112 protein-coding genes, 1 other RNA gene and 1 pseudogene (1 of these 114 running past the window's edge) are annotated in these 115,343 nt (G+C 32.8%); 70 read left to right on the top strand and 44 right to left on the bottom strand.

From position 1 onward, the window contains the following. A protein-coding gene (locus BMY96_RS15265) for a DUF4738 domain-containing protein (RefSeq protein ID WP_217639604.1) crosses the window boundary here: on the bottom strand, positions 1–334 show its 5' portion. The gene continues 239 nt to the left of window position 1, outside the view; only the first 334 of its 573 coding nucleotides appear in the window; its start codon is at positions 332–334; its stop codon lies beyond the left edge, outside the window. 4 nt (positions 335–338) lie between these two features. Further along, on the bottom strand, positions 339–2,072 hold the full coding sequence (locus tag BMY96_RS15260) for a DNA polymerase III subunit gamma/tau (protein WP_092853784.1): 1,734 nt from the start codon (positions 2,070–2,072) through the stop codon (positions 339–341). Positions 2,073–2,453: 381 nt separating this feature from the next. Here BMY96_RS15260 and rnpB point away from each other — a divergent pair. Next, positions 2,454–2,773, top strand: an RNA gene (rnpB, locus tag BMY96_RS15255) — RNase P RNA component class A. A gap of 83 nt (positions 2,774–2,856) precedes the next feature. Here rnpB and BMY96_RS15250 read toward each other — a convergent pair. The 5 genes from BMY96_RS15250 to BMY96_RS15230 form a co-directional block, all read right to left on the bottom strand. Then, on the bottom strand, positions 2,857–3,606 hold the full coding sequence (locus BMY96_RS15250) for a hypothetical protein (RefSeq protein WP_139205275.1): 750 nt from the start codon (positions 3,604–3,606) through the stop codon (positions 2,857–2,859). 35 nt (positions 3,607–3,641) lie between these two features. Beyond that, a complete protein-coding gene (locus tag BMY96_RS15245) occupies positions 3,642–4,154 on the bottom strand; it encodes a nuclear transport factor 2 family protein (RefSeq protein ID WP_092853756.1) in 513 nt (170 codons plus the stop codon). A 164-nt stretch (positions 4,155–4,318) separates the two neighbouring features. Continuing rightward, a complete protein-coding gene (rsmD, locus tag BMY96_RS15240) occupies positions 4,319–4,858 on the bottom strand; it encodes a 16S rRNA (guanine(966)-N(2))-methyltransferase RsmD (RefSeq protein WP_092853754.1) in 540 nt (179 codons plus the stop codon). Beyond that, positions 4,858–5,715, bottom strand: coding sequence for a DUF3822 family protein (locus BMY96_RS15235; RefSeq protein WP_245750668.1), 858 nt, complete (start codon positions 5,713–5,715; stop codon positions 4,858–4,860). The genes rsmD and BMY96_RS15235 overlap by 1 nt, the downstream gene beginning before the upstream one ends. Continuing rightward, complete coding sequence (locus BMY96_RS15230) at positions 5,663–6,397, bottom strand: hypothetical protein (RefSeq protein ID WP_092853752.1); 735 nt, start codon at positions 6,395–6,397, stop codon at positions 5,663–5,665. Before BMY96_RS15230 ends, BMY96_RS15235 begins: the two co-directional genes overlap by 53 nt. A 125-nt stretch (positions 6,398–6,522) precedes the next feature. Here BMY96_RS15230 and BMY96_RS15225 point away from each other — a divergent pair, with 125 nt between their 5' ends. The 7 genes from BMY96_RS15225 to BMY96_RS15195 all read left to right on the top strand — a co-directional run bounded on the left by BMY96_RS15225 (position 6,523) and on the right by BMY96_RS15195 (position 12,637). After that, entirely contained in the window at positions 6,523–7,950 is a 1,428-nt protein-coding gene (locus tag BMY96_RS15225) for an ATP-dependent DNA helicase (protein WP_092853750.1), read from the top strand. Between the two features lie 315 nt (positions 7,951–8,265). Further along, positions 8,266–8,832, top strand: coding sequence for a DUF4126 domain-containing protein (locus BMY96_RS15220; RefSeq protein ID WP_092853748.1), 567 nt, complete (start codon positions 8,266–8,268; stop codon positions 8,830–8,832). Positions 8,833–8,915: 83 nt separating this feature from the next. Further along, positions 8,916–9,644 carry a 3-deoxy-manno-octulosonate cytidylyltransferase gene (gene kdsB, locus BMY96_RS15215; RefSeq protein WP_092853746.1) on the top strand — a complete coding sequence of 243 codons (729 nt, stop codon included), beginning with the start codon at positions 8,916–8,918 and terminating at the stop codon, positions 9,642–9,644. Then, positions 9,635–10,339: an HAD family hydrolase gene (locus tag BMY96_RS15210; RefSeq protein ID WP_092853744.1), complete on the top strand. Its 705-nt coding sequence runs from the start codon at positions 9,635–9,637 to the stop codon at positions 10,337–10,339. The genes kdsB and BMY96_RS15210 overlap by 10 nt, the downstream gene beginning before the upstream one ends. A 1-nt stretch (position 10,340) precedes the next feature. Then, positions 10,341–10,958 (top strand): CatA-like O-acetyltransferase, encoded by a 618-nt coding sequence (locus BMY96_RS15205; RefSeq protein WP_092853742.1) that lies wholly within the window; start codon positions 10,341–10,343, stop codon positions 10,956–10,958. Positions 10,959–11,004: 46 nt separating this feature from the next. After that, positions 11,005–12,087 carry an iron-containing alcohol dehydrogenase family protein gene (locus BMY96_RS15200; protein ID WP_092853740.1) on the top strand — a complete coding sequence of 361 codons (1,083 nt, stop codon included), beginning with the start codon at positions 11,005–11,007 and terminating at the stop codon, positions 12,085–12,087. 1 nt (position 12,088) lies between these two features. Further along, the gene (locus BMY96_RS15195; protein ID WP_092853738.1) at positions 12,089–12,637 is read left to right on the top strand and encodes a 1-acyl-sn-glycerol-3-phosphate acyltransferase; all 549 of its coding nucleotides are present in this window, start codon (positions 12,089–12,091) and stop codon (positions 12,635–12,637) included. Between the two features lie 170 nt (positions 12,638–12,807). Here BMY96_RS15195 and BMY96_RS15190 read toward each other — a convergent pair whose 3' ends face one another. After that, entirely contained in the window at positions 12,808–15,402 is a 2,595-nt protein-coding gene (locus BMY96_RS15190) for a zinc-dependent metalloprotease (protein WP_092853736.1), read from the bottom strand. Between the two features lie 157 nt (positions 15,403–15,559). Between BMY96_RS15190 and BMY96_RS15185 the strand changes: the two genes are divergently transcribed. After that, positions 15,560–16,297 carry an NYN domain-containing protein gene (locus tag BMY96_RS15185; protein WP_092853734.1) on the top strand — a complete coding sequence of 246 codons (738 nt, stop codon included), beginning with the start codon at positions 15,560–15,562 and terminating at the stop codon, positions 16,295–16,297. Here BMY96_RS15185 and BMY96_RS15180 read toward each other — a convergent pair. The 9 genes from BMY96_RS15180 to gcvT all read right to left on the bottom strand — a co-directional run bounded on the left by BMY96_RS15180 (position 16,284) and on the right by gcvT (position 24,958). Beyond that, positions 16,284–16,970, bottom strand: a complete 687-nt coding sequence (locus BMY96_RS15180; RefSeq protein ID WP_092853732.1) for an N-formylglutamate amidohydrolase — start codon at positions 16,968–16,970, stop codon at positions 16,284–16,286. The two genes, BMY96_RS15185 and BMY96_RS15180, sit on opposite strands and share 14 nt — an antisense overlap. Continuing rightward, positions 16,967–18,193, bottom strand: a complete 1,227-nt coding sequence (locus BMY96_RS15175; protein WP_092853730.1) for a glutamate-cysteine ligase family protein — start codon at positions 18,191–18,193, stop codon at positions 16,967–16,969. The genes BMY96_RS15180 and BMY96_RS15175 overlap by 4 nt, the downstream gene beginning before the upstream one ends. 90 nt (positions 18,194–18,283) lie before the next feature. Next, on the bottom strand, positions 18,284–19,729 hold the full coding sequence (locus tag BMY96_RS15170; RefSeq protein WP_092853728.1) for a RimK family ATP-grasp domain-containing protein: 1,446 nt from the start codon (positions 19,727–19,729) through the stop codon (positions 18,284–18,286). 130 nt (positions 19,730–19,859) lie between these two features. Beyond that, complete coding sequence (locus BMY96_RS15165) at positions 19,860–20,825, bottom strand: Gfo/Idh/MocA family protein (protein WP_092853726.1); 966 nt, start codon at positions 20,823–20,825, stop codon at positions 19,860–19,862. 69 nt (positions 20,826–20,894) lie between these two features. Next, complete coding sequence (locus BMY96_RS15160) at positions 20,895–21,614, bottom strand: YebC/PmpR family DNA-binding transcriptional regulator (RefSeq protein WP_092853724.1); 720 nt, start codon at positions 21,612–21,614, stop codon at positions 20,895–20,897. 156 nt (positions 21,615–21,770) lie between these two features. After that, positions 21,771–22,064 (bottom strand): 4a-hydroxytetrahydrobiopterin dehydratase, encoded by a 294-nt coding sequence (locus BMY96_RS15155; RefSeq protein WP_092853722.1) that lies wholly within the window; start codon positions 22,062–22,064, stop codon positions 21,771–21,773. A 34-nt stretch (positions 22,065–22,098) separates the two neighbouring features. Continuing rightward, positions 22,099–22,932 (bottom strand): sugar nucleotide-binding protein, encoded by an 834-nt coding sequence (locus BMY96_RS15150; protein ID WP_092853720.1) that lies wholly within the window; start codon positions 22,930–22,932, stop codon positions 22,099–22,101. 27 nt (positions 22,933–22,959) lie between these two features. After that, complete coding sequence (locus BMY96_RS15145; protein ID WP_092853718.1) at positions 22,960–23,874, bottom strand: glutaminase; 915 nt, start codon at positions 23,872–23,874, stop codon at positions 22,960–22,962. 4 nt (positions 23,875–23,878) lie between these two features. Further along, the gene (gcvT, locus tag BMY96_RS15140; protein ID WP_092853716.1) at positions 23,879–24,958 is read right to left on the bottom strand and encodes a glycine cleavage system aminomethyltransferase GcvT; all 1,080 of its coding nucleotides are present in this window, start codon (positions 24,956–24,958) and stop codon (positions 23,879–23,881) included. A gap of 375 nt (positions 24,959–25,333) precedes the next feature. Here gcvT and BMY96_RS15135 point away from each other — a divergent pair, with 375 nt between their 5' ends. Next, positions 25,334–27,406, top strand: a complete 2,073-nt coding sequence (locus BMY96_RS15135; protein ID WP_092853714.1) for a hypothetical protein — start codon at positions 25,334–25,336, stop codon at positions 27,404–27,406. A 239-nt stretch (positions 27,407–27,645) separates the two neighbouring features. Next, positions 27,646–27,960 (top strand): Dabb family protein, encoded by a 315-nt coding sequence (locus BMY96_RS15130; RefSeq protein ID WP_092853712.1) that lies wholly within the window; start codon positions 27,646–27,648, stop codon positions 27,958–27,960. Between the two features lie 12 nt (positions 27,961–27,972). Here BMY96_RS15130 and BMY96_RS15125 read toward each other — a convergent pair whose 3' ends face one another. The 5 genes from BMY96_RS15125 to thrA form a co-directional block, all read right to left on the bottom strand. After that, the gene (locus BMY96_RS15125; RefSeq protein ID WP_092853710.1) at positions 27,973–28,209 is read right to left on the bottom strand and encodes a CBU_0592 family membrane protein; all 237 of its coding nucleotides are present in this window, start codon (positions 28,207–28,209) and stop codon (positions 27,973–27,975) included. A 6-nt stretch (positions 28,210–28,215) separates the two neighbouring features. Continuing rightward, positions 28,216–29,508, bottom strand: coding sequence for a threonine synthase (gene thrC, locus BMY96_RS15120; protein ID WP_092853708.1), 1,293 nt, complete (start codon positions 29,506–29,508; stop codon positions 28,216–28,218). A gap of 75 nt (positions 29,509–29,583) precedes the next feature. Next, positions 29,584–29,940, bottom strand: coding sequence for a four helix bundle protein (locus tag BMY96_RS15115; protein WP_092853706.1), 357 nt, complete (start codon positions 29,938–29,940; stop codon positions 29,584–29,586). A 157-nt stretch (positions 29,941–30,097) separates the two neighbouring features. Continuing rightward, entirely contained in the window at positions 30,098–31,021 is a 924-nt protein-coding gene (locus BMY96_RS15110; protein ID WP_092853704.1) for a homoserine kinase, read from the bottom strand. Between the two features lie 63 nt (positions 31,022–31,084). Beyond that, positions 31,085–33,529 carry a bifunctional aspartate kinase/homoserine dehydrogenase I gene (gene thrA, locus BMY96_RS15105; RefSeq protein WP_092853701.1) on the bottom strand — a complete coding sequence of 815 codons (2,445 nt, stop codon included), beginning with the start codon at positions 33,527–33,529 and terminating at the stop codon, positions 31,085–31,087. A gap of 430 nt (positions 33,530–33,959) precedes the next feature. Here thrA and BMY96_RS15100 point away from each other — a divergent pair, with 430 nt between their 5' ends. Then, on the top strand, positions 33,960–35,519 hold the full coding sequence (locus tag BMY96_RS15100) for an NAD(P)H-hydrate dehydratase (RefSeq protein ID WP_092853699.1): 1,560 nt from the start codon (positions 33,960–33,962) through the stop codon (positions 35,517–35,519). A gap of 70 nt (positions 35,520–35,589) precedes the next feature. On the opposite strand, the gene BMY96_RS15095 is transcribed toward BMY96_RS15100, so the two are convergent. From BMY96_RS15095 to BMY96_RS15070, 6 genes are all read right to left on the bottom strand, one after another. After that, complete coding sequence (locus tag BMY96_RS15095; protein WP_092853697.1) at positions 35,590–36,972, bottom strand: TlpA family protein disulfide reductase; 1,383 nt, start codon at positions 36,970–36,972, stop codon at positions 35,590–35,592. Positions 36,973–37,063: 91 nt separating this feature from the next. Then, entirely contained in the window at positions 37,064–37,918 is an 855-nt protein-coding gene (locus BMY96_RS15090) for a substrate-binding domain-containing protein (protein WP_092853695.1), read from the bottom strand. A gap of 3 nt (positions 37,919–37,921) precedes the next feature. Further along, complete coding sequence (locus BMY96_RS15085) at positions 37,922–38,800, bottom strand: nucleoside phosphorylase (protein ID WP_092853693.1); 879 nt, start codon at positions 38,798–38,800, stop codon at positions 37,922–37,924. Continuing rightward, positions 38,790–39,734, bottom strand: a complete 945-nt coding sequence (locus BMY96_RS15080) for a DUF1835 domain-containing protein (RefSeq protein WP_092853691.1) — start codon at positions 39,732–39,734, stop codon at positions 38,790–38,792. The genes BMY96_RS15085 and BMY96_RS15080 overlap by 11 nt, the downstream gene beginning before the upstream one ends. Positions 39,735–39,738: 4 nt before the next feature. Then, entirely contained in the window at positions 39,739–40,068 is a 330-nt protein-coding gene (locus BMY96_RS15075) for a translation initiation factor (protein ID WP_092853689.1), read from the bottom strand. A gap of 77 nt (positions 40,069–40,145) precedes the next feature. Then, a complete protein-coding gene (locus BMY96_RS15070; RefSeq protein WP_092853687.1) occupies positions 40,146–41,093 on the bottom strand; it encodes an isopenicillin N synthase family dioxygenase in 948 nt (315 codons plus the stop codon). A gap of 133 nt (positions 41,094–41,226) precedes the next feature. Here BMY96_RS15070 and BMY96_RS15065 point away from each other — a divergent pair, with 133 nt between their 5' ends. Then, positions 41,227–43,230, top strand: a complete 2,004-nt coding sequence (locus tag BMY96_RS15065; RefSeq protein WP_092853685.1) for an alpha-ketoacid dehydrogenase subunit alpha/beta — start codon at positions 41,227–41,229, stop codon at positions 43,228–43,230. Positions 43,231–43,245: 15 nt separating this feature from the next. After that, positions 43,246–43,665 carry a 3D domain-containing protein gene (locus BMY96_RS15060; RefSeq protein ID WP_245750667.1) on the top strand — a complete coding sequence of 140 codons (420 nt, stop codon included), beginning with the start codon at positions 43,246–43,248 and terminating at the stop codon, positions 43,663–43,665. Positions 43,666–43,727: 62 nt separating this feature from the next. On the opposite strand, the gene BMY96_RS15055 is transcribed toward BMY96_RS15060, so the two are convergent. Beyond that, positions 43,728–44,282, bottom strand: a complete 555-nt coding sequence (locus tag BMY96_RS15055; RefSeq protein ID WP_092853683.1) for an ExbD/TolR family protein — start codon at positions 44,280–44,282, stop codon at positions 43,728–43,730. A 250-nt stretch (positions 44,283–44,532) separates the two neighbouring features. On the opposite strand from BMY96_RS15055, the gene BMY96_RS15050 reads away from it, so the two are divergent. After that, a complete protein-coding gene (locus tag BMY96_RS15050; RefSeq protein WP_139205274.1) occupies positions 44,533–45,207 on the top strand; it encodes a hypothetical protein in 675 nt (224 codons plus the stop codon). Positions 45,208–45,214: 7 nt separating this feature from the next. Here the strand turns inward: BMY96_RS15050 and mgrA are convergent, their stop codons facing one another. Continuing rightward, on the bottom strand, positions 45,215–46,228 hold the full coding sequence (gene mgrA / locus BMY96_RS15045; RefSeq protein ID WP_092853679.1) for an L-glyceraldehyde 3-phosphate reductase: 1,014 nt from the start codon (positions 46,226–46,228) through the stop codon (positions 45,215–45,217). Positions 46,229–46,488: 260 nt separating this feature from the next. Here mgrA and BMY96_RS15040 point away from each other — a divergent pair, with 260 nt between their 5' ends. From BMY96_RS15040 to BMY96_RS15015, 6 genes are all read left to right on the top strand, one after another. Further along, a complete protein-coding gene (locus BMY96_RS15040; RefSeq protein ID WP_092853677.1) occupies positions 46,489–48,048 on the top strand; it encodes a DEAD/DEAH box helicase in 1,560 nt (519 codons plus the stop codon). A gap of 251 nt (positions 48,049–48,299) precedes the next feature. Then, positions 48,300–48,752, top strand: a complete 453-nt coding sequence (locus tag BMY96_RS15035) for a cold-shock protein (protein ID WP_092853675.1) — start codon at positions 48,300–48,302, stop codon at positions 48,750–48,752. A 52-nt stretch (positions 48,753–48,804) separates the two neighbouring features. Further along, positions 48,805–49,719: an EamA family transporter gene (locus tag BMY96_RS15030; protein WP_092853673.1), complete on the top strand. Its 915-nt coding sequence runs from the start codon at positions 48,805–48,807 to the stop codon at positions 49,717–49,719. Positions 49,720–49,735: 16 nt separating this feature from the next. Further along, complete coding sequence (locus tag BMY96_RS15025) at positions 49,736–50,560, top strand: DMT family transporter (RefSeq protein ID WP_092853778.1); 825 nt, start codon at positions 49,736–49,738, stop codon at positions 50,558–50,560. 58 nt (positions 50,561–50,618) lie between these two features. Next, positions 50,619–51,665, top strand: a complete 1,047-nt coding sequence (locus BMY96_RS15020; RefSeq protein WP_092853670.1) for a glycosyltransferase family 9 protein — start codon at positions 50,619–50,621, stop codon at positions 51,663–51,665. 57 nt (positions 51,666–51,722) lie between these two features. Continuing rightward, on the top strand, positions 51,723–52,277 hold the full coding sequence (locus BMY96_RS15015; protein WP_092853668.1) for a DUF4251 domain-containing protein: 555 nt from the start codon (positions 51,723–51,725) through the stop codon (positions 52,275–52,277). A 99-nt stretch (positions 52,278–52,376) separates the two neighbouring features. On the opposite strand, the gene BMY96_RS15010 is transcribed toward BMY96_RS15015, so the two are convergent. Both BMY96_RS15010 and BMY96_RS15005 read right to left on the bottom strand, forming a co-directional pair. After that, a complete protein-coding gene (locus tag BMY96_RS15010; RefSeq protein ID WP_092853666.1) occupies positions 52,377–53,117 on the bottom strand; it encodes an acyl-CoA desaturase in 741 nt (246 codons plus the stop codon). Between the two features lie 67 nt (positions 53,118–53,184). Beyond that, positions 53,185–53,754 carry a Crp/Fnr family transcriptional regulator gene (locus tag BMY96_RS15005; RefSeq protein ID WP_092853664.1) on the bottom strand — a complete coding sequence of 190 codons (570 nt, stop codon included), beginning with the start codon at positions 53,752–53,754 and terminating at the stop codon, positions 53,185–53,187. A gap of 183 nt (positions 53,755–53,937) precedes the next feature. Here BMY96_RS15005 and BMY96_RS15000 point away from each other — a divergent pair, with 183 nt between their 5' ends. The 5 genes from BMY96_RS15000 to BMY96_RS14980 all read left to right on the top strand — a co-directional run bounded on the left by BMY96_RS15000 (position 53,938) and on the right by BMY96_RS14980 (position 58,439). Next, positions 53,938–54,183: a cold-shock protein gene (locus BMY96_RS15000; RefSeq protein ID WP_092853662.1), complete on the top strand. Its 246-nt coding sequence runs from the start codon at positions 53,938–53,940 to the stop codon at positions 54,181–54,183. A gap of 356 nt (positions 54,184–54,539) precedes the next feature. Further along, positions 54,540–55,016: an Hsp20/alpha crystallin family protein gene (locus BMY96_RS14995; RefSeq protein ID WP_092853660.1), complete on the top strand. Its 477-nt coding sequence runs from the start codon at positions 54,540–54,542 to the stop codon at positions 55,014–55,016. 103 nt (positions 55,017–55,119) lie between these two features. Further along, positions 55,120–55,380 (top strand): YodC family protein, encoded by a 261-nt coding sequence (locus tag BMY96_RS14990; RefSeq protein WP_092853658.1) that lies wholly within the window; start codon positions 55,120–55,122, stop codon positions 55,378–55,380. 211 nt (positions 55,381–55,591) lie between these two features. Further along, positions 55,592–56,932 (top strand): DEAD/DEAH box helicase, encoded by a 1,341-nt coding sequence (locus BMY96_RS14985; protein ID WP_092853656.1) that lies wholly within the window; start codon positions 55,592–55,594, stop codon positions 56,930–56,932. A 193-nt stretch (positions 56,933–57,125) separates the two neighbouring features. Then, positions 57,126–58,439 carry a DEAD/DEAH box helicase gene (locus BMY96_RS14980; RefSeq protein ID WP_092853654.1) on the top strand — a complete coding sequence of 438 codons (1,314 nt, stop codon included), beginning with the start codon at positions 57,126–57,128 and terminating at the stop codon, positions 58,437–58,439. Positions 58,440–58,467: 28 nt separating this feature from the next. Here BMY96_RS14980 and BMY96_RS14975 read toward each other — a convergent pair whose 3' ends face one another. Further along, complete coding sequence (locus tag BMY96_RS14975; protein ID WP_092853652.1) at positions 58,468–59,367, bottom strand: DMT family transporter; 900 nt, start codon at positions 59,365–59,367, stop codon at positions 58,468–58,470. A 176-nt stretch (positions 59,368–59,543) separates the two neighbouring features. Here BMY96_RS14975 and BMY96_RS14970 point away from each other — a divergent pair, with 176 nt between their 5' ends. Beyond that, positions 59,544–60,311 carry a hypothetical protein gene (locus tag BMY96_RS14970; RefSeq protein ID WP_139205273.1) on the top strand — a complete coding sequence of 256 codons (768 nt, stop codon included), beginning with the start codon at positions 59,544–59,546 and terminating at the stop codon, positions 60,309–60,311. Between the two features lie 496 nt (positions 60,312–60,807). Here the strand turns inward: BMY96_RS14970 and BMY96_RS14965 are convergent, their stop codons facing one another. Further along, entirely contained in the window at positions 60,808–61,500 is a 693-nt protein-coding gene (locus tag BMY96_RS14965; RefSeq protein WP_139205272.1) for a hypothetical protein, read from the bottom strand. A 431-nt stretch (positions 61,501–61,931) separates the two neighbouring features. Here BMY96_RS14965 and BMY96_RS14960 point away from each other — a divergent pair, with 431 nt between their 5' ends. The 6 genes from BMY96_RS14960 (at position 61,932) to BMY96_RS14935 (ending at position 70,720) form a co-directional block, all read left to right on the top strand. Continuing rightward, positions 61,932–62,552, top strand: a complete 621-nt coding sequence (locus BMY96_RS14960) for a MarC family protein (RefSeq protein WP_092853646.1) — start codon at positions 61,932–61,934, stop codon at positions 62,550–62,552. A 176-nt stretch (positions 62,553–62,728) separates the two neighbouring features. Next, the gene (locus BMY96_RS14955; protein WP_092853644.1) at positions 62,729–63,031 is read left to right on the top strand and encodes a phage tail sheath C-terminal domain-containing protein; all 303 of its coding nucleotides are present in this window, start codon (positions 62,729–62,731) and stop codon (positions 63,029–63,031) included. 213 nt (positions 63,032–63,244) lie between these two features. Further along, positions 63,245–65,260, top strand: coding sequence for a hypothetical protein (locus tag BMY96_RS14950; RefSeq protein WP_092853642.1), 2,016 nt, complete (start codon positions 63,245–63,247; stop codon positions 65,258–65,260). 4 nt (positions 65,261–65,264) lie between these two features. After that, positions 65,265–67,640: a hypothetical protein gene (locus BMY96_RS14945; protein WP_092853640.1), complete on the top strand. Its 2,376-nt coding sequence runs from the start codon at positions 65,265–65,267 to the stop codon at positions 67,638–67,640. A 248-nt stretch (positions 67,641–67,888) separates the two neighbouring features. Next, on the top strand, positions 67,889–69,184 hold the full coding sequence (locus BMY96_RS14940) for a hypothetical protein (RefSeq protein ID WP_092853638.1): 1,296 nt from the start codon (positions 67,889–67,891) through the stop codon (positions 69,182–69,184). 192 nt (positions 69,185–69,376) lie between these two features. Next, complete coding sequence (locus tag BMY96_RS14935; RefSeq protein ID WP_092853636.1) at positions 69,377–70,720, top strand: sensor histidine kinase; 1,344 nt, start codon at positions 69,377–69,379, stop codon at positions 70,718–70,720. 87 nt (positions 70,721–70,807) lie between these two features. Here BMY96_RS14935 and BMY96_RS14930 read toward each other — a convergent pair whose 3' ends face one another. The 8 genes from BMY96_RS14930 to BMY96_RS14895 form a co-directional block, all read right to left on the bottom strand. Further along, positions 70,808–71,614, bottom strand: a complete 807-nt coding sequence (locus BMY96_RS14930) for a type 1 glutamine amidotransferase domain-containing protein (protein WP_175473592.1) — start codon at positions 71,612–71,614, stop codon at positions 70,808–70,810. Between the two features lie 9 nt (positions 71,615–71,623). Beyond that, positions 71,624–72,784 (bottom strand): iron-containing alcohol dehydrogenase, encoded by a 1,161-nt coding sequence (locus tag BMY96_RS14925; RefSeq protein ID WP_092853634.1) that lies wholly within the window; start codon positions 72,782–72,784, stop codon positions 71,624–71,626. A gap of 29 nt (positions 72,785–72,813) precedes the next feature. After that, positions 72,814–73,812 carry an NADP-dependent oxidoreductase gene (locus tag BMY96_RS14920; protein ID WP_092853632.1) on the bottom strand — a complete coding sequence of 333 codons (999 nt, stop codon included), beginning with the start codon at positions 73,810–73,812 and terminating at the stop codon, positions 72,814–72,816. Between the two features lie 12 nt (positions 73,813–73,824). Further along, a complete protein-coding gene (locus BMY96_RS14915) occupies positions 73,825–74,457 on the bottom strand; it encodes an NAD(P)H-dependent oxidoreductase (RefSeq protein ID WP_092853774.1) in 633 nt (210 codons plus the stop codon). A 19-nt stretch (positions 74,458–74,476) separates the two neighbouring features. Further along, positions 74,477–75,139: an NAD(P)H-binding protein gene (locus BMY96_RS14910; RefSeq protein WP_092853630.1), complete on the bottom strand. Its 663-nt coding sequence runs from the start codon at positions 75,137–75,139 to the stop codon at positions 74,477–74,479. A gap of 1 nt (position 75,140) precedes the next feature. Next, positions 75,141–75,725 (bottom strand): TetR/AcrR family transcriptional regulator, encoded by a 585-nt coding sequence (locus tag BMY96_RS14905; RefSeq protein WP_092853628.1) that lies wholly within the window; start codon positions 75,723–75,725, stop codon positions 75,141–75,143. A gap of 173 nt (positions 75,726–75,898) precedes the next feature. After that, positions 75,899–76,684 carry a patatin-like phospholipase family protein gene (locus BMY96_RS14900; RefSeq protein WP_092853626.1) on the bottom strand — a complete coding sequence of 262 codons (786 nt, stop codon included), beginning with the start codon at positions 76,682–76,684 and terminating at the stop codon, positions 75,899–75,901. 138 nt (positions 76,685–76,822) lie between these two features. Further along, the gene (locus BMY96_RS14895) at positions 76,823–77,173 is read right to left on the bottom strand and encodes a winged helix-turn-helix transcriptional regulator (RefSeq protein ID WP_092853624.1); all 351 of its coding nucleotides are present in this window, start codon (positions 77,171–77,173) and stop codon (positions 76,823–76,825) included. A 246-nt stretch (positions 77,174–77,419) separates the two neighbouring features. On the opposite strand from BMY96_RS14895, the gene BMY96_RS14890 reads away from it, so the two are divergent. The 12 genes from BMY96_RS14890 (at position 77,420) to BMY96_RS14835 (ending at position 89,247) form a co-directional block, all read left to right on the top strand. Continuing rightward, positions 77,420–78,094 (top strand): NAD(P)H-dependent oxidoreductase, encoded by a 675-nt coding sequence (locus BMY96_RS14890; protein ID WP_092853622.1) that lies wholly within the window; start codon positions 77,420–77,422, stop codon positions 78,092–78,094. Positions 78,095–78,120: 26 nt separating this feature from the next. Next, entirely contained in the window at positions 78,121–79,128 is a 1,008-nt protein-coding gene (locus tag BMY96_RS14885) for a zinc-binding alcohol dehydrogenase family protein (RefSeq protein WP_092853620.1), read from the top strand. 142 nt (positions 79,129–79,270) lie between these two features. After that, positions 79,271–80,110, top strand: coding sequence for a DUF4437 domain-containing protein (locus tag BMY96_RS14880; RefSeq protein WP_092853618.1), 840 nt, complete (start codon positions 79,271–79,273; stop codon positions 80,108–80,110). Between the two features lie 103 nt (positions 80,111–80,213). Then, a complete protein-coding gene (locus tag BMY96_RS14875; RefSeq protein WP_092853616.1) occupies positions 80,214–81,077 on the top strand; it encodes a helix-turn-helix domain-containing protein in 864 nt (287 codons plus the stop codon). 126 nt (positions 81,078–81,203) lie between these two features. Continuing rightward, positions 81,204–82,049, top strand: coding sequence for an enoyl-CoA hydratase/isomerase family protein (locus BMY96_RS14870; RefSeq protein WP_092853614.1), 846 nt, complete (start codon positions 81,204–81,206; stop codon positions 82,047–82,049). A gap of 133 nt (positions 82,050–82,182) precedes the next feature. Further along, the gene (locus tag BMY96_RS14865; protein ID WP_092853612.1) at positions 82,183–83,175 is read left to right on the top strand and encodes a zinc-dependent alcohol dehydrogenase family protein; all 993 of its coding nucleotides are present in this window, start codon (positions 82,183–82,185) and stop codon (positions 83,173–83,175) included. Between the two features lie 196 nt (positions 83,176–83,371). Further along, positions 83,372–84,334: a 2OG-Fe(II) oxygenase gene (locus BMY96_RS14860; protein WP_092853610.1), complete on the top strand. Its 963-nt coding sequence runs from the start codon at positions 83,372–83,374 to the stop codon at positions 84,332–84,334. Between the two features lie 164 nt (positions 84,335–84,498). After that, on the top strand, positions 84,499–85,296 hold the full coding sequence (locus BMY96_RS14855) for an SDR family NAD(P)-dependent oxidoreductase (RefSeq protein WP_092853608.1): 798 nt from the start codon (positions 84,499–84,501) through the stop codon (positions 85,294–85,296). Positions 85,297–85,322: 26 nt separating this feature from the next. After that, complete coding sequence (locus BMY96_RS14850; RefSeq protein ID WP_092853606.1) at positions 85,323–85,916, top strand: NAD(P)H-dependent oxidoreductase; 594 nt, start codon at positions 85,323–85,325, stop codon at positions 85,914–85,916. A gap of 3 nt (positions 85,917–85,919) precedes the next feature. Continuing rightward, positions 85,920–87,812: a monovalent cation:proton antiporter-2 (CPA2) family protein gene (locus BMY96_RS14845; RefSeq protein WP_092853604.1), complete on the top strand. Its 1,893-nt coding sequence runs from the start codon at positions 85,920–85,922 to the stop codon at positions 87,810–87,812. Positions 87,813–87,875: 63 nt separating this feature from the next. Beyond that, positions 87,876–88,475 (top strand): DUF6642 family protein, encoded by a 600-nt coding sequence (locus tag BMY96_RS14840; protein ID WP_092853602.1) that lies wholly within the window; start codon positions 87,876–87,878, stop codon positions 88,473–88,475. Positions 88,476–88,617: 142 nt separating this feature from the next. Then, a complete protein-coding gene (locus BMY96_RS14835) occupies positions 88,618–89,247 on the top strand; it encodes an SDR family oxidoreductase (protein ID WP_092853600.1) in 630 nt (209 codons plus the stop codon). A 263-nt stretch (positions 89,248–89,510) separates the two neighbouring features. Here the strand turns inward: BMY96_RS14835 and BMY96_RS16235 are convergent, their stop codons facing one another. After that, positions 89,511–89,843, bottom strand: coding sequence for a transcriptional regulator (locus tag BMY96_RS16235; protein WP_139205271.1), 333 nt, complete (start codon positions 89,841–89,843; stop codon positions 89,511–89,513). Further along, entirely contained in the window at positions 89,819–90,052 is a 234-nt protein-coding gene (locus tag BMY96_RS16060; RefSeq protein WP_092853598.1) for a hypothetical protein, read from the bottom strand. Before BMY96_RS16060 ends, BMY96_RS16235 begins: the two co-directional genes overlap by 25 nt. On the opposite strand from BMY96_RS16060, the gene BMY96_RS14825 reads away from it, so the two are divergent. From BMY96_RS14825 to BMY96_RS14710, 25 genes and pseudogenes are all read left to right on the top strand, one after another. Then, positions 90,012–90,416, top strand: a complete 405-nt coding sequence (locus BMY96_RS14825; RefSeq protein ID WP_092853596.1) for a MerC domain-containing protein — start codon at positions 90,012–90,014, stop codon at positions 90,414–90,416. The genes BMY96_RS16060 and BMY96_RS14825 overlap by 41 nt on opposite strands. Next, positions 90,409–91,074, top strand: a complete 666-nt coding sequence (folE, locus tag BMY96_RS14820; RefSeq protein ID WP_092853594.1) for a GTP cyclohydrolase I FolE — start codon at positions 90,409–90,411, stop codon at positions 91,072–91,074. Before BMY96_RS14825 ends, folE begins: the two co-directional genes overlap by 8 nt. 21 nt (positions 91,075–91,095) lie before the next feature. Further along, on the top strand, positions 91,096–91,860 hold the full coding sequence (locus BMY96_RS14815) for a hypothetical protein (protein WP_092853592.1): 765 nt from the start codon (positions 91,096–91,098) through the stop codon (positions 91,858–91,860). 40 nt (positions 91,861–91,900) lie between these two features. Continuing rightward, positions 91,901–92,398 (top strand): hypothetical protein, encoded by a 498-nt coding sequence (locus BMY96_RS14810; protein ID WP_092853590.1) that lies wholly within the window; start codon positions 91,901–91,903, stop codon positions 92,396–92,398. Positions 92,399–92,407: 9 nt separating this feature from the next. Next, positions 92,408–94,096 (top strand): PhoX family protein, encoded by a 1,689-nt coding sequence (locus BMY96_RS14805; RefSeq protein WP_092853588.1) that lies wholly within the window; start codon positions 92,408–92,410, stop codon positions 94,094–94,096. A 100-nt stretch (positions 94,097–94,196) separates the two neighbouring features. Next, complete coding sequence (locus BMY96_RS14800) at positions 94,197–95,099, top strand: GTP-binding protein (RefSeq protein ID WP_092853587.1); 903 nt, start codon at positions 94,197–94,199, stop codon at positions 95,097–95,099. Between the two features lie 7 nt (positions 95,100–95,106). Next, complete coding sequence (locus BMY96_RS14795; RefSeq protein ID WP_092853585.1) at positions 95,107–96,306, top strand: GTP-binding protein; 1,200 nt, start codon at positions 95,107–95,109, stop codon at positions 96,304–96,306. A gap of 15 nt (positions 96,307–96,321) precedes the next feature. Next, positions 96,322–96,951 (top strand): ABC transporter ATP-binding protein, encoded by a 630-nt coding sequence (locus BMY96_RS14790; RefSeq protein ID WP_092853583.1) that lies wholly within the window; start codon positions 96,322–96,324, stop codon positions 96,949–96,951. After that, positions 96,948–98,192 carry an ABC transporter permease gene (locus BMY96_RS14785; protein ID WP_092853581.1) on the top strand — a complete coding sequence of 415 codons (1,245 nt, stop codon included), beginning with the start codon at positions 96,948–96,950 and terminating at the stop codon, positions 98,190–98,192. Before BMY96_RS14790 ends, BMY96_RS14785 begins: the two co-directional genes overlap by 4 nt. Next, entirely contained in the window at positions 98,182–98,619 is a 438-nt protein-coding gene (locus BMY96_RS14780; RefSeq protein WP_092853579.1) for a hypothetical protein, read from the top strand. Before BMY96_RS14785 ends, BMY96_RS14780 begins: the two co-directional genes overlap by 11 nt. Before the next feature lie 377 nt (positions 98,620–98,996). Next, positions 98,997–99,767 (top strand): DUF6503 family protein, encoded by a 771-nt coding sequence (locus BMY96_RS14775; RefSeq protein WP_092853576.1) that lies wholly within the window; start codon positions 98,997–98,999, stop codon positions 99,765–99,767. Between the two features lie 565 nt (positions 99,768–100,332). After that, positions 100,333–100,551 carry a helix-turn-helix domain-containing protein gene (locus tag BMY96_RS14770; protein WP_092853574.1) on the top strand — a complete coding sequence of 73 codons (219 nt, stop codon included), beginning with the start codon at positions 100,333–100,335 and terminating at the stop codon, positions 100,549–100,551. Positions 100,552–100,557: 6 nt separating this feature from the next. Continuing rightward, positions 100,558–101,667 carry a DNA cytosine methyltransferase gene (locus BMY96_RS14765; RefSeq protein WP_092853572.1) on the top strand — a complete coding sequence of 370 codons (1,110 nt, stop codon included), beginning with the start codon at positions 100,558–100,560 and terminating at the stop codon, positions 101,665–101,667. Beyond that, positions 101,667–103,790, top strand: coding sequence for a sensor histidine kinase (locus BMY96_RS14760; protein ID WP_092853570.1), 2,124 nt, complete (start codon positions 101,667–101,669; stop codon positions 103,788–103,790). Before BMY96_RS14765 ends, BMY96_RS14760 begins: the two co-directional genes overlap by 1 nt. A 6-nt stretch (positions 103,791–103,796) precedes the next feature. Beyond that, complete coding sequence (locus tag BMY96_RS14755; protein ID WP_092853568.1) at positions 103,797–104,393, top strand: response regulator; 597 nt, start codon at positions 103,797–103,799, stop codon at positions 104,391–104,393. Then, positions 104,393–104,998 carry a hypothetical protein gene (locus tag BMY96_RS14750; protein ID WP_092853566.1) on the top strand — a complete coding sequence of 202 codons (606 nt, stop codon included), beginning with the start codon at positions 104,393–104,395 and terminating at the stop codon, positions 104,996–104,998. The genes BMY96_RS14755 and BMY96_RS14750 overlap by 1 nt, the downstream gene beginning before the upstream one ends. Positions 104,999–106,072: 1,074 nt before the next feature. Continuing rightward, the gene (locus BMY96_RS14745; protein ID WP_092853564.1) at positions 106,073–107,269 is read left to right on the top strand and encodes a helix-turn-helix domain-containing protein; all 1,197 of its coding nucleotides are present in this window, start codon (positions 106,073–106,075) and stop codon (positions 107,267–107,269) included. Positions 107,270–107,280: 11 nt separating this feature from the next. Next, positions 107,281–107,784: a hypothetical protein gene (locus BMY96_RS14740; RefSeq protein ID WP_092853562.1), complete on the top strand. Its 504-nt coding sequence runs from the start codon at positions 107,281–107,283 to the stop codon at positions 107,782–107,784. 17 nt (positions 107,785–107,801) lie between these two features. Further along, entirely contained in the window at positions 107,802–107,939 is a 138-nt protein-coding gene (locus tag BMY96_RS16055) for a hypothetical protein (protein WP_175473591.1), read from the top strand. Next, complete coding sequence (locus tag BMY96_RS14735) at positions 107,932–108,345, top strand: hypothetical protein (RefSeq protein ID WP_092853560.1); 414 nt, start codon at positions 107,932–107,934, stop codon at positions 108,343–108,345. The genes BMY96_RS16055 and BMY96_RS14735 overlap by 8 nt, the downstream gene beginning before the upstream one ends. A 1,065-nt stretch (positions 108,346–109,410) precedes the next feature. Beyond that, on the top strand, positions 109,411–110,028 hold the full coding sequence (locus BMY96_RS14730; RefSeq protein ID WP_092853558.1) for a YqaA family protein: 618 nt from the start codon (positions 109,411–109,413) through the stop codon (positions 110,026–110,028). Positions 110,029–110,120: 92 nt separating this feature from the next. Then, on the top strand, positions 110,121–110,417 hold the full coding sequence (locus BMY96_RS14725; protein ID WP_092853556.1) for a DUF3817 domain-containing protein: 297 nt from the start codon (positions 110,121–110,123) through the stop codon (positions 110,415–110,417). Beyond that, positions 110,410–111,654, top strand: a complete 1,245-nt coding sequence (locus BMY96_RS14720; protein WP_092853554.1) for a mechanosensitive ion channel family protein — start codon at positions 110,410–110,412, stop codon at positions 111,652–111,654. Before BMY96_RS14725 ends, BMY96_RS14720 begins: the two co-directional genes overlap by 8 nt. Positions 111,655–112,049: 395 nt before the next feature. After that, positions 112,050–112,700 carry a phage tail protein gene (locus BMY96_RS14715; protein ID WP_245750666.1) on the top strand — a complete coding sequence of 217 codons (651 nt, stop codon included), beginning with the start codon at positions 112,050–112,052 and terminating at the stop codon, positions 112,698–112,700. A 22-nt stretch (positions 112,701–112,722) separates the two neighbouring features. Next, a pseudogene (locus BMY96_RS14710) lies at positions 112,723–115,343 on the top strand (hypothetical protein); the annotation flags it as partial.

Genomic DNA, 115,343 nt, shown 5'->3' with positions numbered 1-115,343 from the left:
ATGTTAAACCATTTTTTAAAACGTGAAGGTTGGCTTCAAAATTTTTATAACGTGTTGGGCTTTTAGTCTTGGTATTTACTATTGTTTTCGATAGCTCATTATTTTCAACTGAATGGTATTGTATTTTAATTTCAAAACCATTACTTAAAATAGTATCTGTTTCTATTTGTATTTTTTGTTCCGGGACAAATTTAGTTTGCTTAGTAAATGATTCAAGGAGATTATGTTTCTTTAAAACCTGAACATTTGGTTTATAAATTCTATCTCGACCATCGCAGCTAAAAAGCACAACAATTACAGGTAATATTAAAAGTAATAACTTTTTGTTATTCAATTTATTAAACATCTAGATCGAAAGTTTTTCTTAAAAGGTCAATATTCGGGTTTTTTTCCTTTAGTTTTTCAAATTTATCTTGAGGCGTATAGGCGTATTTCTTTTCCATAACTTCGTTTACTGTTATAGATAAAGTAATGTCGTAGTTACTTAATTCCTTTCTAATATACCCTAAAAGATTAAATTGCTGGCGTTCTAATTCTACCTTGTTTGTAGCGTTTGGAAACTCTAAATGTGCTACAGTTCCTTTAACTTTTGGCACATCTATAGATAAAATGGAAGCCAAATTATGTTGACCTTTAGAAACCAATTTTTCGGTATACGTATTCCAAGCTGTTATAAAATCTTGCTCTGTAAATGGCTCTTTAGGTAAATTCTCCTCATCCACCACAACATCCATTTGTTTAATTTGATGCTCTTTCTTAGCGCGAATACTAGATAAAGTCAGCCCAGATTGACGTTTGGAACTTTGTTTTAAAATAATTTTAGGAGGCCCTTGATCTTCCGTTTTATTTACTGTTACCGGTTTTTTATTGGTGGTTTCAGTTGGTACTGTTTGCGCTTTCGCGGAAGGGGTAGCGTTTTCAGTTTTCTTAGGAACCTTAATCGGAACAGGCGTAATGCCTTTTTTCTGGAAATATGAGGCAGGAATTATGTAATGTTTGCTATTTTTTTTTTCTCCATCATGAGTGATAGAGGCAAGTTGCATTAAAGTTAATTCGACAAGTAAGCGTTGATTTTTACTTGTTTTGTATTTAAGATCGCAGTCGTTAGCTAGTTGAATGCCTTGCAAGAGAAACTCTTGTGATGCTTTTTGCGATTGTTTTAAATACTTCTCTTTAGTTTGATCGCCAACTTCTAATAAGGCAATGGTTTCAGGTGTTTTACTAACTAGCAAATCTCTAAAATGAGACGCTAATCCTGCAATAAAATGATGTCCATCGAAACCTTTTGAAAGCGTATTATTAAACTGAAGTAATAGATCTGGAATTTTATTCTCTAAAATTAAATCGGTACTTGTAAAATAGGTTTCGTAATCTAGTACGTTTAAGTTTTCGGTTACGGCTTGTCTAGTTAAGTTTTTACCAGAAAAACTAACAACACGATCAAAAATAGAAAGGGCGTCACGCATGGCACCATCTGCTTTTTGCGCGATAATATGTAAGGCATCGTCCTCGGCAGTTATACCTTGTTCTTTGGCTATATATTTTAGATATTCCTTAGCATCTTTAACCGTAATACGTTTAAAATCGAAAATTTGACAACGCGATAAAATGGTAGGTATAATTTTATGCTTCTCGGTAGTTGCAAGAATAAATATGCAATGCTTAGGTGGCTCTTCTAACGTTTTTAAAAAGGCGTTAAAAGCCGATTGTGAGAGCATGTGTACCTCATCAATAATATAGACCTTGTATTTTCCAACTTGTGGCGGAATACGAACTTGATCGGTTAAACTCCTAATATCATCTACCGAGTTATTGGATGCAGCATCGAGCTCGAAAATGTTAAAAGCAAAATCTTCATCGCTAGTTTCGTTACCGTCGCTATTAATCATTTTAGCCAAAATACGTGCGCAGGTGGTTTTACCAACGCCACGAGGTCCTGTAAATAGTAAGGCTTGGGCTAAATGATTGTTATCTATGGCATTTAGTAAAGTGTTTGTAATAGCTTGCTGGCCAACAACGTCTTTAAACGCTTCTGGTCTGTATTTTCTAGCCGATACAACAAAATGTTCCATAGTTAAATCTTGAGATAACAAAGTTAAAAATTCAATTTGGAATTTAGAATTATGACGTTGAAAATTAATAGGAGTTATTAACAAAACTAAAGTTTAGATAAAGCGGTTTGTAAAGTTAAAATTATGTAATGCCTATAATTACCACGAATTGTTATTTAACCTGACAAGGATAGGTTTTTTATTGGTGCTTAAATGGATTATGATTAGTAGTAGCGCTAGTAGATACTTGCGTTAAGGATTGAACGGCATGTTTGAGCTCGCCGACTGTAGGAGGAAGCGAGTAGTGAAAGCCTGACCCAATCCCGATAGCTATCGGGATTGGGTAACGCCCAAATATTTAAATTTATTTAGATTATACTTTTAGTTTATTGTAATTTCGCGGCAGTAAATCGCCTTATCGCTGTTTTGGTTTATTCAAAATGGAGGAAAGTCCGAACACCGTAGTGCAACATAGTGGCTAATAACCACCAGCCGTGAGGTTAGGAAAAGTGCAACAGAAAGTATGTACAGGTCATGCTGTAGTGAAACCAGGTAAACTCTATGTGGTGCAATGTCATGTAAACCAACGTTTGAGGGCGGCACGCTCGATTGTTGGAGGGTAGGCAGCTAAAGTGTATTGGTAACAATGCATGTAGATAAATGATAAGGGCTTTTTTAGCAATAAAAAAGTACAGAATTCGGCTTATAGATTTACTTAAATATACAAACCCTTCTTGAAATTATTCAGGAAGGGTTTGAAGTTTAAAAAAGGGTTAATTGGTAATTAATTGGTTGGTTTACTTTGTTATTTTTCGGGTACATAGGATAATTCTGGACGAATTTTCCCTGTTTGTTCTTGAACACGACTGGTATTATTTATAACTTTACTAAAGGCATCCCATTTATCTGGTCCTAAAACTTTATCGTTTTCTTTGGATTTTATGGCGCTATCTATTTCATCTTTAGAGGAGATTACTACTAGATAAAACTGATCTGCGGTACCGAATCCGTTTCTATAAATTCTGTAATACTCTGTTGATCCTTTTTCTATATATAATGCTTTTACTGCTTTAATCCCTTCGCGAATTTTAGCTGCGTTAGCGGGTGTGAAATAGAGATAGTAAAAGTTGCGGTAATTTTCTCCCTCCCGTATTATGGGCGCACCTTCTTCCATATATGAGAGGTCTTCTACTAAAGTTATGTTGTAATCGGTATGTGTATCGTAACACAAATTAAACTCCTCGAACATTTTACCAAAATCGTCTCCCATGGCTTTTGCCATATCTGCAAAAGGACGCTCATCTAATGCTGCAAAATTTTCAATGGGTGTTAGGTATAAATATTTTAACTCGTTAGTGCTAATGGCGGTCCAAGAGGTGTTTACATTATGCTTTTTAGAGGCTTTAAGTAGTTTTTTAGCAACAGCTTCATATTGCGTAACCATGGCAGGTTTTACGTTGTCTTGATGTACCGTGTACATTTTTTGTGCTTTACAAATATGGGTAGTGAAACATAACAATAGACTAAGTAATAAGGTTGTTTTAATTGCTTTCATATTATTGGTATTTACTAGTTAGGGTAACTTAAATTTTACTCGGTTGTAGTACTGCTTTCTAGAGCTTCTTTTACTTCGGCAATTGTAGCTCTCATGCTTGAAGTATCATAGTAGGCATATTCGTTTACTATTTTACCATCTATAAATTGCGCTGTTATATGTATGGGCACAGTTATGGTTTTACCTGTTACTTTTGCTTTAGCCGCCCAACCGTTCCAGTAGTTTACCCAGGTGTTACCTTCTTTATCTATTATCATTTCAATTTCGGTAGCATCATCTAATAATTTATACTCAGAAAAATTGGAAAGTGTTTGTATCATACCATTCATGGTTTCTTCTGGCGAAGCTTGTTTATTGGCATTATGATAAATTTTTGCAGTATCTGCATAATTGGCTTTCCATGTTTCCCAATCTTGAGATTCGTAGGCTTTAATATTAGCCTTAAAGGTTTCAATTTCTGGAGAACTTTCGAAGTAACGTGTTTGCTGTTTGTCTTGGCAAGCAACAAATAGATAGAGTGCAAGCCCTAATAAAAAAAGTTTTTTCATTTTAATTTATGGTTTTAAAAGTTAGTATTAACAATTAACCATAAACAATATCAAGAAAAAGGTATGCCCTTTATTTGAGAGATGAAATTTGTGTAGAGCCGGGGAGGCTCTTAAGGAGACTTCTAATGTACTGAAAAAAAACGGGTTATAAAAATATATTTAGTTTATCCTTTTTCGAAAAAACTAAAAACATTGCCTCCATAGCTTTTTGAATAAGCGAAGTTTTCTAAATTAGAAAGATTAGTGTGCTTGGAATGTTCTACAATTAATACACCATCCTCTAATAATAAGTTGTTTTTAAAAACCAATTCTGGAATTTTAGAGAACTGCTCTAACTCGAAATTATAAGGCGGGTCTGCAAAAATAATGTTAGCTTGTATGGTTGCTTTTTCTAAAAACTTAAACACATCGCTTTTAATAGTTTGAATAGGCATATCGAAAGCTTCGGCAGTTTTGTTTATAAACTTAATACAACCAAAGTCTTGGTCTACACAAGTAATTTGTTCGGTGCCTCTAGAGGCAAACTCATAGCTTATATTTCCGGTGCCGGCAAACAAATCTAAAACCGAAATATCATCAAAATAATACAGGTTGTTAATAATGTTAAATAGCGATTCCTTGGCCATATCTGTAGTAGGGCGTACAGGAAGGTTTTTTGGTGCTACTATTTTTCTACTTTTGTATAAACCTGATATAATGCGCATTAAAAGCTATTTAGTAAAGTGAAATTAGAATATTTTGATGGTTGGCTGCCAAGGTATTTATAGGTTTCTTTCCTTGCACCAAACGTTATGTTTCGAATGTACTTATAGGCTATATGATACAAATCGTTTTCTTTGGTTATAGCGCCAAGTAAAACTAAATTTAAATGTTCTGGGTTTAAATTAAGTTGTTCGGCAGTAAATAGAAGGTAATATATAAAATCTTCCTTAGTATGGAACGAAAACCTATTGTATAGTTGTAAGTTACTGTTACTTACTACTACAATTTCAAAATGATTGTCCCCTACATTAACATACATGTTATTGGTATTCGATTCTTTTTCTAGTTGCAGAATAGAGTCTATTAAAATAGTTGAAACATGTTTAAATGTAAAGGCTCCAAACTTATCGTAAATGTAATTGTTTATGTTTATATATGGTACATACACATTTACACTGTTATTCAGTGCAATGGTATCATAAGCTATAAAATCAGATTTTAAAATTTTAGAATTAAACTTTAAATAATCTGCCAAATGACTTTCATTAAATAACTCTTGTGGTACTAGGGTAGAGAGGTCGTTATCATGTATAATTACAATATTTGCAAACTGGCCTTGTAAAACAGTCTCTTTTGCAAATAGTTGTTTTAATTGATCTAAAACCTCGATAGGGTTTAAGTTTTTTTCAAAATTATAAACCTTAAAGACCAGAATAGTATTGGAGTCTCTATTTAGTATAGAAAAAGAAAGTCCACTCAAGCTTATTTGAATGGACAATTCTAAGTTAGTATGTTTTTTAGTAATATTATTCGCTATCGCCATAAGTTTTTGGCCAGTTACCACCTGTTTTAACTTCATCCATAGAACCTACCTTTAAAGCATCTCCATTAACACCGTCAACCGATACAATTTGGTTTTCTTGTATTACTAAGTCTCTGTTTTGGTCGTATAATAAAACATCCTTTTTAACAGAGGCTTCAAAAACAGGGATATTTATCTTGTTTTGTTCAACAAACCCGGCATCCATTTTAAACTTTGCGCCTTCTTGACCTACCGGAACATTCATCATTGTTTTATATCTGTTTGAAGATTTAAATAAAGAATCTTTAACAGAAACAGTTCCTAAAGTATCAATAATAACAATATCCTTTGTAGTATCTACACCGTATCTTCTCGTTAACTCTTTATCTATAACGCTAGAATCTCTACGTTGTGTAATAGTATATTCTGCTGTATCTATAAATTTAATTAAGTTATCAAAAGTTTTAGCAAATTTACCTGTAACTTGTCTGTGCGCTAATTGCGCATCTCTAATATCAATTAAACTTTCAATTACAACCGCGTAGCGTTTATTTTTCTCCTTATTGAATTTTATTGGCTCATAAATAGACATATAAGTTTGGTACCCTAAAAAGGCAATTAATAACCAAAGTGCTATAGTCAAAACAGGTTTAAGTTTAGACGGGATAAATTTGTCAATTAACTTTACCAAGCCAATTGTACCAAGAATCACTGCTAATGCAATTAAGAAAAATGTCATAGTATCTATTTATTAAAAATTCGTTAATGGTTTTAGCAAATCTACAATTTTTTTTTAATCGTTAAAACCTAAGGACATAAAAATCATTTCTATATTTGAATAATTTTTAATTAGGACAATCATTAATGACAGCATCCCAATTCTATTCGCTTATAAAACAGGAGTTTCCGTTTCAACCTACGATAAAACAAAATATTGTCCTTCAGCAATTGGCAGAATTTATTTTTTCAAAAAGCACAAACGACCTATATTTACTAAAAGGCTATGCAGGTACAGGAAAAACCACCATTGTAGGGGCCATAGTATCCAATTTATGGAAAGCAAAAAAAAGCGCCGTTTTAATGGCACCAACGGGTAGAGCCGCCAAGGTTATTTCTAATTATTCTAAAAAAGAAGCCTTTACCATTCATAAAAAAATATACTTTCCAAAAAAAGAAAAATCTGGGGGTGTTAAGTTTGTTTTGCAACTTAACAAGCATAAAAACACCATTTTTATTGTAGATGAGGCCTCCATGATTCCAGATGCTCCAACAGATTCTAAACAAATGGATAGCGGATCGCTACTAGACGATTTAATACAATATGTATATAGTGGCCATAATTGTAAATTACTTTTAATAGGAGATACAGCACAATTACCACCAGTAAAATTAGATGTAAGTCCAGCTCTAGATGAGCGAACCTTAGCCTTAAACTACGATAAGGTAGTAACAAGAATGGAGTTGGATGAAGTAGTAAGGCAAGAACAAGACTCTGGTATTTTAGTAAATGCCACCATATTAAGAGACACTTTAGCGTCCTCTTTTTTCGAGTCTTTTAAATTCGATATTGCGGGTTTTGTAGATATTATTAGGCTAGTAGATGGCTACGAAATAATGGATGCCATAAACGATGCATACAGCGAGCTGGGTAAAGAAGAAACCGCCATAATTGTAAGAAGTAATAAACGGGCCAATTTATATAACCAACAAATAAGAAACCGTATTCTATTTAATGAGCACGAACTAACAGCGGGCGATTATTTAATGGTAGTTAAAAATAATTACTTCTGGATAAAACCCACCACCGAAGCGGGTTTTATAGCTAATGGCGATATTATTGAAGTGCTCGAAATTTTTAGCATACAAGAATTATATGGCTTTAGATTTGCCGAAGTAAAAATACGCATGGTCGATTACCCTAAAATGGCACCTTTCGAAACCGTTTTAATGCTCGACACCATCGATGCCGAAACACCTTCTTTACCCTACGAAGATTCCAATAGGCTGTATCAAGAAGTCATGAAAGATTTCGCAGAGGAAACCAGTAAGTATAAAAAGTTTTTAAAAGTAAAAAACAACAAACATTTCAATGCCTTACAGGTTAAGTTTTCGTATGCTATAACCTGTCATAAATCCCAAGGTGGCCAGTGGGACACCGTTTTTGTAGAGCAACCATATTTACCAAACGGTATCGATAAAGATTATTTACGTTGGCTATACACCGCCGTTACCAGAGCCAAGGATAAATTATATTTAATAGGTTTTAAAGACGAGTTTTTTTTAGAGGATTAAAGTTCTAGGGCGCCACCCAAAGGGTCGGGCTATCCAATACAAGTCCTCGCACCTCCTGCGTCGGGCTGTGGGCTTTCCTTTTCTATCCCTGGCGCGCATATTAGCCAACAATAAACATTAATAAATGGGTAGGGTGTATTAACGTTTGTAGGTGTTACTTATCGTTTTGTGTTTATTATGGCTTTATAAAAAACACAAAACACTTAAAAACCAATCAGGATGATAGGCAAAACTTCAATAATCAAGAATTTATGTAACTTTGAATAATTATTAATTAAAAACAAAATCCCTTATAGAGATTTAGGCACTTCTTCAATGACATTCGAAACCATAATTAGTATTTGCTTAGGTATAGGTTTAGCCGCATCGGTAGGTTTTAGAGTCTTTTTACCTTTATTTGCACTTAGTTTAGCGTCTTATTTTGATGTTTGGCAACTCAATGAATCTTGGCAATGGATAGGAAGTACCGCCGCATTAATAACCTTAGCGGTTGCCACACTAGTAGAAGTTTTTGCGTATTTTATTCCTTATATAGATAATGCATTAGATAGTATTGCCGTGCCTTTAGCAGCTCTTGCCGGAACCGCTATAATGCTATCTACCGTGGCCGATTTAAGTCCTGTTATTACTTGGGCATTAGCCATTATTGCTGGAGGTGGTACCGCAGCAGCCGTAGCAGGAACATCTAGTACCGCACGTTTTGCATCAACAGTCTCCACTGCAGGCGTAGCAAACCCATTAGTTTCAACTTTAGAAACAGGAACATCGGTTGTTATGTCGGTGGTATCCATTTTTCTGCCGGTTTTAGCAGTATTTTTAGTTATTATCATTTTATTTATAATTTTTAAGCTGTACAAAAAGTTTAAAACCTCAAAAGTGTAAACTCTATTTATTTATAGTATTTTTGAGCTGCTTATTACTCAATTTAATTGTTTTTATAAATTTTAAATCAGTAAATTTATTAGATGAAAATTATTTCCATGATTCCTGCTCGCTATGCAGCATCGCGCTTTCCGGGTAAACTAATGCAAGACTTAGGTGGTAAAACCGTTATTCAAAGAACCTACGAAGCTACGGTTGCTACTAAATTATTCGATGCCGTTTTTGTAGTTACAGATAGCGATATTATCTACAAAGAAATAGAGCGTATTGGTGGTAATGTGATTATGAGTAAAAAGGAACATGAATGCGGTAGCGACAGAATTGCCGAAGCTGTAGAGGATATGGATATTGATGTTGTTGTTAATGTTCAAGGCGATGAACCTTTTACCGATAAAGAATCTTTAATAAAACTCATAGATGTGTTTAAAGAAGATACTAAGCAAGAAGTAGATTTGGCTTCCTTAATGGTGCACATAACTAATAAGGATGAAATTAATAACCCAAATACAGTAAAAGTAGTTATCGATCAATCTGATTTTGCATTATATTTTTCACGCAGTCCAATTCCGTATCCAAGAGATAATAATGTAGATGTTAAATATTACAAACATAAAGGAGTTTATGCTTTTCGAAAGCAGGCTATTTTAGATTTTTATAAACTACCAATGCAAGTTTTAGAAGCTTCAGAAAAACTAGAGCAATTACGTTACTTGGAATATGGAAAACGTATAAAAATGGTTGAAACCGATGTTGAAGGTGTTGAAATTGATACTCCAGAAGATTTACAACGCGCCAATAAATTATGGAAATAAACTACCAAAACATTAAAGTTATTGGTTTTGATGCCGATGATACACTTTGGGTAAACGAAACCTACTTTCGCGATGCCGAAAAAGAATTTGCTCAACTTTTATCTAAATACGAAACGGTAAATAAAATAGACCAAGAACTATTTAGAATGGAAATTGACAATTTACCGTTATACGGTTACGGTGTTAAAGCATTTACACTATCCATGGTCGAGTCGGCTTTGGAGATTTCAAATTATAATGTGTCTACAAAAACCATTGAAGCCATATTAAATATTGGAAAAGATATGCTTAATAAACCTGTAGAACTTTTAGATGGGGTAGAAGAAGTGCTAAAAACCTTATCAAAAAAGTACCGGTTAATTTTAGCTACCAAGGGCGATTTACTAGATCAAGAACGGAAGTTGGAAAAATCTGGATTAACAGATTATTTTCATCATATCGAGGTTTTAAGTGATAAAAAAGAAGCTAATTATTCCAATTTATTAAATCATTTAGATATTAATCCATCAGAGTTTTTAATGATAGGTAATTCCTTAAAATCTGATGTATTACCTCTAATAAATATAAAATCTCATGCTATCCATGTACCGTTTCATACCACATGGGCACATGAAGAGGTTACAGATGCCGAAAAAAATGGTAAAGCATACAAAACTTTAAGTTCTATAGATAAAGTATTAAATATTCTAAAATAATATGAAGATTATCGATATAAATACTTGGAACAGAAAACAGCATTTCGAGCATTTTTCTAGTTTGGCCGATCCTTATTTTGGATTAGTAATTCCTTTTAATGTTACTAAAGCGTATCATTTTGCTAAGGAAAAAGGAATATCTTTTTTTGCGACTTATTTGCATGCTTGTATGCGTGCTATAAACGAAGTAGACAATTTAAAATATAGAATAGAAAACGGTAATGTAGTACAGTACGATGTTATACACGCTTCATCAACAATTATGAGGGCAGATAAAACCATTGCTTTTTCTTTTATTGACTATAGTGAAAATCTTGGTGTATTTCTTGATAACTTGGAAGCAGAAAAATACCGTATTAAAAATTCAAACGATTTATTTCCTCCCAAAAACGGGCTTGATTGTGTACATTGTTCCGCATTACCATGGCTAAATTTTATTGGGCATAAAGAACCTGTTTCGGGTCAATTGGAGTGTGTACCCAAAATTGCTTTTAGCAAAGTAACAGAGGTAGACAATGGATTAACAATTAATGTCGCCATAAATGTTAATCATGCATTAGTAGATGGTTACCATGTTGGACTTTTTTCTGAGAAATTTCAGCAGTATTTAAACCAATAGAAAATAAAATAATGGTATTTTTACCTTTTATAAAGAAATTATATAAATGACTTATAAGAACTTTCCAATGGTGCCAAAAGTATTGTTTGGCAGAGGTGGTTTTAATCAATTAAATGATATTTTGGCTCCAAAACGTCTTGGAATCCATGCGCCCTTTATCTTTTTAATAGATGATGTTTTTAAAAGCAATCCATGGATTACTTCTAGAATATCACTATCCTACGATGATAGAATTATTTTTGTTTCGGCAAAAGAAGAACCTAAAACATCGCAAGTTGATGAACTTGTCGAAGATATTATATTACAGTCTAAACAACGGCCTTCTGGTATTATAGGAATAGGTGGCGGTACTTTATTAGATTTGGCAAAGGCAGTTTCTATCATGATTACTAATGATGGTGGTGCAGCAGATTATCAGGGCTGGGATTTAGTTAAAAACCCTGCTATATACCATGTTGGTGTTCCAACAATTTCTGGAACAGGAGCCGAAGTTTCAAGAACAACGGTGCTTACAGGTCCAGATAAAAAATTAGGTATAAATTCAGATTATACGCCTTTTGATCAAGTTATTTTAGATTCAGAACTAACTAAAGATGTTCCAAAAGACCAGTGGTTTTACACAGGGATGGATTGTTATGTACATTGTATAGAGTCTTTAACCGGTACGTATTTAAACACATTTAGTGAAACTTACGGGCAAATGGCTTTAGAGTTATGCAATGAAATATTTTTAAGTGATAATCTTTCAGAAACGGAATCTCAAGAAAAACTAATGATGGCCTCATGGCATGGCGGAATGAGTATTGCTTACTCGCAAGTGGGTGTTGCTCACGCAATGAGCTATGGTTTAGCGTATTTACTAGGAACCAAGCATGGTATAGGTAATTGTATTGTTTTTGATCATTTAGAGGAGTTTTACCCAGAAGGTGTTAAGGTTTTTAAACAAATGAAAGCTAAACATAACATTACGTTACCAACAGGTATTTGTGCCGATTTAAGCGATAGTGAATTCGATATTATGATTGATGTTGCTTTAGGTTTAGTACCGCTATGGGAAAATGCTTTAGGTAAACATTGGAAAAAAACCATTACTAAACAAAAGTTGAAAGCTTTATATCAAAAAATGTAGTATGAAATGGCTTGCAAAACTAATATATTTTAGACTATTAGGATGGCAAGCTGTAGGTAATACGTCGTTCTCGAAAAACACTGTAAAAAAGGCTGTAATAATAGCTGTGCCGCACACAAGTTGGCACGATTTTTATATAGGTGTTTTGTTGCGTAAAGTTACAGGTGTAAAAACTAATTTTGTTGGCAAAAAGGAGTTGTTTGTCTTTCCTTTTGGTTGGTTTTTTAGAGCTTTAGGCGGAGCACCTTTAAACCGGCAAACCAGCGAAAATAAAGTGGATACTATTGCTAAATTATTTACTCAATACGATGAGTTTAGAATGACTTTAGCTCCCGAAGGCACTAGAAAAAAAGTAGATAAATGGCGTACTGGGTTTTACTACATTGCTAAACAAGCCAATGTTCCTATAATAATGTTTACTCTTGATTTTGAAAATAAGCAAAATGTGATTTCAGAGCCATTTTACCCAACGGATAATGTGGAGGCAGATTTTGAATTTATGCATAACTTCTATAAAGGCGTAGTTGGTAAAAAACCACAATATTCATAATTTTATGTTTGATTTTAAAATTTGGCACAACTATTGTTTTCTTATTAACTAAGTGTATGAAACATAAAGTAAACAATTTATTGTCCCTAAAAAGAAACATGCGCTTGCCCAAAACAACAAAAGCTACCTCATTAAAGAAGTAGCTTTTATTTTTTTTACTGCCTTTTGGCTTATTTTATCTCCTTAACAGCATTGTCAATTAAAGTTCTTAAGTGCTGTTTATGGGCTCTAGAAGCTATATTTCCAGAGGGCTCAGCCATAGTTCTTATGGATTTAAGGTTGTACAATGCCATCGATTTAGCAGTGTTTGTATACTTACTGCTTTGTTTACCTGTAAGCATACCAATTAGCATATTAGTATATTCTAATTGTAAATTCTGTCTGAATGAATTTACAGAGCCTGAGATGTCTGTTTTAAAAATAGCATCATTCAAATCGACCATAAAGGTCGATAAGGTGTATTCATTTCCATATAACTCAGAATCAGTAATTCGTTGTAATGTATTATAGTGTAAAAGTTGATTTAATACATTTTTTTGATAACCTAATACTTGATTATGAATTTTAGGATCCTCAGGTTCGCTCATAAAATTAAACCCTCTGCGTTGTTTTGCTAAATAATTATATAAATCATTTGGAGCTTTAAAGGCATCTGGTGCAAACACATAAGTTTTTAAAGCATTCATAGCTCGTTTTTGGTCTTTTAAGCTCACAGGAGTATAAGGTTGTTTGGCTTGGTCTTGCCCCGCCATAGAACGATCTACGTAAACACCACCAATAAATCTAGAAATGGTATTTGTAGCCGATGCTTTTTGTCCGCTTAACAAATAATACACAGATCTTAATTCTTGATACGATTCTCCGGTAGTTATAAACTTAAATTTTAAATCTTTCATTAAGTCATTCGCCAATTCAATTCTATCAACAGCCCATTTAATTTGATTGTTAGATTGGTCGGATACATTCACTCTTGGATCGATAGCTTTACCTGGCGAGCGCATATCATCTGCATCGTTTCCAAAAATATGTTCTGGTTTCGTCGATTCGTTTAACAAGGCTTGTCGGTCGGCCTCAGTTTTAAAAGGTGTGTAACCTAGTTGGATGGCCCAAATATCGTACGGTCCTACAGCAACGTCATCGTATTGACCTTGTTTACTGCGGTCTCTTGTAATATTTAATGCTGCATAATCCATTACCGAAGCCGTTAAACATTTTCCTTTTATAAAATTGGCATCTTCAAGTTGTTCTGGCGAAAATAATTGGCTCGCTTTCATGTTATGATTTAAACCTAGCGTATGTCCAATTTCGTGCATAATTAAAGCCGTCATAGACTCTTTTTTAATACGTTCCATTTCTAAATCTGTCGCTCCAGCTACCGAGGCCACGGTACTTGCAAATATTACCTCATTATGTAATTCATGGCCCAAAGAACAATACAATTCATCTTGATGAGTATTGGCGTTATATAGAGTTTCATTAGCCGCAGTTTCAAAAACTTTATCATAAAAAACACGATTGGTAAAGTGTTTATATTCTAGCATGATATCTGCTCCAAAAATTTCACCAGTTTTAGGGTTTTTCATACTTGGACCGTAACCTCCAAATGGAGGTGTTGGAGAAGCTGTCCATCGTAATACGTTATAACGAATATCTCCAGCATCCCAATCGGCATCATCTGGTTGTTGTTTTACTACAATGGCGTTTTTAAAACCAGCCTTTTCAAAAGCTACATTCCATTGCAGTACAGCATTTTTTATAGTTTCACGCCATTGGATAGGTGTAGAGTTTTCCATCCACCAAGTAATTGGTGTTACCGGTTCAGATAATTCGGCTTCTGGATTTTTTTTAACTAAATTCCATCGGTTTATTAAATCGCGATACGGGGTTACACTTGTTGAAGTTTGATCGGTAATTTCAGTTGTAAAATAACCAACTCTAGGGTCGTCGAATCTCGGTTCAAAATTGTTTTCTGGCATAGCAATTAAACTATGAAACACTTTTATACTAACATTTCTGCCGTCGGACACCGCACTAGAGCCACCATTTAAAACCGACGGTGTAGAATACACATATTCCACCTCTAAATTTACATTTTCAGGATAGTTTTTTATGTCCTTTATTTTAGTCTTGGCTTTATCCAAACTTCCTAACTTAAATGATGTAGGAGGTGTTCCTGGTCTAGAAGCCGGTTTTACTTGCGAAAATGTTTCTTTTAAAAATAAATCGTTAGCTTTTATTAAATACAAACCTTCATCCTCGTTGGTGGCTTCAATTTTTAAACTCGCCATAACGCCTTGGCTAATATTAGCGTCTTTAGATTTTGAAATGGCATTGTTAGGGTCGAAATAAAAGGCTGTGTTTTGAGTAATAAATTCAATTTTATTAAAGTATTTTGATACGGTAAACACTTTAGAGCCTCGGTAAGACCCTCTATTTATTCTTCCAGCATCTAGGACACCATCAGCAATTTGACTAAAGTATATAAACTCTTTATCCAATTGGTTTTGTGTTATAACCATTTGCAATTCGCCTGTAATAGTGTCTTGGTATACTGTAAATAAGCCTTCAATTTTTTTGCTAGCTTTTGTTAAATCTGCTATAGATTTTTCCTTAGGCTTTTTAGCAGGTTTGGTTTCTGTAGCTTCAATAGCATTTTTTTTATTCCTCTTTTTTTTATTTTGAGCTTCTGTACTAAAAGGTATGCATAGAAGAAAAATCAATAAAGAAAGTGGGATAAATTTAAAAGTAATTTGATTTAATTTCATAGAAATATTTTGTGTTTTATTAGGTTTTCACCTAAATGTTTGAATTAGTCGCAGTAAAAATAGATATATCTTAATATTTCTTTACCTAAATAAAAGTTAAAATAATTATTATAGCAACTTTTTAATTTCGTTTTATTATTGTTTATCTTTAACAAATATGATTAAAGACACTAAAATTGCTGTATTAATTGACGGAGATAATATACCTTCAAAATACATTACAGAAATGATGGAGGAAATTACCAAATACGGTACACCTACCATTAAGCGTATTTACGGAGATTGGACCAAGCCGCATTTATCTAAATGGAAAAATGTTTTGCTTGAAAATGCCATTACACCCATACAACAATATGGTTATACTACTGGAAAAAACGCGACCGATTCTGCAATGATTATTGATGCAATGGATATTTTATATTCCGAAAAGGTTAATGGGTTTTGTTTAGTATCCTCCGATAGCGATTTTACAAAGCTTGCAACGCGTTTAAGAGAAGCTGCTATGGTAGTTTATGGAATGGGCGAGAAGAAAACGCCTAATCCTTTTATTGTAGCTTGCGACAAGTTTATTTATTTGGAAATTTTAGCTCTAGATGAAGACGAAGATCCTAAGGATAAGCAATCTAACAAGCCTAAAAAGGCAAATCTTTACAACATTACGCCAAAGGTAATTAAACTATTAAAAAACTCGGTTGATGATGCTGCCGACGATGATGGTTGGGCATTTTTAGGCGATGTAGGTTCTTTAATCCTTAAAAAGCAACCTAACTTTGATTCTAGAAACTTTGGGTTTCAAAAATTAACACCACTTTTTAAGTCGTTGCCACAATTTGAGTTGGAACAACGGGACCAAACTAACGGACGATTCAAATTGATTTTTGTTAAGAATAAATAGTACTTTCAATAGCGTTGTATAGTGCTTGCTTAATATTAAAAGATACCTTGTTATTATTTGCGAATTTTTGATTTAATTCCAACTCAATACCCACATAATTTTCAGGAAATTGTTTGCGTAAATAGGTTGTAAAACCATCTGCTTTTCCTAAATATGGATAGTTGTATCGCACATTAAATGTGGGATAAAACCTGTTTATTTCTTTTTTTAATAAAGTGCAATAGGCTTTTTCTTTTTTAATTCTAGAGTCAAATAGCAAACCAATATCGCAACGCCTTTCGGTAGAATTTAAAACAGGAGTGAAGCTATGTACCGAAATATGCAGAACTTGCTCATTAGCATCTATTAACTTTTTTATTTGCGATTCAACATCATGTCTGTACAGAGAATAGTAGTGCTCTATTACATTGTCTTTTTCAAGCTTTGTGAGGTTTTTACTGAATTCTGAAAATAACTTGGCATGGTGTAACGAACGGTTAAGCTCTATTAGAAGCCTACTTACCTTACTAGATTTGGAAAAATAGGCAAGAGGTTGTAAGGCTGTAAAGAGGTATAGTGCACCTAAATCGTAACCTCGATGGGTATTTAACTCATCTTGAGCGTTTTCAAAATACTTCTGAAAGTTTTCTGGAATAAAGCATCCTCCATGTTCGCAAGTTAAAATGAGTTTCATGCTCTAAACAAGCTGTTGGTTTGTAAACAATTTGCTAAATCAAAATAAATGGTTTTAATGTTGTCTTCTGAAAAGTTATTGGCAATGGCTTTTAATATTCTGGTTGATAAAGTCCCTTCATTTAATATAATATCTAAGGCTTCATAATGCGATGCATCAATATTAGGTTTTACGTCTTCGTATATTTTTTTCCAAATATTTTGAACGCTTAAAGGTTCATGGATTCCAAATAAGTCTAAATAGTTAACATCTGAAACTATATAAGCTTCACCCGATTTTATAATGGGGTTTAAAAGATTAAAAAGGGATACATTCGACCATTCTTTTTGATTTGAAAGCGAAGTAAAACCATCATTAACAAGATGTTTTAGAACTTCAATTATTAGGACACAAATAGCCATATCTGCCTTTGGGCATTCTTGTATATCTACTAATCTAATTTCTATAGCATTTCTATCAAACCTAGCAATAGCACCTCTTGAGTTTAAAAAATGATGATCCAATATATTTTGGGTATCAAAAGGTTTAATTGCTTTTTTAATAGGTTCAAAAATGGTTTTATGATAATCCGATTTACTAAAAACTTGTTCCGGAATTACAAAACCTGTCATTTCTGGTATTTCCTTTTGGTTGGTTTTATAATATTCTAAACGGGTATCTTTAAAGCCCGTAGATTGCCCTTCAAGAATTGGTGAACTTGCACATAAACCAGGAATAAGCGGTAGCAGAATTCGTATGGCAGCATGTAGTTTTTCAAATTCATTATCGTCGTAAAACGGTAAATTAATATGCGTGCTTTGTACGTTGCTCCAACCATGACCTTTACAATTAAAAATTCTGTTGTAAAGCTCATACACTTCACTATAACTGTGTTTCCAGAGTTGTGTGTCGGTTAACGGATTCATTAACGGATGTGAGGCCGTTGGTAATAATTGCGTATTTAATGGTTGTAATAACGCATTGATTTCTGCTATGTTTTTATGAAACTCATTGGATAAGCTATTTAAATTAGCTGTTGGTCCATTGGTTTTTATTTCTACCACATGAGCTACTAATTCGTTGCTCCAAGCCATAGTGCCATTTTCAATATCGGAAGTTAGCTCACCATTCTTTTTTGTTAAAAGTGCATCAACTATAGGCGCTACCTTTAGGTTAGATTGATTAACTAACATGTATTCCAATTCGATACCATAAACTTCAAATAAATGATATTTTTTACCCATTACCTTACTATTAAAATTTTATAATTTCGAGATTTATCTCGCGTGTGTTTTGTGGAGCTAGTGTTTGTTTTTGCCCGCTTATAACGTGTTTTATTCTAATCGCTTTTTTAGGGCATTTAAAACTTCAATATATACGTTGTCGCCATAATATTCGTCTTCTACACCAAAATCTATATTAGGGTTATCATTAATTTCTATAACCATAGGTTTTTTATTAACGACTTTTATATCTATACCGTAAAGCCCTTTACCCATAAGTTTAGCCGATTTTATAGCCATGTTCAAGATGTTTTTAGGCACTTTTTCTATGGGTAAACAATCGGCATCGCCATCTTGCTCGTTTTTTTTCTTAGCATTCCAATTATAAATTTGCCAATGCCCTTTGGCCATATAGTATTTACAAGCAAAAAAGGGTTTGTCGTCTATAATACCAATACGCCAATCGTAGGTAGAAGGGCAAAATTCTTGTGCTATAATCAAATCGGATTCCTTAAGCATGTTGTTTACCAACGTATTATATTCGGCTTCGTTTTTTGCTTTTTTTACACCAAACGAGAATGTAGAATCGGGTGCTTTTAAAACACAAGGTAAGCCCGTGTGTTCTAAAATAGCATCTCTATTATCTTTGTGTACTATTATAGTTTTAGGCGTAGCAATATTTGCATTTTGTAAAGCTTCGGCCATATACACCTTATTGCAGCATTTTAAAATAGCATCGGGGTAATCTACAATAGCAATGCCTAACTGTTGTGCTTTTCGGGCAAAGGCATAGGCTTCATTATTTACATCGGTGCTTTGCCTTATAAATAAGGCATCAAAAGAAGTTAGGCGCGATAAATCTTTAGGCTCAATAACTTCGGCATAAATATTCATTTTTTCAGCAATATCTATAAACTTTTTAATAGCCTTAGGATTGCTTGGTGGCGCAGGATCATTAGGGTCTACTAAAATGGCTAAATCGAAATCTGAATTGATTACTTTTGGTGTATCGTAGCGTTTTTTAGAAAAGAATTGATTAGCAAATTCATGAACACTTTCCATATGCTCTTCGGGTATTTGCGATTCTGAAATGGCTTTAATACTTTGAATGTTCCATTTGGTAGTATAATTAAACTTCACTCTTAAAAAGGGCACTTGAAAATGCTTGTAAAATAAGCCGCTTAATTCCTTATACTTTTTAGCTACGTTTTGCCCAAAGTAAATACTTAAGGTAAACTCTTGAGACTTTATGCCTTTTAAACTTTTTTGAATTGTTTCTTCAAACTCATCAGACACCATTCTAACCAATTTAATGGTTTTTAAATCTACAATGTTTTTAACTGTAGGTATGGCTGAATGTCCGCGAGCTTCCGCTAAAAGCGATACGTAATAGCCCTTAGATTGGTAGGAGTAATCTTTACAGAGATTAAAGATTCTTGCTTTTTTAATTTTTGAAAAATCAGGATTAGTAAGGTAATCTTGTGATGAAATTACTTTAATATTTTCAATGGAAAAGCTCCATTTATCTGTCTGATTTACAACAATATATTTGTTCATTTTTAGTAAAACAAACCCATGTGGATTTTAAGTAAAATTATTCTTTTTTAGAATATGTTTTACAATTAATAAAAATATTTTTATAAAATATTTTTATCTAAAAATGACATTAAAATTGGTTGGTTAAATATTAAATAGCACCTAAAATTTTATCCATAATCCAACTGGTATGTAAGGCTGTTTGCCCTGTTGAAGGATGGGCTTTATCATGGTCTTTAAAATAGTTTTGCATATTCTCGACATGATATTTTTGGATGTGTTTTGGGTTATCTATAAAAAGTTCTTCCTTTAGTGTATCTGTTTCTAAGTAAATAGGGTTTTCATGAAATACTGAAAACTTGATTGTGCCTTTGCTACCATAAATAGTTACTAGGTCTAAATGTTGATGGCATCCAAAATTCCATGTTCCCGAACCTGTAATACCATTGTCGTGCAGCCACGACGCTGTAACGGCATCTTTTGCAGAGTATAAGCCTTGTTGGTTTAAACTAAAGCCTGTGGCATTATTAATTTGGCCTAAAAAGAAGGTAAATAAATCTAAACCATGGCTTGCTAAATCATCAAAATAGCCTGCAGGTGCAATGTTGCTATCTGTTCGCCAGTTATAATCTTTTGAGGTGTCTAGTTCGCTTGCAGGTTTGCTTAAATGTGAGTTTATATGTCTTACCTCGCCAATACGTTGGTTATCTAGCCATTCCTTAACTTTTAAAAATCGGGGTAGTGAACGTCTGTAATAAGCAACAAACAAGGGTATGTTTTTTTCTTGAAATGCCTTTTGTATCTCTAAACTATCTGCATAACTAGGTGCTAACGGTTTCTCTATACAGCAAGGTTTGCCGGCAGCGGCTATTTTTAGGGCATAGAGTTTATGAGTATCTGGTGGTGTGGCAATATACACGGCATCTACATTGGGGTCGTTAATTAAAGTATCGGCATCGGTATACGTGGTTGGTATGTTATGTCGTTTAGCATAGTCCAATAATTTTTCTTCGTTGCGGCGCATAACAGCAACTACATTAAAATCTTTTGTTTGTTGATATGCTGGTCCGCTTTTAACCTCGGTTACGCTACCGCATCCTATAAATCCCCAATTCATAATTTAATAGTTTAGAAATTAAAAAAAGAGAACCGTTTAGTTCTCTTTTTAATTAATATATAATTTGTTTTACTCTGTTGTTTCTTCCATGGTGTGATATACATTTTGTACATCGTCATCTTCTTCAAGTTTTTCTAGCAGTTTCTCAACATCTGCTGCTTGTTCTGCATTTAATGGTTTTGTGACTTGCGGTATGCGCTCAAACCCAGAAGATAATATTTCAATCTCTCTAGATTCTAATTCTGCTTGAATAGCTCCAAAACTTTCAAAAGGTGCATATATTAATATGCCATCGTCGTCTGCAAAAACCTCTTCGGCACCAAAATCTATAAATTCTAGTTCTAATTCTTCAGGGTCTAATCCTTCGGCATTAATTCGGAAATTACAAGTATGGTCGAACATAAATACCACTGAGCCCGAAGTTCCTAAACTACCATCGCATTTATTAAAATAACTACGCACATTGGCAACGGTTCTTGTATTATTATCGGTGGCTGTTTCAACTAAAATTGCAATACCATGTGGTGCATAGCCTTCAAAAATAACCTCTTTATAATCACCTTGACCTTTTTCACTTGCTTTTTTTATGGCGCGCTCAACGTTGTCTTTTGGCATGTTTACAGATTTTGCATTCTGTATAACAGCTCTTAAACGCGAGTTACTATCCGGATCTGGGCCACCCTCCTTTACAGCCATTACAATGTCTTTACCAATACGTGTAAAGGCTTTGCTCATAGCAGACCAACGTTTCATTTTCCTTGCTTTTCTAAACTCGAAAGCTCTTCCCATAATTATATAAGTTATTTTTTATTTCCGACGAATCAGAACTATTTAAATTCATTTAAAATTTTCAATGTAGCAAATTTAAAAAAATCTACTAATTGAACTCGTTTAAATTTTTATAAAGTTTAATTTACTAGCTAGCCTTTAAAAGGGCTAGTTACTTTATTCCTCATCTGGTTCTACAATGTTCTCTATGGCTTCGGCTAATAAAAAGTCTTTATTAGTAACACCATCGGCATCGTGAGTTGATAATGATATGGTAAGTACATTATATGTGTTGCTCCAGTTGGGATGATGGTTTAAAGCTTCGCACTCAAAAGCAATGCGGCTCATAGCGCTAAAGCAATCTTTAAAGTTTTCGAATTCGAATTCGCCGTGTAAGGCATTTTCGTAGTATTCCCAATCTGGAAATCGAAGTAATTTTTTCTCTATATCATCGTCTGATAGTTTATTCATACTTATGGTTTTAGTAATTCGTATTAAAAATAAACTATATTTTTAAATCTGTTAGAATATCGTCACTCTTAATTTGTAAATGTTTTGGTAGCGTGTTGAATTTGGGTAAAACAGCTAAATACCTATCATCATTTGTGGTATAAACCCTTTTGTAAATAGGTTGGCTAAGGAGTTCTAAAGATTTTACTATTTCTTTTATAAAATCTTCATGATGTACCAAATCGTTACTTCCTGGATGGTAAATACCAAATTTATTTCGGTTAATGATATAATGAATTTGTTGTGTGATTTTCGATGCCGTAGTAACATTTATTATTAAATTAGGAAAAACCTCAATAGGTTCCTTTTCGTTGGTAAGCTTAATAATGTCTTGCACTCTAGGAGAATGTGCCCCAAATACCATAGGTAACCTTAAAATAACGACTTGTTTTTTAGGTAAGCGCAATAGCATGTTTTCAATTTTTATTTTGAAATGCCCATAAACGCTATTACTGTATGTTTTATCGTATTCGAAACTTGGGTATTTTATATAAGCATCGAAAACGTTGGCAGATGAAATAAAAATAATTTTTACACCATGAATTATTACATATTCTGCAAGATGTTGATGCATTAATACTTGCTTTGAAAAATCGCCACGTAAAGCCGAAATAATAATAGTAGGTTTTACAATGTCGAGTATTTCGTAAATGTCGTCTTCTTCAATATTGTATTGAAAAAATTGATGGTTTTTTTCAAATGGATTATTTGCAGTATTATAGGTGCCAAAAGTTCTAAAATAGGGGTAGAGCTCTTTGTAAATAGAGTTTCCTAAAAAGCCGCTTCCGCCTATTATTAGTATTCTATGTTTACCTTCTCGCTTTATCATGTATCAAATTTCACCAATGAAGATGTACTAAAAAATGGACTGCTTAGTTTTAGTCGTAAATTGCTCTAGAGCTTGCATGCCTAATTTAGAGTTTCCTTTTTTATTAAGACCAGGCGACCATGTTGTAATTACAAAGTGGTCTGGTAAAAGTGCAACAATACCACCACCAACACCACTTTTTCCGGGTAAACCAACCTCGAAAGCAAACTCTCCAGCTTCGTCGTAAAATCCACATGTAAGCATTAAAGCATTTACACGTTTTACTTGCCTATCGGTAATATGGAGCTTATTCTGCAAGCATTTACCATTATTGGCAAAGAGGTAAAAAGTGTCTGATAATTGGCTACATGTCATTTCTATAGCGCATTGATAGAAATAGAAATCTAATACAACATGGACCGGGTTATTTAAATTTTTGAATGATTTTAAAAGATTGGCGGCTGCAAAATTTTTAAACCCTGTAGATTGCTCCGATTTGGCTACATCAATATTATAATTAATGTTAGTATCGCCAGCAAGTTCGCGTACATAATTTAAAAAATCTTCTTTTGGGTTTTTTAAATGAGACACCAAGATATCTGCAATTACAATAGCACCAGAATTTATAAACGGATTTCTAGGAATACCATTTTCAATTTCTAATAATGCCAATTGGTTAAACGGGTGTCCAGATGGTTCTACATCAACACGTTTCCAGATATCTTCACCAATAAGTGACATGGCTTTGGATAAAGCTAAAACTTTCGATATACTTTGTATGGAGAAAGGTGTATTATAATCTCCAACTCCAAAAGTTTTACCCGTAGCTGTACGTAGTTGGATTGCAAAATTATCTTTATTTACGTGCGCTAATTCTGGAATGTACGAGGCTACAACACCTTTATCGGTAGCATGAATGGCATCCTGATAAATGCTGTTTAAAACGGCTTGAAAATCTGTCATATATTTATTTGTAGAACGGCAATTTAACAACCGTAGCAGGAACAGCGTTTTTACGTATTTGTATATTTATTTTGCTATTAACATCGGCAAAAATAGTAGGTACATAACCTAAGCCAATGCCTTTTCCTAAGGACGGACTCATGGTTCCTGAAGTTACAACACCAATAGTTTTGCCTTGGCCATCAACAATATCGTACCCTTGGCGTGGTATGCCACGTTCTTCTAATTGAAATGCGATAAGTTTACGTTTTGGGCCTTTTTCTTTTTCTGCTTTTAAAGCTTCAGAGTTTGTAAATTTTTTGGTGAATTTAGTAATCCACCCTAAACCTGCTTCAATAGGCGAGGTGGTATCATCAATATCATTTCCGTAAAGACAATACCCCATTTCTAAGCGCAGCGTATCGCGTGCCGCAAGTCCAATAGGTTTTATACCAAAATCGGCACCTGCTTCTAAAACCTTATCCCAAACCTCTTTTACCTCATTATTTTTACAATAAATTTCAAAACCACCACTACCAGTATAACCTGTTGCCGAAATGATAACATGCTCAATACCCGCAAAGTCACCAACTATAAAATTATAAAACTTAATAGCAGATAAATCATGACTCGTAAGGCTTTGCATGGCTTCAACGGCTTTAGGACCTTGAATTGCAAGTAAAGAGTAATCTTCACTTAAATCGCGCATGGTTGCACCCATTTCGTTTTTAGATCGAATCCAATTCCAATCCTTTTCTATATTACTTGCATTTACAACCAGTAAATAGGCATCGTCTTTAATTTTGTAAATAATTAAATCGTCAACAATACCACCATCTTCATTAGGCATGCAGCTGTATTGTGCTTTACCAATAGTTAATTTAGAAGCATCATTGCTAGAAATTTTTTGTATTAAATCTAGAGCGTGCTCGCCTTCAATTAAAAACTCACCCATGTGCGATACATCAAACACGCCAACACTATTACGTACGGTTTCGTGTTCGGCATTTACACCTTCATATTGTACAGGCATATTGTACCCTGCAAAAGGGACTATTTTGGCTCCTAGAGCTTTGTGAGTTTCTGTTAAGGCTGTGTTTTTCATTGAAAACAAGTATTTATACTTCCCTCGAAGGAGGGAATCTCATTAATATATATCAAAAACAAATGTATTGAAAATTTATATTAACGCTTTCGCGGAAGGATAAAAAGGTTTGTTAAAGTTAACAAGCTTTGTTTTATTTCTTGTAAATAGAGTTACCATATTTGTTAACTTAAATTATAAATAAACTTTAGGAAATATTTTAGAAACTTTTATTTTAAGTAGCTTATTTTCGTGCGTTTTAAAAAATTTAAATTCTTTCTACTTTTTAAAGGTTTAATTATTAAATTGTAACAAATAGATTTATAATTATCCCTAAGCTACAGATTGGTTTTTAGAGCAATCTAAACACTTAGAAAGTTTTAAATAAAAGGGCTTATGACGAATAATATACTAATTGAGAATCAATACAAAAGAACATCTTTGTTTGAAAAAGAAAATGTTAATTACCTAGTGCATGTATTAAAAAGGTTTAATACGGTACCTAAAATAAATAACATTCAAATTATAACCTCTACTAGTGTCCCAAATGTTTTTAAAATTGTACCTAATAAATCTATTATAATAGGGGAGTTATATTTAAGAAATCCTGTTTTAGCCTTGGTATATTTAAGGTATGGTATAGAATGGCAACTTTGGTATAAGGCCCTAGAAAATAAAAAAGACGATATGGCCTTATGCGACGTGGCAGCCTTTGAAGTTACTCGCATTTTTTACCAACTATTGCCTAAAGAAGATAAAGAAAAACTAAAAAACCTTGATTATTTTCTAATCAATTTAATTAAAAACGATAGTACTATTGATGTTGATTTTTTACTGAAGAGTAAAGATTTACAAGCATTTCATGGGTTAACAAGTGGTAATAAAGAATTTAAAGAATCTTGGAAACCTATTGTTGATAATTTAGCAAAACCAACCGAGTATTTATTAATGGCAGGTGGCGATTTTAGATTAAATATAGACGAAGTTGAATTGTTAAACAAATATGGCTGTCGTCCGTTTCCAAGACCAGATGCCTTTACATTTGCATCGTCTACAGCAACGAGTGTTTCTAATTTTGCATTCGATAAAACCGATAAAACAAGAAGTATTTTAATTAAAAACAGTCTTAAAAATGGATTTGAAACTAGTACTACAGATTTTTCGGAGTTACTAAAAACCAATCTTAGAAAAATATTTAAACTAAACGAAGCTTGCGAAATTATTTTTTCGCCTTCGGGAACAGATTCATCTTTACAAATAGCGGCCATTACCCAAATTATTACCGATAAGGAAATTACCCATGTTTTGGTAGCATCAGACGAGACGGGTAGTGGTGTGCCAGCAGCATTAAAAGGATGTCATTTTGAAAATAATACGGCCTTAAATTTTCCTATTACCAAAGGCGAACAAATGCAAGGCTTTAGGGATGTCGATTTAATTAAAATTCCATTTAGAGATGACAAAGGACAATTAAAATCTACTGAAGCTTTAGATAAAGAAGTTTTTACAGCTATATCAGATACTAATAAATTAGGTCGTCATGTGGTGTTACATGTCATGGATCATTCAAAACTAGGTTATCAATCGCCAAGTAAAGAAATGATGCAAGAGTTATATAGCATAAAGGATTTATCCATGCAAGTTATTATTGATGCCGCACAATTACGATTAGATCCATCTGATATTCAAAATTATTTAAAAAACGGATATATTGTTAGTATTACAGGAAGTAAGTTCTTTACAGGCCCTCCTTATTCAGGAGCCTTAATTTTTCCGGAACGTGTTAGTAAACTAATCGATTGTGTAAAAAGTAAATTGCCAAAAGGCTTAGTGCAATATTTTAATGCTTCCGATTGGCCAACATCTTGGTTTTGTTCTAAAGATTTATCCGATGGTTTTAATTATGGCTCTTACATGCGATGGAATGCAGCCATAGTAGAAATGGAACGTTATTTTAAAACACCAGTACTGTATAGAAATATGGGTATTGAAATGTTTTGCAATTTTGTTGAAGACTCGATAAACGACGCTCCGTTTTTACAGCCAGTTTACAGTACTGTAACGCGTGCCAACACCTATAATAACAAAGAGTTTGGAATTCGAAATATGCGTACCATATTCCCGTTTTTTATTCTTAAAAATGAAGACCCTTTGACTGTCAATCAGGTAAAAAAGCTATACAAGTTGCTAAACTCCGATATTTCACAACATTTTGAAGGCACTCCTATTGAAACTTTTAGGTTGGCTGCACAGAAATGTCATATTGGGCAGGCTGTAAACGTTAAATATACTAATGGCGTGCAAAGTGCTGTATTACGAATAAGTTTAGGCGCTCGAGTTATATCGGAAAGTTGGGTAAACAGAGATATTAGCCTCTTTTTTAGAAATATTGAATCGCAATTAGACCAGATTACGGTTATTATTAAAAAGATAGAATTGATACTTAATAACCCAGAATTATTGGACTAAATAATTCTTTAAAGAATACACTAATAATACTTATTTCGGGTCGTTTTTAGGTAGTAAATATTATAGAAATAGCAATAGTTTTAAAACAAGATGCTAATCAATTATTACTCTTGTTTTGTAATAATATAAAGTGCTAGCGCTTTCGCGGAATTGTTAAAAGCGCACGATAAGCATAGTATCATAAAATAAGCTTTCTAACTATATATTTTATTAAATTTACTGGATAATTAATAAAATATATGGGACCACTAGTACATCATGTTTTTTTCTGGCTGGAAAATCCAGAATCTTTAGAAGACAAGCAACAACTTATTGAAGGTATAAAACAATTGAAAACCATCGAGCAAGTGGCCGATATTCATATTGGTGTTCCAGCTTCAACCGAGAAAAGAGATGTTGTTGAAAATAGTTACTCCGTTACCGAAATGCTCATTTTTGCAAATGAAAAAGATGAAGCCATATATCAAAAACATAAAATACACCAAGAGTTTGTTGATAAGCACCAACATTTATGGAGCAAAGTCTTAGTTTTTGATAGTAAAAGTGTGTTGTAAAGAATAAGTTTATTATGCCTTTTTTAGTGTTATTAAACTATAGAGTGACACTAAAGCCCAAATACCTTCTAAAATAATAAATGGCCAATATTGTATTAAAATTGAGGCTATACACGCCATAGAAGCACCAACAAGATTTAATAATATAAAAGCTAAATGTTTATTATTTATTTTGCCTAAAACATTTAGCAAGTATGCTAAAAGAATTTGGAATACGCCTAAAAAACCAATCCAATCATCAAAGGTCATTCCCAATTAGTTTAAAAGAAATGATTTTAAATCCTCGTAGGTAGAAATTAAAGTCGCTTCTTTTTTTCTGCCCATTACAGCTTGTATTTGCTCTGGTAAAGGTTGCTCTTCTTTAATTACTTCTTCAACTACATCTAAAAATTTAGTAGGATGTGCGGTTTCTAAAAATACACAATGCGCATTCGGATTTTGCTCTAAATGCGATTTACAACCTAAATAGCCCACAGCGCCATGAGGATCGGCAACATAATTGTACTTATTGTAAATTTCTAACATGGCTTCGCGAGTTTCATCATCAGAAAAACTATAAGACGACACGTTTTCTTTTAAGGTTTCAAATTGGTTTTTATAAATTTCTTGAATACGAATAAAGTTACTTGGAGCACCAACATCCATAGCATTACTAATTGTTTGTACAGATGGTTTTGGTTCGTATAACTCCGAAATTAAATAACGTGTAACAACATTGTTTGCATTATTAGAGGCTACAAAATGCTTAATTGGTAAACCTAGTTGTTGTGCCATCATACCAGCGCATACATTACCAAAATTTCCACTAGGCACCGAAAAAACAATCTCTTTATTACTAGCTTTAAGTTGTTTATAAGCAAACATAAAGTAAAATAATTGCGGCAGCCAACGTGCTACATTAATGGAATTGGCAGAGGTTAATTGCATTTGGCTTGTTAACGCTTCATCTAAAAAGGCAGTTTTTACCATGGCTTGACAATCGTCGAACGTGCCATTAACTTCTAAAGCTTTAATATTTTGACCTAAAGTAGTTAACTGCATTTCTTGAATATCGCTCACTTTTCCGCTAGGGTAGAGTATAACCACATTAACACCTTTAACACCTAAAAACCCATTGGCAACAGCTCCTCCAGTATCACCAGAAGTGGCAACTAAAACGGTAACTTCGTTTGTGTTATCTTTATTAAAATAGCCTAAACAACGCGCCATAAAACGCGCACCAACATCTTTAAAGGCCATGGTTGGACCATGAAATAACTCTAAAGTTGAAATGCTCTCGTTTAGTTTTACAACAGGAAAATCAAAAGACAATGTTTCGCTAACAATAGTTTTTAAAACGTCTTCTGGAATTTCTGGAGATACAAACTGTTTTATAGCTTCAAACGCAATTTCAGAATACGATAAATTATCAAAATTATCCCAAAACGATTGAGGCAATGGCGTTATGCTTTCAGGAAAGTATAAGCCTTTATCTGGCGCTAGTCCTTTAATAACCGCATCTTTAAACGTTGTGTTTGGAGCTTGATGATTTAGTGAGTAGTAATTCATTGTTTTAATAAGTTGACCGAAGACCTTTGACGGAAGACGGGTGTTTGTTAATATTTTCGATTATGAAAACGTATTTTATTTAATATTTTTTCTAAAAGCACTCATCATCTTCATAAGATGGTATGCTTCATTATATAATTTTGTAAATTCTTCTTCTGAAATATAATTTCTTCTTTTAGATTTAAATAAGCAGGTTACGACTTCCGCTAAAGAGCGTATTGAATAACCTATAAATTTCTTTTGTTCTGGATTTGATTGCCCTATGAAGCCTTCCGATATATTTAATGCTATTGAATCTGAAGCGCGACATATTTGAGAAGATAAGTTGAATTTTTCTTTCTCAGGAAAAGTATTAGTCAGTTGATCTATAACTTCCCCAAAATCCATTGCTTTTTGCCAAATAATTAGTTTCTCAAATTTAAATTTATCCATGTATTAAAAGATTAACCTAAGTCCAAATTATTAGGGATTGAAAATCGTTTAGGTTCTCAATAAAGAATCTCTATTTTTAATATGTGTTTTCCACAATTATATATTCACAAAAATAAGCACTTCTGTCATTAGTCTTCTGTCTTCCGTCACCTTTCATTCAGCTAATTATCTTAACGCCTTCATTATTAATTTTAGTAACATGTACTTCAAAAGCAATATCGGTTTTGGAATACACAGCGGCCATAGCTTCTTTAACTTTAGTTGCTGTTTCTAAACCTTTGCTTAACGAAAATATGGATGGACCAGAACCTGAAATTCCAGCTCCTAGAGCACCAACATGTAATGCCGCCTGTTTAACGTCATTAAAGAGCGGAATTAGTTGGCTTCTGTAAGGTTCTACAATTACATCATTTAACGAGTTGCTAATTAAATTATAATCGCTAGTATGCAAAGCGTGTACTAAACTTCCTAGGTTTGCCCATTGCTCTATAGCATCACTTAAAGGTACTTCTTTTGGCAATACCGCTCTAGACTCCGATGTTTTAATTTCTATTTGCGGATGTATTATTGTAGCAAACAAATCATTTGGAGTAGGGATCTCTAAAATTTGTAAAGGCGATATGCTTTTAACCAAGGTAAAACCTCCAAAAAGAGCAGGAGCGAGGTTGTCTGCATGTTCGCATTTACTCGCTAAAGCTTCGCCTTTAATGGCAAATTCTGTTAATTGCGTTTTGTTAAATGGTCTTCCAATAAGTTCATTCATTCCAAATACGCTACCAACAGCACTTGCAGCGCTACTTCCAATACCGCTTCCTGGTTTTATGTTTTTATAGATTTCAATTTCGAAACCAAAATCAACATCAATGGCATTGTACATGGCTAATGCCGATACACCAGCAACGTTTAATTCGGTCTCAAATGGTAAATCGAAATTCTCAATTTTAGTAATATGAATGCCTTTTTTATCGGTTTTTCTTATCACCATGTCATCGCCAACACTATCTAAGCAAAACCCTAAAACATCGAAACCACATGCTACATTAGCAACGGTTGCCGGAGAAAATATTTTTATTTCGTTCATTTCAAAAGTTCTTTTGTCATTTCCGCAAAAGCAGAAGTCTAATCAAGCAAACCGCTTACTTATTTAATCGTTTCCTAGTCTAATAATGTCTGCAAATAAACCAGAAGCCGTAACTTCTGCACCTGCCCCGGCACCTTTAATAATCATAGGTTGCTTAGCATAACGTTCTGTGTAGAACATAACAATATTATCACTTCCTTCTAAATTATAAAATGGGTGTCCTTCTGGAATTTCCTGTAAACTAACGCTTGCTTTTCCGTTATCGAACTTGGCTACATATTTTAATTGGCAGTTGTTTGCTTTAGCCGAAGCGTATAAGCTTTGGTAATGCGCTTCGTCTGCAATTAAAGTATCGTAAAAATCATCGACTGAATCACTTTTTAATCCAGCTTCCGATAAGAATGATGTGTTTTCAATGTCTTCTAAATTCATTTTAACACCACTTTCTCTAGCCAAAATTAAAATTTTACGGGCAACATCTACACCGCTTAAATCAATTCTTGGATCTGGTTCTGTATAGCCTTCTGCTCCCGCTTGTTTTACCACATCGTAAAACTTAGTTTTATCTGTAAAGTTGTTAAATACAAAGTTTAAACTTCCAGATAATACCGCTTGTATTGAGTTTACTTTATCGCCAGAAGCAATTAAATTATTTAAGGTGTCTATTACAGGTAAACCTGCACCAACATTAGTTTCAAAAAGAAAAGGTGCGTTATATTTTAAAGATAATTGCTTAAGGTTTTTATAATTTTTAAATTCACTTGAACAGGCTATTTTATTACAGGCCACTATACCAATACTCTCTTTTAAATATTGCGCATATAAATCGGCAACATTTGCATTCGCAGTAACATCAACAAAAATACTGTTACGTAAATTTAAGGCTTTAGTATTTTCAAAAAAGCCTTGTAAAGACGCTTTTTCGCCTTGTGCTAATTGCTCTTTCCAATTTTTTAAATCGATTCCATCTTCATTAAAAATCATGTGTCTAGAATTCGATAATCCAGCAACACGTAGTTTAATTTTAAGATTGTCCTTTAAGTATTTTTTCTGTTGTTTAATTTGTTCTACCAAACGTTCGCCAACATTTCCAACACCAGTTATAAAGACATTAATTTGTTTTGTTTTAGACTCGAAAAACTGCTCGTGTAAAGTGTTTAAAGCTTTTTTAACATCTTTTTCGTTAATAACCGCTGTTATATTTTTTTCTGAAGCACCTTGAGCAATGGCTCTAATATTAATATTGTTTTTTCCTAAAGTACTAAACATTTTACCGCTAATACCTTGGTGGTTTTTCATGCTATCACCAACTAAGGCAATTATAGATAATCCTGTTTCAACAATAATAGGTTCTATCTTGCCTAAAGCAATTTCATTCTCAAAAGCGGTATCAATTGCTGTTTTTGCAGTTGCGGCTTCTTTATCTTCAATTCCTAAGCAAATAGAGTGTTCTGAAGAGGCTTGAGTAATCATAATCACATTTATTTTTTCTTGTGATAATGTTTCAAACAAACGTTTTGAAAACCCCGGAATGCCAACCATTCCTGTACCTTCTAAAGTTAATAATGCAATATTGCTAATATTACTTATACCTTTTACTGGTGAACTTGATGTTGTTCCTTCATTAGAAATTATGGTTCCTACAGCATTCGGCTCTAAAGTGTTTTTTATATGAATAGGAATTTGTAAACTTAACACAGGTTGAACCGTTGGTGGATATAACACTTTGGCACCAAAATGCGATAATTCCATAGCTTCTTGATATGAAATTTTATCGATTGGATAAGCCTGTTTTACTAATTTAGGATTGGTTGTAAACATACCGCTTACATCGGTCCAAATTTCTAATTGTTCAACATGTAGTGCTGCTGCAATTATAGCTGCCGTAAAATCTGAACCACCGCGACCAAGCGTTGTTATTTCTCCAAGCTTAGATTTAGAAATAAACCCAGGAAGGATTGTTATTTTTTGATTAGCAGATTTAAAATACTCACGAATATTAGTATTTGTAACAGTATAATCAACCTCGGCTTTAGTAAAATTTGAGTTTGTTACTATAAGCTCTTGTGAATTTTTAACATCGGCAGATAAACTTCTATTTTTCATAGTTTCTGCAATGATAAAAGACGATAATAATTCACCAAAGCTAACAAGCTTATCTGATGTTTTAGGAGATAATTCATTAATTAAATAAATACCTTCTAATAAACTTTTTAGGCTTTTAAGTTTATCCTCAACAAACTCCAAAATGGCAGTGTGGTTGTCTGGATTAAGCTCTTTAATAATGTTAAAATGTCTTTCTTTTATACCTTCAAACGTTTCTAAAAAGGCTTCCTCTTTATTTTGCGCTTGTTTACCTGCTAAAAGTAATTTATCTGTAATGCCACCAACTGCAGAAACTACGCAAGCTATAGTATCAGTTTTACTATAATCTACTAGTATGTTAATAACGTTATTTATATTTTTTGAAGAGCCTACCGAAGTACCTCCGAATTTTAAAACTTTCATGTTTTAATGTCTTATATAATTAAAAATAATAGTTGAGATGTTGTAATTTTTTAAAATTACAAAAAAAGTGTGCGGAATATATATAACTAGTAACCCCAAAGGGTTGTAGTATTTGTAATTGTACCAAAAATAGATGTTGTTCCTTTTACTAGAAAAGAAACAGTTTGAAGTGTATTTTGGTTGAAATGATTCATTATAGTTATATAATACCCATCAAAAGTATTACTTTTAGGCTTATAAAAAAACTAAAATAACTTTTTTACAATATTCTTATCTTCAATCGCTATTCGTTTAAAAAAAACGACAAATTGCAATAAGAATTGAAAAATCTATAATAACACATGAAACTTCCATAACGAAAAGTTAAATCTTAACATACAAACTATGTGGAAGCTATATGTGAGCGTTAAAATATAATTAAAAAGAACAAATGAAACTATTTTCTAAAGAGCAGATTTACGAAGGAGATAAACTAACTGCCGAAAGACAAAATATTACCTCAACCGAATTAATGGAGCGTGCAGGTACGCAAATTTTTAATTGGATACATGCACGAATGCAAGGGGCACAAGTACCTATTCATGTGTTTTGCGGAATTGGCAATAATGGAGGCGATGGCCTTGTTTTAGCGCGACATTTAATAACCCATGGTTATAATGTAAATACCTTTATAATTAATTGTAGCGATAAGCGATCCAAAGATTTTTTGGTTAATTATGATAGGATTAAAAATGTGACTAAAAAATGGCCTGTTCTTTTAAATTGTGCCGAAGATTTTCCTGCTATAAACCCAGAAGATATTATTGTTGATGCTGTTTTTGGTATAGGATTAAATAGACCGGTAGACGAATGGGTAAAACAATTATTTTTACATTTTAGGGCTAGTAAAGCCTTTACTTTAGCTATTGATATCCCTTCGGGATTATTTCCAGATAAGGCAATTGAAGATGAAGATGCTGTAGTTTGGGCGGGGTATACTTTAAGTTTTGCATCGCCAAAATTGGTGTTCTTTTTACCAGAAACTGCTAAATACACAGTGCAATGGGAAGTCTTGGATATAGGCTTAGATAAAGAGTTTTTGTATACCACTCAAACCGAAGTAGAACTTATTGGTAAACACGAAGTATTATCTAATTACATTCCGCGTGAAAAATATTCGCATAAAGGGCAATTTGGACATACGTTAATAGTTGGCGGTAGTTATGGTAAAATTGGAGCTGTTACACTGGCTAGTAGAGCTGCGTTGTCTTCGGGTGCGGGATTAGTTTCTGCATTTGTACCAAAATGTGGGTATTATCCATTACAAGCAGCTTTTCCTGAAGCGATGGTAATTACGGATAGCGATGAAGAAAAGATTACTAATATTAAATTTGATTTAGAACCAACTGTTATAGCTTTTGGAATAGGAGCAGGGACAGATAATGATACGGCTAGTGCATTTGAAGCCTTTTTAAAAACCAACAAAGCACCTTTGGTTATTGATGCCGATGGTATTAATTTACTAGCTAAAAAGAAATCTTTATTAAAGCTTTTACCTGAATCTACAATTTTAACGCCGCATCCAAAAGAATTAGAGCGTTTAATGGGAACCTGGAAAGATGACTTTGATAAGCTTAAAAAAGTTAAAGCGTTTTCTAAAAAGCATAAGGTAATAGTTATTATAAAAGGCGCTAATAGCATTACGGTATTTGATGATAAATTATATGTAAATACTACAGGAAATTCTGGATTATCTACAGCGGGTAGTGGCGATGTTTTAACGGGTATTATTACAGGTTTAGTGTCGCAAGGTTATAATCCTTTGGTTGCTGCTATTTTTGGGGTGTACTTGCATGGTAAATCGGCAGATATAGCTGTTGAAGATTTTGGATATCAAAGTTTAATAGCTAGCCATGTTATAGATTATTTAGGTGAAGCGTATTTAGATTTATTTAAACAACCCGAACAACCACCACAACAAGAAGAGGAAGCAAAACAGCAAGCCCAATAGCTATAAAAAGATAAAAGCCCTCACAAAGTAAAAACTTTAATGAGGGCTTTTTTTATAATGAAATTGGTGTTTAAATATTCAGTTCGTTAAACAATTCGATTAATTTAGGACTTGAAGGTCTAGGAGCATTAGCATCTACAATATTGCCTTGTGGGTCTACTAAAATAAATTTAGGAATACCTTGAATTTGGTAATCTTGAACAAATGCCGAATTCCAATCGCTATCCGCAAATAATTGTATACCGCCTAAATCTTTTTCAACTACCATAGTTTTCCATTTTTCGTAATCTCTATTCTTATCAATAGAAATACTTACAAACTCAATGTTTTTACCAAAATATTGTTTTTCAATTTTTTGTAAGTGTGGTATTTGTTGGATGCAAGGTCCGCACCAAGTAGCCCAAACATCTATATAAACGTACTTTCCTTTTAAATCTTCTAAAGAGGTTCTACCCCCAGAGTGATTTTCGTAATTAGTAAATTTAGGCGATGGTTTTCCCTTTTTTAGTGCAGTAAGCTTGTTGTATTTTTTGGTTACCGTAGTATTGTTTTTCTCGTTGGTAGAATTCTTTAAATAGGTATTGTATAAAGCATCAACATCATTTGAATACGTCATATTAAAGTTTACAAACTCAAATAATAAAGTGTTTTTTATAGGTTCGCTTTCAACAGCACTTACGGTTTTAAGGTATGCTAAATCGTAAGCAATAGAATCTTTAGTTTGTAATTCGCGAGCCTTACTAGCATAATGATCGTTAACAATACCTTTATAATGGCTAGAAAACTCAAAATCTTCAGCATTTGAAAAATCCATACCGTCTAAATCTTTTAAGAAGTCTTCAGATACTTTAAAGTCATTATTTTTTGTAAAGTATTGATGTGCTCTTTCAAAATTACTAAGGCTACTTAAATACCCGTAATTAATGCTTCTTTTTTCTTTTGAAATAAAATCGGAAGGTAAATCTTTAGCATTATTTAAAATATCCTCTTGGGTGTTTTTAAACTCTAACATTTTGGCTTTATAGCTTGCTTCGTCTAAAACAAAGATTTCAGCACTTTTTTTAGCAAGTTCCATTTCTGCTTTTCTTTTAGCAACAAAATAGTTGTTTATTTTAGAGCCATTACCAGAAATTGCTATCGTATTATCAAAATTAGCAGCATCGTATGTTATGTTTAAATTAAAGCCTGGAGCTATATTTAAAAATACTGGATTTTTACCATCGTATAACACATAAGATTTTATATCGGTACTTAAAGTATCGATAAAAGTTCCGTCTGCTTCTACTTTTACTGGCGCCGAAAACGTTCGGTCTTCGCTATTAATAGTAAGGGTTCCTGGTTGTATATTTGTAATTTTACCAGATATAATAGCATGGTTATCAGTTTTAGTTTGTGTTTCTTTTTTACAACTAAAAACACTTACTGCAAGTGCTATAAAAAGTAATTTTTTCATTTTGTGTGTTTTTTCAGAATTCAAAAATAGAAAATACCTGAGTTTTGTAACTTAAATTGATTTATAATTAACATTTAATATAAATGTGTTGTTATAGTTTATGCGTTAGCTTCTCGTAGTCTACAATTTCTGGAATAATATTTAAGGCAAACAGCTCTTTTTGAACATTCATAACGGTTTCTTTATCAATTAAAGTTTGCGACCATTCGGTAAGCCCTAACCATTCTTGTACATCTTCTAACTTCTGTTCGTAACGATTGGCAATGGTTTTATCGATATTAGGAATATCTTTAAAACCGGAAGTGGTTTGGTTTATAATGTTTAAAATGGTTTTTAGCTCCTCACTATTATTCTCAATAAATTCATTTCTAACAGCAATAACAAAACAAGGCCAAGGGGAAGGGCAATTATCTATGCGTCTAAACACACCGTTATCTACTATGGGTTTGGTGGTGAATTTTTCCCATAAAAAATAATCGGCTTGTCCTTCGGTTAATCCTTCAACTGCGCCATCAAGGTTTTTTATAACTTCAAAATCTAAATCTTGGTCTAAATCCCAATTATGATTTTCGGCATTTATGTAAGCCATTAAATGAGATCCAGAACCATATCTGCTAATAGCAGCCTTAGTACCTTTTAAATCTTCTACGTTTTTGTAGTCTGAATTGTGAGCCACATGCACACCCCAAATTAGAGGAGTCTCAACGTAAGTCTGAACAATTTTACTAGGGTTGCCATCTATAATATCTTTTATAATACCTTCGGTTAAAATAACGGCAATATCAATATCGCCATCTCTAAGGGCTTTACACATGGCACCCGTTCCGCCGTAATAATCGTGCCAACGTAGGTTTATGTTTTTGTCTTTGTATTCGCCATTTTTAAGCGTTAAGTACCAAGCTAAATTAAAATGCTCTGGCACACCGCCAATATTAACTTTCTTCATTAATCAATCGGTTTTATCTGTAATTTTGTTTAGTGCGTAAGTAATTAAGTTTGTAATTACGGTGTTAGAATCTTTGCTAAATGTACCTATTGCTCTGTTTGCTATAATGGCATTTAGAGAAATGGCTTTATGACCTAAGAGACTTGAAAGTCCATAAATTGCAGAGGTTTCCATTTCTAGATTGGTAATTCTAATGCCATTATGATTAAAAGCGTCCATTTTGTCGTTTAGTTTATCATCCTGAATAGCCAAACGTAAAACGCGACCTTGTGGTCCGTAAAACCCACCAGCGGTTGCTGTTAACCCTTTATGTATATGGTTGGCTTGAAACAGCTTTTCTAAATCTGCGCTCCCTTTAATTATTATAGGGCTTGCTTTGTCTTGGTGCCAATTGGTTTGGTTGGTAAAGGCGGCCTCAAGATCTGGAGTTCTAATTGTATCTGTTTTATAAGCTTGTAACAAGCCATTTAAATCTAGGGCATGTGTGCTAATTAAAAACGAATCGACATCAATGTCTTTTTGTAAAGATCCAGAAGTACCTATTCTTATAATATTTAAGCTTGTAAGGGTGTCTTTTATTTGTCTTGTTTTAAAATCGATGTTTACAAGTGCATCTAGCTCGTTTAGTACAATATCTATATTATCTGGACCTATTCCAGTAGACATTACGGTAATACGTTTGCCTTTATAGTAACCAGTTTGAGTTTTAAATTCGCGTTTTTGAGTTTCAAATTCTATAGAATCAAAATGCGACGTTACTTTAGTAACTCGATCTTGGTCTCCTACAAAAATTATGGTTTCTGCAATGTGTTCTGGTTTTAAATTTAAATGATAAATGCTACCATCTGGATTTAAAATAAGTTCTGATTCTTTAATCGACATTGGTTACTGTTTTAACTAGTTTGTTTAGCTTTTTGTTAAATTGGTATTCGTATTTATTTACGCCGCCAAAACACATATTGCTATCAATTTTATGTGAAGAATTATATTGCCCAATAAGCGTTTCGTGGCCCGTTCTATTTAAAACTATGGCATCGTTTTCTTCGGTATAAAAAACACTTAATTTATCTATTAAACGTTTAAGTTGCATATCGCCAAAGCCGTAGTAACCTTGGTAGTTTAAAGCATAGCCTAAAAGATGGTGTTTAGATTTTATAGTGTTGTCTCTAATAATTTCTAATATGTTTTTTTCTAAGGTGTTTAGTCCGTTAACTGAATCTGGAAAACGTTTTAAATGTGCTTTTAAGCAATTTGTTAAGTATTTAAACGACGAATTTTTAACAATAAAAGGCTTTAATAAATTATGATCTTTACCGCAGTAAATACCCCAAACAGTTGTAGCTATATCTATATCACTTTTGTTTAAAGCTATTTTGTTTTTATAGTGATCTAGAAGTTGTTCGGTATTAAGTTCGGTTAACGCTTTTAATGTTTTACTTCCTGGAACACGCCCGCTACAAACCAAATAAAGCGGAAGGTCTATTTTTTTTTGTTGCAACAAACTAATTACGGCAACCATGTTTATATGGCAGAATAAGTCGTATTCAAACCATAGAACAATTTCAGAGTAACGCTCTGTATGAGCAAGCTGCTCGTTTAAAACAAAATCAACTTGGTCTAGGTCTAATTCAACATTATAAAAATCGTTAAAAAAATGATGTCTAAGCTCTATATGCTCTTTGCTGTAAATGGTTTCCTTAGCAGGTCCTTCACACAGCATTTCTTTCCATATTAACTTTTCGCCAACAATGGAAAGTTCGTTTAAGTATTTATTAAGATAATCTCCATTTGTAATATGCAGTGGTTGTTTATTCATACTTTTATCCGCCTACACGTTTTACATTAAAACCTTTGTCCTTTAGCATTTGCATTATTTTATCGCGATAATCCCCTTGAATAATGATTTTATCATCTTTAAAACTGCCACCTACGCTAAGTTTTGTTTTAATTTCTTTTGCCAATATTTTAAAATCTTCGGTTGCTCCAGTATACCCTTCAAGTATGGTTATTGGTTTGCCTTTACGCTTTTCATACTTGCAAAGTATGGGGTCGTCTTGCATCCAAATGTTTTCAGAATCATTGATTTCAGAAGGTGTTTCTTCTTCAACATGCTCTGGAAATAAATTTTTGAGTTGATCTTGTAAATCCATGCGTTAAGTCTTCAGTTAACAGTCCTCAGTAAGCAGTATTATACAAGCGTATGCAACTACCAACTTTGTAATGGTTACTATTTTTTAAGTCCTAATTCTATTAAGCGTTCGTTTAAAAATTCGCCAGCGGTAATATCATCAAATTGTTTAGGATTGTTTTCATCAATACAACCCTCTAAAACATCTAATTTCATTTCGCTAATCGGGTGCATAAAAAACGGAATAGAATAGCGTGAAGTACCCCAAAGTTCCTTTGGTGGGTTAATAACACGATGTATAGTCGATTTTAACTTATTATTGGTGTGTCTAGATAGCATGTCGCCAACATTAATCATTAACTCGTCTGGTTCGGCAATAGCATCTACCCATTCGCCTTTGTGGTTTTGTACTTGTAAGCCACGACCTTGAGCACCCATTAAAAGGGTTATTAAATTAATATCGCCATGCGCGGCAGCTCTAACAGCTTCTTTAGGTTCTTCTGTTATAGGTGGGTAGTGTATGGGTCTTAAAATAGAGTTGCCATTATGGATAAAATTATCAAAATAAGTTTCTTCTAAATCCAAATGCAATGCTAAAGCACGTAATACATACTTTGCTGTTTTTTCTAGCATTTGGTAAGCTTCTTTGCCAATTTTATTAAATTCAGGAAGCTCGTTTACAGTTACATTTTCTGGGTATTCGGCTTTTAATGCATCATTGTCATCAACATATTGCCCAAAATGCCAAAATTCTTTTAAATCGCCTTCTTTTTTACCTTTGGCACTCTCTTTTCCAAAGGAAACATATCCGCGTTGACCGCCAATTCCTGGTATTTCGTATTTCTGTTTTGTTTCGGTTGGTAAACTAAAAAAGTTTTTAACTTCCTTATATAAATTATCAACTAAAGCATCATCTAAAAAATGGCCTTTAAGTGCTACAAAACCAATATCTTCATAAGCTTTTCCTATGGCTTCAACAAATTTTTGCTTTCTAGCAGGGTCATTAGATAGAAAGTCCTTTAAATTAACACTTGGTATGATATTCATTGCTGTTCTTTTATGGTGTGAATAAAACAAATGTACAAAAACATTCAAAGTTATTTGTACTGTGTAATAAGCATTTTTTGTTAATAATGCGTTCTATTTATATTATATTTGGTAGTGTAATAGGGATTTTATTATGAAAGCTACAAATTCTTCAATAAACTTTAATTATTCTATAGGTAATTTAGACAAATCTGTATTATTATCCTTGTACAGGAATATGCTGAAACCAAGGCTAATAGAGGAGAAGATGCTTGTTTTATTGCGTCAAGGAAAAATTAGTAAGTGGTTTTCGGGTATTGGTCAAGAAGCTATTTCGGTTGGCGTTACTATGGCTATGCACAGCGATGAATATATTTTACCCATGCATAGAAATTTAGGTGTTTTTACCACCAGAAAAATCCCGTTATACAGATTATTTGCACAATGGCAAGGGAAAGCTTCGGGCTTTACTAAGGGCAGAGATAGATCATTTCATTTTGGTACGCAGCAATATAAAATTGTTGGAATGATTTCACATTTAGGTCCGCAGTTAGGAGTTGCCGATGGTATTGCTTTAGCTTCAAAACTAAAAAACAAAAATCAGGTTACAGCTGTTTTTACTGGTGAAGGTGGTACAAGTGAAGGCGATTTTCATGAAGCTTTAAACGTAGCATCTGTTTGGCAATTACCGGTTTTATTCTGTATAGAAAACAATGGTTATGGTTTATCTACACCAACTCATGAGCAATATAATTGTAGGGATTTGGCAGATAGAGGCTTAGGATATGGTATGGAATCGCATATTATAGATGGTAATAATATTCTTGAAGTTTATACAAAGGTAAATGCTCTTGCCGAAGATATAAGAAGAAAGCCTAGACCTATTTTGGTAGAATTTAAAACCTTTAGAATACGCGGACATGAGGAAGCTAGTGGCACTAAATATGTACCGGAGGAACTTATTACGTCGTGGACAACTAAAGATCCGCTTTTAAATTTTGAAGCGTTTTTAAAAGCAGAAACTATTTTAACAGAAGAGCTTGAAGCAGATTTTAAAGCTGAAATTAACAAAGAAATTAATGAGCATTTAAAGGTCGCTAATGAAGAAGAGGATATAAAACCCAATGAAAGTGAAGAGTTAAGTGATGTTTTTCAATTAATTAAAAATGAATATGTTAATAGTAATTCAGGACCTAAAGAGATTCGATTTATTGATGCTATTTCAAGTAGTTTGAAGGAAAGCATGATGCAGCATGAAGACCTAGTGATTATGGGGCAGGATATTGCAGAATACGGAGGGGCTTTTAAAATCACCGAAGGATTTATGGATCAATTTGGAAAGGAGCGCGTGCGCAATACACCTATTTGCGAATCGGCTATAATTGAAACAGCTATGGGTTTATCTATTGCCGGTATTAAGAGTGTAGTAGAAATGCAGTTTGCCGATTTTGTAAGCTCTGGCTTTAATCCTGTTGTTAATTATTTGGCGAAGTCATATTACAGATGGAAACAAAATGCCGATGTAGTAATTAGAATGCCTTGCGGTGGAGGTGTGGCTGCAGGACCGTTTCACTCGCAAACCAACGAGGCTTGGTTTACCAAAACACCAGGTTTAAAAGTGGTTTATCCGGCATTTCCTTATGATGCTAAAGGCTTATTAAATCAAGCTATTAACGACCCAAATCCTGTATTGTTTTTTGAGCATAAAGCGTTATATCGTAGTATTCGTCAAGAGGTACCTACGGATTATTATACCTTGCCTTTTGGTAAGGCTTCGGTTATAAAAGCTGGAAACGATGTTACTATAGTGTCCTACGGAGCTGCTGTGCATTGGGCATTAGAAACTTTAGATAACAACCTTGATATTTCGGCAGATGTTATAGATTTAAGAACCCTTCAGCCTTTAGATTTAGAGTGTATTTATACCTCGGTTAAAAAAACAGGGAAAGCCATTATTTTGCAAGAAGACTCCCTTTTTGGTGGTATTGCAAGTGATATTTCGGCAAATATTATGGAGCAATGTTTTAAATATTTGGATGCACCTGTAATGCGGGTTGCTAGTATAGAAACTCCAATTCCGTTTGCCGCTCAGTTAGAGCAGCAATATTTGCCTAAAAATAGGTTTGAAACGGCTTTAAAAACGTTATTAGCGTATTAAGTATTACCTTTTAATATGAATAAACCTATAATTTTAAAAACCTTTATTTGTATTTGTGTTTTTATAGTTTTAAGCTGTGGCAAGTCTAAACCAACCATTGAAGACATTTATGTTTGGAGGCCTTTACAGGTTACGGCTACCGCTTATAATTCTTTGGCATACCAAACCAATTCGAATCCGCATATAACGGCGTTTGGAGATAGTTTAAAACCTGGGCTAAAGTATATTGCGGTTTCTCGCGATTTACTAAAACTAGGGTTAAATCAGGATACCCCAGTAAAAATAGAAGGACTTAAAGGTGTGTATTGGGTTAAGGATAAAATGCACTCTAAATGGCGAAACAGGATAGATATTTATATGGGCGAAGATGTTAAAGCCGCTAAAACCTGGGGAAGAAAAAAAGTGAAAATTGAATATGGTATTCTTAAGCTTTAAAGCTTATAAAAATTGAGTTATTAAGTTTGCCGCCAAAATAACTCAATCTTAAAAATTGTTATTTATTTCGTTTCAGCTTCCGAAATAATAAAAGGATAAGCCTTTTTCACTTGGTTTTCCTCAGTTGTTGTTAAATTTACAGCAGGTTTTCCTAACACATTTAAGCTGTATCCTTGTCTTAGTTCATAATAGGCTTTTGTTAATTCATTTTGCACAGCAACAAAGGTTTTGTAAGTTGTTTGCTTGCTGTTTTGTAAGGATATAACGGCTTTGTTAGGGTTATCTGAAGCAGTCGATGCTTTATTACCATGGCAATAATTACAACTCGCATCACCATTATTATCCGCAAAGTTTTTAACAATCTCTTTAATTTCAGATAAGGTTACGAGTTCATCTTCAATTAGAATATCATCAGTACTATTAATGGCAATTCTTAAAATATTTCGTTCGGCAATTATACCACCACAATCATTGGTAGGACAGTCTTTTGGAAGGACTCGGTTTATACCTTCGTCGGAAGATATCGTAGCGGTTACTAGAAAAAAGATGAGTAATAAAAATGCGATATCTGCCATGGATCCCGCATTTACTTCTGGTACTAATTTTGAGTGTCTCATAAAATAGATTTTAAAATGTTAATATTTTTTAGAAGTCACAAAAACAGTACCGAAATAATCCCATCTTTATTTTAAAATGAAGTAAAACATTGAAAATAGATATAGATTTTTGTTAATTATTGATGGATTTAGGTATGGTATTTGTTAAACCATTACTAAATATTGGAATTAAACAGGGTGATTTTCTAAGAAAGAAATATCTTTGATAAATTAATAGCCCTCAATCCATAAACTATAAATTGATAATAGATTGATGAAACCTTATGCTTTTTTACTTATTTTAATATGCTTTTCGCTGTCTATTGAAGCGCAAATAGATAGTAAAAATAAATCTTTTTCTATACCTGCCGTAGAAAGTAAAAAAGATACAGCAGATATAGCACCATTAACACCTTCTAAACCTATTGAGAGTAGTAGCACTATTGGTTTAAACAGACCAAAAGTGACTCCAAATCTAGAAATGCCTAAAAAAGAATTCTCCATGTTTCCTGAAGAAGAGTTTGGAAATCCGGGAGAATTATATAGTAAAAGGCTAGGGCAGGTAGAAAAAGAGTTATTGCCTGAAGGTCATGGTGAAAATGCTGGATTAAAAGAAGATGCCTATTGGGGCGATTATAGAACAAAATCTAAATTTATATATATTAAATACAGAGATTATAGCGCTATTGATGGCGATGTACTTAGAGTTTTAGTGGACGACGATGTAATAAAATCGGGTGCATATTTAACCGAAGGGTTTGGAGGCTTTAAGCTAAAATTAAAAGACGGATTAAATAAAATAGATTTTTATGCCGTAAACGAAGGTGCGTCTGGACCTAATACAGCAGAATATAGAATTGTAGATGAATGGAATAAAGTAATCTCTGGAAAAGTATGGGCCTTATCCAAAGGGGTAAAAGTGACTATTATTATTATAAAAGAGTAGTTGTTTTTTATGCTATTATGCTTTCAATCAACTTCAATTCTTCATCTGAAAAACTCAATAGATCTAAAGCTTTTACATTTTCTTTTAATTGATTTGAAGAACTAGCGCCTACTAATACCGATGCTACCTGCGGTTGTCTTAATATCCAAGCAATAGCCATTTGAGATAATTTTTGTCCGCGTTCGTTAGCTATAGCATCCAACTTTTTTATTTTATCTAAATTATCTGTAACCGATTCTTTATTTAAATACGTTAAATCTTTAGCAGCGCGAGATCCTTCCGGGACACCGTTTAAATATTTATCGGTAAGCATACCCTGCGCTAAAGGAGAAAAAGCAATGCAGCCCACACCGTTGTTTTCTAAAGTATCAAGCAGGCCATCTTCAACCCAGCGATCGAACATAGAATATCTAGCTTGATGCAAAATAAAAGGCACTTTTAGTTCTTTTAAAAGTTCTGCGGCCTTTTGGGTATCTTTTGGACTATAATTAGAAATACCAACATATAAAGCTTTGCCTTGGCGTACAATATCTGCCAATGCACCCATGGTTTCCTCTAAAGGCGTTTCTGGGTCTGGCCTATGATGATAGAAAATATCAACATAATCTAATCCCATCCGTTTTAAACTCTGGTCTAAACTTGATATTAAATATTTTCGAGACCCTAAATTACCGTAAGGCCCCGGCCACATATCAAAACCAGCTTTGGTAGCTATAAATAATTCGTCTCTATACGCTTTAAAATCCTTTTTAAAGATGGTTCCAAAATTTTCTTCGGCCGATCCATAAGGTGGTCCATAATTATTGGCTAAATCGAAATGAGTAATTCCTAAATCGAACGCCGTTCTTAAAATGTCTCTACCATTTTGAATAGGATCGACAAACCCAAAGTTATGCCACAAACCAATAGAAAGTGCGGGTAGTAAAACGCCGCTTTTTCCAGAGCGATTATAGGTCATATTATCATACCTGCTTTCGTTGGCTAAATATTCTTTTACTTCAGATTTATCGTTTATATTCATAATGCATTTTTAAGAAATCCAAAGGTATTAAAACCTTTTAAGAATTATAGCTAAATTACAGGCTTAACATTTTACGGAATGTATCAAATTAAAATTTGTGCTCATAAAAAAACATTGTTTTTCAGAGGGTTAGAGATTAATTTGGAGGTGTAAATATCGCTCCGTTTTTTAGCTGTTAATATAAGTTTAATAATTTCACAGCAAAAATGCTTGATAACCCCTTTAAAGATGTTATTTTTGCACGTTTCAAAATTTAAAATATGTCGGTTACAAAAGCAGAATTAGAACAAGAAGAGAGAGCAGAAGGTAAAAGTTTATATAGTTACCAAAAAGGTGCAATAGATAAGATATTTACTGCTTTTGAGGAATCTCCAGAAGATTACCACTTACTTTATCAGTTACCAACAGGTGGTGGTAAAACGGTTATTTTTTCTGAAATAGTAAGACAATATTTAAAGCACCATAAAAAGAAGGTGTTAGTAATGACGCACCGAATAGAGCTATGTAAGCAAACCTCGAATATGCTTACTGAGTTTGGTGTACGCAATAAGGTAGTAGACAGTAAGGCAGATTTAAGTGATCAAGCAGAATTTAGCTGTTTTGTTGCAATGGTGGAAACCTTAAATAATAGATTAAATGACGATAAACTAGATATTTCCGATATAGGTCTAGTTATTATTGATGAGGCGCATTACAACTCATTTACTAAACTATTTAAGTTTTTTAGTAAATCGTTTATATTAGGTGTTACAGCAACACCATTAAGTTCTAGCATAGAATTACCTATGACCGATAATTATGATGAACTAATTGTTGGAGAAAGCATTGAATCCCTTATTGAAAATGGCTTTTTAGCACGAGCAGAAATGTTTACTTATAACGTAGGGTTAACCTCGTTAGTGGTAGGTGCAAATGGGGATTATACGGTTAAATCTTCAGAAGATTTGTATACGGATAACGACATGTTATCTAAATTATTACAGGCTTACGAAGAGCGTGCAAAAGGAAAGAAAACCCTTATTTTTAATAATGGTATTACAACCTCGTTACATGTGTATGATACCTTTAGACGAGCGGGTTACCCTATAGCGCACCTAGATAATACCAATACCAAAAAGGAGCGTTCCATGATATTAAAGTGGTTTAAAAATACTCCGGGAGCTGTTTTAACTTCGGTTAGTATTTTAACTACTGGTTTCGATGAGCCAACTGTAGAAAGTATTATTTTAAATAGAGCAACAAAATCGTTAACGCTTTACTACCAAATGATTGGTCGTGGATCTCGTATTTTAAAGGATAAGAAAACCTTTTCTGTTATCGACTTAGGTAACAACTTCCACCGTTTTGGACCTTGGGGCGATGGTTTAGATTGGCAACGTATTTTTAAATCGCCAACCTATTATTTAGATTCTATTTTATCGGACGATGAGTTAGAAAGTAATTTTAGGTATGAAATGCCAGATGCTTTACGCGCAGAGTTTGCTAAATCTGAAGACGTCCATTTCGATATCCAAAAAACCTATGTAGATTCTATTAGAAACGGAGAATCATCAAAAGTAGTTTTAGAGCGATCTATAGAGCAACATGCTAAAATTTGTATTGAAAACAGCGAAGATGTTTACGATGCTTTGGCACTAGCTAAACAATTAGGTGACGATATTGATTTTAGAATTCAGCGCTATACAAAGTGTATTAGTAAAAGCACCTATAATTTTGTAGATTGGTTAAAAGGCGATTACCGCAAGAAATTAAATTCCTATTTACGTACTAATTTTGACGAAGTTTTCGAGCAGATTCATGGATTTCCTCCTGAGGATTAGACCACATATCTATAAGGTAATAAAATATTAAAAGTGGTTACAATTCATTTATTTAGTAATGGTTGCTCTTTTGCCAATATAAAATAGATGTCGATTTTAGGATTGCTATAACGCCTAACGACATATTTTAACGCCATAAAGTTATTTACGATTCTGAAAGCTTAATAATATGCTGTTTATTATAACATCATGGAAATAAGGCGTATCTTTGTTTTATATTAATATTAAAACCCAGCAGGAGTATTTAAACTATGGCAAAATCGCAAGTAACATTTAACAAAATTGAAAAAGAAAAAAAGCGCTTAAAAAAGAGAGAAGAAAAGCAAAAAAAGAAAGATGCTCGAAGAGCTGAAGCTAAAGAAAACCCACAAGGAATTCAGTTTGCTTATGTAGATTTTAATGGAAATTTAACCGATACACCGCCAGACCCAGCAATGCGCGAAAAGGTTGAGGCAGAAAGTATTGAGTTAGGTATCCCTAAGAAAGAGGATAGAGAAGAAGAAGAGCCAGCAAACAAAGAAGGGAAAGTTTCTTTCTTTGATCATTCTAAAGGTTTTGGTTTTATTTTAGATAGTATAAACCAAGAAAAATATTTTGTGCATGTTAGTGGTTTACTTGAGGATATCGAGGAAAACGACAAAGTAACTTACGAGTTAGAGCGTGGGCAAAAAGGAATGAATGCCGTAAGAGTTAAAAAGATTTAAAAATTTTTCTAGTATCACACTAGGACTATACATTATATAAAAGGCTAAAATTATGAGTGCATCGCGTAAAACGGTTCTTATAATTTTAGCCTTTTTTGCTATTTATGTTATTTGGGGATCTACCTATATGCTTAATAAAATAGCAGTATCACAATTACCTCCGTTTTTTCTTGCCGCCGTTAGATTTCTTGTGGCAAGTATAATCATTTTTATTATTGCAAAAAGCTTGAGTATTAGTCTTAGTATTACCAAAAAGCAATTTATAAACACCTGTATAGCAGGAGCCCTGTTTTTAACCTTAGGCAATGGTTTAGCGGTTGTGGCTTTAAAATATATAGATAGTGGTTTTGCAGCTTTAGAGATTTCGTCGCAACCCTTAGTGGTTTTAATTATGATGCGTATTTTCCTCGGAAAAAAGATTAAAACCATGTCTTACATTGGTGTAGTATTAGGGTTTATAGGTATTTTTTTATTAGTTAGCCAAAATCAAATAATAAACAAGGAAGGGCAAATATTAGGTATGATTTTAATATTCTTATGCATGCTCTGTTGGGCGTATGCCAGTATTTTTGTTGGCAATGCCGATTTACCAAAAAACCACTTTGTTAACACAGGCTATCAAATGCTTACCGGCGGTATTATGCTGTGCATAGTAAGTTTATGTTTAAACGAACCTTGGTCGTTGCCAAATGTTTGGCAGACTGATGTACAATGGGCCATGGGTGGCCTTATTATATTTGGAAGTATTGTGGCTTTTACAGCTTTCAATTATCTTTTAAAAGAAGTATCTCCCGAAAAAGTAGCAACGTCAACTTATGTAAATCCTATTATAGCTTTAATTTTAGGCTGGTGGATTTTAGACGAGCAAATAACTTTACAATCCATTATTGCAGCCGGAGTTTTATTAACTGGTGTTTATTTTATAAATACGAAACGCCTTTTTAAATTAAGAAGTATTGGACGTTAAGCAAGCTATTAAATTCATGATTATAAGCACCATAGCCTTTGCTTGTATGAATGCAACAGTAAAATATTTAACACACATTAGTGCTTACCAAATTGTGTTTTTCAGGTCCATTGGCTCTTTGTTTTTTACATTTGGCTTTCTGTTAAAAAATAAAATTCCTTTACTAGGAAACAATAGAAAACTTTTAGTGCTTAGAGGCTTAGTAGGTGTTGTATCTATGACCTTATTTTTTATGTCTACTAAATACCTACCCATAGGAACTGCAGTGTCGTTACGTTATATGGGACCCATTTTTGCTGCTATTTTTGCTGTTTTTTTACTAAAAGAAAAAGTGAAAGCCTTACAATGGCTATTTTTTGCCATGGCATTTTCTGGTGTTATTATATTAAAAGGATTCAATACCGAGTTAAATTGGTTTGGTTTAATCCTAATTTTTATATCGGCCATTTTTATTGGTCTGGTTTATATTATTATTAGTAAAATAGGTAAAGGCGATCATCCTGTTGTTGTAGTTAATTACTTTTTAGTTATTTCTACCCTAGTTGGTGGTTTGTTATCCATTAACAATTGGGTACAGCCAGTAGGTAAGGAGTGGGCTTTATTACTAGCTTTAGGAGTTTTTGGCTATTTTGGGCAGGTAAACATGACCAAAGCATTGCAAGCGGCATCTACCACGCAAGTAGCACCCCTTAAATATTTAGAAGTAATTTTCACCTTGCTTTTTGGTGTATTCTTTTTTAGCGAAATTTATACGTTTTGGAGTTTGTTAGGTATCGCCTTAATTATAGCAGGCCTAGTTTTAAATATTATTTACAAGGGCAAAAAAATAATTAAACAATAAATTATATAGGACATTATAATTTGTAATTTTGCCGCAATTTATTTGAATATTTTATTTCATGAGTTTTAAAACCCGAGTTAATAATTACAGAAGAAAAATTATGCGCAGCATTACCAAAAATATTGGTAGTGCATATAGCGAACCCAAAAAGGGCGACATTCATGCTTCTGAAATTAAAACCGTTTTAATAATAAGGCCTAACCATCGCTTAGGAAATCAATTATTATTAACGCCATTGGTGCAAGAGGTTATTAATACGTTTGATGGCTGCCAAATAGATTTGTTTGTAAAAGGCGGTGTAGCGCACCCTGTTTTTGAAAACTACAGCCAAATAAATAACATTATAAAGTTACCTAAAAAACCATTTAATAACTTATATCAATACGCTAAAAGTTGGATTTCTATTAAGAAGAAAACATACGATTTGGTTATTAATGCCGATAAAAACTCATCATCAGGAAGACTACTAACCCAAATGGCTAAGGCAAGAGTTAAGGTTTTTGGTGATATTGATGATAGCATAAAAAGTACGTATACGGACCACCAACATATTTCAAAATATCCCATTTATAATTTAAGACATTATTTAGCTAAAATTGGTTTGGATAAAGCAAATACCGAAATGCCTGTTTTAGACATTAAACTTGATGCTAATGAAATAGAAAAGGGTAAAACCATTTTAAAAGATATTACCAAAAACGATAAAAAAACCATTTGTATTTATACTAATGCCACAGGCGCTAAGTGCTATTCTGAAGCGTGGTGGGAAACTTTTTATAGCCGATTAAAACAAGAGTACCCAGATTATAATATTATAGAAATGCTGCCCATAGAGAATATCTCTAAAATTAATTTTAAGGCACCTCATTTTTATAGTAAAGACTTAAGAGAAATGGGGGCTATAATTCGCAATACAAGTATTTTTATTGCAGCCGATAATGGTGTTATGCATTTGGCTAGTGCATCTTTAACGCCTTGCGTTGGTTTCTTTTCGTTTACTAATCCAAATATTTATGCGCCTTACGGTAATGGAAGCGTTGCTTTAGATACTAATGTAACCACTATCGAAAATTGGATAGCTGCCATAAATACCATTCTTAATTAAAAATTGGTTTCATTTTATTTGTTGTAATTTTAGTGTATAGCTTTAAATACACTGCAAATGAAAACAAATCTTGCTTATTTTATATTCGTATTCACTATAGTTTTGTCTTGCAAAACAGCTGAATTTAAGGAAGCTGATATTCAAAATTTCGAGAATTTAATTGCCAGCAAAAACTTCACCATAGAATCGGACAGGGCATATCCATTAATTACCAATGCCATGCAACAGGTTTTAAATTCTGGTATTACGCGACCCGATAATGCAGGTGGCGTAATTAGTTTAATTGGCAATTATAATTTTTTAACTATTAAAGGCGATAGTATTTCGTCGCATCTACCTTATTTTGGCGAGCGCCGTATGAGTGGCGATTATGGTGGTGCCGATAGTACTATAGAGTTAGAAGGTTTAATGAAAGATTATACGGTTACCGAAGGGAAAAATAAAACGTATACCATAACGTTTGATGCTAAAAGTAAAGGTGAAAATTTTAAAACGCAAATTATTGTTTTTCCTAGTTTAAAAGCCGAAATACAATTATCGGGCACGACTAGAACCTTTATTTCTTATTCGGGCACACTAGCAGCTACTGCAAACACTAAAGAGGGCAAATAAGTGCGTTAAGGATTGCAAGGGAAAGCCCACAGCCCGACGTAGGAGGAGCGAGGACTTGTACTGGAAAGCCTGACCCTTTTTAGGGTAACGCCCAAATGTTTATTTTTTTACAGGAATGGGTTTAAGGTGTATTAAACCTAGGGCGTCCAATACTCTAATAATAAGATACGTTATATCTATTTCGTACCATTTTACTCCAAAATTTGCTCTGTTAGCGTGTTTATGGTGGTTGTTATGGTAACCTTCGCCCATCATTAAAAAATCGAAACGGAATAGATTTTTACTAGTGTTTTTCATTTGAAAATTTACATAACCGTAAATATGACCAAACCAGTTAATAATAACACCATGTATAGGCGCCATTAAAAACGTAATAGGTAGTAAAAGCCATTGCCACCAAGCAGTTACAAAGAGGGCAAAAAAGAGTATGTAAAGCCCAATCCACAATAGTCTAGAAAAACGAGAACTTGCAAAAGCATCAAAAGATTTCCATTGCGGTACGTTTTTGGTAAATCGTTGGTCTATAGCTATTCGCTCCTTATTGATATCTTGATAAATGGTTTTTGTGCGCCACATCATAGCAAATAAATTAGGATCGTGCGATGGCGAATGTGGATCCTTATTGGTATCTGTATAAGCATGGTGCATACGGTGCATAATACCGTATCCGTAGGCGCTTAAATAGCTAGAACCTTGAAAAATCCAGGTTAATACAAAGGTGATACGTTCCATGGTTTTACTCATGGTAAATACTTGATGAGCCGCATATCTATGCAGAAAGAACGACTGAAAAAATAGACCTCCGTACCAAAGTACAATAACGAAAAGGACAACTAACATAACTTTTTTTTACAAAGATACTAGCGCGTGGTGTTTAAAACAATGAACCTAAATCAATAAATTGGTGCTATAAACGTTTTCTAATTCGGCTTAAGGCTTGTGCAGTAACACCAATATAAGAACTTATATATTTTAATGGAATTACCTTTAAAAGTTCTGGGCGTTCCTTAAACAATTTCATATAACGCTCCTCGGCAGTTAAGTTTAACAGGTTTTGTTCGCGTTTAGATTTTAGTAAGAATAGGCGTTCGGCAGTTAAGCGGCCTATTAAATTGCCAATTTGTGTGGTTTTATAAACGTCTTGCAAATCGTTGTACGTTATGCTTACAATAGTTGTTTCGGTAAGGGCTTGTAACTGGTAAGCCGATGGGGTTTGGGTTAAAAAAGAATCGTAAGCACTTACAAATTGGTCTTTAAAACTAAAGCCAAACGTAATTTCTTTTTCAGGGTTATCTTTTGGTATAAATAAACGTACCACACCAGATTCTATAAAGGATATATGATTTTCAACCTCGTTAAGCTTTAAAAAAACGCTTTTTTTAGGGATAACACGACGCTGTAATTTGGACATAAAAAAATCCCAATCCGATTGAGATATGGTAGCAATTTGATCTAAATATTTTTTTATTTGTTCCAAGCTTTAAATCTGCTTTTTTAGGTATGCAAATATAAGAATATAGTCCTCGATTGCACTTATTTTAAAAAACTAAGCGCTATTATTCACTGTATTTTTTTTAAACGCTATTTTTTATGCTATTTTTGTGCCTTAGTGAAGTATAATTAAGTAGACTTTTAATAGGTCGAATAAAAATTAGAAAAGTTGATTAAAGATTTTATAAGTAGATTATTTGGCAGTAAAAAAGAAACAAGCTTAAAAGAAGGCACAGTTAAATTTTTTAATTACAAAAAAGGATATGGCTTTATAACTGTAAAAGATTCTGGCGACGAAATCTTTGTGCATACCAAAAATCTTATAGACAAAATAAGAGAGAAAAATAAAGTAACCTTTACGGTAGAAAAAAGTCCTAAAGGACCCATTGCTACCAATGTAAGGGTTGTAAAATAGCATATAACTTACCAAAATTATTAAACCATCTTTTACAGGTGGTTTTTTTATACCTAAAATTTAAACGAGTTGTGGGTTAGGTCTTGTGCGTTCCTTTGCAAGCGCTAGTACACCATACTGCCAAGGCATTTTGTCCTAATTGTTTGTGTAGTACCAAACTTAAAATGTCAATATGACTTTTAGGTAAAAATAAGACACTCTGCTTCTGAAAAATTGACAGAAAAACACCCGGATTTTAAGTCTAATTTAGGTTGTACCATGCTTTTTTTTAGTTTGGTATTTTTTTTGTTCTATTTAAACCGAAATCAATTAAGATTTCAAATTTGAAATAATGTTTAATTTAAAATTTTGTAATTATGAGCAATTTAGTTAGTGTTCCTAAAAACGGAAATTTAGCGAACAGCAATTCAAATCAAAACTTCCCGACGTTGTCCAATTGGTTAGACGACATTTTTAACCGTGATTTGCCATCGGTCTTTTCATCAAACTTTAACACGGGTATTACTTTACCAAAGGTAAATATTAAAGAAACTGCCGACGATTATACTGTGGAAATGGCTGTGCCAGGTTTAAAAAAGTCCGATTTTCAAATCGATATAGACAATATGGTTTTATCAATCTCTACGGAAACACAGAAGGAAACGGAACAAAAAGAAGACAACTACACACGTAGAGAGTTTGGATACTCTTCTTTTAAAAGAACTTTTACACTACCAGAAAGTGTAAACGATGAAAAAATTAATGCAACCTATAAGGACGGTATTTTAAGTATTAATCTCCCTAAAAAGGAAGAAGCTAAACAAAAACCGGCCCGAAGCATTAAAATTTCGTAATCTAGTCACTAAAATTTTAGATTCAAGTAAGCAGTATATGGAAGGAGACCTTGCGGGGTCTCCTCTCTATTACTAATTGTTTAATTTTTAAAATTTTAATGGTATGCAAAGAAAATTTAAATCTGGCGATTGGGTAAAACTTAGAGGGAAACTTACCGCGCCAAAAATGCAAGTTTTAAAATATGTACCCAAAAAAGACCCTGTTTTGGGCGTGGTAGATTATAATAGCTATTTGGAATGTGTTTGGTATAAACATGGAGAACGATACACAGACGTGTTCCATCAAAACAAACTAATACGAACCATTGAAACAGGAGGTTTATTCAAAAACATTTTATCACAGCCTAAATTAAGTTTTAGTTAGGCTAACCTAAATGTCTTTATGCGATTTAACTAAATAATATATAATTAATCGAGTAAAAAAAGTGAACCTTAGTTAATAATAGTAGTCCGCGTAATATATACGTCGGACTTTTTTTTGTAGCCTTTAGTTAGCAGACGGATTTTTAAAATCATAGATCATTATTACATACTTCAACTAAAGGTTAATACTTACCTTTGTCAAAATTATTTTTATGTCAAAGAACTTTTCGGATTTAGGTATTAATGCTCAGTTACAAAGCGGGCTTGCAGATTTGCAGATTTCTGTACCAACAGATATTCAAGTAAAAACGATTCCTACGGTTCTAAATCAAAAAGAAGATGTTGTAGTTTTAGCTAAAACAGGGACGGGTAAAACCGCAGCTTTTGGTTTACCATTATTACAACTTATAGATACAGCAAACAATAGCGTACAAGGGTTAATATTAGCACCTACAAGAGAGTTAGGGCAGCAAATATATAATAACCTCGTAGCGTTTTCGGCGCAAAGTCCAGAATTACAAATAGCATCGGTTTGCGGTGGTATACCTATTAAACCGCAAATAGAACGCTTAAAAACGCCAACTCATATTGTCGTGGCAACGCCAGGGCGTTTGGTGGATTTAATGGAGCGTGGCGCCATAAATATTAAAAGTATAAAGTACTTAGTGTTAGATGAGGCCGATGAGATGGTAAGTGCATTAAAAAAGGAAGTAGATGTTATTATAAAAGGTCTTCCTAAAACACGACGTACCTTTTTATTTACAGCAACTATGCCAGGAACCATTAAGCAATTGGTGCAAAATTACATGGCTAAACATGTGGTGCAAATAGAAGCAGATATGGCAACGCTTGGGCATCAAGGTATCGATCATCAATTTGTGGTTGTTGAGCCCATAGAAAAACTAGAGGTTTTACTTCATTTTTTAAACTCAAAAGAAGGGCAACGCGGTATTATATTTTGTAAAACCAAAGCTGCTGTAAATAAACTGGCTAAAAAACTGGCTATAAATAAATTTTCTTCTGGTGCTATACACGGTAGTCTAACCCAAGGTATTCGCGATCGTATAATGGGCCAATTTAGAGAAGGCCATATACGTATTTTAGTGGCTACAGATTTGGCTGCTCGAGGTATTGATGTTAAAGATGTAGAATACGTAGTAAATTACCATTTACCTGATACTTTTGAAGCTTATGTGCATAGAAGCGGCCGAACGGCTAGGGCAGGTGCCAAAGGGCTTTCGTTAAGTATTATTCAACAAGATGAAATTGAAGATATTCCAGAATTTGAAAACGAATTAGGTATCACGTTTAATGAGTTTATTAAAGCTGATGCACAAAGTATTGAAGAAAACAACGGCTTAATTTGGGCCAAAAAAATATTTAAAACCAAACCAAATCGTGAGGTTTCAGAAGATTTTAAATCTAAAATAAAAACCATTTTTCATCATTTAACAAAAGAGGAATTGGTTGATAAGATATTAGCAAATTATTTAGCAGAAACAGGCTCGGTAATTCCTAAGTCCGATGGTTCCAAAAAAGGTAAAAAGAAATAGAATTATGGGTTTGATTTATAATATAGTTTTGTCCGTCAGTTCAAGTGATTCCGACTTCTATCGAAATTATTTGAAGACAGATTAAAATTGAAAACTAATTTTAGTACAAATTTCTCTCATAAAAATGAGTAAAATTAACAAGAATTAGTAAGTATTATAAAAATTTAAAACGCATCAACACACATAAATTATTATGGCAAATAGTATAAAAAATCAAGAAGATATCTTGCAAAAATTAAATATTGAAGCGTTAAATCCTATGCAGGAAGAGGCGGTTCCAATAATTTTAGAAGCCACCAATACTATTTTATTGTCGCCAACCGGAACAGGAAAAACGTTAGCCTTTTCTTTACCATTACTACAGGGTTTAAATCCAGAATCTGAAGCCATTCAAGCTTTAATAATTGTACCTTCTAGAGAGTTAGCTATACAAATAGAACAAGTTATTCGTTCTATGGGATCTGGGTATAAAGTAAATGCGGTTTATGGAGGTAGACCCATGTCTAAAGACAAAATAGAAATAAAGCATAACCCTGCAATTTTAATAGGAACACCGGGCCGTTTGTTAGATCATTTTGATGCCAATCGTTTTGATAAATCAAGTATAAAAACACTTGTTTTAGATGAGTTTGATAAGTCGTTAGAGGATGGTTTTGAAGATGAAATGAAGGCCTTAATTGGTCAAATACCTAGTTTAAATAAGCGTATTTTAACCTCTGCCACTCAAGGTGTTAAGGTCCCGGGTTTTGTAAGAATGGGTAAGCCCATAACAATAAACTATTTAAAAGAAAAAGTAGCTTCGAAACTAACAATTAAAACAGTGATTTCGCCAGACCAAAATAAGCTTAAAACGCTATTAGGTTTATTACAGCATATTGGTAACGAACAAGGTATTATTTTCTGTAATTTAAGAGATAGTATTGATGTGGTTGCAAACTTTTTAAAGCGTAATAAAATTAGATACAGTAGCTTTTCTGGAGGCATGGAGCAAAAGGAAAGAGAACGTTCTTTAATCACATTTAGAAACGGCACATCGCAAGTCCTGCTAGCTACTGATTTGGCAGCACGAGGGATTGATATTCCGGAATTAAGCTACATTATTCATTATGAGTTACCAAGGCATGAAGAGGAGTTTATTCATAGAAACGGAAGAACTGCTAGAATGACTGCTAAGGGAACAGCTTACATTTTAAAATGGCAAGACCAACGTCTTCCTGAATTTATTCAGGATGTAAAAGGAATTAATATTACTAAGAAAGCTCCGGTAAAACCTCAATATTGGGAAACGTTGTTTATTTCCGGTGGCCGAAAAGATAAAATATCTAAAGGGGATATTGCTGGTTTGTTTTTTAAACAAGGTGGCATTAATAAAGACGAACTAGGGACTATTGAACTCAAGCAAGATTGTGCTTTTGTAGGGGTGCCACTAGCCAAAGCAGACGATTTAGTAAATCGATTAAACAATTCGCGTTTAAAAAAGAAAAAGGTGCGCATTACTATTTTGTAGCGCTTACTACTTTACTAGTTTGACTCTATTAGGTGTAAAGTATTAAAAATACACCAGCCATAATACCAGCTAACGGGATTAATTTTTTGCGTTTGTTTTGTTCTTTAAAAATAAGTCCGCCAACTACTACGGCTATAATAATCTGACTTCGTTTTATCGCAGACAGCAACATAATTAAGGCTTCTGGGTCCTGCAATGCTTTAAAATAGAAGTAATCTGCTATTTGTAACAATACACCAACCATAGGTATAGTCCATCGCCACTTAAAAGCCTTTCTTTTGTCGGCATGCGGAAACCACGTTATAGATAGTATAATAAGTAATATAAGAATGGTGTAAAAGCAAAACCAAAACTGTAATGTTTGCGGGTTTAAAGCTAAAGTCTGAATTAGAAATTTATCGTATAAACCACTAGAAGCGCCTAAAAAGGTAGCGCCTATAATGGCGAAAATCCATTTGTTTTTCTTAAAAATAATACCCTCTTTTTTACCTATTCTTGAGTAAAGGAATACAGAAAAAATAATCAAGAAAAAACCAATCCACTGCCAAAAGTTAGGCTTTTCTTGATATATAGTAACGGCACCTATAAAAGTAAAAAACGGACCAGCAGATCGAATAGGAGTTACAATGGTTATGGGCAAATGTTTTAGTGCTTGGTATGCAAGAACCCAAGATGCGGCCATTATAGCCGATTTAATAATAATAAAACCATGTGTTTTTAATGGAATGTCTGTGATATAGAGTTCCATTTTTAGCATTTGTTCTGGGTATAATTTAGAGCCTATGTAGAAAGGCAGAATCAATAAAAACCCAGCGGAAATGGTGCCTAATAGTACCGGAAACACTTCGTTATCTTGTACAGCATGTTTCTTACACAGATTGTGTAAACCTAAAAAAAGAGCTGCTAATAATCCTAAATACATCCACATGGCGCGAAAATAGGTGTTCTCTCTTTTTTTTACTAAAAAATGATACAAAAGATTAATCTAATTGCGCCCTAAATTTTTTATCTTAAAAATTAAAGCCTATTAATAGTGGGAAAATCATTGTTACCATTCATCTAAAAAAGATTAAATTTAAAACATATAAATAAATGGTTGGGCTAATGGACAATGTTATAAGTTTTTTTGAAACCTTTACTTTAAAAGAGATTATTATTACTGTTATTGGAATTCTAGTCTCTTGGATGGTTTCTAGGTATTTCTTTTACAAAAAGAAACCATCGAAAATAGAAGACACTAAGCGCTTTAAAGAAACCGATTTTGGGAATAATAGAAATATTACCAAAGAGCATGATCCTATTGACCTAAAATCTAAATATTTTGGTACTTGGACGATATACGGAAACGGAACAGTTAAAGATAACACCAATTATATAACTTGGATAAGGGCTCCATGGGGAACAATTTGGAATGGTTCAGAATTTATTGGAGACCCAAATCAACTAACATGGACGGAAGCCAGTGATTTATTCGGAAAAGGTATTTATGTTAAAAACCCGTTTCCAACCTTAACGCTAGAACAGCGACCAACTATTTTTAAAAAGAATTATACTTTAGGAAATTGTAAAGTCTCTTTTGCAAATGCTGAAACATGGCGCTTACCAACAGCTGCGGAAGCAGATACACTTAAGTTTTTTGTTCCAGATCATTTGGATATCGATGAATACAAAAGGCATCAAGAAGAAGCCAAAACATTAAAAGCACAATTGTTTCCGTTTTTAACAACCCTCTCTAAGCAAAGCAATAAATATTATAGGCTATGGACTGCAGATTTAGCCGATTTACAATACGCTTGGTCCTTTCAAGAAACTACTTTAGATGATACAAAAATGGACACACCTTGTCTTGTGCTCCTCGTAAAGAACAATTAAAAAATAACTACAAGAAATCTTAAGTGTGTAATAGCACTTTTAAAGCTTTGCTAAGGCTAATTCTGGTCTCATTATATTATGCATAATTTCTGTGCATGTAATTTTATTTCTCAATTAAGGCTATTTGTGTAAAAATCCCATCGATAAAATAACAGATTCGGTATAGGCAATATCGCCAAACGTAGATTAGATTTTATATAGAGCCTATTAAGTTTCATTTTTGAAGTGTTAAATTCAAACACTCAATAATATTAAAATATTCACAATCATATTAAGTTTCTTTTTCGTGAAAGTTCTTTTTGCTCAAGAAACTCAACCTAAAGTATGGTCGCTTCAAGACTATTAAGATTATGCTTTAGAGCATAATATTTCGGTTAAAGAAGCCATATTAACTAAAAGTAGTACCCAAGTAAATTACAGTAAAGCAAAATCTTCAAGATTACTTAGTCATAGGATTACCCTCCTTTTTTTATGTTTTAATCAGGCGCAACTATTTCTAACTGTAATTACCTTGCGAATTTACAGGCTTAGTTTTAGTTATAAAAACCATAAAAAGGTAAATAGAAATAAAGTGGCAAATTATTATAATTACAGTAAACGTTTTATTGTAATAAAAATACTCATTTATAGGCGATAAGCCAATATGAAAAATAGATGAAATTCCAGAGCCTAACAAAACAGTACCATGTTGGTAATTGTTTTTTACATAAATTTTGGCAACAACTGCAGCGTAAATTAATAAACAGCAAGCGCACAATATCATATAAATCAAATTGCTTTTTGGTATATAATCCACAAGTAAAACAACAATTGAATAGATGGAGTAAACCACTAACAAAACACCAATGGAAACAGATACCGAAATTGAATATTTAGCTTTACTAATATACTTTTTAAGTATTAAGCAATAACATATTAAATAAGCACACGTTAATAACGTGAGTATTTTAAAATAACTATTAAAACCATAAAATGAAAAGAAATTGACACCAAAAAGGGCTATTAAAGCTAAAATAAAAAGAGGATCGGCTTTTTTTTTGGTAACACTAATGTATTTTAAAAGGATGGTAACTACAACTAATGGAGAGATATATAGTAAAGCCGCACGTTCCATGGTAATGCTAAATATAATACATACTACAAAGGCGATGTAAAACAATAAATCATAAAAGCCAGGTTTTATTTTCAATCTTAATAAGTTTTAAATTCCTACTTATTCAAATATAATTAATTACTTGTTAAAGTGTATAGTTAAGTTGCTTTAATATGGCACTTTTATGGTAAACAACGCTTTTAAAACCGATAAACGATAATTATTAATAATACAAGTACATTTTAAATTTTATTAAAACTTTAATACTGTCAATACATAAAATACATCTATTTTTGCGCTCTTATTTTTTAGAGTAATTCTAATTTTATAATGACGAAGACATTGCTTGCCAATGTTGCTAAACTAGGTAGTTATGCAACAGCAGGTTTAGTTTGAGCATTTATTAGAGTAGCCAAAAAAAAGACATTGATTTCATAAAATCTCGTCAAAATAACATAAAAATAACAGAATTATTTTGGCTAAACAAAAGAAAAACAGTTTCTTGAAAGTATAATTTTTTGTAGTACATGGATAATTTAGTTACATTCTCAATAACCGTATTTACCGCTTTTTTTGCGATAACAAACCCGATTTCTAATATGACGGTTTTTTTATCGTTAACTCAAGGCGCCGATAAAAAAACAAAACGAGATATAAATAAGCGCTCTAACTTAATTGCATTTGTTATTGTAGCCGTTTTTGTGCTTTTAGGTAAATATATTTTCGAATTATTTAATATTAGTATTCCCGCCTTTAAAATTACTGGAGGTATTTTAATCTTTTTTATTGGGTTTGATATGTTACAGTCTAAAACATCTAACGTTAAAACCATTGATAATGTAAATATAGACGAGAATATAGCTGTATCGCCATTAGCAATTCCAATTTTAGCAGGCCCAGGGACCATTGTAACAGCCATGAACTTTGTGGCTAATGTGGAAACCATTCATATCTTTTTAGTAATTGCCATTTTTGGTTCTATGAGTTTGCTAACTTACTTCACCTTTAGATTAAGCGATTGGATTGTTAAAATAGTGGGGAATAATGTCATTTCTGTTATAGGAAAAATTATGGGACTTATTATTGCCATTATAGGAACAGGAATGATAATTCAAGGTATTAAAATTTCATTTAACTTAATAACATAAAACCTAAGTTTCCTTTTCTTAAAAAATTAAACACTACAAGTTGCAATGCTGTTTTAGCATGTAATGCTTTTTTGGATTAGAAATAGTTTTTTTATAGTGATCAGGTTACATATTTTTACTTTTATTAACCTTATTCGCCATTAAAAATACCAGGACTTAAAAAGTTCTGACGCACCATTCTGCATGTAAAACAATCTATTAAAGTAGGTTTAAAACCGTTTGTTTTTGAACCGAATGATACCAATACCTGGGGTGCTGTTAAAAACATGGTTTCTAATTATTTAAATGCACTTTGGCGAAATGGTGCTTTTGCGGGCTTTAAAGCAGATAATGCGTATTTTGTTAAAGTAGGTTTAAGGCAAACCATGACTGCTCAAGATATTGCAGAAGGTAAACTGATAATTTCGGTAGGCGTTTCCATGATTAGGCCAGCAGAATTTATAATATTTAAAATAGAACAACTTATGGAAGCGTCTTAATATAAAATCTGTATATCTTGACAAGCAATAGCCTAGAAACGAGTTTTAAAACACGTTATTAAATTATTTTACCTATATTTATTACAACCATTTTAGTGGTTAGTTTTCCTAATAGCAATTACAATAGCACAGTTTATGTTTTTCCCAGTATGGGGTATTTTGATTTAAATGAAAATCAAGATATAAACTATTGTATAACCAAACCAAGTTATTATGAAAACCAAGCTATGTACTTTCCTTTTTTTTACTTTATTTAACATCGTTTTTAGTCAAGGCGGTAAAAACACAGCATCCTTAAAGGGTGAAAAATCAGAGTCACAAAAGGAGCAGGTCACAAATACAGAAAAGCCTAAGGCTCCAGCCAAATTAACGTTAATAAAGACACTTAAAATTGAAGATTCCGTGTTTGAATTTAGAATAGACTCTAAAGACGCTACATTCGACATGCAAATTTGTAAAACGGAAGATTGTAAAAAGTCTGTTGAATATCTAAAAGATATGGATCCCAAAACTTTTGTTTTTGCAGTAAAATTGAATTTAAATAACGAATTTGGAATAGATTTAATATCAGAATCTTCATCCATAGGAACACAATACAATGATTCTATTCAAAAAATTCTTGAAAAAGTAAAGACTCATGATGAAAAAGAAATTCGTAAAGAACTTTCAGAAGCTAAAAATATTTTAAGACGTATTGATACAGCTGAGGATAATTACTCGGGCCAATTAATTCTCAATATCGATAAGAATATACCTTATCAAATAACGCATTATAAACTAAAGTTAAAGAAGTTAAAAGAACGGCTAAATGAGGAATCTGTAATAAATAATAACATTCAAAATTTAAGCACAAAAGATGAAGCCGCTTTTATGGCCTTAGATAGGGAACCGGTCATGTACCAATATTTAACCATTAAAGCGGAAGAAGGAAAAAAAGCGTTTATTGAAGATGAAACTATAAAGGGAAAATTTGAAAATACCACTTTGGCATATTATCAAGTATTATCGCAACGTACCGAAAGCAGCAAGTATTGCTGTAAGGATTTTAAAAGTGAAACATCCAATGGAACGGGGAATTTAAAAGTTACGTCTGCAACTGTCCAATTTTTTAATAACAAGGCCGCAACCATAAAAATTAGAGCAAAACTAAATGAAAGCATAGATTTAATATTTATTAATTCAGATTTTTCTGTACCTATTAGATATTTTAATATTTACGGAAGTAGAGTTTCTACATTTATGCCAGAAAAAGATGATTTTGGTCAAAGAACAAAAATAGAGATAGACTACAATGATGTTTTCGATTTTTTAAATTATAAAGATTCATATAGTTACTCAGTTGCCAACGATAAAATGGAATTATACAAAGATAAAGAAGGTAAATCCACGCACATGGCAAAGGTAAAGGAAAGGCGCTTTTTCGACTTTTTCTCAGCTATAATTTATTCCGATCTTATGGGGTTTAATACCGAATCTCCAAATTCTTTAGTAAATGCTCAGGCACGAATATTATTACCAATAAACCTGCTAAATTGGAAGAAATTGTCTTTTTTTAGACAACTAACAGCGGTTACAAATTTTTCAATGCAAAATAGCTTCGATGACGAAAACCGTTTTATAAATATTAAAGATGAAGAGCAGTTTAATAATTTCGATTTATTGCGAAAAAACAATTTATATGGCAAACTATCTGTAGAAGTACTAACGCATGAAGCCAAAGGGTTCTTTACAAACATAGGACTTGGTTATAGCGCTGGCTTTTATAGAACTGGTTTTAAATTAACTAATATTGTAGATAATGAAGAAGATAAAATCTTTACCAAACAACTATTTTCTATTGCTCATGGCCCTTATTTAAATTTTGAAATAAGACCACAGTCTAATTTTGGTGCAGATATTACTTTTAGTCTTGAAGATTTAAATTATGCTGGCGATGAGAAGTTTAATGATGCTTCATTCTCAGAATCCTTAATAACTAATAAAGGAAAAGATCATTTTGGAATGCCTTACAACTTATTAAATCTAGAAGCTAATTTCTATTGGCTTACTAATCCAAAAACTTCTGTAGGTGGCGTATATGCCAAATTAGGCTCCTATTTCCATACCAATACAAATAGTATATACCCACAATTCATGGTCGGTTATGCTACAAACTTAACGTCATTTGTAGATAAATTTCAATCAAAAAAGCCCATACCTGCAGAGGAGGAAGAAACTAAAAAAGAATAGAGATATGGAAACTAACCAGAAAAACAAAACAAGTTTTTCCCAATGGCTTAAATACTTAATACAAGCCATTATAAAACATGCATTTCCTTTAGTATTTGTATTTGTTCTATTTGTTATTTTTAGAATGCCTCATTTAAGTGATCTCACCATAGTAATTATTCAACTACAAGACCATAACGATTTTATAGTTATGCCTATTTTTTATACGTCCATATTAGTAATGGGCTTACTTATTAGTTACGGTAATTTAATTAAAATTGAATCGGTTAAAAAGAGTTTTAAAGCTGAAGCTGATGGCAGCATAGTAGCTAAAGACATTAAGCTACGCCGTAAAGTTGTTAAAGCCATTAACCCTAAAGATTCAAAAGAAATAAGCATTGAAAAAAGCAATGTTTCAATAAAACCTAGTGGTCAAATTGACACTAAAATCATTGATGAATCCGTTGAAGATCCTAAAATTTATGTGGAAAGGATGTATACTAAAATACTAGGTATTTTTATGATTTTAAGCATTACCTTTTCAGTAGAAAACACCTACTACCAATTGTTTGGCGAGTATATAACATTTAAGTATTTCTTTTTATTATTAACCCTTTTTTTAGTTGCCATAACAAACCCAAGACTCGGCATGTTCCTAAAAGGGGTATTAAAATGGAAATCGAACAGAAAGTGGTTACCTATAATTATAGTGGCCATTTCCTTTGCAATAATTTTAATACTGGGTTTTGCTAACATTGGAGGCACCGAACAAGATATTAAAAATTTGTTTTGGTCTATGGCCTGTTTAAGTGTGTTGTTTTTTGTTTTTAGTATTTCGTATAACGAAAAAATTCTCTGGTTTAAGGAAAACTATGGTATTCCATTGGCCTATCTTTTTACATTTAGTATGGTGCTTATGTATATTGTAATGCTTATTGATCCGGAATTACATTATTTAAAATACTTAACACCAATGGTTATAATTATGGTGTGCATTATTGGACAGTACACCATTTTTTTAGGACTAAATTTATATGGTAAAAGAAAAAAATGGCCCATTTTAACAATCGTATTTTTTGGTTCTATTTTAATGACGGTTTTTGTGGCAAAAAGTAATTGTTTTACACATTATGAAGTTAGTACTGTAGATTCAGAAAACATTCATCCAGACAGTCGTTTAAACCTTGAAACTTACGTAGATCAATACATTTTAGAGCGAAGACAAGATATTTTAAATGCTACCTGCAAAGCGCCATTTCCTATTGTTTTAGTATCGGCAGAAGGCGGAGGTTCCAGAGCAGGTCTTTGGGCTTTTTTGGTACACAGTTATTTGTATGGCAAAAATGAAAACTATTTTAAGAAACACCTGTTTTCTATAACCGGAGCTTCTGGAGGTAGTGTGGGTAGTAATATGTTTTATATTCAGGCGTATGCCAATAAAGACAGCTACCAGAACAATCTATTTTTAGCTCAAGAAAGCGATAGTATTTTAAACGAAAATGATTTTAATTATAAGGCCAGCGTATTTTATCAAAAAGACTATATTTCTTCGTCTGTTGCAGGACTTTTGGGTAGAGATATTGTGGCAAGTATTCTTCATTTAAACTTTTATCGAGACCGCGGGAAAATTACAGAAACGGAATGGGAAGCCACCTTCGATGATTTGTTTAATGTGGGTTTACTAAAACGCCCGTATTTAGACATTATGCCTAAAAAAGGAGATACATTTACTCCTCCTATAATGGTCACTACAACCACTCATGTGCAAACAGGTCAATTATACCTTATGAGTCCGGTTAAGTTTAATACCACTAAACCTCGCGAATCGGGATTTAACGATCTGCTTTCAGAATATGCAAAAAAGAATGAAAGCTCAAAAATGATTAAACGATCGGCTGCCATGTTGTTAACCGCAAGATTTCCTTATTTAAGCCCTAATGGTAGGGTTTCTGGAATTGGGCAATTTGGCGATGGCGGTTATTACGACAATATTGGTGGAACCGTTACCAATTACCTGGAAGCGGCACTAATAAAAGGTTTAACTAAGGATTCGCTTTTACAAGGAAAATACAAAATTAAACATCTTATAATTACTAATAATAGCGAAGCAGAAAGCAAAAACGAAGCGATAGATTATTACAGCCAACTTACTACACCAGCTCAAATGGCTGTTAATGCTATTTTTGCTCACGCCGACGAGTTTATTAATTCTCATCCAGACTGTTATCGCTTAGAATCCAAACGAACAGCACTACAAAATCCTGAAAATGATAGGTTATTTAAACCGTTAATTCCGCTAGGTAGATATTTAAGCATCGATGCAGTAAGATCGCTTGAAGAACGCCTAAAAGATTCTTCAGAGGTTGTAAAAAAACTAGATAAACTTTTAAAATTTGAGTAATAACACATTTCTTGTTTCCCAAAAAAGGCTATTATCTACACTTTTATATTATCAGGAAAAACCCTGAAAAATCAAAAGGAATTTCCCTTATTAAAAGGATGTATTTCCTCTTGAATGTACGTTTATTAGCCACTACATTTGTTTCCGCACATGATTATTAGCTAAAAACATATCGCGCTAAAAAGCTGCCGCGAACTATGAATCATTAACCAACCAGTTAATGCAGCCTAATTTTTAAATCATTTATTATGAAAGTTGAAAACAAGAATGGGTGTTGTCCAGAATTACCAGACGGCAAAACATGTGATTATTTAGATTTTGTGTACCGCTTAACCCATTACACCGATGTAAAACAAGACAACCAATCGCAAAGAGTACCTGTTGAAGTGGCACTTCATGTAAGGGTTGAAAGATGTTCGGGCCCTTTACAGTTAGGCAATTTGGTGTATAGCACCACATTATTACCAGGAGAAAAAGTGCGCTTATACACACAAGATCGTCGCTCTAGATTTTCTTTTGATAGCGAAACTCAGTTATCCTACAGACATGAGCAATCTGCGGAAGAACAGTATTATTTAGACTCGTACGAGAAATTTATGTCCGATTTGGATAGTCGAGAAGATATTAATTCTAGCGAGTCTAGTAGTGGTACGAATAGTACGAATGCTTCTACTAGCGGACTTCTAGGAACTATTGTTAATGGTCCTTCAGCAAGAATTTCGGGAAGTTTTGATGCCTCTTCAACTAAAGATTTTATGCGCGAATTAAGCATTCATGCCGAAGCAAGCCATAATAAATCCATACAAATGACTCGAGAATCTAGCGCTATTCAAGTAGGTGAAGTATCAACTAAAACCCATGCCGAAGGAGAAAGTGAAAGTCATGTAGAAAGTAGCAGTAGAACTTTTCATAACGAAAACAGATGCCATTCGGTAACGTATTTATTCTATCAAGTGGATAAACAACAAACCACCAAGGTTAGTATTAAAGCAATAAAAACCCGTGTTATTGATCAGGCCACGCCAAGTGGTGTAGTTAATAACCCTATGTTAACAAATGCAAAACTCTCTGTAGTGCCAACAGCAGTTTTGGCCACCTCAAGTAAACTACCTGAAAAAATTAAAGAATTAAAAGCCATTAATAGCGATAATAACCCTCGTTATACTGCAGCATATGTGGCTTCTAACGCAAGATATAACGTTGCTCAACCGTTATCGGAAACCGTTCGTTTAAAAGCTTTAGAAAACGTTAAAAACAATTTGATAGCTGCAAATATATTGAGTAAAGAGGGCGGCGCCACAGAACAAACCATTGCCGAATTTTCTTTTGAATACAAGACCTCTATACCTACGGCTGGGGTTGTAGTAAAAGGCTGTTTGGATAATTGTAATGTTTGTGAAGAGAGCTTAATGGAAGATATAAAGCTAGATTTGGAGCACAAAAGTCTTCAGAATAAATTATTGCAAAAACAGATTGAGCTATTGGAAAAATCACAGGAATACAGATGTTGCCCGACTGAAGATGTAGTTGATGATGAAGATTAAATATAATTTATAATGAAGCAATAAAATTAAGAAGCCACATAGTAGTGGCTTCTTTAGGTTTTATAAGAAAAATAATAATTTAAATTTATATCACAACAATGAATTAAAATCATTTCATTTTTCTAATAAAAATGTAAATATTATATTCGTTAGCAGCAAATAAGCTCCTTTTATTAAAATGTAAATACTCGAATGCAAAAAGATAATCTAAACACAGACAGTAAAAGTTTAAAACCTATTAAAAACGCTAATAATTTAGATTCGAAGCAATTAGAGAAGGATAAAATCATAGAAAGGCAGTTACGTTTTCAAGACTTATTAATTAGTATTTCTACAAAGTATATTAATTCAGATTTATCGGACATCGATAAATTAATTCGCGAATCTTTACAACAAATAGGGGAGTTTGTGCAGTCTGATAGGAGTTATATTTTTTCTTATGATTTTGTAAATAATACATGCTCAAACACTTACGAGTGGTGTGCTAAAGATATAGAGCCAGAAATAGATAACCTGCAAAATATACCAATTGATTATATTACGCATTGGCTAGATGCTCATAAAAAAGGAGAAGCCTTTTATGTGGAAGATGTAAGCCTTTTAGAAGAAGACGGCGAGTTTGGTTTACGGGCTATTTTAGAGCCTCAAGGTATAAAAAGCTTAATTACCATTCCTAAAATTAAAAACAACGAGTTAATTGGCTTTATAGGTTTCGATTCGGTTAAAAAGTTAAATAGTTATTCTGAAAACGAACAAGACATTCTTTTTGTTTACGCTAATATGCTTGTAAATGTTATTCAGAAAAAAGAATATGAAGAGCGTATAAAGGCACAAGAGCAGAAAAAAGAAGAGTTATTAAAAAGTTTATCCATTCAAAACGAAGAACTTAATGAATATGCACATGTTGTTTCGCACGATTTAAAAGCACCATTAATAAATATTCATACTTTAGTGAGTTGGTTTATGAGTGATAATAAAAATGCGTTAAACGAAAGTGCCTTTAAACCTTTGGAGCAAGTCTTGTTTAATGTAGAAAAAATGGACTTTTTAATTAAAGGCATATTAGATTACTCTACTATTGATAAACTAGAGCAAGAAGATAAGCAGGTAGATTTTAATGTTATGATTACTGAGGTATTGCAAACCATGTTAATACCAGAACATATTAAAATTAATATACAAGCCCATTTACCTAGTATTTATGGTAACACATGGAGGTTTAAGCAAGTGTTTCAAAACTTAATTCAAAATGCAGTTAAATACTGCGATAAAGACAATGGCGTAGTAGAAGTTGGTTACACTGAAAATGAAAAGCACTATGAGTTTTTTGTAAAGGACAACGGTATGGGGATTAATCCTGACTATTTTGATAAAATATTTAAGGTGTTTACTAAATTAGAAAGTACAGGCTCGTCTTCCGGTATTGGTCTTTCCATTGTTAAGAAGATAATTAGTTACTACAACGGAACGATTTGGGTTGAAAGTGAAGAGGGCAAAGGTTCCACGTTTTACTTTACAATTTTAAAAAACGATTAAATACGCGTTTTTAAAAAGTATAATACTTTAAAACTAAAAAAGGTTATCCAATTTGGATAACCTTTTTTAGTACTTAATATACTTAGCTTATTTAAGAGCTTCTAATAATTTATCTGCTACTAACTCTGAAGACGCTGGGTTTTGTCCAGTAATTAAATTACCATCTTGAATAGTATAGGCCGCCCAATCTTCCTTTTTAGAGTAAATTCCTCCATTTTCTTGAAGCATATCTTCAACTAAAAATGGTACTACATCTGTTAAACCTACGGCAGCCTCTTCGCTGTTTGTAAATCCTGTTACTTTTTTGCCTTTTACTAAAGGGGTTCCATCGCTATTTTTTACGCCTTTTAATGCTGCAGGAGCATGACATACAAATGCTACAGGCTTTTCTTGAGCGTTAAATTTTTCAATTAAGGCAATTGAAGTAGCATCGTTAGCTAAATCCCATAGTGGTCCATGTCCACCTGGGTAAAATACAGCATCAAAATCATCTACATTCATATCAGATAATTTGTTTGTGTTTGCAATTTTAGCTTTAGCAGCCTCGTCTTTATCAAAACGTTCTGTAGCTTCGGTTGCAGCATCTGGTGAGTCGCTACTTGGATCTATTGGGGCTGCACCACCATTTGGAGTAGCAATTGTAATATCTACGCCTTTATCTAATAATGTGTAATACGGGTTTGCAAATTCTTCTACCCAAAACCCAGTTTTTTTTCCGGTATCTCCTAATTTATCGTGAGATGTTAATACAAATAATACTTTCATATCTTTTTCTTTTTTTAATTCTGTTTTCTCTTCTAAAACGGTTTCAGAAGGTGTTGTGCTTTTTGAATCCTTACAACTAGACCCTGTAACGATAGTAAGCGTTATGGCTATTGTTTTTAAAATATTCATAAATAAAATTTAGTAAGCCATTTTTACTATTTTTTCAACTTTGTCTGGAGATAATGTTTGGTGTTCTCCTAAACCTGTCCAACCACGATTTGTAAATCGCTTAGAAATTTCTTCGGCAGTGCCATCATAATCTTTCGTATAATCCGATAGTTTTGTGTCGATTCCTAATTCATGGAAAAAATCTACTGTTTTTTCAATAGCAGCATAGGCTTTATCGTCTGTGCTACCTTCGGTAATATTCCAAACACGTTCACCATATTGTGCTAATTTTTCTTTTTTAGCTTCAAAATTAAACTTGTAATGGCTAGGAGCAATTACAGCTAACGTACGTGCATGATCGATACCAAATAAAGCGGTTAATTCGTGTCCTATAGCATGTACCGCCCAATCTGTTGGCACTCCTTTTTGTATTAAGCCGTTTAAAGCCATAGTACAACTCCACATAAAGTTGGAAGCTGCTTTGTAGTCCGTTGGATCTTTTAAAACGCTAGGTGCAACTTCTATTAAGGTTTGTAAAATACTTTCAGCAAAACGATCTTGTAACAAAGCACCTATTGGATACGTCATGTACTGCTCTAAAACATGTGTAAAAGCGTCTGTAATACCATTTGCCAATTGGCGTTCTGGTATAGATGTGATTACTTGAGGATCTAAAATAGAAAATTCAGGAAATAAACCAGGGCCGCCCATAGCCAACTTTTCTTTTGATTCTGCTCTTGTAATTACGGCGCCAGAATTCATCTCAGATCCTGTTGCAGGTAAGGTTAATACAGTACCAAAAGGCATACCTTTTTCTGTTCTAATATTTTTAGTTAAAATGTCCCATGGTGTGTCGCCATCATACAAGGCTGCGGCAGATAAAAATTTAGTTCCATCAATTACAGAACCACCACCAACAGCTAATAAATACGTAATATTTTTATCTTTAATAACCTGTAACGCTTCCATTAAAGTCGCGTATTCTGGGTTTGCAGGAATGCCGCCAAACTCGATTACGTCGACATTCGCTAAAGCTGTCTTAACTTGGTCGTAAATACCGTTTTTCTTAATACTTCCTCCACCATAAAGTAGTAACACTTTAGCATCTTGAGGAATTTCTTCATTTACTTTTTCTATAGTGTCCTTACCAAAAATAATTTTGGTAGGATTCTTAAAATCAAAATTGTTCATCTTCTTTTTCTTTTTTAAATTATTAAAATTTATATTTTAACTATCATTTTTCCTTTGTTTTTACCTTCAAATAAATCGATAAAAGCACTTGGAATATTATCGAAACCTTCAACAATAGTTTCGGTGTATGTTAGTTTTCCTTCCGATAGCCAACCTGCTAATTTTTGGATAGCTTCCGGAAATTTTTCAGCATAATTAGAAACTATAAAGCCCTGCATTAATGCACTGTTTTTAACTAAAAACGGCTGTACACTTAAGCTGGTAGGCAATTCGGTTTCATTATAAACCGAAATAGCACCGCAAATTATAATACGCGCAAAACGGTTAATGTTGAATAATACAGCATCAGAAATAGGGCCACCAACATTATCGAAATAAATATCAACGCCATTTGGTGCTAATTTTTTTAGGTCGGCATTAATGTCTTTACTAGTGTTGTAATTTATACCTGCATCAAAACCAAATTTGTCTTTAAGCATGTCAATCTTCTCATCTGTTCCAGCAATTCCAATAACCTTAAGTCCTAATATTTTGGCTATTTGCCCAACAACACTACCAACAGCTCCGGCAGCTCCAGAAACTACAATAGTTTCTCCTGCTTGTGGTTTTCCTATTTCGTTTAAACCTAAGTAAGCAGTTAATCCTGTCATTCCTAAAACACCTAAGTATGTGCTTAAAGGCGCTTTAGAGCCATCTACTTTATTTAAACCTTCACCATTCGAGATTTGTTGCGTGCTCCAATTTAGCATACCAGAAACATAATCGCCTTCTTTAAATTTTTCATTTTTTGAAGCCACTACTTTTGCTACAACACCAGAGTGTACTGGTTTATTTAACTCAAAAGGAGGTATGTATGATTTAGCATCGCTCATTCTTCCTCTTAAATAAGGATCTACAGATACATAAGCGGCTTCTAAAAGTATTTCGCCTTCAGAAACTGTAAGTTCAGAATCTTCAGTAACAAATTCAAAATTTGATACTGTTGGTTTTCCTTGTGGTCTATTATTTAATAAAATGGTCTTTCTCATAGTTGTTTTTTTTTACTCTATTACGGTTACAAAATCTTCCATAGGTTTTCTAACCTTTACAAGACTTGATAACCAATCTTCATCTTCATTTCTATAACCTAAAGTTAATAACATGGTGCTACGTAATCCTTTTTCGCGTAAGCCTAAAATGTCGTCTACAGCTTCCGGATCAAAACCTTCCATGGGCGTGCTGTCTACTTTAAGTTCGGCTGCTGCAACCATAGCCATACCTAAGGCTATATAAGCTTGTTTTGCGGCATGGTTAAAGTTTACTTCGGCATCTTTTTGAGGATAAGAACTCAGGAGTTTCTGTCTGTAGTTTTCCCAACCTTCATTTTTAAAACCACGAATATCATTGGTTAAATCGAACATATAATTTATTCTATCGGCCGTATAGGTATCCCAAGCAGCAAAAACGAGTAGGTGAGAGCAGTCTGTAATTACGGGCTGATTCCATGCTACAGGTTTAATTTTTTCTTTAATCTCCTGATTTTTAACAACAATGATCTCAAAAGGTTGTAAACCACTTGAAGTTGGCGCTAATCGTGCAGCTTCTAATATGTTTTGGACTTTATCTTCGGCTACTTTTTCGCCATTCATTGCTTTTGTAGCGTATCTCCAATTTAATTGATTTATTAATTCCATAGTTTTTAATTTTTCAGTGTTATTTTTTTGCAATTTTTTTAATATCGTTTGAAGTAATAATGACTTCGGCATAACTTGTACTGTTAGCCAAATTTATCATGGCCAGGGCAATATGGTTAGGTTCTGTGATTTTATATTGGGCTAATTTTCCTTTAAATAAAGGCTGAATCACTTTAAAAATGGCTAACCCTATTTTCTCTAGTGTTCGCCTTTCATTGCGTTCTCCTCCAATTAATGAAGGTCTTAAAATAAACGTGTTTCTAATATTTTGTTTCTGAACATCGCGTTCCATTTCGCCTTTTACTTTATTATAAAATACCGCACTTTTTGGATTTGCACCTAAGGCAGAAACCACTGCAAACGTTTTAATATTATTTTCTTTTGAAAGTTTTGCCGCAGTAACAGGAATTCCATAATCTATAGCCTTATAGGTGTCTTTATCTGGTGTTTTAGCTTTAGTTGTACCAATGCAACAGTACACTTCATCTGCCGTAAATACAGCTCTAAATAGCTCTAACTGTAATAAATCGCCAATAAACTGTGTAACTTTACTAGGTAAACCTTCTATCCTGGATCGAGAAAATAATTTGATACTTTGGTACTTATTATCTGCTATTAACTTTTCCAATAAAATGCCGCCCGTTAATCCAGTTGCGCCTAAAATAATTGCTGTTTTATTCATTTTATTTACAAACTTTAATACTGCTCCAAGCAGATTGAAAGGCTTCTTTTAAATGTATTTCGTCTAATTGAAAAGCACCACGTTTTTGGTTAATCATTAAAAATGATAATGGATTTATGGAATAGGCGTATAATAGGTAATTAGACAAAGGTTTAATAATACCTTCTTTTTTTCCGCGTTCCCAAAGGTCGAGTAGAGGTTGTAAGTGTTTTATGCCTTCTTGTCTACTAGGTTCATCAATCATTGGTGTATTATCACATTGTGCTAAAAACATAGCATGTTCAGATTCTTTCAATTTAAAATCTGCAATACGTTTCCATATGTGTTCAAAGCCATCTTTAACAGATAAAGTGGTGTCGAAATCATGAAAAGCATAATTGGTGTATTCTGCTTTTACATCAATATAAGTTTGATTTACTAAATCTTGTTTGTTCTCAAAATATAAGTATATCGTTGCAGGCGATACATTGGCCATTTTAGCAATTTTACTCATAGGCGTAGCATGGAAACCATTGTTGTTTACTAGCTCTATGGTTGCTTTAACCAAGGCATTACGTTTATCTATACTTTTTTGAAGTTTTGCCATTTCTTTCTAAATCTTATACAAAGATATAAAAAAGTGAACGTTCATTCTTTTTTTTAACAAAGAATTATAATTAGAGCTTTTAGAATCCTTCTTGTAGGTGCTGATATATTTGTGCCATTAAGAAAACAACCTAGTGCAACAAGTTGCAATACAGCAGTATAACTTAAAAATACTTAGGATACTAATACGTTCTCAAGAAGTTTAGACGCATACTCATAACCAATGTTATAGGCTTTTTCAATACCTTTTTTATCCAAAACACCAATAACATCTAAATGATTTGGAATAAATAATAAATCGGGAATACTCAACTTATCCCGTACATTTGAGTGAAGCATTAAAAGATTAGCCCGTTGCGATAGCTGAAACGAATTTTTAAGTTCATTTTCGCCAACAACTTTCATTGCGGTCGTATACGATCCTATAATAAAGTCTGTAGTATCAATTAAAGGATCAACCGGAAAATTATTCATAATACCACCATCGGCATACAAGCGTCCATTAATGCTTACAGGACTAAAAACAGGAGGTAAGGCAGCCGATGCTAAAACCTTATTAATCAATTCTCCTTGATTAAAAAATTCCGATTCCCCGGTTTCTAGGTTGGTAGCCACAATAAAGAGTTTCTTTTGTAAAGCTTCGAAAGTGTTCGTTGGAAAATAGTTCTCAAAAAACACCAAATACTTACTCGTATCAAATAAGCCTGGTTTATTAATGGTAAGTAGGTTGTATTTTAATAATGGCGTATCTTTAAAAAAGTGAAGCATATCCTCAGGTTCTATGCCATTGGCATAAAGCGCTCCAACAATACCGCCAGCACTAGCACCCGAAACAATATCTGGAACAATACCATGTTCCAATAAAGCTTTAATGACTCCTACATGAGCAACGCCTTTTACACCACCACCAGAAAGTACTAAACCAATAGTTTTATTAGATAAATCACTTAATTTAATCATGATGCTAAAATATACATAAATCTTGTTAGTTTTTGCTATTCATAGGAATGATATACTAAATCATATTATTTAAAAAAGAAGTATAGCCTTAAGTTGCATGAACAGAAGCTAATACAAGTGAAGCATTTTATGTAAAATCTAATTTTTAAGCACAACGCCCTCCTTTTTGGTAACCACATAAACGCCCCAATCTGCAATAGATTTAATTAAGGGGATTAAAGTTTTTCCAAAATCGGTTAAGGAATATTCTACTTTTAAGGGTGGTTTAGAGGTGTACACTTTTCTTTTTACTATACCATCTTCTTCTAAAGTTTTTAGCTGCAAACTTAATGTACGCTCGGTAACTGTAGGCATTTGTTTTCTTAATTCACTGTAGCGTAACGTGCCTTCAATTAAATGAAATAAAATAACGGTTTTCCATTTACCACCAATTACACCCATGGTTAAACTAGCACAACACGGATATTCTTTTCCTTTAAATTTATACATAAAACGACGTTTTAAAATTTAATTTTAATCGCAAAGATAGAATACTATACTAAATTACACAACTATACTTTTTATAGTTATTTTAACAATATCTGTAAACCCTTGTTATCATTATTGTTTTAGCATATTTATCAGTCTAAAATGTATACTATCATTTTTGACCGTTATTGTCAGTTTTAAACGCTATACATACTTTTGTCACTATACTTTTAATAGTATTATGAATTTAAAAATATAAATAGAATAATGAATACACCAAACATTGCCCAAGAAGATATTTTAAACGCATTTAATTACAGACATGCAACAAAAGAATTTGATGCCAGCAAGACTTTAACTGATAATCAAATTAATTTTATATTAAAAACGGCAAACTTATCACCAAGTTCTTTTGGTTTCGAACCTTGGCATTTTATTGTGGTACAAGACAAAGCATTACGTGAATTACTAAAGCCGGTTGCTTGGGGAGCACCTTTAAAATTAGATACTGCTAGTCATTTTATATTAGGCTTAAGCATGAAAGCACCTATGGTAAAGCATGATTCAGAATATATTATGCACATGATGAAGGATGTAAAACAATTACCTACAGATGTTATAGACATGTATTCTAAATTTTACCGAGAATTTCAAGAACGCGATTTTGATTTAGATACAGACAAAAAATTATTCGATTGGTCGTCTAAACAAACCTACATTGCTTTGGGTAATATGATGACTGCAGCAGCATTAACAGGAATTGATTCTTGTCCAATAGAAGGATTTCACCAAGAAAAGGCTGAGGCATTATTAAAAGATAAATTTGGCGTAGATACTAATAAATATGGTTTATCATTTATGGCTGCTTTTGGGTATAGAAAAGCCGATCCAGAATTTGCAAAATCAAGAAGAAATATTGAAGATATTGTTACTTGGAAATAATAGTTTCAATTTAAAAAGCAAAAAACATGAAAGCAATAGGGTATAAAGAGAATCTTCCGGTTACAGACGATAATTCTCTGCAAGACATTGTATTAGACACGCCAAAAGCAGCTAGAAGAGATATTTTAGTTGAAGTAAATGCCATTTCGGTAAACCCTGTAGATTATAAAATTAGAGCCAACAGGCCAGCACCAAATGGCGCATGGAGTGTTATTGGTTGGGATGCTACTGGGGTTGTAAAAGAAGTGGGAGAAGAAGTATCACTTTTTAAAGTAGGAGACGAAGTTTGGTACGCAGGAGATTTAAACCGACAAGGCAGTAATGCCGAATTTCAGTTGGTTGATGAGCGTATTGTGGGCAAAAAACCTTCAAGTTTATCTTTTGCCGAAGCTGCAGCATTACCATTAACGTCGCTTACAGCCTACGAAATGTTGTTTCATAGATTAGAGGTTTCTAGAAATGATGCCAACAAATCAATTTTAGTAATTGGTGCTGCTGGTGGTGTGGGTTCTATATTGGTGCAATTGGCTAAAAAGCTAACTAAACTGAACATTATTGGCACTGCTTCTCGTGAAGAAACGACCTCTTGGTTAAAAGAATTAGGTGCAGATACAGTAATCAATCACAGAAACAAATTAAGCGAGGAATTTGAAAAGCACGAGCTTCCTGCTCCGGAATATGTAGTGAGTTTAAACGCTACAGAACATCATGTGGATGACGTTGTAAAACTGATTAAACCTCAAGGTAAATTTGGGTTTATTGATGATCCAAAAACCCTAAACGTTATGCCTTTTAAAGGTAAAGCAGTGTCTACCCATATCGAGTTAATGTTTACACGTTCCATGTTTAAGACCGATGATATGATAGAGCAGCATAATATTTTAAATGAAGTTTCAGCGTTAATAGATAATGGAACATTACGCACAACTTTAGGCGAAAATTTTGGAACTATTACTGCAGAACATCTTAGAAGAGCACACGCCTTTTTAGAAACAGGAAAAGCAAAAGGCAAAATTGTTTTAGAAGGATTTTAAATCCATTATTATAAATGTCACTTCGAGTGTTTTTATTGAAATAGCATGGAAATAAAAAAGTATCGAGAATTTGGGAACACGATTGCCATTCAATACTTAGTAATTTAAAACAATATGAATAGAAAAAATAAACCATATCAAAATGAAAAAAACATTACTACTTGCATTTGCAATAGCAACAACGGCATATACAAACGCACAAACACCAACAACAGATAATATTAAGTCTGTAAACGAAGTAGTAACCGCAGACAACGTAGAATGGGGTTGGTTAAACCCGCTACGAGGCGATAAAAGTCCAGCGGCAGGAAAACTGTGGGGAGATCGTACTAAAAACGAACCCGCAGGTTTTTTAGTAAAATTCAAAAAAGGATTTTCATCACCACCACACATTCACAACATTACGTATCGCGGTGTAGTTATTAAAGGTTTATTGCATAATGACGATGAGAATGCTGAGAAACAATGGTTACCAGCAGGTTCCTATTGGCAACAACCAGCAGGCGAAGCACATATTACTGCTGCAGATGATAACGAAAATATGGCGTTTTTAGACATTCAAGAAGGTCCGTATTTGGTTAAGCCCACAGCGGAAGCTTTCGATAATGGTGAAAGACCAGTTAACGTTGATAAAACAAACTTGGTTTGGTTAAATGCCAACGACATCCAATGGGTTTCTAAAAAGAGTAATGTGCAAACCGCCTTTCTATGGGGAAGTCATGAAAAAAATCAACTACATGCAATACTATTAAAACTACCTGCAGGTTTCAGTGGGGAAATTAAAAACTTAAGTCCTAATTTTAGAGCTGTGGTTATTTCTGGAGGAATTTCACATCAGTTTTCTAAAAAAGAAACTAAAAAGGAATTAAATGCACCATCTTATTTTGGTGCTGAGGAAAATGCAACGTCAATCATTTCAGTAGAAAAAGAAACGGTTATTTATATTAGAAGTAATGGAAACTACAAAGTGACTTCAAAATAAGTTGATTAATAGTTGAATCCCTAATTATTGATTAATAGCAGGAAAAAGTCACAGTTTTATGGCTTTTTCTATTTTATATATATTGTAACTTTATAAAAAAAAGATGGCTAGAACGATTATTGAAAACATTGTGATTGCGCAATATAAAAAACAAACATTTTTTGAGTTTTGCCAGTACACAACCATTCGTTTTTTTGAAATCGTCTATTTCGAAGAAGGCTCAGGAACCATAAAAATTAATGGTAAAACGGTAGCGTATTCAGATAATAGTATTTTCGTGTTTATACCCGACGATATTTATATTATACAAGCAGAAACTTCAACTACTGTAACCGCTGTAAAATTTTTAAAAAGTTTTTTTAGAAATACAACGCTGCAAAATGCAACGCTTCCGGTTAATAATTGGTTTCGAAAAATTGAAGAAATTCTAAATAGTGAAAGCCATGAGTTGCGTGAAATGCAGTTTGAAACCGAAGCAGATCGTGCGCATTTGGTCGCTTTAGTAAATATGGTTGCTACAGAATACCTAAACAAACAATCTTTCGATATCTTCATCATTCAAAATTCATTATCGGTTATTCTTCACTTAATAGCTAGAAACATTCAGTTTATAAATACTTCCGATTCTATAAAGGCGGTAAAATCGTCTAAAATTCAGCAAATCATCAATTTTATCCACGCCAATATTTACAATTCCGACTTGCTAACTACTAAAAGTTTAGCAGAAGAATTTCATATGGCAGATAATTACATTAGTGAGTATTTTAAAAAGCACACCGATGTGTCCTTAAAAAAGTACATCATCAACTATAAATTAAAATTGGTAGAAACCCGATTAAAGTATACCGATTTGCAATATTCCGAAATTGCTGCCGAACTTGGTTTTACAGATTCTAGTCATTTAAATAAGACCTTTCAAAGCTATAAAGGGATAACTATTGGCGATTTTAAAGCTAGTATTACCTAAAAAATTACCATTTACCTCATTTTTTACCAAAACCCCTTGGTTTTTTACTTACCCAAAGCTTGAGTGCCTAAGTAACTTTGTCTTGTAATTATAACACAACAAAAAAATAACTTAAAACTCAAGATTATGGACTACAAGAATTTTCAAACATTTACAGCAAAGCAAAAAGGTGGAATTTTAACCGTTGATATTAACTTCGGTCCAGTAAATGTACAAGGACAAGAAATGCTAGCAGACTTAAGTAGTCTTTGTTTACGATTAGAGCGCGATAGAAGCGTTAAAGTCGTTGTTTTTGAATCTTCAAATCCAGGATATTGGGTATGTCATTATGATACCAATTTACTTAGGGATATGTCTACAGAAGCGGTGCCAAGAAACGAAGTTCAGCTATTAGACCTACAATCTATTTTAGAAAGATTGAGCAACGTGCCACAAGCAACCATAGCAAAAATTGAAGGTTTGACACGAGGTGGCGGACACGAAATGGCATTGGCACTAGATATGCGTTTTGCAGCAAGAGGTAAAGCCAAATTTATGCAAATGGAAGTAGGTATGGGCATTTTACCATGTGGTGGTGGCGCTTCACGTATGGCAAGACAAACAGGATTAGGAAAAGCCCTAGAAATTATCTTAGGAGCTAGAAATTGGGATGCAGACGAAGCTGAAAAGTTCGGAACTATTAACAAAGCATTAAATGCAGATGAAATAGGACCTTATGTAGATGCTTTGGCAGAACGTATTTCTAAATTTCCTGCAGACTCTATTGCAGCTAGTAAACGTGCGGTTTATGCGTCTATAGATTTACCAATTAAAGAGGCTTTAAAAGAAGAAGCCTACCAATTGTTCCAAGCAACAAGTAGAACACCAGCCATAAAAAGATTCACCTATGCCGATGAAAACGGCACTCAGTTTGACCATAATAATCAAAAGAACTGGGAGCAAATGGTAATGGATATTCAAGAAGTAAATTAAAAACCCTGAGCACCTTTCGCAACATGCTTTACGCCAATCGCTTTTCAGTTTTTGCGTATAACGCACAGCGAAAACCAAACAACAATTAACAATTAACGAATAACGATTAACGAAAAATAAAAGAAGATTAAATATGAAAGCAATGTTATTAAACAGTTACGGAGAACATGCAACATTTACGGCAACTGAAATTGAAAAACCAGCAGTAAAAGCAAATCACGTATTGGTAAAAATAGCGGCATCTAGTGTAAATACGATTGACACTATGATTAAGAATATGGGAACCGATTTACCATTATCACCAGCAACACCAGCCTTATTAGGCATGGATTTCTCAGGAACTATAGAAGCTGTTGGCGATGGGGTAGAAGGTTTTAAAGTAGGCGATGAAGTATACGGTTGTGCTGGCGGATTAGCCGATTTACCAGGAACCTTAACGGAATATATTGTAGCAGATAGCAGCCTTGTAGCGCACAAACCAAAAGGCTTAACAATGCGCGAAACTGCAGCTTTACCATTAGTAGCTATTACAGCTTACGAAGGTTTAACTAGAGCAGGCGTAAAAGCAGATCAGAAAGTACTGGTACACGGTGGTTCAGGTGGTGTTGGTCATTTAGCGGTACAGTTGGCAAAGTATTTTGGAGCAGAAGTTTTTGCGACAGGTACTGGTGATAATCAAAAAGAAATTGTTGAAAAATTTGGAGCAACCTTCATCGATTTTAAAACGGAAAAAGTAGCCGATTATACTGCAAAATATACCGATGGTGGTTTTGATGTGGTTTTTGATACTGTTGGTGGAGCAAACCTTAACAATTCTATTGAAGCTGTTGCCTTAAACGGACACATTTCAACTACGGTGTCGCTATGTGAGTTAGATTTAACGCCGTTACATTTTAAAGGAGCATCATTACACGTGGTATTTATGCTAATACCAATGTTACATAATTTTAAAAGAGATGAACACGGTACTATTTTAGAGCGTTTAGCTGAAATTTCTAACGAAGGACATTTAACGCCAATAGTAGATGAAAACAAGTTTTCGTTAGAAGAAGTTGGTGATGCTTACGCACATTTACAAAGCGGAAAAGCTATTGGTAAAATAGTCGTGGAGAACGAAATTGAATAAGGATTTGCAATGTATCCTTATGTTGATTAGTAGCGTTAAATGCCTCAAAATTGAGGCATTTTTCTTTTTAACAAAGTCAAACCTTGTTTTTTACTAAAACCACCAATTTTACTACCAAAAACAAACAGGTATTTGTGCTTAATTTTGCTGTAAATAATAACAATAATAGCAGTAGCTATATTTAAAACATATAATTATGAAAACAATAGAATATACAAACGCACTTGCAGAAGCACGTGCTCTAGAAGTACCATCACGAGAATTATCATTAAGACGCGATCCTTCTGTTTCTCAATTTTGGAATGAAAACCGTAAATTATTAGAAGCTGCTTGGGCGGAGTGGGAAATAGAGAACAAAGACGCTTTACTAGTTCCTGACGAAACTTTGCTTGATCCACGTTTACGTAAGGCTATTAAAGAGGCTTGGGAAAACCCTGAAAAAGAATCTGCTGTTGCCAATTTATGGGAAGAAGTTATACCTGGTGTTTATGTAGCACAGTTTTTTGATTTAGAACGTTTAGCGGATTTTCGCAACTATTTAGAAGCTGTGGCAAACTCAAGAGTACCAAAACGTGCGCCTTATGGCATACAGTTAAACCGATATGGAATGATGTTAGATCCTCGTTCTGAAGGGCATTTGGCAGCACCTAATTTTCAAGCCTTTTATAGCGATATGATGGACCGTTTTATGCGTCCGATAGCGCGTTTGCTATTGGGAACCTACGGTTATGATAATCAGACTTTTGGATTTTCAATACAATACAATCCAGATAAAGACAAAGATTTACACGCGCATACCGATGCATCTTCAGCAACTTTAAATATTAATATTAACTTACCAGATGAAACGTTTAAAGGATCTGAAGTCGATTTTTATGATAAAGCTTCTGGTAAAACAGTTCAAACAAAGTTCGAGCCTGGTAAATCCATCATCCACAGAGGTAATGTACCACATGCAACACATCCAATTACAAGCGGACAACGTAGTAATTTAGTGGTGTGGTTATACGGAGACCGTATGCAAATACCACGTGGCAGTACGAGCAGTTACGGAAATATTAGCAGCGACTCCATTAAAGATGTTGCGTTAGAAAGCGTTACGGCTCGCCAACGATGGAGTTTGCCAGATGGTCCTAAAGATAACGTTGCACCGTTTTAAAAATTAAGATATATTAGAATAAAAACTAAACGTCAGTTTGAGTGTTCTCAATTTTTTTGGGAAATGTATCAAGAGCTTTTTAAAAGGTAGTTCTCGATACTAGTTATACGCATTGCGATTATAGCAGACACTCGAAATGACGTTTCAATATAAAAAAAGAAGAAATGAAAACGATATTAATAACAGGAAGTACAGACGGTATAGGAAAACTTACCGCATTAAAACTAGCAAAAGAAGGGCACGACATATACCTTCAGGGAAGAAACGAAGCTAAGTTAAATAGTGCTATTTCAGAACTAAAAGAGGCTTCAAAAAACCAAAACATTAAGGGCTATGTTGCCGATTTTTCAGATTTATTGGCTGTAAAACAAATGGCTTCAGATATAAAAAACGATTTACCCAAATTAGATATACTTATTAATAATGCAGGTGTCCTTAAAACTAAAGATACTTTTGCAAAAAACGGACTAGATTACAGAATGGTAGTTAATTATTTAGCACCCTATCTTTTAACGCAAAGTATATTGCCTATATTAGAAAAAGGAAACCATACGCGTATAGTAAATTTAAGTTCGGCAGCACAATCAAAAGTTCAAAAAGGCGTATTAACTGGTGATGCTACTGTAAACTCAAGCGAAAGTTATGCTCAAAGTAAGTTGGCTTTAACGATGTGGTCTTTCAGCTTTGCTAAAAATCATCCTAATATTATTACTTTAGCGGTAAATCCAGGGTCACTTTTAAATACTAAAATGGCAAACGAGGCCTATGGTCAGCATTGGTCGCCAGCCGATAAGGGTGCAGATATTTTATATGACCTTGCCGTGTCAGAACGTCATAAAACACAATCGGGTACATACTTTGATAATGACAAAGGTATGTACGCAAATGCGCATCCAGATGCTTACAACACAGACAAAATTAATGCATTATTAACTTTAACAGAATCCATTATAAGTAGTTAAAGTTTTAAGAATCAACTAAAATGCCAATGAAAAAAGTACTTATTCTTTTTGCTCATCCAAAGTTTGAGAAATCTAGAGCCAATGCAGCTTTAATTGAACGCTTAAAGGATAAAGCCCATGTAACGTTTCATGACTTATATGAGCATTATCCCAATTTCCATATTAATGTACAGCACGAACAAGAATTATTGGTACAACACGATGTTATTATTTGGCATCATCCCTTGTATTGGTACAGTAGTCCTGCCATATTAAAGCAATGGAAAGATTTGGTTTTGGAGTTTAATTGGGCTTACGGACCAAATGGAAAAGTACTTCATAACAAAACTATTTTTAATGTAATTACTACGGGTGGGTCGCGCGATGTGTACTGCTCCGAAGGGTACAACACGTTTACAATTAATGAGTTTTTAAGACCTTTTGAGCAAACTGCCAACTTATGTGGTATGCGTTATTTACCACCGTTTACAGTAATGGGAACGCATAATTTATCGGATGCAGACCTATTAAATTACGCTAACCAATACGAACAGCTTATCGATTTACTTCAAGGTGATTTTAACGCATCGCGGTTATCAAATTGCTTTTTTCTTAACGATTTAGAAATTTTAACCGTTTAATTTATGTCTGGAAGTTTATTGTTTGAAGCTATTGTTTTTTTAGCCGGAGCCATTATTTGTGTTTCGTTGGCTAAACGTTTAGGTTTAAGTTCGGTTATAGGATATTTATTGGCGGGCGTTTTAATTGGGCCTTATGTTTTTGGATTTATAGGTGAAGAAGGCGAGGATATCATGCATTTTGCAGAATTTGGCGTGGTAGTTATGCTATTTTTAATAGGATTAGAAATAGAACCTAAAAACTTTTGGAATATGAGAAAATCTATTCTGGGCATGGGCGGTATACAAGTCGGTTTAACTGTTGCATTAACCTACGTGTTTTTTGCAGTTTTAGGGTATCAATGGCAAGTTGCTTTAACTGTTGGTATGGCCGTAGCATTGTCGTCTACAGCCATTGCTTTGCAAACCATAAAAGAAAAAGGGTTAATGAATACCACCTTTGGCTCTAGTTCTTTTTCTATATTACTCTTTCAGGATATTATTGTAATTGTAATGATTGGTGCACTGCCATTGCTATCCAATACGTCTAATAGCGAAGGCGCAGAGGCATCACATGCTACAACTACTTTAATAGAAGGTTTACCCATTGGCTTACAAACCTTAGCTATTATTTTATCGGTAGTCGTTATTGTTGTAGCGGGTAAATTTTTAATTGTACCAGTATTACGAAAAGTGGCAAAAACAGGAGTAAGAGAGCTGTTAATAGCAGCCGCGTTTTTAATTGTATTTGGTATTTCATACTTAATGGAATTTGTTGGTTTAAGTCCTGCTTTAGGGGCTTTTTTAGGGGGTGTTGTATTATCCACTAGCGAGTTTAAACACGAACTAGAAAGTACTCTAGAACCCTTTAAAAATTTATTGCTCGGTCTTTTCTTTATGGCGGTTGGTGCCTCTATTAATTTTGTGGTTATTGCAAAAAGCCCATTAACCATTGGCGGTATTTTAATAGCCATAATTGTTATTAAAGCATTAGTACTTTTTATAACTGGTCGTATTTTCAAACTAAAATTAGATCAAAATGTATTATTAGCGTTTAGTTTAGCACAGGTAGGTGAGTTTGCCTTTGTTTTATTGTCTTTCGCGTTTCAGCTTAATATATTATCGCAAGAACAAATGGATATTATGCTTGTGGTTACGGCCGTTTCTATGTCGCTAACACCCATTTTGGCTTTGGTAAACGAGCGCTTAATTCTTCCTAAAATAGGTACTAAAGAGTCGGTAAAACGTCCTATGGATCATATTGCAAAATCACAAAAAGTTATCTTGGTTGGTTTTGGACATTTTGGTAGTACCGTTGGCCGATTTTTGCGTTCTCATGGTGTAGAAGCTACAATTTTAGATTTCGATTCTAACCGCGTGGATTTTTTACGTAAAATGGGTTTCGAAGTGTATTATGGCGATGCTACGCGTTTAGATTTACTAGAATCTGCAGGAATTGCCGAAGCTAAACTTCTTATATGTGCCACTAACAAGGTGTCTGTAGCAAAGTCCATTTCGAAAATAGTTAAAGAAAAATATCCTCATGTTGAGCTTATGGTGCGTACTAAAAACAGGTATGATGCTTACGAGTTGCTAAACCTAGATGTTAATAATATTTATAGAGAAACCCTAGATACCTCCTTAGCTTTAGCAAGCGATGCGCTTCATAAATTAGGCTTTAGAAAGTACACGTTAAACCGTCAAGTGCATAATTTTATTAAGTATGATGAAGCGAGCTTAAGACGATTAGCCTCTGAGCCAAAACGAGACAACGATTACATTTTTAAAGCACGAAAAGAAGTAGAGCAACAAGAAAAATTATTGGAAAACGATTTTAAACGTGGTATTGTAGCCTACGATAATCATTGGGATAGTGAGCATATTAGAAAAATTTTAGAAAACCCAAACTCTAATAGTTAAATACGCTAAGATTGAAACATTTGTATTAATTTTACGTTTTAAAGCTTTTATAAATTCTGAAATTTGTTAGACAAAAGAGAACAATTACCTCAAAACCAAGTCATAGATACCGACTATTTTATTTACTGTTTAGAAGCGGTTGAAGATGTAGACATAGACACCGTTACCGAAGCACAGCAAAAATTAGCACAATTAACCTCGCAATATGGGGTGGCTAGTATTTATAAAACATGCGATACTATTGAAGGCTTAGAAGATAGCCTGAATGCATTGGTTTTAGGGGACCATAATTTTAAAGACTACGAAATCATTTATTTGGTTATAACAGGTGAAGCTAATAGTATTTGCTTAAATGATTATTACTATAGTTTACAAGAAATTGCGGAAATCTTTGAAGGCCGATTACAAGGCAAGATTTTACATTTTTCGAACGCCAAGGTTTTAGATTTAGATGAAGAAGAAGCACAGTATTTTCTGGATATAACAGGAGCAAGGGGTATTTCGGGATACGGTTATGCTTCAAACGGAATAACTAGCTCAAATCTCGATATTGCTTTTTTTAATTTATTTAACGACGATGATAATATGCTAGATGTGGTTGAAGAACTTCATCAAAGACATTATAAAATGTGTAAACTACTAGATTTTAGGTTGTATTATTAGCTTCGGACTTTTATTTGCTTTACAACATGTATTTACCCTTATAAAACTTATAGAACAGACCATGTAAATTCGTTTGAGTCAACATTTTATTGGAATACATCAAGCATTAACGGCTAATATGGGCATCTTGTAAAAAAAACAAATGGAAAACGTATTAGTAGTAGGTGCCACAGGTACCACAGGAAAAAAAATAGTTCAATTATTAAAAGCATCACAGTATTTCGAACCTGTAGCTATGGTTAGAAATAACCAGCAGCAAACCGAGTTTGAGGCACATCAGGTAAAAACTGTTATGGGCGATTTAGAGCAGGATGTATCGCATACAGCAAAAAATATGGATAAGGTTATTTTTGCTGCCGGATCTGGAGGTAATAATGTAAAAGCAATCGACCAAGATGGTGCAATAAAAATGATTGATGCGGCATCAAAATGGAATATCAACAAATTTGTAATGCTAAGCTCGATGGGAGCAGACCAACCCGAAAAAAGCGATAAGCTTAAAGACTACTTAAAAGCAAAACATAATGCCGATGAATATTTAAAATCGTCTCCTTTAAATTATACCATTGTAAGACCAGGAAGTTTAACCAATAGCGTTGGTGATGGTAAAATTAAATTATCAAAATCACTTAATGAGCAAGGAGAAATATCTCGCGATAATGTGGCGCAAACTTTGGTGAGAACGTTACACGATGATGCACCAAATAAGGAAACCTTCGAGATTATTTCTGGAGACACTTTAATAGGTAAAGCCTTAGAAAATTTAAAATAATATTTTTGGTGTAGCCTTAAACTTTACAACTCAAATTAAATATATAAAAACACCTAAGACTGTTAGTCTTGGGTGTTTTATTTTAGTATTAAAAACAGAATATGTTTTGATATGTTTTTTATAAAGGGTTATTATGGCTTCATGAGATTTAATATGATGTTTATAACTAAATATTTGTAAATAAAATCTATTAATGGCGGTTAAATTGAAATTATTGATAGATTCCTATACCATGTATAATATTATTAATGAATTGTATTAAGTTAGTTATAAAGATAGCCAGTTGTAAAAATAACTTTTAATTTATTATAGCAAGTTTCGCATTTTCGTTTTATTATAAATTTAGAGGTGTCTATTTTTCTATTAGTTAATTTAGTTAGTTTTACTTTAAACCTTAAGCAATCTACTTTCCCACATACCATACATTGAAAATGAGGATGAAGGTCGTTATACTTATTTATAGAATAATTGTTGCACGTCGCGCAGCATTTTAATCTGTTTGCACCAATAAATAAATGAAAAATATCGTTATCTTCTAGCTTATTGAGTACACGATATATTGTTGTATTATTTAACCTAAATTCAAGATTTTGCATATTTTTTTTACAGAAATGGCTTCTGTACTTCCATTTAATTCTTTTAGTATAGTTTCAACAGATTTTGTTTTTCTTTTAAGTCCCACAACACAAACATAATGCAACTTAGTTGCATTAATAAATTTTATTACTACATTTGTGCCTAAGTTGTTTATAAGAATATATTTAATGATAGTATTAAAGGAAAAACCAGATATTTTAGGAACCATTGCCAGTGCATTATGTCTAGTACACTGCGTAGCTACACCTTTTATTTTTATTGTACAGACTTGTAATGTAACGTGTTGTGAAGTAGCACCATGGTGGTGGCAATCTATAGACTATATATTTCTAATTATTTCCTTCTTTGCTATTTACTGGTCTACAAAAAGCACCGCGGTAAAATGGATAAAACCAATGTTATGGTTAAGTTGGTTACTACTAGTGTTAATAATTCTTAACGAGAAACTACTGTTTTTTTCGTTACCCGATAGTGCCATATATATACCCGCTCTAGCATTAGTAATATTACATCTTTATAATAGAAAATATTGCCAATGTAAAAGCCATAAATGTTGCGTAAAAAATGAATAAAGACTTAATAGAAAATTTAGGAGATAATCATATATCTTCAAGTACAGAAACTCCTTTAACCCCCAATGCGTTTGATAAAAGTGACGATGAAAAAATAGAAAATATACAATACCATTTTGCTAAAATAATGGAAGAGCTAGGTTTGGATTTAACTGATGATAGTTTATCTGGTACGCCATACCGTTTTGCTAAAATGTATGTAAAAGAATTATTTTACGGACTAAACCCCAAAAACAAGCCTAAGCTTTCGGTTTTTGAAAATAAGTACCAATATAAAAAAATGCTTATTGAACAAAATATAACTATAGATTCATCCTGTGAACATCATTTTTTACCGATTACTGGACATGCACATATTGCGTACATACCAAAAGGTAAAGTTATTGGGTTATCGAAAATTAATCGTTTAGTCGATTATTACGCGCATCGGCCACAGGTTCAAGAACGTTTGTCTTTACAAATATTAAAAGATCTTCAAGGCATTTTAAACACTAAGGATGTTATGGTAATGATTACCGCTAAGCACCTTTGTGTATCTTCTAGAGGAATAAAAGATAAAGATAGTTTTACAACAACTATGGAATATGATGGGGAATTTAATAAAACCAAAGTAAGAGCAGAATTCTTTAGTGCTTTAAAGCAAGGAGACCAACTATAAAATACTAAAACGTAAATAACTATGAAAATTAAAGAAACGGTAAACAAACATTATCCAAATGCTAAAACTGGTACCGAAATAACAGAAAGTTATTTATCTCTTTTAGAAACAGAGTATAAATCTGATTTAAAAAAAATGCTTTTCGCCACTTCTGTATGCTCAGATGATGTAAACGTTTCGACAGATTTTCGTAAAGTATTAAGTAGACCTTTTACCATGGGGGGGCTAGGTGGGCTACCTTTTTCTGGATTTACAGGTATGGTAGCTTTTTCTCATCATATTCCAGATGGTGGAGATGCATTTATTTTTTACGGACCACATATTGGTATTACAGATGAGGGAGAATTGGGGCGTATGCGTAGAATAGGCCAATCGCGTTTAACAAATAGTTGTGGAGCATTAATGCTTGCTTTGGAACGTTTTATAAAAAAAAACGAAGAACCAATTTATGTACCTCAAAACGTGTATTACGATTATCAACAAATTCAATTGGAGCAGTCATTAATGCCTTTTAAGCATGATATTATTAATTCAGAAAATCCCAAAAAGGCCATTACAGATTATACTTATATCGCTATAGATAAGCAAATAAAACAATTAGTAAAAATGAGTATAAAAGAATTCTCATGTAAAAGAATTTTTCTGCTTGGAGGCGTAATTATTAACACTAGTGAAGAATTTAATGACTATGTAGATGTTAGGAATTTTGATGTTGTAAATACAGAAAAACCAAATAATTTTGAATCCGTATCTATTCTAGAAACCGAAGCATTTAAAAACTTATAGAAATGTGCTACATCAATTCAAATAATTATACTTTTTTTTAATGCAAAATAGTCTTTTTCTTTTATGTCCTACCGATAATTTAGAATACCTAATTAATACAGTATATAGTTACGATAATTATTTTTACACCTCTTTGGGTAATACATTTTCTACAGATGAAGAAACAATGAAAAGCCTTGAGCAACTAATACTTGCCAAAAATATTAGTAATATATATTTTATACTCTCTAACGAAAATAAAATTATTTTAGATGCGTTAGAAAGTCAATATTTTAAAAATATAGTAGGGTTAAAAAGACTACATAAAAATATTGAAAAACAAAAACAACATTCTAAATATTGGGCTAACAATTACTCCAAACATTTACTTTTCTCTTATTATTTAAATCATAAAATAAATAAGTTATGTTTAGATTTAAAACCTCTTTTATTACAAAAGAAAATAATTATTAAGGGTAAGATTTATAATCAAAGTGAAGATAAATTTCATCCTATCTATTCAAATTTAATATGCAAAGAAAAGTTTCAATTTAATTAAAAAATAAACATGTCTTATAATCGTAGAGAATTCATTTCCTTTATAGGGAAAGTAGGCCTTGGTACTGTTGTTTTTCCTAAATTTTTAGTGAGTTGTGGTAGTATAAGCACCCCTTCCAATGAATTTATAAAAATACCTAATGAAAGATTAGATGTATTGAAATCCGTAATTTTAAGAGGTATTCCTGCATCTAACAAAGATAATTTAATATTAGCTAGCGGTCTTAGCTATCACACCATCATTAAGTGGGGCGATACGATAAATGATACAGATACGTTTGGATTCAATAATGATTTTACTTGTTTTATTCCGTTCGATGACAATAATCCCAATGATGGCTTACTTTGGGTAAACCATGAGTATGTAAACCCGCTATTTGTTTCCAACTTTGATGCTAATAAATATAAAAACCCTTCACTACATAAAACTAAAGATCAGGTTGATAAAGAAATGTATAATGTTGGTGGAACCATTGTTCGAATTAAAGAAGAAAATGGTTTATGGAGTATAGTAAAGAACGACCATCGTAATAGAAGAATTACAGCAAAAACAACTATAAAGCTAAATTGGGATACGCCAATTAAAGGAAAAAGTACAGTAGTAGGAACTCTAGCTAATTGTTCTGGAGGTATAACACCGTGGAAAACATTTATTACTTGCGAAGAAAACTACGATGGTTTTTTTGGTGAAACTATATATAATGAAGAAAATATACCTAAGCACATACCAAGTCATGCTTACGGTTGGGAACAATTTTATAATTATCCGCCAGAACATTATGGTTGGGTGGTAGAGGTAAATCCAAAAGACGGTTCTGCCCAAAAGCATATTGCGCTTGGCAGATTTGCGCATGAATGTTGTACATTATATGAACTAGAAGATAAGCGCGTTGTTGCATATACCGGAGACGATAAAAATAACGAGCACCTATACAAATTTGTATCATCGAAACCTGGTTCTTTAAAAGATGGTACTTTGTATGTTGCCAATACCATAAAAGGAAAATGGTTACCTTTAGATTGGGCAAGCCAGCCTCTGTTAAAAAATAAGTTTAAAGATCAAACTGAAGTACTCATAAGAGCTAGAGAAGCTGCAAAAATAATTGGAGCTACACCTTTAAATAGGCCCGAAGATATTGAAATAGATCCTATTACAGGAAATATTTTTGTTACGTTAACAAATAATAAACCAAAAAATGATTTTCATGGTTCTATTCTTAAAATTGAAGAAACCAATGGTGCGTTTGATGCATTAACATTTAAAGCAGTAACATATAAAGCAGGAGGAGAAGCTAATGGTTTTTCTTGCCCTGATAACTTAGCTTTTGATTTATCAGGTAACCTATGGATGACCTCAGATATGTCTGGAAACGTAATGAATAAAAAAGATAAGCCTTACTTTCCTTTTAAAAACAATAGTTTATTTGTAATTCCAAGATACGGTAAAGATGCCGGAAAAGTAATTAGAGTAGCCAGTGCACCAAGAGATGCAGAACTTACGGGGCCTTGGTTTTCGCCAGATGGTAAAACCTTATTTTTAAGTGTACAACACCCAGGAGAAGAAACGAAAGATATAAAAAATCCAACTAGTACGTGGCCTTTTGATAAAGACAATATTCCAAAATCGGCAGTAGTAGCTATAAAAGGTAATTTAATTGAAAAGATGAATAAACTAGATAAAATAGAAAACATAATATAAATACCTTTTTTGTTTATAATGTAAAGGTTTATAGCTGTTTATCTAATTAAAAACTATATGGTAAATAGTAATTTGTTTTAGAAAATAAAAAAAGTGATTAATGGAGGCCATTATAACAGTAGTTGGGTTTTTAGGTGCAGGGAAAACTACATTATTAAAATTTTTGATAAGTAGTTTTATTGATAAAGGATGGGATCCTTTTGTTATTCTTAATGATTATGAAAATGCTAATATTGATGCTCAACAACTATCTAATAAATTAGAATTAAAAGCTATTAAGGCATTAAGTGGTAGTTGTATTTGTTGTACCGGAATCATGGAGTTGCGTGATACTGTAAATAAACTTCCCGAGCGTTTAAATGGAATAACCCTTATTGAAGCAAACGGTACAACAGACGCATGCTCTTTAATGGAGTTTTTGGGGGTAGGATTACTTAAAAGGTATTTACCACCTATTCAAATATCTGTAGTAGATGTTAATAATTGGCAGCGTAGGGGCGAACATAACGAACTAGAAAGGAATCAAATTCAAATATCCTCTCTAATTATACTAACACATCTCGAAAAAGTTACAAAACAAAGAGAGTTAGTTGTTATAGAGGATATAAAAAAATATAATCCAACAGGTAAACTAATGCATTTAGAAAATTTAGATGTAACTCTTTTTCCAGAGCTTAAGTCTAGTAGTAATACGGTAAAAAAACTAGATCATAAAAAGGCACATTGGTCTTCTTGCTCTACAGATTTACCAAATTTACCAAGTTCAAAAGCTATATATAGCATTTGTGCAGAACTACCTAAAAGTATACTTAGGGTAAAAGGATGTACTATAATAGATGGAGAGAAGACCTATACTTATTTTGAAAGAAACCCTGATGGAGAAGTTTTTGTACGCCCATTTAATGGTATTCCAATTACAGGTTCTAAACTATTAACCATAGGACCAGGTAGTACGCCTAACCTTTTAAAACATGCTATTAAAATTAGCCTAGAAAAAAAATAATATAAACATGAGAAAATTACCAGTAACCGTGTTAAGTGGTTTTTTAGGAGCAGGAAAAACTACATTATTAAATCATATTTTACACAATAAAGAAGGGCTAAAAGTAGCCGTTATAGTAAATGATATGAGTGAGGTAAATATTGATGCTCAATTGATAGAAAATGAAAACACACTGTCTAGAACCGAAGAAAAGTTAGTAGAAATGTCTAACGGTTGTATTTGCTGTACACTGCGCGAAGATTTAATGATAGAGGTAGAAAAGTTAGCATTACAAAATAAATTTGATTATTTATTAATTGAAAGTACAGGTATAAGTGAGCCCGTGCCGGTGGCACAAACTTTCTCTTTTGAAAGTGAAGACGGAAAAATAGATTTAAGTCGATTTAGCTATATAGATACTATGGTAACAGTAGTAGACGCATTTAATTTTTTAAAGGATTTTTCTAGTGCAGATTATTTAGTAACAAGAGCACTAACAAACATAGAAGGTGACCATAGAACAATTGTAAATTTATTAACCGACCAAATAGAATTTGCCAATGTTATTATTATTAATAAAATAGATTTAGTTTCAAAGAGTGAAGTAGAAGAATTATACGCCATTATACAAAAACTAAACCCAGAAGCTTCCATTATAACTACGAGTAAATCAAAAGTTGTGCTTAATAGTATTATAAATACAGGGCTATTTGATTATGAAAAAGCAGAAGCCTCGGCAGGTTGGATAAAGGAATTAGAAAATGAACATGTTCCCGAAACCGAGGAGTATGGAATAAATTCTTTTGTTTTTAGAAGTAAAAGGCCATTTCATCCGGAGCGTTTCCTTAACTATTTAAACGAGAGTTTTCCACAAAATATTATTAGAAGTAAAGGGTTGTTTTGGTTAGCCTCAAGGTCTAATCAAGCACTATTGTGGAGTTCGGCAGGAGGGTCTTGTAAAGCGGATAGTGCAGGTGTATGGTGGGCTTCTATGCCCTTAGCAGAACGCATTAACTATGCAGCATTTTCTGAAAATCAAGAACAAATTGAGAGTGATTGGCATGTTCTATTTGGTGACAGAAAAATAGAACTGGTCTTTATTGGACAACATTTAGAAATAGATAAAATGATTGCTAATTTAGAAGCTTGCTTGCTAAACGATACAGAAATTGAACTTTGGAAAAACCAACTATTTTCAACGCAAGATCAATGGCCTATAGCCTTATAGAAATTCTGAATTAATATGTTACGAACAGAAAATTTAACATTCAAATATACGCAACAATTAGAAGCGCTTAGATTTCCCGATATAAATTTAAAAACTCATGAAAATCTACTTATATTAGGTGAATCTGGAGTAGGCAAAACGACACTTTTACACCTTTTATCCGGTTTATTAAAACCAGTTACAGGTAAAATATTTATACAAGGTGTTCCAATAAATACATTAACTCAAAGAAAACTAGATGCGTTTCGAGGACAAGAAGTCGGACTTGTTTTTCAAAAAAGTTATGCTATTAAAACATTAAACGTTATTGAAAATTTAAGTGCTCGCCTTTTTTTTAGTAAAACAACTGTAAATATAGAGGATATTAACAATCTACTAAATCAATTAGGACTAAAAGATTGCAAAAATAATAACATAAATGAACTAAGTGAAGGTCAATTACAACGTTTAGCTATTGCACTAGCGGTAGTGCATAAACCAAAAGTTATTTTGGCAGATGAGCCCACGTCTAGTTTGGATGATAATAATTGCAAAATCGTTATGGAACTACTTGTTAAACAAGCCAAACAAACACATGCTCATTTAATTGTTATTACGCACGATCATAGAGTAAAGCCATTCTTTAAAAATGCAATTACGTTATGAACATCTGGAAGATTAGTTTACAAAACCTTAAATCAAAACCATTATACACGCTTTTAAGTATTCTTACTTTAACATTAAGTTTTACCTTGCTTTTGGGAGTTCAACAATTAAAAACGTCTTTTAAGTATCAAATGGATAATAATTTAGGAGAGATAGATTTAGTTGTTGGTGCAAAAGGAAGTCCGTTGCAATTGGTACTAGCATCAGTACTACATTTAGACAGTCCTACAGGAAATATACGGTACGAAGATGCGCTTAAACTAGCAAAAAACCCTTTAATTAAGTCGGCAGTTCCTATTTCTTATGGTGATAACTACAAAGGATTTCGAATTGTTGGAACAACAAAAGCATTTTTGGCGCTTTATAATAGTGAATTACAAGAAGGGAGACACATAAAAAATACGATGGAAGTAGTGCTAGGAAACTCTATTGCCAAAAGGCTAGATTTAAATATTGGCGATACATTTTTAAGTTCTCACGGATTTATGGAGCATGCTATAGAAACACATAATGAAACATTTACAATTGTAGGCATATTAAAACCTACACAAAAAGTAATAGATCGTTTAATTGTTACAAATTTAGAAAGTGTTTGGAATGTGCATACGCACGAGGTAGAGTTGGAAAATGAGTTGCATCATCATGAAGAAAGTATAGATAAAGAACATGATCACGACCAAAAAGGCTATAATAGCAAAGAAATAACATCTTTGCTACTAACCTCTAGAAAGCCATCTGCACTTTTAACGCTGCCTAGAAAGATAAATACCCAGACCAATATGCAGGCTATATTACCAAAGTTCGAACTAGAAAAGTTAAACCAATACACGGGGGTTGGCTTTAACACATTATCTTGGATCGCTTACTTTATTCTAGTTGTTTCTGGTATAACTATTTTTATTAGTTTATATAAAATGATAACAGAACGCTCATTTGATTTGGCCCTTTTACGAACTTATGGCGCGAGTAACGTACAGTTAATAAAAATCGTTGCTTACGAAGGCCTTATTATTACACTTTTTGCCGTTATATTAGGAATTACACTAACAAATTTAGGTTTATACTATCTTTTAGGAACCCTAGAGCAAAATTATCAATATGCTGTGCTTAATCACTTAGCATATAAGGACATTTTATTAACCTTGAAGTTGGTGCTTATAGCAGTTTTGTTATCCATCCTATTGGCTGTTTACCCTATTTTAAAAATGAATATTTCAACTATTTTAAGCCATGAAAAATAAAATTTTAGCATTATTTATTCTTCTTTCTACTAGTGTTTGCACTAGTCAAAAAAAGATAACTTGGGAAGATTTGTCTAAAGTACAATTTACAGAAAAATATTTTTCACAATATGATGCATATTTTTTGTATCCAAAATTTATGGCGTCTATTAAAGAACTAGAAAGTAAACAAATAACTATATTAGGGTATTTCTTAAATATAGATCCCAAAGACAAAATTTATATCTTATCAAAAGGTCCAATGTCTTCCTGTTTTTTTTGTGGTGTAGGAGGGCCGGAAACAGCTATAGAGCTTAAATTTTTATCTAATCAAACCTTTAAAACAGACGACATTATTTCTGTAACTGGTACATTAAAATTAAATTCCGATGACATAGAACACTTTAATTATATTTTAACAAACTGTGTGGCAACCTTAGTAAAATAAATGAAATATAATTAGAAAGGAAAGGATTCTTGATTTGTGGAGCTATATTCGCATATAAGCAGTTTTTATTTTAAAAATATTAAACTATATAGCTTATACTTATTAGCTAAGTTTTTACATAATAATAGATTGTTCGTTTATAATTGTATTTTTGAAACTCAATTATTTAAAAATGACAAAACACCATATAAATTCTAATCAAAAAAAAGGGCGTTGAGTTATATAGATGGTCGAAAACATTAGAAGCTTTATTATTAAAACTGTAGATGCTATAGTAGTGAATAAAAAAGTTTTTGTAGACCAATAACCTAGTATTGGTTGTAGTATCAAATGGAAATAAATTCTTAATATAAAACACTTAATTAAAAACCATTAAAATGAAAAAAATAATTTTCACATTAGTATTAGTAGTAATTTCTAGTATAGCAAGTGCGCAAACAGGAAAAGAATTGGTAGCGCAAGCAATAGAGGCCATTGGCGGAAAACAAAACTTCTATAACTTAGGCTCTGTAGAATATGATTTAGAGTATCGCACCCCTCCAGGAGAAGGCGCAACAACTTTAATTGCACACGAAACGTATGTTTTTGATGGTGAGTTATCTCATGCATCTTATAAAACACACAGTTTAACAGGCGCAAATGGTAAAGTTATAGAAGGATACAATGGTAAAGATGCTTGGGTAACTTTTGACGGAAAAGTATCGGACGACCAACAAGCAAATGGCGTTGCACGATTTCTTAGAAAAACCAATTATTATTGGTTCTCTATGTTTTTCAAATTATTAGATGATGGCGTAAACTATGAAAAACTTTCAGACCAAAAAGTAAATGGAAATGATTATAATCGAGTAAAAATAACATTTGGCGACACAGTAGGTGATGCACAAGATACTTACATACTATATATTAACAAAGAAACTAAAACAATAGACCAATTTTTGTTTACAGTTGTAGCTTTTGGACTTTTAGAGCCTAATTTAATGACATTTGATTATGAAACAATAAATGGTATCAAGATACCTTCAAAGCGTAAATATGTATCTGCAACTTGGGAAGGAAAGCCTAAGGATAACAACTATACAATTACAAACTGGACCAATATAAAATTTGGAATAAATATTGATAAAACAATGTTTGAAAAACCATAAGTCTTATTTTAAATTTTAGTTTATTAAAATGCCACAATCATTTAACTTATGGTCATGGCATTTTTTTTTACATAATTTAATTTTTTAAGAGCAGGAAAATATTTGTAAAATAATGGGTTGTAAAATTTTTGCATTTATAACACTATTAATAAATCTACAAGTTAATTAGCCGTAATTTCTTTTAACATAATTGTTGACGATATAGACCTAAAGGCACTATATCTACAATTATGTATAAATAGCCTGAAAAACGGCTATACAGAAATTACTATATATTTGTACTATAATGTTCTGCGTTATGCAACTTTGCTTTGGCAAAAGCGAAGTTTAAACTTCTACTTTTTCTTATTTTTTTCTTCTTAAATGTTTCTCTACAATGTTAATGGAACACTTATTATGCGACGACGTAGGAGGGAAGCGTGATGTGTGGAATGGAAAATCTAACCAAAATATTCAATAGTCAGAACAAATGTTCTTATATTCGGACAATATTTAAATTTGAAGTTTAGAAAATCGGATAGATATTTCTTATTTTATAAATTTATAGTCTTAAAAACAGATAAAAATGACTAAATTAGGTTTGTATTTGTCAAGAAAATCAGTAAATCGTTCAGATGTTGCTAGAAAAACTGGGCTAAGTAAAACTAGATTAAGTGAGTTATCTAATAATAAAAAAACAAAGTTGAAAGTTGATGAACTTTATCTTATTGCTTTAGCATTAGATGTAGACCCTAGTGAAGTAATGAAAGAAATATGTAAAGATTTAAAGCTTGTAAAACTTTAAAAGTAAATGAGCACATTAATAAATAATGAAATACCTGTTGAATTAAATATCAATCAAGATATAATTACATCCACACTTGGTTGTGACATTTTTAGTGGAGCAGGAGGTATGAGCCTTGGTGCTGAAATGGCTGGCATAAATATTTCTTTTGCTGTTGAAAATGATAAGTATGCAGCAGATACTTTTAGTAATAACCATAAGTCATCTAGAGTAATTGTAGAGGATATTAGAAAAGTCAATCCAACTAAACTGATTTCTAAAAACCCATTTGTTTTGTTTGGCGGTCCGCCTTGTCAAGGATTTTCTTTATCAAATACAGTTACGCGAAATACACGTAATGAAAAAAATAGCTTATTTGAAGAGTTCTTAAGGTTTATTGAAGAGTTAGAACCTGAATGGTGTGTTTTTGAAAATGTAGAAGGTTTTAGAAGTTTCCAAAAAGGGAAAGTTGTAAAAGTGCTAAAAAAACGACTTGAAAATCTTGGATATACTGTAAATTTTGATGTATTAACTGCCTCAGATTATGGAGTTCCTCAAGATAGAAAACGATTTTTTATGGTTGGAAATAAAAATGGAATAAAGTTTAGATTTCCAGAAGCATCAATCAATAAATATACTGTCGCAGATGCCATTTTGGATTTACCAAATTTACAAAATGGAGATTTTATAGATTCGTTACCTTATTCTGGATTAGCAAATAATGAATTTGCTGATAAAATGAGAGAAAATTCAAATTTCTCTTTCCAAAATTATGTATCTAGAAACAGAGATTATGTTTTAGAAAGGTATAAGCATATTAAACAAGGTCAAAATTGGAAAGCAATTCCTGACGATTTAATGAAAAACTATTCTGATAAAAATAATTGTCATTCAGGTATTTATAAACGACTAGACTCTAAAAAACCATCTGTAGTGATTTCTAATTATAGAAAAAATATGCTAATACATCCTTTTGAGAATAGAGGTTTATCAGTTAGAGAAGCAGCTAGGTTACAAAGCTTTCCTGATAATTTTATTTTTGAAGGAACCTTGATGTATATGCAACAGCAAATCGGGAATGCAGTTCCTCCGTTGCTAGCAAAGGCATTATTTGAACAAATTAATGAAATGAGCTAATGTCATTAAAAAAGGAAAAATCAATCAAATTTAACTTTGATGTTAGTGCTTACCGACTTATAGGAAGAGAACTCATAACTGACAGAATAACTGCATTGTTTGAACTAGTCAAAAATGCTTATGATGCAAATGCTGAAAATGTTACTGTAGAATTTATTGATATCAATCCTTTAACTCCAAATTCAAAGATAATTATTAAGGACGACGGTATTGGAATGCAATTTTCCGATATTAAAAACAAATGGATGGTTATCGGAACTAGTAGTAAAAGACGAGAGCGATTATCTCCAGCACCACATAAAAGAAAAGTTGCAGGAAAAAAAGGCATAGGTAGATTTGCTGTTGATAAACTTGGAGACAAATTAGTCCTTAGAACACAAAAAAAGAATAGCGCCGAACTTTTATGTCTTGAGACTGATTGGTCTTATTATTCCAAACTAGAGGATTCTCAATTAAAATTAAATTTTGAAGAGGAAAAACCTTTTTTTACTGATGTTGAAAATAAATATTGGTATGATAACGGAGATAAAGAAGTCCAAGGAACAACATTGGAAATTTCTCAAGTAAATGAAATTTGGACTGAAAATGACATTAACAGAGCATTTAAAGAACTCTCTAAATTAGTTCCACCAAATCCAAGCAAAACAAATGCTTATCCCTTTAATATTACCATAAAGTCTCCTTATAAGGATTTTGATAATGTTAAAGTAAAAACACAGTTAATTGATTTTGCAACCAAAAAGGTTGAATTAACATTTGACAAAAAGAAAGGAGTTCAAGAAATTTTACAATATAAGAAGGGGAGTCTTAATAAGATAAAAGTACCCGAAAGACCTTGTGGCTTTTTGAAACTTACGCTTTATTATTTTGATCAACCTGCAAAAAGTAAATATAAAAAACATTTCAATTCAGAAATTGATGGTATTAAAATATATAGGGATGGTATTATTACTACTCCATTTGCTGAATATGTAGCCGACAGAAATAAACAAAAGGACATTTTAGGTATTGACAAAAGAAGATGGTCAGGTTTTTTTGAAAGACTAAGTACTAGAGATTTACTTGGCTATGTAGAAATAACTGATGAAAATAACCCTGATATAATTGAATCTACTAACAGACAAGGTTTTGTTGAAAATGAAGCTTGGGAGGAATTGAGGAGGTTTATAATTGAACAAATTGTTCAATTAGAATCTTTTTTCAAAAATGCAAAAAATGTAGAGAGAACAAAAACTAAGTCGGGTTTAGGTGCTGCAAATCAAGATTTGAAAATACTTAAAAGAGAGATTGCATCTGTAAAAAAAGAGGCGTCACCAAAAGTGCAGGAAAAACTAAGAAGTATAGAAGCAAATTTAGGTAAGATACAAGGTAGTGTAACAAAGAGTATAAATGACTATTCTAAGTTAGAAAAAGAAAGCAAACAGCAGGAAAACTTGTTTATGAGTTTGGTTTCATTGCAAACCTATGCTGCAATGTTTTCACATATGACAAAACATACATTAGGTCATATACTAACAGGAGCAGAATATTTTTATAATAATTATCCTAACCCAAATTTAGAAGATAGATTTATTAGTATTTCAAAAAGCATTTATAAGGAAATGCTGAAATTAAGAAAGGGTGTCGATTTTATGCTTAAATATGCTAAATCGGATACTGAACTAGAAGAAATTAACCTAAAAGAATTAATAGTTAATCTGTTTGATAATATTTATGTTGATAGGCTAAATGAAGAAGGTATCAGAACAATTGTAGAAATTAAGGATAATCTAATTCTTAATTACAATAGAAAAGCAATAGAAGATATTTTTGATAACTTAATTTCTAACTCAATTAAAGCTTTAAAAAATAACAATGAAAAAATAATAAAATGTAGCAGTTTAACATCAAGCGACGAAGTGACCATACTTTTTTCAGATAATGGAATAGGAATAAAGGAGAAAGATAAACATAGAATTTTTGATATTTTTTATACTGACACAGCTGAGGAAGGTGGTGCAGGAATGGGGCTGTATATGGTTAAGACTAGGGTGGAAGCTATGCAAGGAAATATTGAAGTAATAGACAATGAGTTTCGTCCAACTGGTGCAACATTTAAAATCACATTACCTTTTAAAAAATAATTCTTAATGGAAGTAACCTTTGTAATAATAGATGATAATAAGGAGATTGAAGAGCATCCCTTATTATTTACATTAGAAGATAAATTTAAAAATGTTAAGTTTTATTCTAACCCACAAGAGGGACTGGATTATATCAAAAATAATCTAGATATAAATTTGATTGTATTATTAGATATTGAGTTTTCTAAAGATGATAAATTGGATGGTCACGACCTATTAAAAGAGATTCATAACAGCTCGACTTTGATTCCTGTTATCCTTTGGAGCGGTATAAATCAAACTAATGAAGAATTTAGTGATTTTATTAATAATAGAGCTTTTGGTTTCTTAAGTAAAGATTGTTCTTTAGAAGAAGCTATGCAAATAGTTGATAAAGCATTTAATAACTTAAAAAATAGTCTCGATAATACAATTGAAGATTGGATAATTAGTAATGAATCCGATAAAGACAAACCTATTTACTTCACATCATCTGGGGAATCATATACCTTAAACGAAATATTAAAAGAAATCAGACTTCAAACACCAATTGGCAAAGAATTTTCAAGTAAGCTAAATTCACTAACCATCGACTTATTATTGCGTAAAAAAGAGAATTTATAATGGTTGATATAATTGGTCTTTTTGATAATCAAGACGAAACTTTGGGATTATTTTTTAACCTGTGCTATGAGGATTTGAACACATTTTTAAATGATTCATCATTAAATATTTCATATTATGACAGCTCTAAAATAAATGAAGTTGCGGTTGCTATTATTACAGAACCTTTAGAAAAATTTATTTTATTAGCATATTCACACGGAGGAGAAAATGAGTTAGTGAAAAATGGAAACATTCCATACATATCAACAAAAATTAATATAGATAAATTTAAAAACACACTTTTTTACACTTGTTCTTGTCATACAGGAAAAGTTCTCGGAGATGAATTAATTAATAACGGAGCTTTAAGCTATATAGGTTATAAAGACAAATTTGAAGTTTGGGGTTTTAATATGAATCCTTACATTGAATGTGCTAATTATGGTATGAAACTATTTTTTACAAATATATCTACTGATGATATAATACCATTGATGAAATCAAAATATAATGAGCATATTGATAACTATGAGAACGATATATTTGGAGCAGCTATGTTAGTTGCAAATAGAAATGGATTAGTTCAAAAAGGAAATAATATATCTATAGCAGATTTGAATTAATTATGTAAAATAGAATTTCGATGTTAAACTCGGCATCATAAAATTTTGGTCAAAACAATAGGAGAAATGAGCGTGCATATTTTAGAGAACAAGTAATGCATAGTATTAACATTTATAGGGTTAAAAACTAGTTCAAAGCAATCTTAATAGTTCGAATCTTTTCTAAAATATAGCGATTGAGCCGTGATTGTTTCCAAAGGTTTGTGCAGCCTTGATTTTTTTGTTTCTTTTTTTATCAAGAAAAAAAGATAATAATTAACATTAATAGTCACAATTTTTAATTTCTGTTCTAAATGTTATTAAACAGCTCAAATTAAAAAATGTTGAATACTAGCAGAATTTGAGCAAGTGTACAGAAATTATCTCGCAGAGTAATTTTGTACTCTTGCGGAACACTTGACGAGAATGTCGTAGAAAAAAATATTGCAGGATTATTATCAAATACGCGAATTTTAAATGAATCTAAAAGGTTAGCTTTTTTATGGCGGTGGCTATGCGGTTGGAAATTGTGTTTATAAATAAACGCCAGAAGCGTTTAATTTGTTAAAAGCAATCGAGTGCATAGGCAGCGGCAATTTTACATAGCGACTAATTATAGTACAAACAGCAGGATGTTTCTTATTTAGTACTAAACCAAAAGCCAAATGTTTAATGACCCCAGTAATCAAGTTTATTGTGTGTTCTAGACTTTATGGGATATTTTACATAATATAGAATTATAGCTTACAAATAGCTAAACTACTTGATATAATCAAAATACGATATTTGTACTATAATGTTCTGCGTTATGTAACTTTGCTTTGGCAAAAGCGAAGTTGAATTTCTACATTTTCTTATTTTTTTCTTCTAAAAATTTTCCCCACAATGTTAATGGAACACTTTTTTTACGAAACGACGATAGGAGAGTAGTGGAATGTGTGTGAAATGGGATTACTTGTACTATTCTTTATTTTTATTTCAAAATATTAAATAATTTATTTTTAAAAAATAATATATTAAAGTTAGGTAAATTTACCTAACTTTAATATATTTGCATATTATACAGTGTTTTTTAATATGTAAATTTACCCAAATATGACCGAGGATTCAGATTTCATTGAAGCTTTCAATCGATTAATCGAACCATTACACATTGCAGATGACATTAGTAAAGAGCCATTTAGCATACTTTTTAAAAGGAGAATTGATGAGTTAGGAATAACACAAAGTAGAGCAGAAGCAATGCTTGGTATTGAAAAGAAAAGTTTAAACAATATTTTAAATAAAGAAGCAAAACGTGTTGATATTATTACTATAATTAAGTTGGCGCAATTTTTAAATTTACCTGTCGATGATTTTGTTAAAGTGTATTTGCAAGAGTTACCAAGTGAACAAATTGGGGATATAGAAAAAGCGAAAAAAAATAATTTTATTGTTCAAAATTTTGACTTATCTCAATTACACAAAAAGAAATTCATTTCTTCTAAAACTGATTATGACTCAATTGAAAAAAGAATAGTACAATTCTTTGGCTTAAATTCAATATATGATTTTGCAAAAGAAGTTGTAACTCCAGCTTTTAGCAGAACAAAAAGAAGTTCAAGTGATTTAATGAGAGAATTTTGGGTGCAATCTGCACTTTCTCAATTTAAACTTTTGGAAAACCCAAATTTTTATAGCAGAGAACAGTTAATTGATTTAATACCTAAAATTCGTCCTTATACTAAAAATGTAAAAAAAGGATTAGTTACTGTTGTAAAAGCACTTTTCTCCATAGGTGTTACTGTAATTTATCAAGAATCTTTACCAAATATATCTGTTCGAGGTGCAACTTTTGTAGTTAATGGTAAACCTTGTATTGTAATAAATGATTTATACAAAAGATATCCTACATTATGGTTTTCATTAATGCACGAATTACATCACGTTTTATATGACTTTAACGAAATACAACAAGTAAAATATCATTTAACCGGAGAGCCTGATTTATGGCTAAAAGAGGAAAAAGCAAATAATTTTGCTCGTGAATATTTATTTAATGAAAAGCGGTCTAAATACATATTACCATTTATCAATGAATCTGTTCTCGTTAGAGAATACGCAGAAAAATCACAAGTGCATCCAAGTATTATTTATAATTTTTATATGTACGATAGTAATAGTTGGGGGAAATTTAAAAATCAAATGCCAAATATTGATTTAGCTATTAGTAGTCTAAATGTTAACATTTGGGAAAATGAATCTGTTGAAGAAACAACAGAGAGATTAAAAAAAGAAATATTCAATATTTAATAGCATAATTTATGAGTGATAATAAAAAAGGTAATAAAAAGAAAGAATCAGAAAAACTTTCAGAGCAAGAGGAGTTGGAAAGAATGATGCTTATTTCTAAAGCTGATGAAGTAGTAGGAGAACAGTTAACAATTGATACAGAAGGAATACTTCAAACTGAAGATGAGTTAAAGAAATTTGCTTTAGGAGATATTGATGACCCAGAGAGGAAATACGATATATACTATAAAGGTATTAGTAAATTACTTTTAAAGCATTTACCAGAAGGTAAAGGCTATAAAAAAGCCAGAGACTATATCTATGAAGAAAAGAATACTTATTTAACTAGAGGTCATAGAATTGATGAAAAAGGTATTCGTGGTGCTGATAGTAGAATGGGACATATTGAAGATGCTGAGAAAATTTTAGAATTAATCACAAATTGGATTATAAAAAAAGGCTCAATGGTTGATTTATATTCTACCATAAGAGATTTAAATATTAAACTAGGATATGGCAAACCAAGCCACGAATAGAAAAAACAAATATTACAATGATAATAGAAGCAATTAAGCCAGGTCCAAAACCGAAAAAAGACGATGGGTCTTTAGATAAAAGAAGAAGAGTTTCTCCTGATAAAAAGAAAGATTACCCACCATTAAAAAAACACAAACATAAAAAGGGTGATTAATAAAGTAGAATTTATAAAATCAATACTAAAAAACAAAGATTTAGAATTAAAACCCAAACAAAATGGGAGGGAAGGGGTTGATTTTTTAATTGGAGATAATCAAATACACTTACAATCTATTGATTTAGACACCGTACAACGCAGTATTAAATTATCTAAACAAGATTTAGGAGAATTAAGAAATAAACTGTTTGTTGCTCTAGTATTAATAGTAGATAAAGAACCAAAGGTTGTTTATTTAATTCCATCAGAAGATTTATCACAATCACACAGCAATATATTTATAAATAATGAAGTAAGTTTAATGTCTAGTTTATCTAATTGGGAGATTAAAGTATCTAGTAGTACAATTCCAGAATTAGCAAAATACTCGCTAGAAAATATGATTGATAAACTAAAATCTTAGTTTTATAATATTATGTAAAATAGAAGTAATGCGGTTTTACCCAGATGAAGCGTTGGCAAAACGGCCTCAGAAAACTTTGGTTAAAACAATAGGCGAAATGAGCGGCGATATTTTAGAGGGCTAGTAATACATATTTTTAATATTTTCAGAGTTTAAGGCTAGTTCAAAGCAATCTTAACCAGTTACAATGTTTTCTAAAATATAGCGATTGAGCCGTACATTGTTTCCAAAGTTTTATGCAGCCTTGATTTTTTTGTTTCTTTTTTTATCAAGAAAAAAAGATAAACATTAACTATTGAAAGTCACAATTTCAAATTTCAGTTCTAAATGTTCTTAAACAGTTCAAATCAAAAAAAGTTGAATTATAGCAGAATTAGAGCAAGTGTATAGAAATTATCTCGCAGAGTAATTTTATACTCTTGCGGAACGCTTTACGAGAATGTCGTAGAAAAAAATATTGCAGGATTATTATCGAATACGCGAATTTTAAATAAATCTAAAAGTTTAGCTTTTTTATGGCGGTGGCTATGCGGTTGGATATTGTGTTTTAAAAAATTAATGCGATAGCATAATTATTTTAATAAAGCAATCGAGCGCATAGGCAGCGGCAATTTTACATAGCGACTAATTATAGTACAAACAGCAGAATGTTTCTTATTTAGTACTAAACCAAAAAGCCAAATGTTTAATGACCCAAGTACTACAGTTTATTGTGTGTACAAGACTTCCTGGGATATTTTACATAATAGAGAATTATAGCTACATAGTAACATACATCAAATCTATAACTAAATGTTGTTTTAATATTGAATCATCCACTGGATAATCCAATATTAAAAGTGTACTATAATTTATATTATGTAAAATAGAAAATTAGAAACCCTCTATAACCCATTCCAAAATCATAAAATTAAAAACTCATAATCATACTTTAAAAACTTAAACCAATTCAAAGATTTTACAAATAACCCTAAATTCATGTTAAATTTCATTTAAAGTCAAATATTAATACATTTTAATATCAAATCTAGTATTATATTTGTAATCCCTTAATTTGTAGTGAGCATGAAACCGGAACCCAAAGATAAAACACAAAAATCGCGATTACAGCTATTGCACCAGTATTATAAGTATACTGGGTTTTATACGTTTGTTTGGGATGCTGTAAAAAAATCTTTTCCGTATATAATAGCAATTGTTATCGCTTTATATGCCTTAAATTACTTTTTTGACATTAATGAAGCTTTAGTGCGTCTTACCGAAATTCTTCCGGCTTACGGTGTTTTAAGTTTCTTTTTTGTTTCAGAAACGCTATTAGGTCTTGTGCCACCAGAAATTTTTATTGCTTGGGCTGGTAAAATGTACAGTCCGTGGTTATACTTAACGCTACTCGCTATTTTTTCATACTGTGGTGGTTTGGTATCGTATTGGATGGGACGATCTATAACTAAAATGCCATCGGTACATAATTACCTAGAAACTAAAATGGAAAAGCAATTAAAAAACTCCAAAAAATGGGGCGGATTTTTAATTATGGTTGGAGCCGTATTGCCACTACCCTTTTCTATTGCTTGTTTAGCTGCCGGAATTATAGAGTTCCCTTTTAGAAATGTGATGATATACGGGGCTTTAAGGTTTTTGCGTTTTGCAATTTATGGTCTTATTATTTTTAATGTGTTTTAGTTTTTAATACGCTAAAAAACTCTTGAATATTAACGATGTTTAGGGCAAGAACTATACTAATTCTATCTATTTTTACACCATAAATTTATACTATGTTTTCATTTTTAAATATTTTCAGAATTGTAGCTTTACTAGAAGGTGTATCCTACCTTTTATTGTTATTTATTGCCACGCCTATTAAATATATTTCTGGCAATCCAGAATACGTTAAGCTATTAGGTATGCCTCATGGCGTATTATTTATGCTGTATGTGGTTTTGGCCTTTTTAATTATGAAAGAGATGAAATGGAATACTAAAACCTTAGGTATTGTATTAATAGCTTCTGTAATTCCGTTTGGAACATTTTATGTCGAAAAAAAATACTTAAAACAAGTTGTTAATGATTAGTTATAAACATTGGTTATATGACTATTTAATTACAGCAGATTTTTCCGCAACCACTGCAAAATACCTAAACATGCTAGGTTTATTAATAGCCTTGTTAATTGTGGTGTTTGTTGTCGATTATATTACACGAAAGCTTTTAGTGCAGGCTTTTGTTAAGTTTGCTGCGGTTTCAAAATCTAATTTCGACGATCTTTTAGTTAAAAATAAAGTGCCTAGAAATGTAGCGCATATTATTCCTTTACTTATTACTTTAAAGTTCTTTCCGGTTATATTCTATGATTTTCCAGCATTCGAAACTACTTTTGAAAAAGGCCTACAAGTATTTGGTATCATTTTAACTCTTTGGATTGTTAGAAGCATTCTACACACCTTAAAAGATTTCTTTAAAACCTTACCAAGTTTAAAAGATAAACCTATAGCCAGCTATATTCAGGTATTCATGATTTTTGCTTGGTTGGGCGGTTTTATGTCGGCCATAGCCATAATTACAGGCATTCCTTTTTTATCGTTTGTTACGGGGCTTGGAGCTATTTCCGCAGTAATCATATTGGTTTTTAAGGATACTATAATGGGCTTTGTAGCCAGTATACAAGTGTCTATTAACGATATGGTACGTATTGGCGATTGGATAACTTTCGAGAAATATGGAGCCGATGGCGATGTTACCGAAATTACTCTGGCAACCGTTAAAGTTCAGAACTTCGATAAAACCATTACTACAATTCCAACTTATGCTTTAATTTCCGATTCCTTTAAGAATTGGCGTGGTATGACAAGCTCTGAAGGCCGACGTATTAAAAGAGCGCTCTATATCAAGCAAGATGGTGTAAAATACTTAACAGATAATGAAGTTGAAGCATTAAAAGGTATTCAGCTTATTTCCTCTTATATTGAAACCAGGCAAAAGGATATTTCAGATTATAACGCTAGCCACAATATTGATAAAACCCTCTTATTAAACGGAAGAAACCTTACCAACCTTGGGCTTTTTAGAAAATATATAGATGCGTACTTAAAAAATCATTCTGCCATTAACAAGGACATGATGATTATGGCGCGACAGTTAGCACCTACAACACAAGGTATTCCTTTAGAAATTTATGCTTTTAGTAGCGATAAACGTTGGGAAAATTACGAATATATTATGTCGGATATTTTCGATCATCTTATTGCTGCCCTTCCCTATTTTCATTTGCAAATTTTTGAGTTACCAAGTACTGGAAGTTTTACTAAGTAGTAATTTTAATTAATGGTAAAAGTTGAAAATACGGATTATAAGGAAGCTACAACCTTAAATATTTTGTCTGTAATAACGTATTTTAGAAACTCTAATAGTAGATTTTTGTTTTGATATAAAATTTGATCTTCTACATTTTTAATATATCCAAATTTAAACATTAATACTCAATTTAATATATAGTTATAAAAGTTCAGAGATTAAATTTTAAATCTATGGTCCTTTTTATTCTATTTTTAACATTTCTGATTTTAAAACTATAAATATTCGATTAAATACGATTTTAACAGGTAAAAAGCATTGTTTTTTGTAAGATATTAAGTTTTTTCTGATTTATTTCAATTCATTTATTTAAGTTTGGAGCATAAACCTAACCTTAAAACCAAATGAAAATTATGAAATTAAAAATTAAAATCATGGGATTACTCATGTTTTGTTTATTGACTTCTATGAATAGTAAAGCACAAGAAGGCTTTATTGGAGAAGTAAGAATGTTTGCAGGTAATTTTGCTCCTAGAAACTGGGCCTTTTGTCAAGGACAATTATTACAAATATCCTCAAACACTGCTCTATTCTCTATTATAGGTACATATTATGGAGGTGATGGCAGAACCACATTTGCTTTACCAGATTTACGTAGTAGAACAGCTGTTGGTGCTGGCGCTGGCCCCGGACTATCTAACATAAATGTAGGTAATAAAAATGGAAGTGAAAATATTACTTTAACCATAAGTAATATGCCAATTCATAGCCACGTTGGTACGTTTACACAAACATCGGGTATTTCAACAATGCCAGCAGTAGCAGAAGAAGCAAACTCCGATGACCCCACAAATAATAGTCTTGCAATACCGAACATTGGAGGGGCTAATAGGTTATATAGTAGTGATACTCCTGATACTAACTTATCAAATGGAACAGTTAATGTTCAAGGAAGTGTTAATATTCTCAATAGTGGAAGTCAGCAACCTTTTAATATCAGAAACCCTTATTTAGGCATTAATTATATAATCTGTACTCAAGGTATATTCCCTTCTAGAAACTAACCAATTTAAAAAACATTTTTACATGAAAAATAATTACACACTAAAATATTTGAAAATAACCTTGTTATTTTTAGCATTATTGATAACAAACTCGCCTTTGTTTTCTCAAACTACGTTAACAAAAGGAGATATAGCTTTCACTAGAATACAAATGGATGATGAATCTTTTTCTTTTGTGGTTTTGGTTCCCTTACAAGCTGGAACAGAATTTTATATTACTGATGAAGCCTGGGATGGAAGTAGTTTATTAACATTCGAGTCTGAGTTAAAATTTACGGCAAACTCTCTAATTCCTGCTGGAGAGGAAGTATCTTATAATGCATCTTCAAATGCTATAACATTTTCGGGAGGCAGTGTTTTGGGCTCTATAGTATCTGTTGGAGCAAACTTCACTACTAATATGCTAGGAGCTGCAGGCGATAATTTATTTATTCACCAGGGTTCACAAGGATCGCCTTCGGTTGCTGATTTTATTACAGGAATTAGTGCTAATACTGGTATGTCTGGAACTTCAGGAAATGCTTGGCAAACAAGTACGAGCACATCAAACACTTTATTGCCTAGTACTTTAACAAATGGTGCAGACGCTGTTGGTTTGTTTCCTGTTGGTGGTTTTCAACCAGAAGTTGATAATGCACGTTATAAACCTACAGCTAATCATTCGGGTGATAAAGCAACTATTTTAGCGGCTATCATGACACTATCTAATTGGGAATTTAATAATGATGTTGTTTTTGATGTACCTACAACTAGCTTTACTATTACCACTCCTTGTGCAGAACCAGACATACCAACAGTTACATCTGCACCACCAACTATTTGTGATGGAAATAGTGCTTTATTAAGTATCTCTGGAAACAAAAATGATGCAACAGAATGGCGTGTTTATACGGGGTCATGTGGAGGCACTTTAGTTGCCACCACGACGTCATCAACCGTTATTGTAACACCAACACCTCCAAGTACAACATATTATATTCGAGGAGAAGGTGGATGTGTTACACCTGGTTCATGCGGAACCATAACCATAAATACTACTCCTAGAGAAGATGCCTCTTTTAGTTATAGCGCCTCTGCTTATTGTGTTAACGAATTAGATCCTACACCTACTATAACAGGAGTTTCTGGAGGTACATTTTCTGCAGCAGGAGGATTATCTATAAATCCTACTACGGGTAAAATTGATGTTTCAGCTTCAACACCTAACACCTATACGGTCTCTTATACCACTAATGGTTTATGTAATGGAACAGAAACGGCTTCTATCACAATAAATGCTTCAGATGACGCTTCTTTTAGTTACGCTGCTGCAACTTATTGTGCAGATAGTTCTGACCCTACACCTACTATTACGGGACTAGCGGGTGGAACATTTGACTCTACAGTTGGATTGTCTATTAATGGCTCAACAGGTGAAATTGATCTTTCAACTTCAGTACCTAATACCTATAACGTTACATATACAACAACAGGAACCTGTCCAAATACGTCTCAAGTTAGTATTACTATAAACGCTTTGGACGATGCTTCATTTAGTTATAGTGCTGCTACATATTGTGCAGATGGCGCTGATCCTACACCTACTATTATGGGACTAGCGGGTGGAACATTTGACTCTACAGCTGGATTGTCTATTAATGGCTCAACAGGTGAAATTGATCTTTCGGCTTCAGTACCTAATACCTATAACGTTACATATACAACAACAGGAACCTGTCCAAATACGTCTCAAGTTAGTATTACTATAAACGCTTTGGACGACGCTTCATTTAGTTATGGCGCTGCTACATATTGTTCTAGTGATACAAATCCTACACCTACCATTACGGGTTTAGCAGGTGGAACATTCTCTTCTACCTCAGGTTTAACAATTGATACCTCTACAGGGGAAATTGATCTTTCAACTTCAACACCAAATATATATACAGTTTCATATACTACTTCGGGAGCTTGTCCTAATAATTCAAGTATTTCAGTTGAAATAACCGCTTTAACAGCATCAATGGCATCGCAAACAAATATAGTTTGTAATGGAGGTGCTAATGGAGCTGCAACAGTTACTGCAACAGGAGGAACTGCGCCTTATACTTATGCATGGAGTAATGGTGCAACTACGGCAACAATTACAGGTGTTACCGCAGGAACTTATAATGTAACAGTTACTGATGCTAACGGATGTACCTCTGATACTTCGGTTACTATTACAGAACCTACTGCATTAGTAGCAAGTGCTTCAGTTACATCTAATTATAATGGTTCACAAATTTCATGTCATGCTGCTGCTGATGGTGAGGCTACTGCTGCCGGAACAGGAGGAACTGCTCCTTATACTTATTCATGGAATAACGGTGCTACTACCGCTTCAATTACGGGTGTTACCGAAGGAGTTTACACTGTAACTATAACAGATGTTAATGGTTGTACAGATAACGCGTCTATAACTATTACAGAACCAACTGCTTTATCTGCATCTATTGCATCGCAAACTAATGTAACTTGTAATGGTGTTGCTAATGGTAGTGCAACAGTTACTGCAACTGGAGGAACTGCTTCTCCTTATACTTATACATGGAGTAACGGTGCTACTACAGCTTCAATTACGGGTGTTACCGCAGGAACTTATAATGTAACAGTTACTGATGC

It is taken from the genome of Algibacter pectinivorans, assembly GCF_900112595.1.
In the GTDB taxonomy this organism is placed as follows: Bacteria; Bacteroidota; Bacteroidia; order Flavobacteriales; family Flavobacteriaceae; genus Algibacter_B; species Algibacter_B pectinivorans.
Note: the sequence above shows the minus strand (reverse complement) of the source record. Positions and strands in the feature narration are given on the sequence as shown.

Excerpts from the sequence above, each read along its gene's own strand:
- BMY96_RS15165 (WP_092853726.1), bottom strand. The coding sequence starts at position 20,825 with ATGAATTGGGGATTTATAGGATGCGGTAGCGTAACCGAGGTTAAAAGC.
- BMY96_RS15220 (WP_092853748.1), top strand. The coding sequence starts at position 8,266 with ATGACATTCGAAACCATAATTAGTATTTGCTTAGGTATAGGTTTAGCC.
- gcvT (WP_092853716.1), bottom strand. The coding sequence starts at position 24,958 with ATGAAAAACACAGCCTTAACAGAAACTCACAAAGCTCTAGGAGCCAAA.
- BMY96_RS14715 (WP_245750666.1), top strand. The coding sequence starts at position 112,050 with ATGAAATTAAAAATTAAAATCATGGGATTACTCATGTTTTGTTTATTG.
- BMY96_RS14970 (WP_139205273.1), top strand. The coding sequence starts at position 59,544 with ATGGACAATGTTATAAGTTTTTTTGAAACCTTTACTTTAAAAGAGATT.
- BMY96_RS14945 (WP_092853640.1), top strand. The coding sequence starts at position 65,265 with ATGGAAACTAACCAGAAAAACAAAACAAGTTTTTCCCAATGGCTTAAA.
- BMY96_RS15205 (WP_092853742.1), top strand. The coding sequence starts at position 10,341 with ATGAAGATTATCGATATAAATACTTGGAACAGAAAACAGCATTTCGAG.
- rsmD (WP_092853754.1), bottom strand. The coding sequence starts at position 4,858 with ATGCGCATTATATCAGGTTTATACAAAAGTAGAAAAATAGTAGCACCA.
- BMY96_RS14750 (WP_092853566.1), top strand. The coding sequence starts at position 104,393 with ATGGTTGATATAATTGGTCTTTTTGATAATCAAGACGAAACTTTGGGA.
- BMY96_RS16060 (WP_092853598.1), bottom strand. The coding sequence starts at position 90,052 with ATGGTTCCTAAAATATCTGGTTTTTCCTTTAATACTATCATTAAATAT.
- BMY96_RS14870 (WP_092853614.1), top strand. The coding sequence starts at position 81,204 with ATGGACTACAAGAATTTTCAAACATTTACAGCAAAGCAAAAAGGTGGA.
- BMY96_RS14725 (WP_092853556.1), top strand. The coding sequence starts at position 110,121 with ATGTTTTCATTTTTAAATATTTTCAGAATTGTAGCTTTACTAGAAGGT.
- BMY96_RS15195 (WP_092853738.1), top strand. The coding sequence starts at position 12,089 with ATGAAATGGCTTGCAAAACTAATATATTTTAGACTATTAGGATGGCAA.
- BMY96_RS15130 (WP_092853712.1), top strand. The coding sequence starts at position 27,646 with ATGGGACCACTAGTACATCATGTTTTTTTCTGGCTGGAAAATCCAGAA.
- BMY96_RS15200 (WP_092853740.1), top strand. The coding sequence starts at position 11,005 with ATGACTTATAAGAACTTTCCAATGGTGCCAAAAGTATTGTTTGGCAGA.
- BMY96_RS14860 (WP_092853610.1), top strand. The coding sequence starts at position 83,372 with ATGAAAACAATAGAATATACAAACGCACTTGCAGAAGCACGTGCTCTA.
- BMY96_RS14910 (WP_092853630.1), bottom strand. The coding sequence starts at position 75,139 with ATGAATAAAACAGCAATTATTTTAGGCGCAACTGGATTAACGGGCGGC.
- BMY96_RS16235 (WP_139205271.1), bottom strand. The coding sequence starts at position 89,843 with ATGCAAAATCTTGAATTTAGGTTAAATAATACAACAATATATCGTGTA.
- BMY96_RS14995 (WP_092853660.1), top strand. The coding sequence starts at position 54,540 with ATGAGCAATTTAGTTAGTGTTCCTAAAAACGGAAATTTAGCGAACAGC.
- BMY96_RS15145 (WP_092853718.1), bottom strand. The coding sequence starts at position 23,874 with ATGACAGATTTTCAAGCCGTTTTAAACAGCATTTATCAGGATGCCATT.
- BMY96_RS14895 (WP_092853624.1), bottom strand. The coding sequence starts at position 77,173 with ATGTATAAATTTAAAGGAAAAGAATATCCGTGTTGTGCTAGTTTAACC.
- BMY96_RS15095 (WP_092853697.1), bottom strand. The coding sequence starts at position 36,972 with ATGAAAAAATTACTTTTTATAGCACTTGCAGTAAGTGTTTTTAGTTGT.
- mgrA (WP_092853679.1), bottom strand. The coding sequence starts at position 46,228 with ATGAATATAAACGATAAATCTGAAGTAAAAGAATATTTAGCCAACGAA.
- BMY96_RS14805 (WP_092853588.1), top strand. The coding sequence starts at position 92,408 with ATGTCTTATAATCGTAGAGAATTCATTTCCTTTATAGGGAAAGTAGGC.
- BMY96_RS14930 (WP_175473592.1), bottom strand. The coding sequence starts at position 71,614 with ATGAATATTTTAAAAACAATAGCCATAACGCTTACTATCGTTACAGGG.
- BMY96_RS14835 (WP_092853600.1), top strand. The coding sequence starts at position 88,618 with ATGGAAAACGTATTAGTAGTAGGTGCCACAGGTACCACAGGAAAAAAA.
- BMY96_RS14990 (WP_092853658.1), top strand. The coding sequence starts at position 55,120 with ATGCAAAGAAAATTTAAATCTGGCGATTGGGTAAAACTTAGAGGGAAA.
- BMY96_RS15170 (WP_092853728.1), bottom strand. The coding sequence starts at position 19,729 with ATGAACAAATATATTGTTGTAAATCAGACAGATAAATGGAGCTTTTCC.
- BMY96_RS14890 (WP_092853622.1), top strand. The coding sequence starts at position 77,420 with ATGAATACACCAAACATTGCCCAAGAAGATATTTTAAACGCATTTAAT.
- BMY96_RS15070 (WP_092853687.1), bottom strand. The coding sequence starts at position 41,093 with ATGAATATCATACCAAGTGTTAATTTAAAGGACTTTCTATCTAATGAC.
- BMY96_RS14980 (WP_092853654.1), top strand. The coding sequence starts at position 57,126 with ATGGCAAATAGTATAAAAAATCAAGAAGATATCTTGCAAAAATTAAAT.
- BMY96_RS15020 (WP_092853670.1), top strand. The coding sequence starts at position 50,619 with ATGAGTTTTAAAACCCGAGTTAATAATTACAGAAGAAAAATTATGCGC.
- BMY96_RS14975 (WP_092853652.1), bottom strand. The coding sequence starts at position 59,367 with ATGTGGATGTATTTAGGATTATTAGCAGCTCTTTTTTTAGGTTTACAC.
- BMY96_RS14855 (WP_092853608.1), top strand. The coding sequence starts at position 84,499 with ATGAAAACGATATTAATAACAGGAAGTACAGACGGTATAGGAAAACTT.
- BMY96_RS14730 (WP_092853558.1), top strand. The coding sequence starts at position 109,411 with ATGAAACCGGAACCCAAAGATAAAACACAAAAATCGCGATTACAGCTA.
- BMY96_RS14810 (WP_092853590.1), top strand. The coding sequence starts at position 91,901 with ATGCAAAATAGTCTTTTTCTTTTATGTCCTACCGATAATTTAGAATAC.
- BMY96_RS15060 (WP_245750667.1), top strand. The coding sequence starts at position 43,246 with ATGAATAAACCTATAATTTTAAAAACCTTTATTTGTATTTGTGTTTTT.
- BMY96_RS14815 (WP_092853592.1), top strand. The coding sequence starts at position 91,096 with ATGAAAATTAAAGAAACGGTAAACAAACATTATCCAAATGCTAAAACT.
- BMY96_RS14740 (WP_092853562.1), top strand. The coding sequence starts at position 107,281 with ATGAGTGATAATAAAAAAGGTAATAAAAAGAAAGAATCAGAAAAACTT.
- BMY96_RS15025 (WP_092853778.1), top strand. The coding sequence starts at position 49,736 with ATGATTATAAGCACCATAGCCTTTGCTTGTATGAATGCAACAGTAAAA.
- BMY96_RS14905 (WP_092853628.1), bottom strand. The coding sequence starts at position 75,725 with ATGGCAAAACTTCAAAAAAGTATAGATAAACGTAATGCCTTGGTTAAA.
- BMY96_RS14790 (WP_092853583.1), top strand. The coding sequence starts at position 96,322 with ATGTTACGAACAGAAAATTTAACATTCAAATATACGCAACAATTAGAA.
- BMY96_RS15245 (WP_092853756.1), bottom strand. The coding sequence starts at position 4,154 with ATGAAAAAACTTTTTTTATTAGGGCTTGCACTCTATCTATTTGTTGCT.
- BMY96_RS14800 (WP_092853587.1), top strand. The coding sequence starts at position 94,197 with ATGGAGGCCATTATAACAGTAGTTGGGTTTTTAGGTGCAGGGAAAACT.
- BMY96_RS14865 (WP_092853612.1), top strand. The coding sequence starts at position 82,183 with ATGAAAGCAATGTTATTAAACAGTTACGGAGAACATGCAACATTTACG.
- thrA (WP_092853701.1), bottom strand. The coding sequence starts at position 33,529 with ATGAAAGTTTTAAAATTCGGAGGTACTTCGGTAGGCTCTTCAAAAAAT.
- BMY96_RS15075 (WP_092853689.1), bottom strand. The coding sequence starts at position 40,068 with ATGGATTTACAAGATCAACTCAAAAATTTATTTCCAGAGCATGTTGAA.
- BMY96_RS14925 (WP_092853634.1), bottom strand. The coding sequence starts at position 72,784 with ATGAACAATTTTGATTTTAAGAATCCTACCAAAATTATTTTTGGTAAG.
- BMY96_RS15110 (WP_092853704.1), bottom strand. The coding sequence starts at position 31,021 with ATGAACGAAATAAAAATATTTTCTCCGGCAACCGTTGCTAATGTAGCA.
- BMY96_RS15010 (WP_092853666.1), bottom strand. The coding sequence starts at position 53,117 with ATGTTAGTTGTCCTTTTCGTTATTGTACTTTGGTACGGAGGTCTATTT.
- thrC (WP_092853708.1), bottom strand. The coding sequence starts at position 29,508 with ATGAATTACTACTCACTAAATCATCAAGCTCCAAACACAACGTTTAAA.
- folE (WP_092853594.1), top strand. The coding sequence starts at position 90,409 with ATGAATAAAGACTTAATAGAAAATTTAGGAGATAATCATATATCTTCA.
- BMY96_RS14885 (WP_092853620.1), top strand. The coding sequence starts at position 78,121 with ATGAAAGCAATAGGGTATAAAGAGAATCTTCCGGTTACAGACGATAAT.
- BMY96_RS15160 (WP_092853724.1), bottom strand. The coding sequence starts at position 21,614 with ATGGGAAGAGCTTTCGAGTTTAGAAAAGCAAGGAAAATGAAACGTTGG.
- BMY96_RS14795 (WP_092853585.1), top strand. The coding sequence starts at position 95,107 with ATGAGAAAATTACCAGTAACCGTGTTAAGTGGTTTTTTAGGAGCAGGA.
- BMY96_RS15065 (WP_092853685.1), top strand. The coding sequence starts at position 41,227 with ATGAAAGCTACAAATTCTTCAATAAACTTTAATTATTCTATAGGTAAT.
- BMY96_RS14760 (WP_092853570.1), top strand. The coding sequence starts at position 101,667 with ATGTCATTAAAAAAGGAAAAATCAATCAAATTTAACTTTGATGTTAGT.
- BMY96_RS15155 (WP_092853722.1), bottom strand. The coding sequence starts at position 22,064 with ATGAATAAACTATCAGACGATGATATAGAGAAAAAATTACTTCGATTT.
- BMY96_RS15210 (WP_092853744.1), top strand. The coding sequence starts at position 9,635 with ATGGAAATAAACTACCAAAACATTAAAGTTATTGGTTTTGATGCCGAT.
- BMY96_RS14785 (WP_092853581.1), top strand. The coding sequence starts at position 96,948 with ATGAACATCTGGAAGATTAGTTTACAAAACCTTAAATCAAAACCATTA.
- BMY96_RS15090 (WP_092853695.1), bottom strand. The coding sequence starts at position 37,918 with ATGAAGAAAGTTAATATTGGCGGTGTGCCAGAGCATTTTAATTTAGCT.
- BMY96_RS16055 (WP_175473591.1), top strand. The coding sequence starts at position 107,802 with ATGATAATAGAAGCAATTAAGCCAGGTCCAAAACCGAAAAAAGACGAT.
- BMY96_RS15015 (WP_092853668.1), top strand. The coding sequence starts at position 51,723 with ATGAAAACAAATCTTGCTTATTTTATATTCGTATTCACTATAGTTTTG.
- BMY96_RS15225 (WP_092853750.1), top strand. The coding sequence starts at position 6,523 with ATGACAGCATCCCAATTCTATTCGCTTATAAAACAGGAGTTTCCGTTT.
- BMY96_RS15230 (WP_092853752.1), bottom strand. The coding sequence starts at position 6,397 with ATGACATTTTTCTTAATTGCATTAGCAGTGATTCTTGGTACAATTGGC.
- BMY96_RS14755 (WP_092853568.1), top strand. The coding sequence starts at position 103,797 with ATGGAAGTAACCTTTGTAATAATAGATGATAATAAGGAGATTGAAGAG.
- BMY96_RS15085 (WP_092853693.1), bottom strand. The coding sequence starts at position 38,800 with ATGTCGATTAAAGAATCAGAACTTATTTTAAATCCAGATGGTAGCATT.
- BMY96_RS14935 (WP_092853636.1), top strand. The coding sequence starts at position 69,377 with ATGCAAAAAGATAATCTAAACACAGACAGTAAAAGTTTAAAACCTATT.
- BMY96_RS15115 (WP_092853706.1), bottom strand. The coding sequence starts at position 29,940 with ATGGATAAATTTAAATTTGAGAAACTAATTATTTGGCAAAAAGCAATG.
- BMY96_RS14875 (WP_092853616.1), top strand. The coding sequence starts at position 80,214 with ATGGCTAGAACGATTATTGAAAACATTGTGATTGCGCAATATAAAAAA.
- BMY96_RS14850 (WP_092853606.1), top strand. The coding sequence starts at position 85,323 with ATGAAAAAAGTACTTATTCTTTTTGCTCATCCAAAGTTTGAGAAATCT.
- BMY96_RS15250 (WP_139205275.1), bottom strand. The coding sequence starts at position 3,606 with ATGAAAGCAATTAAAACAACCTTATTACTTAGTCTATTGTTATGTTTC.
- BMY96_RS14920 (WP_092853632.1), bottom strand. The coding sequence starts at position 73,812 with ATGAGAAAGACCATTTTATTAAATAATAGACCACAAGGAAAACCAACA.
- BMY96_RS14960 (WP_092853646.1), top strand. The coding sequence starts at position 61,932 with ATGGATAATTTAGTTACATTCTCAATAACCGTATTTACCGCTTTTTTT.
- BMY96_RS15035 (WP_092853675.1), top strand. The coding sequence starts at position 48,300 with ATGGCAAAATCGCAAGTAACATTTAACAAAATTGAAAAAGAAAAAAAG.
- BMY96_RS15080 (WP_092853691.1), bottom strand. The coding sequence starts at position 39,734 with ATGAATAAACAACCACTGCATATTACAAATGGAGATTATCTTAATAAA.
- BMY96_RS14985 (WP_092853656.1), top strand. The coding sequence starts at position 55,592 with ATGTCAAAGAACTTTTCGGATTTAGGTATTAATGCTCAGTTACAAAGC.
- BMY96_RS15175 (WP_092853730.1), bottom strand. The coding sequence starts at position 18,193 with ATGGGTAAAAAATATCATTTATTTGAAGTTTATGGTATCGAATTGGAA.
- BMY96_RS15260 (WP_092853784.1), bottom strand. The coding sequence starts at position 2,072 with ATGGAACATTTTGTTGTATCGGCTAGAAAATACAGACCAGAAGCGTTT.
- BMY96_RS15125 (WP_092853710.1), bottom strand. The coding sequence starts at position 28,209 with ATGACCTTTGATGATTGGATTGGTTTTTTAGGCGTATTCCAAATTCTT.
- BMY96_RS15100 (WP_092853699.1), top strand. The coding sequence starts at position 33,960 with ATGAAACTATTTTCTAAAGAGCAGATTTACGAAGGAGATAAACTAACT.
- BMY96_RS14780 (WP_092853579.1), top strand. The coding sequence starts at position 98,182 with ATGAAAAATAAAATTTTAGCATTATTTATTCTTCTTTCTACTAGTGTT.
- BMY96_RS15190 (WP_092853736.1), bottom strand. The coding sequence starts at position 15,402 with ATGAAATTAAATCAAATTACTTTTAAATTTATCCCACTTTCTTTATTG.
- BMY96_RS14845 (WP_092853604.1), top strand. The coding sequence starts at position 85,920 with ATGTCTGGAAGTTTATTGTTTGAAGCTATTGTTTTTTTAGCCGGAGCC.
- BMY96_RS14770 (WP_092853574.1), top strand. The coding sequence starts at position 100,333 with ATGACTAAATTAGGTTTGTATTTGTCAAGAAAATCAGTAAATCGTTCA.
- BMY96_RS14880 (WP_092853618.1), top strand. The coding sequence starts at position 79,271 with ATGAAAAAAACATTACTACTTGCATTTGCAATAGCAACAACGGCATAT.
- BMY96_RS15185 (WP_092853734.1), top strand. The coding sequence starts at position 15,560 with ATGATTAAAGACACTAAAATTGCTGTATTAATTGACGGAGATAATATA.
- BMY96_RS15135 (WP_092853714.1), top strand. The coding sequence starts at position 25,334 with ATGACGAATAATATACTAATTGAGAATCAATACAAAAGAACATCTTTG.
- BMY96_RS15180 (WP_092853732.1), bottom strand. The coding sequence starts at position 16,970 with ATGAAACTCATTTTAACTTGCGAACATGGAGGATGCTTTATTCCAGAA.
- BMY96_RS14825 (WP_092853596.1), top strand. The coding sequence starts at position 90,012 with ATGATAGTATTAAAGGAAAAACCAGATATTTTAGGAACCATTGCCAGT.
- BMY96_RS15030 (WP_092853673.1), top strand. The coding sequence starts at position 48,805 with ATGAGTGCATCGCGTAAAACGGTTCTTATAATTTTAGCCTTTTTTGCT.
- BMY96_RS14720 (WP_092853554.1), top strand. The coding sequence starts at position 110,410 with ATGATTAGTTATAAACATTGGTTATATGACTATTTAATTACAGCAGAT.
- BMY96_RS15150 (WP_092853720.1), bottom strand. The coding sequence starts at position 22,932 with ATGATAAAGCGAGAAGGTAAACATAGAATACTAATAATAGGCGGAAGC.
- BMY96_RS15055 (WP_092853683.1), bottom strand. The coding sequence starts at position 44,282 with ATGAGACACTCAAAATTAGTACCAGAAGTAAATGCGGGATCCATGGCA.
- BMY96_RS15040 (WP_092853677.1), top strand. The coding sequence starts at position 46,489 with ATGTCGGTTACAAAAGCAGAATTAGAACAAGAAGAGAGAGCAGAAGGT.
- kdsB (WP_092853746.1), top strand. The coding sequence starts at position 8,916 with ATGAAAATTATTTCCATGATTCCTGCTCGCTATGCAGCATCGCGCTTT.
- BMY96_RS14940 (WP_092853638.1), top strand. The coding sequence starts at position 67,889 with ATGAAAGTTGAAAACAAGAATGGGTGTTGTCCAGAATTACCAGACGGC.
- BMY96_RS14900 (WP_092853626.1), bottom strand. The coding sequence starts at position 76,684 with ATGATTAAATTAAGTGATTTATCTAATAAAACTATTGGTTTAGTACTT.
- BMY96_RS14775 (WP_092853576.1), top strand. The coding sequence starts at position 98,997 with ATGAAAAAAATAATTTTCACATTAGTATTAGTAGTAATTTCTAGTATA.
- BMY96_RS14765 (WP_092853572.1), top strand. The coding sequence starts at position 100,558 with ATGAGCACATTAATAAATAATGAAATACCTGTTGAATTAAATATCAAT.
- BMY96_RS14745 (WP_092853564.1), top strand. The coding sequence starts at position 106,073 with ATGACCGAGGATTCAGATTTCATTGAAGCTTTCAATCGATTAATCGAA.
- BMY96_RS14915 (WP_092853774.1), bottom strand. The coding sequence starts at position 74,457 with ATGGAATTAATAAATCAATTAAATTGGAGATACGCTACAAAAGCAATG.
- BMY96_RS15235 (WP_245750668.1), bottom strand. The coding sequence starts at position 5,715 with ATGAAGTTAAAACAGGTGGTAACTGGCCAAAAACTTATGGCGATAGCG.
- BMY96_RS14950 (WP_092853642.1), top strand. The coding sequence starts at position 63,245 with ATGAAAACCAAGCTATGTACTTTCCTTTTTTTTACTTTATTTAACATC.